We start from the raw sequence: 111875 nt of genomic DNA, 5'->3' as shown, positions 1-111875 counted from the left end.
GCCCGGCCTCCGGACGCGCCGCCGGCGCGCGGACCGACCGCCGTCTCTAGCCCGGATCGTCCGCGGGCTTCTCACCCGGCGCCGCGAACAGGTCCTCCGGCGCGACCACGGTGACGCGGCGCTGCGCCACGTCGAGGACCGGCACGAAGGCCTTCGTGAAGGGCAGGAGCGCGGTGGCGCCGCCGTTCGGCGGGCGCAGTTCCAAGAGATCGCCGCCGCCGTAATTCGGCACGGCCACGATCGTCCCGACGAGGGTCCCGGCCTCGTCAACCGCCGCGGCGCCGATCAGGTCGGCGGCGTAGACCTCGTCGTCGTCCTCGGGCGCGGCCAGACGGTCGCGGGGAACGTACAGGGCGACGCGGTTGAGCGCCTCCGCGGCGCTGCGGCCCGAGACGCCCTTGACCCGGGCGATCAGCATGTCGGGCGACGGGCCGGGGGCGGGACGCACGTCGGCGAGCGTCAGCGTCCGGCCGTCGGCCGTCTGGAGCGTTCCGTAGCCGGCGATCGCCTGCGGATCGCCGGTGTAGGATTTGAGCCGGACCTCGCCGGTGAGGCCGTGCGCCCGCCCGAACTCGCCCAGCAGGACGAGGTTCGGATCGGGCGGCGCGGGCCGGGGCGCCGGCTTGGGGGCCGGCGCCTTGGGCGAGGTCGCCGCGCCGGGCGCGATCTTGCCGATCGCCGAGCTCGTGCGGCCTCGGCGGCCGCCGTCGCGGGAGGTGGGACCTGCGGGGCGGCGCGCCATGACCGGTGCGCCTTACGCGGCGGCGTCCTCGGCGGGAGCGGCGGCCTTCTCGGCGCGCTTGGCGGCACGCTCCTTGGCCTTCTCGCCCGGCTCGGCCTTCTGCGGGTTGTTGCGGGTCGGGCGCTTGGCGAGACCGGCCTGGTCGAGGAAGCGCAGGACGCGGTCGGTCGGCTGCGCACCCTTGGCGAGCCAGCTCTGGATCTTCTCGTTGTCGAGCACGATGCGGGCCGGATCGTCCTTGGCCTTCATCGGGTCGTAGGCGCCGACCTTGTCGATGAAGCGGCCGTCGCGCGGGGCGCGGGCGTCGGCGACGACGATGCGGTAGTAGGGGCGCTTCTTGGCGCCGCCGCGGGTGAGACGGATCTTGAGGGCCATGGTCTGACTACTTTCGCTGTTGCTCGATCTGGGACTCGTGGTCCGCCTTGATCGACTGGTGGTGCCGAATGACTTCCTTGACCACGAAGGCCAGAAACTTCTCGGCGAAGTCGGGGTCGAGCTTGGCCTCGACCGCGAGCTTGCGGAGCCGGGCGACCTGACGGGCCTCCCGGTCCGGATCGGAAGGGGGGATCCCCTTTCGGGCCTTGAGCTCGCCGACCCGCTGCGTGCAGCGGAAACGCTCGGCGAGGAGGTGGATCAGCGCCGCATCGAAATTGTCGATGCTGTCCCGCAGGCGCGCGAGTTCGGGATCGACGGCCTGGGCCGCGAGCACGCTCATTTCTTCTTCCCCGGCATGAACCCACCGAGACCCGGCAGCTTCGGACCGCCGAGGCCCGGAAGTCCGGGAAGCTTGGGCATCCCGCCCCCGCCCAGTCCCGGCGGCATCGGCGGCAGCTTGCCGCCGAACTGCTTCTCGAGCTGCGCGATCTGCTCCGGCGTCGGCTCCGGCATGCCGGGCGGGAGACCGGGCATTCCACCGCCCATCCCGCCGCCGCCCATCCCGCCACCGAGGCCGAACATCGAGCCGAGCGCCTGCCCGATCCCGCGCTTGCCCTGGCCCATCGCCTTCATCATGTCGGCCATGGTCCGGTGCATCTTCAGGAGCTTGTTGATCTCCGAGACGTCGACCCCCGAGCCCGCCGCGATGCGCTTCTTGCGGCTGTTCTTGAGGAGGTCGGGGTTCTTCCGCTCCTGCGGGGTCATCGACGAGATGATCGCCCGCTGGCGCTTGAACATCTTCTCGTCGAGGTTGGCGCCCTCGACCTGCTTCTTGATCTGGCCCATCCCGGGCAGCATGCCCATCAGGCCGCCGATACCGCCCATCTTCTCCATCTGGGCGAGCTGCATGGACAAGTCTTCGAGGTCGAACTTGCCCTTGCGCATCTTCTCCGCGGTGCGGAGCGCCTGCTCGTGGTCGATGGTCTCGGCGGCCTTCTCGACGAGCGAGACGATGTCGCCCATGCCGAGGATGCGGTTGGCCACGCGGGCCGGGTGGAACTCCTCCAGCGCGTCGACCTTCTCGCCGACGCCGACGAGCTTGATCGGCTTGCCGGTGACGGCGCGCATCGACAGCGCCGCGCCGCCGCGGGAATCGCCGTCCATGCGGGTCAGCACGATGCCGGTGACGCCGAGCCGCTGGTCGAAGGCGCGGGCGGTGTTGACCGCGTCCTGGCCGGTGAGCGCGTCGGCGACGAGCAGAACCTCGTGGGGTCTGGTCGCGGCCTTCACCTCGGCGGCCTCGGCCATCAGGCCCTCGTCCACCGTGGTGCGGCCGGCGGTGTCGAGCATCACCACGTCGAAGCCGCCGAGACGGGCGGCGTCCATGGCGCGCTTGGCGATCTGCACCGCCGACTGACCGGCGATGATCGGCAGGCTCTCCACGCCGACCTGCTTGGCCAGCACCGCGAGCTGCTCCATGGCGGCCGGGCGGCGGGTGTCGAGCGAGGCGAGCAGGACCTTGCGCTTCTCGCGGTCGGAGAGGCGCCGGGCGATCTTGGCGGTGGTCGTGGTCTTGCCCGAGCCCTGCAGGCCGACCATCAGGATCGGCACCGGGGCGGGGGCGTTGAGATCGACGGTCTCGGCGTCGGTGCCGAGCATCGCCACGAGCTCGTCGTTGACGATCTTCACGACCATCTGGCCGGGCGTCACCGACTTGAGCACAACGGCGCCGACGGCCTTCTCCTTCACCCGGTCGGTGAAGCCGCGGACCACCTCGAGGGCGACGTCGGCCTCCAGCAGGGCGCGGCGCACCTCGCGCATGGCGGCGGTGACGTCGGCCTCGGTCAGGGCACCGCGACGGGTGAGCCCCGAGAGGATGCCGGAGAGGCGGTCGGACAGGCCTTCGAACATGTTCCTGACGCCCCGCCGTTACTGCTCGAGCCCGGCGCGCTCGACGCGGCGCGCCTGGAGGGCGGCCTCGAAGCCGCGCACAGCCTTGGCGAACTTGTCCCGGCAGTCCGGGTTGCAGAAGCCCACCACGGCGCCGTTGTAGAGCGTCAGCGAGTCCGCCGAGATCGGCTTGCCCGACCACGGGCAGGTCTCGTTGATCGCGTCCTCGATCTTCAACGCTTCTTGATCTCGCGTCATGCGGGTGCCTCGGCCGGCGGATCCCGTCCTCGCATATCGGCCAACGCCCATCGCGCCCGAGGGCGCGGACGCGCTGTCGGGCGTTGACCTCCGGCCTCGCGGGACCGGTCGGCTTGGCATCGGTCGATCTGCTACGGATCGGGAGGCCGGGGCGTAGCGGCAGCCGGCCGGAAAGTCAATTTTTCGGCCGGCCCGGCGCCGCGGCGGTGCCGAAACGGGCCGCCGATCGGTGTTAACTTTTACCGATCGTTAAGCATGTTGGGATTGTCTTCGGGCCATATTCGATCAGGACGCCCGCCGATGTCGGAACCCGCCCGCTCTCACTCGCCGACCGAGTCCGGCAGCTTTCCCGCGACCGGTCCGCTCCGCGACTGGCTGACGGCGATGAAGGCCCAGGCGCCGGCCGAGGCCCGCGGCGATGCCCGGCCCGAGGAGACCCTGCCCGAGGCGAAGCGGCCTCGCGGCGGGGAGACGGCGTGGTCGCCCCGCGTCGTCCCGGCCCCCGAGGCGCCGCGGGCCGCCGCCGAGGATCCCGACATCGCCGAGCTGATGGCCGAGAACCTGATGCTGAAGGCCAGGCTCCGCGTCGAGGCCGAGCGCCAGGACGAGCTGCAGACCATCCTGGCCGACGAGATCCGGACGCTCCGTGAGCATATCCGCGACGAGATCGGCTCCCTGGAGGATCTCCGGGCCGAGCAGGAGGACGTCCGCGTCGAGCGCGAGGAGTTCCGCGGCGAGCGGGAGCGCTTCCGGGCCGAGCGCGAGGAGCTGCGCGCCGAGCGCGACCGGGCGATCGCCGAGCGGGACGCCCTGCGGGCCGAGCGGCTGACCCTGGCCGGCGAGCGCGACGCCCTGCGCGAGGAGCGCGACCTGTGGCGCGCCCGGACCGAGGCGCTGGCCCAGCCGCTGTTCCAGTCCCAGCGGCGCTGAGCGGCGCTGAGCGGCGCTGAGCGGCGCCGACCGCATGTCCGGACCCTGAAACGCCGAAGGGCCACCCGAGAGGGTGGCCCTTCCATTGCCGAACCGTGTTGTCCGGCGGAACTGTCCCGAGATCGGGTCTCTGACGCGTCTTAGAGCGACGCGCCGGAGGCGACGGTCCAGGTCCGATGAGCCGAGACACACGGCTGATGACAATGAGACACTGGATCACCTCCTTTCGTTGGTTGCGGGTGAGGCGAAGGTAGGTGGCCGCGCCCGGCTTGTGAAGCCCCGCGCCTGCGCCCGTTTGTCCTCCCCGGCCCGGCGCTTCCCCGTCCCGGCGGCCGGGCGTATGACGGGCGCCCCGAGGTCTGCCCGAACCGCCTTGAACGCGCCCTTCGCCAACCCGCCGCGCCCCGCCGACGAGGCCGCGCTCGATCCCGACGCGATGCGCCAGCCGCTCGGCAACGCGTGGTACTGCGTCGGGCAGTCCCGGAGCCTCGGCAGGGTGGGCGGCCGGTCGGCCCTGCGGGCTGTGGCGCTGAACGGCGAGCAGATCGTCCTGGGCCGCGCCCCCGACGGCGCGCCCTTCGCGCTGCGCGACCGCTGCCCTCACCGCGGCATGGCCCTGTCGAAGGGCCGGTTCGACGGCGACACCCTGATGTGCCCGTTCCACGGCTGGCGCTTCGGCACCGACGGGCGCTGCCGCGACGTCCCGACCCTGTCGGAGCACGACGCCGCCGACTTCTCGCGCATCCAGGTGCAGCGCTTCCCCGTGCGGGAGAGCGCCGGCTTCCTCTGGGTCAACCCGCATCTCGGCCCGGCCGCCGGCGCGGTGCCGGAGGTGCCGGCGCTGGATTTCGAGCCCGCCGGATCCCTCGTGGTCGAGCTGGAGGTCGAGGCCTCCTTCGACTTGACGACGCTGAGCCTCGTCGATCCCGGGCACGTCGCCTTCGTCCACGATTCGTGGTGGTTCCGGCCCTCGAAGCAGCTCCGCGAGAAGGTGAAGACCTTCCAGCCGGTGCCGCACGGCTTCGTGATGACGAGCCACGCGACCACGACGAGCTCGCCGGTCTACCGCCTGCTCGGCGGCATCCCCGAGGTCGAGATCGAGTTCCGCCTGCCCGGCGTGCGGCTGGAGCGCATCCGCGCGGGGGAGAAGCGGGTGGCGAACTACACCTTCGCGACGCCGCTGACGCCGGACCGGACGCTGCTCACCAACGCCCTCTACTGGAGCATGCCGGCCCTGAACCTGCTCAAGCCGGTCGCGCGCCCGCTGATGCGGCAGTTCCTGACCCAGGACCAGCAGGTGCTCCAGCACGCGCAGGACGGGCTCGACCGCAAGCCCACCATGGTGCTGTTCGGCCAGGGCGACCTGCCCTCGCAATGGTATTTCCGGCTGAAGCGCGAGGCCCTGGAATCGGCCCGCGACGGGCGCCCGTTCGTCAACCCGCTGGAGCGCCGCGAGCTGCGCTGGCGCTCCTGAGGTGCCGCTACCGCGCCGTCGAGTCGTCGCGGCAGGGCCGGACCGTCTCCGGCCGCGGGCGCGCCTCCGGGGCGGGGGCCGCGAAGATTGCCAGGTAGGCCCCGTCCGCGAGCGGCCGGAAGCCGGTCTCCCGGTAGCCCGCGGCGGCGAGCTCGCAGCGCAGGAGCGCCGGCGGCGTGCCGTGCCGCGACGGGATCGCGTCGGCGTCGACGATCCCGACCCGGGCGCCCGGGCGCATCGCGGCGGCGAGGTTGTGGAGCAGGCCGAAGGGCTGGGTGATCTCGTGGTACATGTGGACGAGGATCGCCGCGTCCACCGAGGCCGGGGGCAGGCGCGGGTCGTGCGGCTCGCCGCGCACGACCGTGACGTTCCCGAGCGCCTTCACCCGCTTCTCTAAGGCCGCCAGGTAGGACGGCGTCACGTCCTCGGCGAGCACGCGGCCCCGCGGCCCGACCCGAGGGCTCAACCGCACCGCGTAGTAGCCGCTGCCGGCGCCGATATCCGCCACCGTCTCGCCGGGCGCGATGCCCATCCCCTCGGCCACCTGCTCGAACTCGCCCGCCCTGTCGCGCTCGGCCTCCGAGGACCAGCGCGGCGCGACGATCTCGGCCACGGGCCGGTCGGGCCTGGGGAAGGCGGCGGCGGGCGCGCCCAGGGGCGCCAGCGGCTCGGCGGCGCGGGCCGGGCCGGCCAGGGCGGCGGTGGCGGCAGCGGCCGCGAGGAGGGCGAGGGCGCAGATCATGGCCGACAACCCGCGGGGCGCGCCGACGGTGCCGGGCCCGTTGACCGTGCCGCACCCCGCGCGCCATCAAGCGCCATGACGCGCGCGGACACGCCCTGGCGGGCCACGATCCTCACCCTCTACCCGGAGATGTTCCCGGGCCCGCTGGGCGTGTCCCTGTCGGGCGACGCCCTGGCGCGGGGCGACTGGACCCTGGAGGCCCGCAACATCCGCGCGCACGGCCTCGGCCGCCACCGCTCGGTGGACGACACGCCGGCCGGCGGCGGGGCCGGGATGGTCCTGCGCTGCGACGTGCTCGGCGCCGCCATCGACGCCGCGACTTACGACGCCGCGACCGGGGCCGACGACCCGCGCCCGCGCCTGCTGATGTCGCCCCGCGGCCGGCCGCTCACCCAGGCCCGCGTGCGCGACCTCGCGGCGGGACCGGGCGCGCTGATCGTCTGCGGCCGCTTCGAGGGCGTCGACGAGCGCGTCATCGCCGGGCGCGGCCTGGAGGAGGTCTCGATCGGCGACTACGTGCTGTCCGGCGGCGAGATCGCCGCGCTGGTGGTTCTGGACGCCTGCGTGCGCCTGCTGCCCGGCGTGATGGGCAAGGTGGAATCCGGCGTCGAGGAGAGCTTCGAGGGCGGGCTCCTCGAGTACCCGCACTACACGCGCCCCCGCGACTGGGAGGGCCGCGCGATCCCGGACGTCCTCTCCGGCGGCAACCACGCCGCCATCGCCCGCTGGCGGCGGGCGGAGGCCGAGCGGATCACCGCCGAGCGGCGCCCGGACCTGCGCCCCGGGGGCAGCCCCGGTCAGGCCGGCTCGAGGTCGATCACCGGGCCGTCGCGGTCGTAATCCGGCGGGTCGAGCCGCAGCGGCTGCGGCACCAGCCGCGGTGTCCGGCTCGCCTGCAGGAGGCGGGGAATTAAGGCCCCAATAACCAAGAGTAGAACGGACCAGACCGCCAATATCGCGGCGCTGTGGAAAGTCATCGGCGCACCTCAAACGCTACGCGGCACCTCATTAAGGCTAACGGGCCGGGATTAATCGACTGTTCCCCGCCGCCCGGGGCCGTGTCCCGACCGGGGGCAGCGCCGCGAAGACTGCCGCCGGGACGGGCGCTTGCAAGCCGGCCGGTTTCGGCGCATGCGCGAGCCGGGACGCGCCTCCCCCGGGAGCGCGGCCCTCTGCAAGGATGGATCCGCCATGACCAGCCGCCCCACGCAGCGCCCGCGCGTGCCCCACTTCTCCTCCGGCCCCTGCGCCAAGCGCCCCGGCTGGACCCCGGCCGCCCTGGCCGACGCCGCCCTCGGCCGGTCGCACCGCTCCCCCCTCGGCAAGGCCAAGCTCGGCCGGGCGATCGACCTGACCCGCACGGTCCTGCAGGTGCCGTCCGACTACCGGATCGGCATCGTGCCGGCCTCCGACACCGGCGCCGTCGAGATGGCGATGTGGACGATGCTCGGGCCGAAGCCCGTCGCGGTCGCCGCCTGGGAGGCGTTCGGCAAGGAGTGGGTCACGGACGCGCTGAAGCAGCTCAAGATCGCGCCGCGCATTCACCAGACGCCCTACGGGATCCTGCCGGACCTCGCGGCGATCGACACGAAGAACAGCGACGTGGTCTTCACCTGGAACGGCACCGCGGCCGGCGTGAAGGTGCCGGACGGCGACTGGATCGCGGCCGACCGCGAGGGCCTGACGATCTGCGACGCGACCTCGGCGGCCTTCGCCCAACCCCTGCCCTGGGACAAGCTCGATGTCGTGACCTTCTCCTGGCAGAAGGTGATGGGCGGCGAGGCGGCGCACGGCATGCTGATCCTCTCGCCCCGCGCCGTGGCGCGACTGGAGAGCCACACACCGTCCTGGCCCCTGCCGAAGATCTTCCGCCTCACCAAGGACGGCAAGCTGATCGAGGGCATCTTCAAGGGCGACACGATCAACACGCCCTCGATGCTGGCCGTCGAGGACTACCTCGACACCCTGGACTGGGCCGAGCGGATCGGCGGCCTGAAGGCGCTGCACGCGCGGGCCGACGCCAACGCGAAGGTCGTCTACGACTGGGTCGCGCGCACGCCCTGGATCGCGCCGCTGGCCGCCGATCCCGCGACCTACTCGAACACGGGCGTCTGCCTCGTGATCGCCGATCCGGATGTGCTCGCCCGCGGCGACGCGGCGGTCTCGGCCTACGCGGCGGGGATCGTCGAGCGCCTCGACCGCGAGGGTGTCGCCCTCGACATCGGCGCCTATCGCGACGCGCCGGCGGGCCTGCGGATCTGGTGCGGCGCCACCGTGGAGACCTCGGATCTGGAAGCGCTGACGCCCTGGCTCGACTGGGCCTTCGCGGAGGAGAAGGCGGCGCTGACGCGGGCGGCGTGAATGCTTCGGGGTCGATGCCCGGTCGCCGCCCCGCATCGTCTTTGCGAGCGGAGCGAAGCAATCCAGGGCTTCGCTCCGATTCCGACCGCAGCGCTGCCCTGGGTCGCTTCGCTGCGCTCGCGATGACGGCCTGACGCGAAAAAACCCCGGTCCTCACGGAGCCGGGGTTTTCTCGTTCGGGGGACGCGGCCCCGCGGGGCCGCGCCCTCCGTCTCAGTAGTTGTAGGCGCGCTCGCCGTGATCGGCGATGTCGAGACCCTCGCGCTCCTCCTCCTGCGTGACGCGCAGGCCGATCGTCACGTCGACGAGCTTGTAGAGGATCGCCGAGCCGATGCCCGACCACAGGAGCGTCAGGCCGACCGCCTCGGCCTGGACGATGAGCTGGCTCATCATGTCGTAGGCACCGACCGCGAGCTCGCCCGGCTTCGAGGTGTAGTCGGGGATGCCGACGCCGCCGAGGTTCGGGTCGACCAGGATGCCGGTCGCCAGCGCGCCCAGGATGCCGCCGACGCAGTGGACGCCGAAGACGTCCAGCGAGTCGTCGTAGCCGAGCGCGTTCTTCACGGTCGAGCACATCACGAAGCAGACCACGCCGGCGACGAGGCCGAGCACGATCGAGCCCATGGGGCCGGCGAAGCCGGAGGCCGGGGTGACCGCGACGAGGCCGGCGACCGCGCCCGACAGCATGCCGAGCAGGGACGGTTTGCCCTTGAGGGCCCACTCGGCGAACAGCCACGCCACCGCGGCGCCGCAGGTCGCCACGAAGGTGTTGAGCATGGCGAGGGCGGCGGTGCCGTTGGACTCGAGGTTCGAGCCGGCGTTGAAGCCGAACCAGCCGACCCACAGCAGCGAGGCGCCGATCATCGTCATGGTCAGGGAGTGCGGGGCGAGCAGGTCACGGCCGTAGCCGATGCGCTTGCCCATGATCAGGCAGCCGACGAAGCCGGCGATGCCCGCGTTGATGTGCACGACCGTGCCGCCCGCGAAGTCGAGGGCGCCCTTCTGGAAGAGGAAGCCGGCATCCTTGTTGACCGCGTCGAGGGCCGCCTGGGCGGTCGCCTTCGAGGCGTCGTCGGTGGCGGCGGCCAGCGCCTTCGCGGCGTTGCCGACGGCGTCCGGGCCGGCCCAGTACCAGACCATGTGAGCCATCGGGAAGTAGATGATCGTGACCCAGAGGATCGTGAACACCACCAGCGCGGAGAACTTCATCCGCTCGGCGAAGGCGCCGACGATCAGCGCGGGCGTGATCATGGCGAACGTCATCTGGAAGCACAGATAGGCGTATTCCGGGATCACGACGCCGTTCGAGAAGGTCGCGACCGTCGAGTTCGCGTCGACGCCCTTCAGGAAGGCCTTCGAGAGGCCGCCGACGAAGTCGTTGAGGCCTCCGCCGCTGGTGAAGGCGAGGCTGTAGCCGTAGAACACCCAGAGCAGGCCGACGATCGACACGATCGCGAACACCTGGGTCAGCACCGACAGCATGTTCTTGGTGCGCACGAGGCCGCCGTAGAACAGCGCGAGGCCCGGGATGCTCATCATCAGCACCAGGGCCGACGAGATCATCATCCAGGCCGTGTCGCCCTTGTTGGGGATCGGCGAGGGCGGCGGCGAGGCGGCTTCCGGTGTCGGGGTCTGCGCGAGGGACGGCTCGATCAGGAGGGCGGCGATCGCCGCCCCTCCCAAGCCGAGCATGAGGGCATGACGAAGTTTCATGGGCACGTGGCTCCCGGTCTCAAGTCCGTAGTGTTTCAGGAGGTCTGGGGATCGGCGGGCCCGGGCGCACCGGGCCGCGGATCAGAGGGCGTCGGCGTCGGTCTCGCCGGTCCGGATGCGCACCGCCTTCTCCAGCGGCATCACGAAGATCTTGCCGTCGCCGATCTGGCCGGTCCGCGCGGCCCCCGCGATGGCGTCGATCACGCTGGACGTCAGGTCCGAGGCGACGGCGACCTCGATCTTCAGCTTCGGCAGGAAGCTGACGGCGTATTCCGCGCCGCGGTAGATCTCGGTGTGGCCCTTCTGGCGGCCATAACCCTTCACCTCCGTCACCGTCAGGCCGTGCACGCCGATTCCGGTGAGCGCGTCGCGCACCTCCTCGAGCTTGAACGGCTTGATGATGGCCATCACGATTTTCATGGGCGACGCCCCCTTCGAAGTCCTCGGGAACCGTTGCCGTCACCCGACCTGCGGGACGAGCCGACCCGGACCGTCCGCAGGCTCGGGATGACCCGCGGTCGAAGGCCGCTATTCAAGGACTATGCCAGACAAGCTTGGCCGGGAACATTTTCGCCGGTCGCCATTTTGCCCATCGATTAGCCCGATACGGCCAGATAGCGGGCAGGTCCGGTCGCGCCGCCGCACAAAGACGAGGCAATCTGCCCAATTCCGTGCATCTCGCCCCGTTGCGTGCCGGCAACACACGCGCGGCAACGCGATTTAATCCCGTGTCGGGCGGATCAGCCCCTCCTGGGCCACCGACGCCACGAGGTTGCCGGCCCGGTCGAAGATCTGGCCCCGGGCGAAGCCGCGGGCGCCGCCCGCGACCGGGCTGTCCTGGGCGTAGAGCAGCCAGTCGTCGATCTTCACGGGCCGGTGGAACCAGAGCGCGTGGTCGAGGCTCGCCGCCTGGATCGTCGGGTCGAACACCGAGCGCGCGTGCGGGATCAGCGAGACGTCGAGCAGGGTCATGTCGGACGCGTAGGCCAGCACGGCCCGGTGGAGTGCCGGATCGTCCGGCAGCGCCGAGGCCGCGCGCAGCCAGACATTGAAGATCGGGTCCGGCGCCCGGCCGCCCGCGCCGGCGGGCAGATAGCGGTTCAGATCGACCGGCCGCAGCGCGATCGGCCGCTCGCGGCCGAAATAGGCGGCGATCGCCTCCGGCATCCCGGTGCCGCCGGCCGCCGCCAGGGCCTTGCCGTCGAGGAGCCCCTCGGGCCCGGCCACCGCCGGCATCGCCGGCTGGTGCGTGAGCCCCTCCTCGACGACCTGATAGGACACCGTCGTGGCGAAGATCGCGCGCCCGTGCTGGATCGCCTTGACCCGGCGGGTCGTGAAGCTCCGCCCGTCCCGGATCCGCTCGACCTCATAGACGATGGGCGTGCGCGGGTCGCCGGGCAGCATGAAGTAGGCGTGGAGGGAGTGGGCGGGACGGTCGTCGGGCACCGTCCGGGTCGCGGCGACCAGGGCCTGCGCCACCACCTGCCCGCCGAAGACGCGCCGCCAGCCTGTCTTAGGGTTCTGGCCGCGGAACAGGTCGACCTCCAGGCGCTCTAGGTCGAGGATGGCGATCAGCTCGGCGACGGCGTCCGTCATCGCGTCGGTGTTGGCGTCGGTCATGACCCGCGGGGTTTCCGTTCGTTGCCCGCGTGCGACATAGGCTTTTCGGACGAACCAATCCACGCGTCCCGCGCTGGACCCCTAGGAGATCCGCCCCGATGACGGCCGAGACGCCTCGCCCCGGCAGCCGCAGCCTCCTGATCGCCGGCGGCGGCCTGCCCAGCCTCGCCCTGGCCCTCGCCCTGAAGCAGGCCCACGGGCCGGCGCTGGCCGAAACGGTGATCGATCCGGGCGCCGCCGACCCCGCCCGGCATCGCGGCCGCGCCTACGCCCTCGCGGCGGGCGGGCGGCGCATGCTGGAGCACCTCGGCCTGTGGGCCCGGGTCGCCGAAGCGGCCGAGCCGATCGGCGAGATGGTGATCAGCGACAGCCGCCTCGCCGACCCGGTGCGGCCGGTCTTCCTGACCTTCGGCCGCGAGGCGGACGCGGAGCGCGACGACGGCGAGCCCTTCGCCCACATGATCGAGGCCGAGCCGCTCGCCGCGGCCCTCGCGGAGGCCTGCCGGGCGGCGGGGGTCGCGATCGTCGCCGCCGGGGTGGTGCGCGCGGTGCCGGAGGGGGCCGCGATCCGCGCGGCGCTCACCACCGGCGAGACCCTGCGGGGCGACCTGCTAGTGGCCGCCGACGGCGCGCGCTCGCGGCTGCGCGAGGCGGCGCGGATCGGCTGGGTCGGCTGGTCCTACCCGCAGGTCGGGATCGTGGCGACGATCGGCCACGCCCGGCCGCACGAAGGCCGCGCCTTCGAGCACTTCCTGCCCGCGGGCCCGTTCGCGATCCTGCCGCTACGGGACGGCGGCCCCCTGGGGCACCGCTCCTCCATCGTCTGGACCGAGCGGTCGGACGACGCCGAGGCCCTGCTCTCCGGCGGCCCCGACGAGGTGCTCGCCGAGATCGAGCGCCGGTTCACCCTGGATCTCGGCGCGCTCGCGCTGGAGCACGGACCCAGCCGTCACCCCCTCGCCTTCGGCATCGCCCGCGCCTTCCGCGCCGAGCGCCTCGCCCTGCTGGGCGACGCGGCGCACGTGATCCACCCGATCGCCGGCCAGGGCCTCAATCTCGGGCTCGCGGACGCCGCGGCGCTGGCCGAATCCGTGACCGGCGCGCTGCGCCTCGGCCTCGACCCCGGCAGCCCCGACGTGCTGCGCGCCTACGAGCGCGCCCGGCGCTTCGACAGCTTCGCCATGGCGGCGGCGACCGACGGGCTGAACCGGCTGTTCTCGAACGACGCCCTGCCGCTGCGGCTCGCCCGCGACCTCGGCCTCGGGATCGTGGACCGGCTGCCGGGGCTCAAGCGCTTCTTCATCGGCGAGGCCGCGGCCGCACGCGACTCGCGGCCCCGGCTGATGCGAGGCGAGCCGCTCTGAGGTGCCCGCGGGCCGCGCGCGTCAGGCCCGCCCGGGTGCGGGTCCGCCCTCGGGCGCTCCGGGACTGGGCGCGTCCGCGGCCCACCGCCGCCCGAGCGCCCGCGCGGCGCAGATCGCCAGGACGGCGATGACCAGCCCGGCGATCACGTCGACGAAGTAGTGGCCGCCGTCGATCGGCGTGGCGGCGATGAGGAGGACGTTGACGAGAAGGGCCGGGATCCGGGCCGCGCGCAGGTGCCAGAAAGCCCAGATGTAGAGGGCCCCCAGCGCCGCGTGGAAGCTCGGGAACGTGATGATGCCCTCGACGTGGTCGAGGGAGATCGTCCGGAGCGCGCCGTCGCGCAGGCCGGTCAGGTCCGCGACGTGGACGTAGGACGCGGCCGGGTGCAGGTTGGGGAAGTCCGCCGGGGACAGGCCCAGGTACACGAAGTTCGCCAGGGCCGGCGTCAGCGCCGAGATCAGGACCGTCACCGTGCCGGCGAGGGCGAAGGCCAGGACGAAGTCCCGCAGGGCCCGCAGCCGGCCGCTGAAGCCCAGCAGGATGACCGCCAGCATGGTCTGCAGGATCAGGCTCCGGTAGGCCAGCGAGAGCGCCAGCCCGAGCCGCGGATGGCCGTCCACGAAGGCCAGGTAGGCGCGCCAGTCCAGTCCGAGCCGCCGGTCCCAGGCGTCGAAGGTCGAATCCCAGAGCGGGCCGCCGGTGCTCGCGACGGTGTACGACAGCGCGGCCGCGCAGGCGCTGAAGGCGATGACCTGCGCCAGCGCGCTCAGCGTCGCGGCGATGCGCGGCTCGGGGCGTCGCGTGCGGTAGACCTGCGCCAGGGCCTCGAGCCCGCCGCAGGCCGCGAGGGTGACGAGGGCGCTGTCCCAGGCGAAGTGCAGCCCGGCGACCGCCATCCAGACGATCGTGGCGACCAGCGTGGCGGCGATGAGGGGCCACGCGCCGACGCCGCCGCGCGGGCGCTCAGCGAACATCGGGGCCCCTGGCGTGTGGCGCTGTCATCGAAGGTCTTGCCGCCGGAATGCCGGCGGATCGTCCCGCACAAGTCTTAAGGATCCGCCCCGGGCAAGCCCGGCCGCGCGCGACGCCGGCGGCCGGCGAGCCCGTCGACCAAGCCGTCGACAACACTGTCGGCGGCCGCGCGGACGGCCCGGATCGGCCCGCGCAGCCCGCGAGCCGCGATCAGGTGCAGGGGCAGGCCGATTGCGGCGAGCAGCACCAGGCCGTCCCACCGGTCCCAGGCGGGCCAGTGCGGCGCCAGGAGGAGGAAGACGCCGCTGACGATGTAGAGTTCGAAGCTCGCCCGCCCCAGCAGGCCGGCCGCGGCGCGCGGCGGGCCGCGCAGCCGGCCGGCGACCGCCAGCGCGAACGCCGAGCCCGCCACCGCCGTCACGGCGAACAGCGCCGGGTCGCCGTAATGCCCGGTCGCGACGTGGACGAAGTTCCGCGGCGCGGAGAGCAGGAGCACGGCGAGGCCGCAGGCGCCGAGCAGCGCCGACACGTCGAACGCCCGTGGCCCGAGCCGCAGGCCCGCGACGTAGAACGGCAGGGCGCCCACGAGCGCGTGGACCTGCCAGTACGGGAACGCCCGCGCGCTGCAGGTCCACGACAGGGCCAGGGCGCCGCCCAGGACGATCCAGTAGCCGCCCGGGAAGGTCGCCGCGCGCGCCGCGGCGTCGATCACCCGCACAAGCCCCAGGGCGACCAGGAACCAGAGCACGCCCAGACCGAAGTCGCGGCCGCACAGCGCGTCGCCCAGCGCGTCCCCGGGCGACAGGGTGCCGGCGAGGGCCTGGGGCACCAGCGCGAGGGTGCCGAACGCCAGCGTCACCGCCACGAGCCGCAGCGCGGAGCGGCAGGCTTCGCCGAGACTCGCCTCGCCCTTGATCCGGTCGACCATCCCGCAGAGCAGGAAGAAGAACGGCATGTGGAAGGCGTAGATGACCCGCCAGACCGCGAGGGCCGGCCCCGGCTCGGGCCCCGACGGGCCGTAGAATACGGGCTGCAGCAGGTGGCCGGACAGGACCAGCAGCACGGCGAGACCGCGCGCGGCGTCGAGCTGCAGGTCGCGGGGTGGGGGCATCGGGTCGGTTCGCGGCGTCGGAGCGCCGAAGATGCCGCGCCGAGCCTTAGCAAGCCGTGTCACCGGATCGCGGGATTCAACCTAGATTACGCCTCGTCGGCGCGGCGCGGCGGACGCCGCCGGCGCCCGCGCCTCAGCCGGCGACGAGCGCCCGCGCCCGGCGCAGCCAGCGCAGGGACGCCTCGACCAGGGTCGGGCTGCGGTGCTTGAGGATCGCCGATTTGAGGAGCGTCCTCGGCACCTCCCAGAGCTGGACGGACCCGACCGGGAAATGCGCCACGTCGCCCGGCGTTAGGTGGTGGCGGCTGCCGTCGGCGTCGGTGACGAAGACCTCGCCGTCGAGGATGGTGATGATCTCGTCGGCGTGGTGGGTCCAGCGGAACGTGCTGGCCGTGGTGCGCCAGAGGTAGACCTGCGCGCTGCCGTCATGGGTCTGCGAGACCTCCGCGACCTCGGTGACGGGGTCGCCGGAGACGACCCAGTCCGCCGGGATCGGCGCCGGGGCGAAGGCGGCGCCGCCGGACCGGACCGCCGTGCTGGCGACGGGACGGCCCCGCTCGTGCAGCCGGATCTCCGCCGCGAGGCCGACCAGGGCGAGGCCGACGAGGAGGGCGGCGGCGGTGAGCGGCTTCTTCACGTCGGGCTCCCCACCCCGGCGCGGACGGTTCCGTCCGCGCATCCGCCACGATGGGTAGAGGCTCGGACTGCCCCGTTCCAGGCCGCCGCGCCGAACTTCGCGCGTTTAGCTTAACCCGGGCGCGCCGGCCGCTCAGGCGGCGTCCGCCCGGCGCTCCGCGATCCAGCGCGTCGCGTCGGCCCGCGGGGCGACCACGTCGGTGTCGATGCGCAGCTGCGGGCTGTAGGCCGGATCCTCCGCGATGACGTCACCCCAGCGGCGCAGGAAGCGGGCGATCTGCGAGCCCGGCGCGAAGCTGGTCTGCCGCGAGGCGCTCTCGTGGTGCGCCAGCTCGGCGAAGGGCGTGTAGACGATGCGGTAGCCGAGCTGCCGCATCTTCAGGCACAGGTCGACGTCGTTGAAGTCGAGGGCGAAGCCCTCGTCGAAGCCGTTGACCGCCTCGAGCACCGCCTTGCGGGTGGCGAAGAGCGCCCCGGTCACCGCCGAGCAGTCGCGCTGCGTCAGGGCCCAGTCGCCGTAGGTCGGCTCGGCCGCGTCCCGGTTGTACCAGGGGTGGGCGAACACGTCGAAGATGCCGCCGGTCATGCCGGCATGCTGGATCTTGCCGGTGGGGAACAGCAGCCGGCCGCCGGCGCCGCCGACGCCGCGGTCCAGCGCGAAGGTCAGGAGCGCCTCGATCCAGCCGGGGCGGCGCACGACGAGGTCGTCGTTCATCAGGATGACGAGGTCGGTCTCGGCCGCGCGCCAGAGGGTGTTCATCTTGGCCGCGTAGTTGAACCGCTCGCCCGGCGCCCGGGTCGTCAGCAGGCGGGTCACGGTGAAGCGGTCGGAGCGGCCGCGGTAGATCGCGTCGTCGGCCACGTCGTCGCCGATCAGCACGCGGATCCGGTCGGCCGGGTAGGTGCTGCGGCCGAGACTGTCGAGCAGGTTGATCACGTGGGGCTTCGCGCCCTCGACGGCGCGGCCCTGATCGTCCTTCGGGCGGCTCTGGTTGGTCGGCACGACCAGGGTCACGGCCGGCCGCGCGTCGAAGCTCCGGCGGATCTCCAGCGTGTCCGGGGTCAGCCCCGGGGCGGTGCGCAGCGGCATGCCCGAGGCCTCGAACCAGCGGTCGAGGGCGTGGGCGCGCGCCGTGCGCGTCGCCTTCGGGCGCTCCAGCGGCGAGGCGATCAGGGTCTGGGGGATCCGGTCGATGCCGATCCCCGCGGAGATCGCGCCGAGCAGGAATCGGAACCACGCGGCGCTGCCGTGGCGCAGGCCGAAATCGGGGCTCAGGCCGGCCAGGGCCGAGACGCGGATCAGCAGCGGGAAGCCGATATAGTCGTCGGCCATCAGGAGGGCCGGGTTGAAGGCCGGCTTGCAGTGGACGCTGCGGACCTGGCCAGCGCCGTCCACCACGGCGTCGTCGCCGTAGAAGATGCCGATATCGGGCCGCTCCGCCAGCGCGCGCGTCAGGTGCGCCGCGAGGTCGGGGCGCAGCTCGGAGGCCGCGGGCGCGACGAAGATCGCCCGGCAGGCGGGGAACTGGCCGGAAGCGACCTGGGCGAGCCGGCGCTCGTCGAGGGGGCGGAGCTGCCCGTCGAGGGGCAGCGGCAGGATCGCGTCCGGCCACGGGAGCGTGCCCCACGAGGCCGACGGGGCCGGGACCGGCTTCTTCTTCAACACGGGTCGCGTCTCCGGGGATTCAGGACCGTTCGGCGGCCAGGATGCGGGTCAGGCTCGCCTCCATGGCCCGCGCCACCGCGCCGATGGACAGGCGCTCGCGGATGCGCGCCCGGGCGGCGGCGGCGATCCGGGCCGCGTCGCCGCCGGTCACCGCCCGGGCGGCGTCGTTGAGGGCCCGGGTCAGGTCCGCCTCGTCCACCTGGCCCCACTCGGCGCCGCGCAGGTACGGGCCGTAGGTCTGGTCGAGGGCCGTGACCTCGGCCTTCACGGGGAAGCCGCAGGTGGCGTCGAGGAAGTCGCGGCAGCCGCCGTAATCGGTGGCGACCACGACCTTGCCCATCTCCATCGCCTCGGCGATCGTCAGGCCGAAGCCCTCCGAGGAGTGCGACGACGCGTAGACCGCGCAGAGATCGAACAGCGCGCCGAGCTCGTTCTGAGAGAGCGGCTGGTCGATCACCACGACGTCGCCGGACGTGCCCACGAGGTCGAGGAGCTTCTTGCCCTCCTCGGGCAGGTCGAACACGTGCTTGGTCTTGAGCACGAGCTGCCAGCCGGCCTGCCCGAGACCCGCCGCCCGGAAGGCCCGGATCAGCGCGTGCGGATTCTTGCGGGCGAGGTAGCTGGAGCCGTCGAAGGCGTAGAGGATCACCCGCTTGGACGGGTCGATCGCGAAGGCCTTGCGCAGGTTCGCCTTGGCGGCGGCGCTCACCGGCTCGCCGGCCTCGTTCTCGACCACGTAGGGCACGACGTCGACCGGGATGTCGGTGATCTGCCGGAAGATCGCCGCGCAGAACTCCGTGGGCGCCCAGATCGCGTCGAGGCCGTCGACGGTCGGCAGCCAGCCCCCGGGCACGTGCGAGGTCTCCCAGACGAACAGCCCGATCTTCAGCCGCGCCTCGGCGGCGATCGCCCGCTGCCGGTCGCTCATCAGCGAGTGCCAGCTGTCGCCGTTGAAATGGACCAGCGCGACGTCGGCGGGGCCCGAGAAGGTCCGGGCCTGCCACGCCGGCGCCACCCGGGCGTGGACGTGGAACGGCCGCTCCATCGGGTGGACGTTCAGCGCGAAGGGGGTCCGATGCAGGGCGCGGGCGTAGCTGCGGGCCGCGACGCCGAGGCCGTTGGCGTAGTTCATCGGCGAGACGTAGGCGACGCGCTGCGGCCGCTCCGGCGCCCGGGGCCGGCGCAGGTCAGCCCAAATCCTGGCCCCCGGATACGTGTAGGTCACGTCGAGCCGGTCGAGGTCGAAGCCGCGCTCGGCGATCGCCTCCCGCACCGCCGCCCCGCCGATCGCGGCGTGCTCGCCCAGCAGCGAGCGCTTCACGAACGGGAAGCCCTGGCTGAGCATGTTCTCCCAGTCGAACAGGGTGCGATTGTTGCGCGGGTCGTTGACCAGCGACATGTGCTTGTTCTGGGCCGAGAACAGGCTGCGCATGCCGAGCCCGGCCGCCCGCATCCGCTGCGAGAAGGTCAGCTCGTACTCGGTGATGACCGCGTTCTTGTCCGGCCAGTTCGCCACCGACAGGAGGAAGTGGTTGAACGCGTACGAGGACAGGCAGCGCCGCTTCAGGGCCAGGAAGAAGCTCTGGAGGTGGTGGCTGTAGTAGAAATTGTCGGCGAGGCCGATCACCGCCTCCGGGAAGGCGTCGATCTTGGCGAGCAGGCCGGCGAAGTCGTCGCGGTCGAGGGGCCCGACGAGGCTGTCGTTGGCGAGGTAGAGCGTCTCGGAATCGAGGAGGTCGGTGTCCTCCAGGAGGACATGCGCCCAGGCGGCGAAGTCGAAGCCGCTGTTCTCGCGCAGGTAGACCGAGGCGCAGAGATCCAGGATCGCCTGCGGCACGGCGTTCTTGTGCTGGTCGGCGGCGATGATCAGAACGAGGTCGGTCCCGTTCTCCGCGAAGGCCTTGAGGTAGGGCTCGACGTGGCCGCGGATCCGCCCCTCGGGGCAGTGGGTGATGAACAGGGCCGTGCGGCCGTGCCGCCGGGGCTCGCGCTTCAGGCAGGAGAGGCGCGCGTCGGAGGCTTCCGGCACCGCGGCCCCGGGGACGCGGCGGGTCAGGCGGCCCGCTTCCAGGCCAGTGGTGACGTAGTCGATCAGCGGGTTGAGGCCGAGCGCGGCGACCTTCGGGTAGCGGGCGCGGTACCAGGGCGCGTCGAAGCGCGGCGACGGGCTCGTCGTGCGGCCGCCGTCGGCGAGGAAATGCGCCAGCGGATTCGGCCCGGCCGCGTCGTCGCGCAAGTAGGTCTCGGTGTACCAGCGCGTGTCGAACCAGGGCCCCGGGTCGAGGCCCTCGGCGGCACCGTGCTCGAGGTAATGGACCAGCGGGTTGAGGCTGTCGGCCCGCACCTCGGCGGACTGGGCCGCGTACCAGTCGGGATCGAACAGCGGGTGGGGCGCGTAGCGGCGGTAGCCGCCGGCCATCACGTAGTGCTCCAGGGGTTCGAGCCCGCTGGTCTCGGCCTCTGGGCAGCGCTCCCGGTAGAAGGCGGCGTCGAACAGGCCCGACCGGCGGATCAGGTCGACGTGACGGGACAGGCCGGCGAACTCCTCGGGGTTGCGGAGGTAGCCCTGCTTCCGGCCGGTCTCGAAGAAGTGGCTCAGCGCGTTGCCGCCGGCCGCGCGGGCGTCCGGGTAGCGGGACAGGTACCAGGCGGTGTCGAAAAGCGGCGACGGGTCGGTGTCGCCCCGCGCCAGGAAGTCGGCGAACGCCCGGGCGCGGTGCTCGGCGCCGCCGAGGTAGCGCGTCGCGTACCAGTCCGGGTCGAACAGCGGGTTGGGGCGGATGCCGGCTGCGGCGCCGCGGTCGAGGTAGTGGAGCAGCGGGTTGGTGCCCTCGGCCCGGAGGCCCGGGACGGAATCGAGGTAGAGGTCGCCGTGGAACAGCGGGTGCGGCCAGCGCCCCTCGCGCCCGCCGTGGACCGCGTAGTGCACCGCCGGATCGATCCCCTCGCCGACCACGTCGGGGTAGCGCCTCGCGTACCAGGCCGGATCGAACAGGCCGGATTCCTTGACGGCGCGGACGAGGTCCGCCTGGCGGGGCTCACCGCGGCGGCCCCTGAGGCGCCGGGTCAGCGGGCGCGCGAGGGACTGCGCCGCGCCGGCGAGGCCGGCCTTCTCCGACGATCCGACGGCGAACACATCACGAAGGCGCATGGTCAGGTCCGGATACGCGGGAAGCCCGCAAAGCTGCCCACGCCGCGATCCGCGAGAGACATCAGAGGGTTCGGCCGGTCCGGCGGTCGCGGGTGAGGATCGCCCCGGCTTGGGCGCCTTCCTAAAGGTCCGGGTCGCCCACGCCAAGAGCGGGGCGGGATCGGCGTCCGACCCATCGCGGGCGGCTCCGGTCTCGGCGAGGGCGCCGGACGCCGCCAACGCGGCCGCGAACGGGCGTGCGGCGATCCCGACCTTGCCAGCCCGGCACCTGAAGCCCCACACTTGCGGGATTGGCCGGCGGGTCCCGCGGGGCCCGGGCAGGAGATGGATATCGGCATGACGCAGGGGATCAACCCGGCCACCACCCTGGACGACGGCATCGTGGCGACGGCGGAGAGCTGCCTCGCCGACGTCGGCGCGGCGCGGGAGGCGATTCACGGGGTGATCTTCGGCCAGGAGAAAGTGGTCGATCTCGCACTCGTGACCATCCTGGCCGGCGGCCACGGCCTGCTGGTCGGCCTGCCGGGCCTCGCCAAGACCAAGCTGGTCGAGACGCTGGGCACGGTGCTGGGCCTCGACGCGCGGCGCGTGCAGTTCACGCCAGACCTGATGCCCTCCGACATCCTCGGCACCGAGATCCTAGAGGAGGACGCCGAGCGCCGCCGGGCCTTCCGGTTCGTGCAGGGGCCGGTCTTCACCCAGCTCCTGATGGCCGACGAGATCAACCGGGCGAGCCCTCGCACGCAGTCGGCGCTGCTGCAGGCCATGCAGGAGGGCCACGTTTCGGTGGCGGGCGCCCGCCACGACCTTCCGCGGCCGTTCCACGTGCTGGCGACCCAGAACCCGATCGAGCAGGAGGGCACCTATCCCCTGCCCGAGGCGCAGCTCGACCGCTTCCTCCTGGAGATCGACGTCGGCTACCCCGACCGCGCCGCCGAGCGGCGGATCCTGATCGAGACCACCGGCGTGGACGAGGCGCGCCCGCGGGCCGTGATGTCCACCGAGCAGCTGCTCACCGCCCAGCGCCTCGTGCGCCGGCTGCCGGTGGGCGAGGCCGTGGTCGAGGCGATCCTCGACCTCGTCCGCGCCGCCCGGCCGGACAGCGGCGACGCCATCGTGAAGGACAAGCTCCTCTGGGGTCCCGGCCCCCGCGCCAGCCAGGCGCTGACGCTCGCCGCCCGCGCCCGGGCGCTGATCGAGGGCCGGGTCGCGCCGTCGGTGGCCGACGTGAAGGCGCTCGCCGAGCCGGTGCTCAAGCACCGGATGGCGCTGAGCTACACCGCCCGCGCCGACGGCGAGACCATCGAGGGCCTGATCGCCAAGCTCGCGGAGAAGCTCTGACTTTGGTCGCGACGAACGCCCTCGACGCCGGCAGGCGCACCCCCGGCCGGCGTGAGAGCGAGGGCGCGACCGCCCTCTCCGACAAGATGCCCCGCCTCGTCCTGGAGGCGCGCCGCGTGTCGAGCCTGCTGGCCCACGGCCTCCACGGCCGCCGCCGCGCCGGGCCGGGCGAGAGCTTCTGGCAGTTCCGCCCCTTCGTCACCGGCGAGGCCGCGGCCCGCGTCGACTGGCGCCGCTCGGCCCGGGACGACCGGCTCTACGTCCGAGAGCGCGAATGGGAGGCGGCCCACAACATCTGGCTGTGGATCGACCGCTCGGCCTCGATGGGCTTCGTGTCGGACCTCGCCTCGGCGCCGAAGATCGAGCGCGCTCTGATCCTGGGCCTCGCTCTGGCGGACGCCTTCGTGGAGGGCGGCGAGCGGGTTGGCCTCCTCGGGCTGACCCGGGCCAGCGCGTCGCGGGGGATCGTCGAGCGCTTGGCCCAGGCGCTCGTGGCCGACACGGCCGGCCTGACCCAGGACCTGCCGCCCCGGGCCAGCCCCGCCCGCTTCGACGAGGTGGTGCTGATCGGCGACTTCCTGACCGAGCCCGACCGGATCGCGGCCTCCGTGCAGAGCCTCGCCGGCCGCGGCAGCCGCGGCCATCTCCTCATGGTGGCGGACCCGATCGAGGAGACCTTCCCGTTCACCGGCCAGGCCGTCCTGCACGATCTCGAGGGCGGCCTCACCCTCGATATCGGCGACGCCGACGCCTGGGGCGCGCGCTACCGCGCCCGGATCGCCGAGCACCGGGCGGCGCTCGCCGCCATCGCCCGCGGACAGGGCTGGACGCTGACGATCCACCGCACGGACCGGCCGGCGAGCGAGGCGGCCCTGCGGCTCGCCACGCTGATCGCCGCCCGCGGCACGGAGTGAGGCCGCCATGCTGGGTCTGACCTTCGCGGCGCCGCTGGCGCTCGCCGCCCTGATCGGCCTGCCGGCCCTTTGGTTCCTGCTGCGGGTGACCCCGCCGCGCCCCCGCCCGATCAACTTCCCGCCGCTGAAGCTCGTCGCCGACCTGATCCCGCAGCGGCAGACGCCGGCGCGCACGCCGCCCTGGCTGCTGATCCTGCGGCTCCTGATCGCCGCCGCCCTGATCCTCGCGGTCGCCGGCCCGGTCTGGAACGCCGGGGGCGTCGGGGCCGGCGGTGGCCGCAGCGCGCTCCTCGTGCTCCTCGACAACGGCTTCCCGGCCGCCCACGACTGGCGCGACCGCCTGCGCGTCGCCACCGACGCGGTCGAGGGCGCCGCCCGGGACGGACGGCCCGTCGCGGTGATCGGCCTCGCCGACGCCCCCGCGGCCTTCGAGGCGAAGACGCCGGCCGCCGCCCTGGAGCGCCTGCGCGCCCTCGCGCCGCGCCCGATCCTCCCCGCCCGCGACGCGCATCTCGCGACGATCGAGACCTTCCTCGACAAGAACCGGGGCGCCGGCCTCGTCTGGATCAGCGACGGCGTCGCCGGCGCGGGCGACACGCGCTTCGCCAAGGGGCTCGCCGACCTCGCGGGCGACAGGGGCGCGGCCCTCACGGTGCTGCGGGCCGACAGGCCGCCGGCCCTCGCCCTGACCGCCACCGAGAACGCCGGCAAGCTCGTGACCCACGCCCTGCGGGCGGCGCCGAACGGGCGCGACGCGGGCGTGATCCGGGCGCTCGACCAGAAGGGCCTGCCGCTCGCCGAGCGCGACTTCGCCTTCGCGGCCGACGCCACCGAGGCGGACGCGACCTTCGAGATGCCGGTGGAGCTGCGCAACAGCATCAGCCGGCTGGAGATCGCGGGCGAGCGCTCGGCCGGCGCCGTGGTGCTGCAGGACGAGCGCGGCAAGCGCCGCCGGGTCGGACTCGTGTTCGGCGGCACCCTCGACCAGGCGCAGCCGCTCCTGGCGCCGACCTACTACCTGTCGCGGGCGCTCCAGCCCTTCGCGGACGTGCAGGAGCCGCGGGGCGCCAAGGGCACGGCGGACTCGATCAACCAGCTTCTCGACAATCAGGTCTCGGTCCTCGTGCTGGCCGATGTCGGCGCGCTCGACGAGAAGACCACCGCGCGGATCGAGAGCTTCGTGAAGGACGGCGGGATGCTGCTGCGCTTCGCCGGCCCGCGGCTCGCCGCCGGCAACGATCCGCTGGTGCCGGTGCGGCTGCGCCGGGGCGGCCGGACGCTCGGCGGCACGCTCTCCTGGGACAGCCCCAAGACCCTGGCACCGTTCCCGCCCGAGAGCCCGTTCGCGGGCCTGACGCCGCCGGCCGATATCGGCGTGCGCCGCCAGATCCTCGCCGAGCCGGACGGCGACCTGCCGAACCGGACCTGGGCGTCGCTCCAGGACGGCACGCCGATCGTCACCGCGCAGAAGCGCGGCCAGGGCACGATCGTCCTGTTCCACGTGACCGCCGACACGACGTGGTCGAACCTCCCGCTGTCCGGCCTGTTCATCGACATGCTCCGGCGCGTCGTGGCGCTGGCCGGCGCTTCCGCGCCGGTCCAGGGCGATGCCACCCGGGCCGCCCCCCCGGTGCTCGCGCCGCGGGTGACTCTGGACGGGTTCGGCGCGCTGGGCTCGCCGCCGGCCTCGGCCACAGCGGTGTCGGCCGACTACGCCGACCGGGCGAACCTCGAACATCCGCCGGGCTTCTACGGCCCGCCGGACGGAGGCATCAGCGTGAACGCCCTGAAACCGGATGACCGGCTGAAGCCCCTCGACACCGCCGCGCTCGAGGGCGCCCGGTTCGGATCCCTCGCCGGCGCCGAGACCCTGGACCTGCGGCCGAGCCTGTTCACCCTGGCGCTGCTGCTGCTGGCGCTCGACACCCTGGCGGGGCTGTGGCTCGGCGGCTTCCTGCGCCGCGGCGGTCTGGCGGCCCGCCTGCGCGGCCGTCCGGCCGTGCTGGCCCTCGCCGGCCTCGTCCTGCTCGCCGCCCTGCCGGCGCGCCCGGTCCGCGCGGAGGAGCCGCCGGCCAACCGGCCGAACGGCATCGAATCGGCGCTGGTCACGCGCCTCGCCTACGTGATCACGGGCGACGCCGCCGTCGACGAGGCGAGCCGCACCGGCCTCACCGGCCTGACCCAGATGCTGGCCGCGCGCACCGCGCTGGAGCCGGGCGAGCCGGCCGGGATCGACCCGGCGAAGGACGAGCTGGCCTTCTACCCGCTGATCTACTGGCCGATCGCCCCGAACCGGCCGCAGCCCTCGGACGTCGCGATCCGCAAGATCGACGCGTTCATGCGCAACGGCGGCACGGTCCTGTTCGACACCCGCGACGCGCTCACCGCCCGGCCGGGCGGGCCGCCCACCCCGGAAGGAGCCTATCTCCGGAAGATGCTGGCGACGCTCGAGGTGCCGGAACTGGAGCCGGTGCCCCTCGACCACGTGCTGACCAAGGCCTTCTACCTCGTGGACAGCTTCCCCGGCCGCTACGCCACGGGCCAGACCTGGGTGGAGGCGCTGCCGCCCGCCGCCGAGGGCGCCGAGCGCCGCCCGGCCCGCGCCGGCGACGGCGTGAGCCCGATCATCATCACCGGCAACGACCTCGCCGCCGCCTGGGCGGTGGGGCGCCGGGGCGAGCCGCTCTACCCGGTCGTGGGCGGCGACCAGCGCCAGCGCGAGATGGCATTCCGCGGCGGCGTGAACATCGTGATGTACACGCTCACCGGCAACTACAAGGCGGACCAGGTCCACGTGCCCGCGCTGCTGGAGCGGCTGGGGCAGTGATGGGTTCGGACACACGGCGCGCGGCCGCCTTCCCTCCCTCCTCTGCATGCCTGCAGATTCGAAGCGCGCGCGCGGCGCCGCGTCGGCAGGACGGGGCGCGGGTCCCCTCTCCCGTGCGGGAGAGGGACACGGTGAGGGGCCAGATCTCCCCGGACGCGGCGCTCCCTGCCGGCACATCGACGGCGTGCTCGAGCCTGTACCTTCCCGACCCTCACCCCAGCCCTCTCCCGCGCGGGAGAAGGAGCCCGTCGCGCCTGCCCGCGCCGCCGCGTGAGCGTGGCGGTTCATGGAATGAGGCGCGGCGCCGCCTCACGGATCCGGAGCGCTCCGCCCCATGCTGAGCCTCAGCTTCACCCCGCTCCTGCCCTGGCCGGCCATCGCCGTCCTCGGAGCGATCGTCGCCGTCCTGGCGGTGTTCGCCGTCCTGGCCCGGGGCCGCACCGCGCTGCTGCGCGTCCTCGTCCTCGCCCTGGTCCTGGCGGCGCTCACCAACCCCGCGCTGGTGCGCGAGGACCGGGAGCCCGTGAAGGACGTGGCCGCCATCGTGGTCGACCGGTCCGGGTCCCAGCAGCTCGGCGACCGGCCGCAGATGACCGACGCGGTCCGCGCCGAGCTGCAGCGCCGGTTCGGCGCGCTCACCGACATCGAGCCGCGCTTCATCGACGTGCCGGATTCCAAGGACGGCGACGACGGCACCAAGCTGTTCACGGCCCTGAGTCAGGCGCTCGCCGACGTGCCGCCGGAACGCCTCGCCGGGATCGTGATGCTCACCGACGGCGTGGTGCACGACGTCCCCGCCTCCCTGGCCCAGCTCGGCATCAAGGCGCCGCTCCACGTCCTCGTCACCGGTCACCCGGACGAGCGCGACCGGCAGATCAAGCTCCTGGAGGCGCCGCGCTTCGGCATCGTCGGCAAGGACCTGACGATCCGCGCCGAGGTCATGGAGCGCGGCGGGACCGGCCACGCCGTCGTCACGGTGCGCCGCGACGGCGAGGAGATCGGCCGGCGGGACGTCGCCACCGACAAGCCGTTCGCTCTGAACCTGCGCATCGAGCACGGCGGCCCGAACGTGGTGGAGATCGAGGTCGAGCCGCTGCCGGGCGAGCTCACCACGGTCAACAACCGGGCGGTCCTTCCGATCGAGGGCATCCGCGAGAAGCTCCGGGTGCTGCTCGTCTCCGGCGAGCCGCACCAGGGCGAGCGCACGTGGCGCAACCTCCTGAAGTCGGACGCCAACGTCGACCTCGTCCACTTCACCATCCTGCGGCCGCCGGAGAAGCAGGACGGCACGCCGATCTCGGAACTCTCCCTGATCGCCTTCCCGACGCGCGAGCTGTTCGTCCAGAAGATCAAGGACTTCGACCTGATCATCTTCGACCGCTACGCCAACCAGAGCGTGCTGCCGCAGGCCTATTTCGACAACATCGTCCGCTACGTCCGCGAGGGCGGCGCCCTGCTGATCGCCGCCGGCCCCGAATTCGCCGGACCGGCCAGCCTCGCCCGCACGCGGCTCGCCGGCATCCTGCCCGGCGACCCCGACGGCCGGGTCGTCGAGAAGCCCTACAAGGCGACGCCGACGCAGGTCGGCCAGCGCCACCCGGTGACCCGCGCCCTGCCGGGCTCGGACGCGAACCCGCCCGCCTGGGGCGACTGGCTGCGCATCGTCGAGGCCCGGACCCGGCCGGGGATCCAGCCGATCCTGTCGGGGGCCGAGGGCCTGCCGCTGCTCGCGCTGTCGCGCGAGGACAAGGGCCGCGTCGCCCTGCTCCTGTCCGACCACGCCTGGCTCTGGGCGCGGGGCTACCAGGAGGGCGGCCCCTATCTCGACCTGCTGCGCCGCCTCGGCCACTGGCTGATGAAGGAGCCGGCCCTGGAGGAGGAGGCGCTGCGCGCCCAGACCACCGGGCGCGGCCGCGAGGTGCGGGTCGAGCGCCAGACGATGGCGGACCAGGCCGAGCCGGTCACAGTGACGGGCCCCACCGGCAAGGTGACGACGCTGACGCTCAAGCCCCAGGAGCCCGGCCTGTTCACCGCGACCTTCGACGCGGAGACCCTGGGCCTGCACACCCTGCGGTCGGGCAACCTCGTGGCCTTCGTCAGCGTCGGGCCGGCCAACCCGCGCGAGCTCGCCGACGTGTTCAGCGACACTGAGCGCCTGAAGGCCGCGGCCGACGGGTCGGGCGGCTCGGTCCGCCGGGTCGCCGAGTCGGGCGGCATCCAGGTGCCGCGCCTCGCGCTGGTGCGCGGCGGCCGCCTCGCCGGCAGCGACTGGATCGGCTTCCGGCCGAGCGACAGCGCCAACATCCGCGGCGTCGAGGTCTACCCGCTGGCGCTCGGCCTCGCGGCGCTGGCCACGCTGGCGGCCGCCCTTCTCGCCATGTGGCTGGTCGAGGGCCGGCGGGGGCGGGCGGCGTGACGCGGACTTGCGGCTGGGCGCGCCTTCGGCCCCGCGCGGCCCTGTGCGCTCCCGCATGGTCGACGGGCGGCGGTCCGCGTCCTATGACCCCCTGACATGTCGAGAGAGTCCGCGTCCGGCGCGGGCTCGAACCAACGGAGACAGCCTGCCCGTGACAGCGCAGACCGTGACTGGACGCCTCCTCGCCGCGACACTCCTCGTCGCCTGCCTCCAGCTCGCCCCGGCCCTTGCGCAGGAACCGGCCGCGATGCCGTCGACGCCGCCCACCGTGCCGGCCACCCTGCCGGCCGCCAACGGCCAGTGGACCCACGCGATCACGCTGATGGGCCAGCCGAAATACGGCCCGGACTTCAAGCATTTCGACTACGCCGACCCGGCAGCCCCCAAGGGCGGCATGGTCCGGTTCGGGGCCCAGGGCGGGTTCGACAATTTCAACATCGTCGTCGCCGGCCTGAAGGGCGACCTCGAGAACGGCATCCAGCAGATCTACGATCCGCTGATGACCGAGTCGTCGGACGAGCCGTTCACCTCCTACGGCCTGCTCGCCGAGGCGGTGCGGATCGCCCCCGATCTCGGCTCCGTCTCGTACCGGCTGCGCGAGAACGCCCGCTGGCACGACGGCAAGCCGATCACGCCCGAGGACGTGGTCTGGTCCTTCGACGTGCTGAAGGCCAACAGCCCGTTCTACGCCGCCTACTACCAGACGGTGGCCAAGGCCGAGGTGACCGGGCCGCACGAGGTGACCTTCACCTTCACGGAGACCGGCAACCGCGAGCTGCCGCAGGTGATCGGGCAGCTGCGCGTCCTGCCCAAGCACTGGTGGACCGCCAAGGATTCCAACGGCAAGGCGCGCAGCGTCACCGAGACGACCCTGGAGCCGCCGCTGGGCTCGGGCCCCTATCGGCTCGCGAAATTCGAGGCGGGCCGCACCACCACCTACACCCGCGTGCCCGATTACTGGGGCAAGGACCTGCCGGTGAATGCCGGGCGCTACAACTTCGACACCGAGCGCTACGAGTACTTCCGCGACGGCACCGTGCTGGTCGAGGCGCTGAAGGGCGATCTCTACGATTTCCGGGTCGAGAACATCGCCCGGAACTGGGCGACCGCCTACGAGGATTTCCCCGCCGTGAAGGAGGGCCGCCTGATCAAGGAGGCGTTCCCCGAGCGCGGCATGGGCATCATGCAGGCCTTCGCGTTCAACACGCGCCGGGACAAGTTCAGGGACCCGCGCGTGCGCCGGGCCTTCAATCTCGCGATGAACTACGAGGAGATGAACAAGGCGCTGTTCTACGGCCTGTACAAGCGCATCAACTCCTACTTCTTCGGCTCGGAGCTGGCCTCCTCCGGCCTGCCGGAGGGCGAGGAGAAGGCGATCCTCGAGAGCGTCAGGGACAAGGTCCCGGCCTCGGTCTTCACCACCCCCTACGCCAACCCTGTCAACGACGGCCCCGAGGCGGTGCGCAGGAACCTGCGCGAGGCCGTCGGCCTGCTGCGCGAGGCCGGCTACGAGCTGCGCGGCGGCAAGATGGTCAGCAAGGCGACCGGCGAGCCGCTGACCGTCGAGTTCCTGGAGTTCCAGAACACCTTCGAGCGGGTCATCCTGCCGTTCTCGGCGCAGCTGAAGCTGATCGGCATCGACGCCACCCTGCGGGTCATCGACCAGGCGCAGTACCAGAACCGCATCCGCAACTTCGACTTCGACGTCACCACGGCGTCGTGGGGCGAGTCGCTCTCGCCGGGCAACGAGCAGCGCGAGTACTGGGGCTCGGCGGCGGCCGACAAGCCGGGCTCGCGCAACCTGATCGGGATCAAGGATCCCGGCATCGACGCCCTGATCGAGAAGGTCATCTTCGCCAAGGACCGCCACACCGTGGTCGCGGCGACGCGCGCCCTCGACCGGGTGCTCCTCGCCCACGACTACGTCGTCCCGCAATGGTCCTCCGACCAGCAGCGGACGCTGCGCTGGAACCGGTTCGGCCACCCGGCGATCCTGCCGCTCTACGCCAGCTCCGGCTTCCCGACGACGTGGTGGTACGACGAGACGCTCGCCGCCAAGACCGGGGCGCCCCGTTGACGGGCGGTCCCGGGATGCCGACCCGGCGCGGGCTGGTCCTCGGGGCCGGCGCGCTCGCGGCGATGCCGCCGTGGCGCCCCGCCCGGGCGGTTGACGCGCAGGAGCGCCACGGCCTGTCCAGCTTCGGCGAGCTCAAATACGGCCCGGACTTCGCGCATTTCGACTACGTGAACCCGATGGCGCCCCGCGGCGGGCGCTTCTCGGCGCAGCTCGCCGCGACGACCGGCAACCAGTCGCTCAACACCTTCAACACGCTCAACGTCTACGTGCTGCGCGGCGACGGGGCCGCCGGCATGCCCCTGACCTTCGACAGCCTGATGGTCCGCGCCCTCGACGAGCCGGACGCCCTCTACGGGCTGGTGGCGCGCGCCGTCACGGTCAGCCCGGACGGCCTGACCTACACCTTCGCGCTGCGCCCGCAGGCGCGGTTCCACGACGGCTCGCCGCTGACCGCGCGGGACGCGGCCTTCAGCCTCAAGCTCCTGCGCGACAAGGGCCACCCCGAGATCGCCGAGGTGATCCGGCCCATGACCGACGCCCGGGCCGAGGGCGACGGGCGGCTCGTGGTGACCTTCGAGCCGGGCCGCGCCCGGGACCTGCCGCTGTTCGTCGCGCAGCTGCCGCTCTTCTCCGCCGCCTACTACGCCGGCCGGGACTTCGAGGCCTCGACCCTGGAGGCGCCGCTCGGCTCCGGTCCCTACCGGGTCGGCACCGTCGATCCGGGCCGGTCCATCGGCCTGGAGCGCGTCCCGGATTACTGGGCCGCCGAGCTGCCGGTGAATGTCGGCCAGAACAACTTCGACGCGATCCGCTACGAGTATTTCCGCGACCGCACCGTGGCGTTCGAGGCGTTCAAGAGCGGTGCCTTCACGTTCCGCGAGGAGTTCACCGCCCGGGTCTGGGCGACCGGCTACGACTTCCCGGCGATGACCGAGGGCCGCGTGGTCCGCGAGACGGTGCCGGACGCGCGGCCGAGCGGCACGCAGGGCTGGTGGATCAACACCCGCCGCGCCGCGTTCCGCGACCCGCGGGTGCGCGAGGCGATCGGCCTGTGCTTCGATTTCGAGTGGTCGAACCGCAACCTGATGTACGGCGCCTACGCGCGCACGGCCTCGTTCTTCGAGAATTCCGACCTCAAGGCGACCGGCAAGCCCTCGGCCCAGGAGCTCGCCCTGCTGGAGCCGTTCAAGGACTTGCCGCCCGAGGTGTTCGGCGAGGCCTGGGCGCCGCCGGTCTCCGACGGGTCGGGCCAGGACCGGGCGCTGCTGAAGCGCGCCGACGCGCTCCTGCGGGAGGCCGGCTGCACCCGCCAGGGCGGCAACCTGCTGCTGCCCGGCGGCCAGCCCCTGACCCTCGAGTTCCTCGACGAGGATCCGGTCTTCCAGGCGGTCACGCAGCCCTTCATCCGCAACCTGGGGCTGCTCGGCATCAAGGCGAGCCTGCGCACGGTCGACCCGTCTCAGTACCAGGCGCGGCTGAAGGATTTCGACTTCGACGTCACGCCGCGCCGCTACAGCAGCGGGCTCACCCCTGGCGCGGAGCTGCGCGAGACCTACGGGTCCCGCTCCGCCGGGACGGCGGGCTCGAACAACCTCTCGGGGATCGCCAGCCCGGCGATCGACGCGCTGCTCACCGCCGTCGCCGACGCGACGTCGCGGGCGGACCTGACCACCGCCTGCCGGGCGCTGGACCGGGTCCTGCGGGCCGGGCGCTACTGGGTGCCGATGTGGTACGCCTCGACCCATCGCCTCGCCCTCTGGGACGTGTACGGCCGCCCGGCGACGCCGCCGAAATACGATCTCGGCGCCCCCGGGACGTGGTGGTTCGACGCCGACAAGGCCAAGCGGATCGGGCGGGACTGACGCCATGCTCGCCTACATCCTGCGCCGCATCGGCCTGATGATCCCGACCCTGTTCGGGATCATGCTGATCACCTTCACCATCGTGCAGTTCGCCCCCGGCGGACCGGTGGAGCGGGTGCTGTCGCAGCTCCAGGGCCAGCGCGACGGGGCCATGTCCCGCGTCACCGGCGGCTCGGGCGACCTCGGCGGCGCCAGCCGGCCGTCGGGCGGCGGCGACGCCAGTTCCCGCTACCGCGGCGCCCAGGGGTTGAGCCCGGAATTCATCGCCAAGCTCGAGAAGCAGTTCGGCTTCGACAAGCCGGCGCCCGAGCGCTTCGCCAAGATGCTCTGGGACTACGTCCGGTTCGATTTCGGCCGCAGCTACTTCCGCGACGTCACGGTCATCCAGCTGATCAAGGAGCGGCTGCCGGTCTCGATCTCGCTGGGCCTGTGGATGACGCTGCTGTCCTACGCGATCTCGATCCCGCTCGGCATCCGCAAGGCCGTGGCGGACGGCACGCGCTTCGACCGCGCGACCTCCTTCGTGGTGATCATCGGCTACGCGATCCCGGGCTTCATGTTCGGGCTGATGCTCATCATCCTGTTCGCCGGCGGCTCGTTCTACCAGTGGTTCCCGCTGCGCGGCCTGACCAGCGAGGGCTGGGAGAGCTTCTCGCCCTGGCACAAGGTGACCGACTACGCGTGGCACATGGTGCTGCCGCTGACCGCCCTGGTGATCGGCGCCTTCGCCACCTCGACCCTGCTGACCAAGAACTCGTTCCTCGACGAGATCCGCAAGCAGTACGTGCTGACCGCGCGGATGAAGGGGCTGTCCGAGCGGCGCGTGCTCTACGGGCACGTCTTCCGCAACGCCATGCTGATCGTGATCGCGGGCTTCCCCGGTGCCTTCATCTCGGCCTTCTTCACCGGCTCGCTGCTCATCGAGACGATCTTCTCCCTCGACGGCCTGGGCGAGCTGTCGTTCCGGGCGATCGTCGGGCGCGACTATCCGGTGGTGTTCGCCACGCTCTACATCTTCTCGCTGCTCGGGCTCGCGGTGAACCTGCTGTCCGACCTGATCTACGTCTGGATCGACCCGCGGATCGATTTCTCGGCGCGGGCGACCTGACCGCGCGGCGCGCGGATCCTCAGGTCTCCGGGAGGCTCGCGGCGCCGGCCGGCACCGGCGGCTCGTCGCGCGGGGGGCCGGCCAGTCCCAGCAGCGCCGCGATGGCGTCGCCGTCCGGCGCGCCGAGGAGGTCCGCCAGGGTGTAGCGGTCGAGGACGGCGAGGAACGCCGCCAGGGCCTCGCCCAGCACCCGCCGGAGCCGGCACGGGGCCGTGATGGCGCAGGCGCCGCCGCCGAAACACTCGACCAGCGCCAGGTCGTCCTCGGTCTGGCGCACCACGGCACCGACGACGATCTCCTCCGGCGGCTTCGCCAGCCGAAGGCCGCCGCCCCGGCCGCGGATCGTCCGGATCAGGCCGAGCCGACCCAGCTGGTGGACCACCTTGGTCAGGTGATTTTCCGAGATGCCGTAGGCGCGCGCGATCCCGGCGATCGAACTCTGCTCGGGCTCGTGGAGCCCGACGTAGATCAGCGTGCGCAACGCGTAATCCGTGTAGCGGGTCAGGCGCATCTCAACTCCAGAAGACGATCCCTGCCGTGGGGCGATGCGATGTCCGCCGCGGTCCGAGTCCGTACGCGCAGCCGCGGACCGGCACCACCGCTGGCAGGCGAACAGGCTTCGTCCCTATAAGATGTATTTCACTTGCATCTTTTCGAGGGGGCGCTAAAAGAAGCATGTCGTATGCACCTTTTGAGCTGTGCCATGCCCGCGCCCCTCTCCCCCTCCACCGTCGCTCTCATCAAGGCCACCGTGCCGGCCCTGGAGGCCCACGGCCTCACCATCACGAAGCGCATGTACGAGCGCCTGTTCGAGAACGCCGAGATCCGCGACCTCTTCAACCAGTCCCATCACGGCGAGACCGGCTCTCAGCCGAAGGCCCTGGCCCAGGCCGTGCTCGCCTACGCCCGCAACATCGACAATCTCGGCGTCCTGGCGGGCGCGGTCGAGCGCATCGCGCAGAAGCACGTCGCCCTGAACATCCTCCCGGAGCACTACCCGCACGTGGCCGACGCCCTCCTCGGCGCGATCGGGGATGTCCTCGGCGAGGCCGCCACGCCGGAGATCGCCACGGCCTGGGGGGAGGCCTACTGGTTCCTGGCGGAACTGCTTATCGGCCGGGAGGCCGCGATCTACCGCGACCACGCCTCCAAGCCGGGCGGCTGGAACGGCTGGCGCGACTTCGTGGTCGACAGCGTGACCCAGGAGAGCGAGACGATCCGCTCCTTCGTCCTCGTGCCGGCCGACGGTGGCCCGGTGCTGCGGCATCGGCCGGGCCAGTATCTCGGCTTCCTCCTGGACCTGCCGGGCCGCGGTGTGCTGAAGCGGAACTACTCGGTGTCCTGCGCGCCGAGCGACCGGGCCTACCGCATCACCGTCAAGCGCGAGGCGGCGCCGGGCCGTCCGGCCGGGATCGCCTCGAACTGGCTGCACGACCACGCGCGGCCCGGCACCGTGCTGAAGGTCGCCGCACCGGCGGGCGACTTCAGCCTCGACGCCGAGAGCGACACGCCCGTGGTGCTGGTCAGCGGCGGCGTCGGGCTGACCCCGATGATCAGCATGCTCGAGACCATTGCGGCGGACAGCCCGGACCGGCCGACCTGGTACGTCCACGGCGCCCTGTTCGGCCGCGTCCACGCCCTGCGCGACCACGCCCGGGCGCTCGCGGCGCGGGCCCGCGCCGCGACGGTCGTGACGTTCTACGCGGAGCCCGAAGCCGCGGACCGGCCGGGTGAGCACTACGACGTCCAGGGCCTGATCACGGCGGACTGGCTCGCGGAGCACACGCCGCACGACCGCGCGACCTACTACCTGTGCGGTCCCAAGCCGTTCCTTCGGGATCTCGCCACCGGCCTGCTGCGCCGCGGCGTCCCGGCCGAGCGGGTGAAGTTCGAGTTCTTCGGCCCGGCCGACGAGCTCTTCGAGGAGCCCCGACAGGCAGCCTAGGCGGCGCTCAGGGCGTCCCGCCGCGGAGCGGACGCGCGGCGCCGAGCACCCGCGCCACGGTGGTTCGCAGCGCCTGCGCGCTCCGGTAGCCAACCGCCGCCGCGACCGCCCGGGGCGGCCGCCCCTCGGCCGCCAGCGCCAGCGCCCGGATCACGCGGGCTCTCGCCCGCCAGTCGCCGAAGCTGAGACCGGTCTCCGCGCGGAACCCGCGCGTGAGCGTGCGCCGGCTCGCCCCGGCACGGTCGGCCCAGGCGTCGAGATCGGCCTCCGAGGCCGGATTCTCGATCAGCGCGAGGCAGACGCGGCGCAGGCGCGGGTCCCGGGGGAGCGGCAGCGCGAGCGGCGTCGCGGGGGCCCGGCCGATCTCGTCGAGCACCAGGGCGGCGAGGTGGCCGCCGCGACCCGCCTCTGCGTAGAGCACCGGCTCCTCCGCCAGCGCGGTGAGCGCGGCGGCGAGGAGCCGCGACACCGCGATCACCCGGCAGCTCGCCGCGAAGGACCGGACCGCGGCGGGATCGAGATAGGCCGAGCACATCGCGACCGCGCCGTGTGTCGCGACCGCGTGTGGCAGAAGCGGCGGGATCCAGAGGGCGTGCCCCTCGGGAACCACCCAGGTGCCGTCCTCCGCGAACGCCATCATCAGCCCGGACGTGGCGTAGAGCAGCTGCGCGCGGGGATGGAAGTGCCGGGCGAGGTGCATCCCGGCCGCGTAGGTCTTGGGCATCACCGCGACCGGGCGCGGCACGTCCTGATAGTCGGCCGCCTCGGTCGACCGCCCCGCGGCGCCGCGCGCCTCCGTCGAGATTGGCCCGTTCGCGTACATATCCGGCCCAACACCGCCATCGGGTCAGGCTATCAGGGTGCCGTCCCGGAGGATACGCCGCGATGGATTCGGACACGCTGTCCCGCCGCACCCTGCGCTTCGTCAACGTCGCGCACGCCCTCGACCATTTCGTGCTGCTAATCTACCCGACCGCGGTCATCGCCATCGCGGCCCAGACCGGGCTCGGCTACGGCGAGCTGATCGGGCTCGCCACCGGCGCCTTCGTGGCCTTCGGTCTGTGCTCGCTGCCGATGGGCTCGCTGGCCGACCGGTTCGGGCGGCGCAACATGCTGGCGGTGTTCTTCTTCGGCTACGGCCTGTCCTGCCTGGGCGTGGCGAGCGCCTCGACGCCGCTGGGCTTCGCCCTCTGGCTCTGCGTCCTCGGGCTCGCCTCGGCGATCTACCACCCGGTCGGCTCGGCCATGCTGGTGACCCATGCGCGCCGGCTCGGGCACGATCTCGGCATCAACGGCGTCTGGGGCAATCTCGGCGCGGCCTCGGCCTCCGGCCTGACCGCGCTGCTCGCCGCCGCGGTCAGCTGGCGCGCGGCCTTCATCGTTCCCGGCCTCGTCTGCCTCGCCTGCGGGGCCGCCTTCGTGGCCCTGGTCCCGGGCGACGGCGACGCCGCGGGCCGGAAGGCCGGCGGCGCGGCCGTGATCCCGGTGACCCGGCCGTGGGCGCTCATGGCGATGTTCGCCCTGTCGATCTTCGCGGGCGGCCTGACCTTCAACCTGACGACGATCAGCCTGCCCAAGGTGATCGACGAGGGCGTCGGGCAGGCGCTGCCGCTGGCGCTGACCGGCTCGATCGCCACCGGCGTCTTCCTGTTCGGCGCCCTGATGCAGCTCGCCATGGGCCGGCTGATCGACCGCTACAGCCTGCCGTCCCTGTTCGTGGCGCTCTCGGTGCTGCAGCCGCTCGGGCTCGGGATCGCGGCCGTCTCCACCGGCCTGCCGCTGCTCGCCGGGCTCGTCCTCGCCATGACGGCGATCTACGGGCAGGTGGTGATCAACGACGCGATGATCGCCCGCTACGTGCCGCCCGCCTACCGGGCCCGCGCCTACAGCGTGCGCTACTTCGTCGGCTTCACGGCGAGCGGCTTCGTGGTGCCGGCGATCGCCCTCCTGCACGACCGCGGCGGCTTCGCGCTGGTCCTCGGCGCCGCCTCCGCCTGCGGCGCGGTGATCTGGCTCGCGGCCCTGGGCTTCCTGAGGCTGACGCAGGGCGGCGCGCGGCCCGCCCTGGCCGCCCGCCGAGTAGCGCGACGGTTTGCGGGTCCGGCCCGGCGCTGCTACGCGGCGCCCGTCCGACCCGCGAGTACCCCGTGACCGATCTGTCCCTCGTCATCCGGCCGGAGCGGCCGGAGGATGCCCCCGCCATCGAGCGCCTCCACGCCCGGGCCTTCGGTCCCGGCCGCTTCGCCCGCACCGCCTACCGCCTCCGCGAGGGCGCGGCCGAGCGGATCGACCTCGGCATCACCGCCTCGGTCGGCAGCTTCCTCGTCGGCTCGGTCCGGATGGGTCCGGTGCGGACCGGGGCGACGCCCTTCGTGATGCTCGGCCCCCTGGCGGTCGATCCGAGCTTCGAGGGCCGCGGCATCGGCGGCACCCTGACCCGCGCGGCGATCGAGGGGGCGCGGCGGGCGGGCGAGGGTCTGGTGATCCTCGTCGGCGACGCGCCCTACTACGCCCGCTTCGGGTTCACACCGGTTCCGCCCGGGCGCCTGACCCTGCCGGGGCCGGTCGACCCGGCGCGCCTGCTGTGGCTGGAACTGGCCGAGGAGTTCCGTGCGGGCGTGACGGGCCCGATCGAGGCGGTCAGGACCTGAAACGGGGCCCGGCGGGCGTGCCTCAGCTCTCTGACGGTGATTTCGATCCGCACCGGGCTGGTCTTCTGCATGCGCGTGAATGGCTCAGCTCAATCCACACGCAGCCGCCGTCATTGCGAGCGAAGCGAAGCAATCCAGTAGCGCCACACTTACGGAGGGCGCGCTGGACCTGGGTCGCTTCGCTGCGCTCGCGATGACGGAGGGGGCCGACGGCTCCGCCGAGCAGCGAGCGCCGCCGGGGCCGGCGCTCGACCGTTCGAAACCCCGTTCAGGCCCGCCGGAGCGCCAGCGCGGCGATCAGCCCGGCCGCGAGCAGCGCCAGCGCCACCGGCGTCGCCGAGGTCGCCGGCCAAGCGGAGGCGGCGGCCGTGAACAGCGCCCCGAACGTCATCTGGGTGAAGCCGTAGAGGCTGGAGGCCGACCCGGCGGCGTGCGGGTCGACGTTCATCAGCCCCGCCACCGCGTTGGGGCTGAGCAGACCGACGCCCACCGCGTAGGCGAAGAGCGGCACGATCAGGCTGACCACGCCGAGCATGCCGGTGCGGTCCACGACCAGCAGCGACAGCGCCGCCCCGATACAGAGGAGATTGCCGCTCCGCGCCGCCTTGCGGATCGGCACCCGGGCGGCGAGCCGGCTCGCCAGGACGGCGCCGCCGACCATGCCGAACACGACGATCAGGCAGTCGAAGCCCACCTCCTGCGAGGAGCGCCCGAGCCGGTCCACGAGGAGGAACGGCGCCACCGCCAGGAACGCGTACAGGCTGGTGCCGCCGCAGGCCCCCGCCACCAGGTAGGCCCGGAACACCGGGACCCGCACCAGCCGCAGGTAGCCGGACAGGACGGCGACGAAGCCCGGCAGCGCCACCTTGTGGCGGTTGGTCTCGGGCAGGGTGAAGACCACGAGCGCGCCCAGCACGGCGACGAGGCCGGCCAGCACCACGAACACCGCGCGCCAGCCGAAGGCCTCGTTCACCACGCCGCCGATCGCCGGGGCCAGCGCGGGCGTGAGCGTCATCGCGGTGGTGAGGATCGCGAGCTTCCGGGCGGCGTCCTCGCGGGTCGAGACGTCGCGGACCATCGCCCGGCCGATCACCAGCGAGCCGCAGGCGCCGAGGGATTGCAGGACGCGGGCGACGAGCAGGACCCCGATATTCGGCGCGGGGATCGCGAGCAGCAGGCCGGCGAGGTAGAGGCCGAGTCCCCCGATCAGGATCGGGCGCCGCCCGTACCGGTCCGAGAGCGGCCCGTAGAGGAGCTGACCGCCCGCGAGCCCGATCAGGTAGACGGTGATCGTCAGCTGCGCGCCGGCGGCGTTGGTGCCGAGGTCGACGGCCGCCGCCGCCAGCGCCGGCACGAAAATGTGAAGCGCCACCGTCCCGGTCATGGTCACGGCGACGAGGAGCGGCAGGGGGGCCCGGCGCTCCGGCACGGCGGGACGTCGATCAGTCAAGGGGCCCTACGCGGTTCTCGATCCGGCCGGATGCCGGGGCGCAGCCGCCTTAGAGCAAGGGTCACGCCCGGAGCCATGCCGGCGGAACGCGCCAGGCACGCGAGGGGCGGGACCGTGCCCGGCCCCGCACCCGGCCGTGCCGCCTACTCCTTCGGCAGCGGCTGCGGGGTCGGCAGCGGCGCGTTCAGATCCTTGGTCGGGCCGCCGACCTCCAGATCCTTCGCCCGCTCGACGGCCTCGGGATTGGCCTTCGCGGCCGGCTCCTTGGCGGCCGGCGCCGTCGGCGCGGTCGGCTCGGCGGGGATCAGGCTCGAGGGCTGACCCTGCTGGTCGCTGTCATGGGCGCTGGCCGGGGGAGCCGGCGCGTTGCGGTCGCTCGACTCGCCGGTCGTCCGCGGGCTGCCGGGCGACTTCGCCTCGACCGGCTTGGCGGTGCCGGTATCGGCGGGCTTGGCCGGGCTGTCCTTACCCTCGGACGCCTTGTTGGCGGCGGGCTTGTCGGCGGACGGCTTGTCGGCGGCGGGCTTGTCCTCGGGCTTGGCCGCGGCGGGCGCGGCCGCCGGCGCGGCGTCGGTCTTCTCGACGGCCGGCAGCGGCTTCGGCGATTCGGCTAGCGTCCGCAGGTAGGCGATGACGTTGGCCCGCTCCTGCGGCGCAGCGATGCCCGCGTAGGCCATCTTGGTGCCCTTCACGTAGGCCTTCGGGTTCGTCAGGAACTCGTCGAGGTCGGCGTAGGTCCAGGTGCCGCCCTTCTCCTTCATGGCCGCCGAGTAGTCGAAGCCCGCATGCGCGCCCTTCGGCCGCTCGACGATGCCGTACAGGTCGGGGCCGACCTTGTTCGGGCCGCCCTTCTCGAAGCTGTGGCAGGCGTGACAGGCCTTGGTGCCGGCCTCGCCCTTCTCGGCATTGGCGCTCGCGAGGCGGACGGCGATCGGCTCGACCTTGGCCTCGGGCGCCGCGGAGGCGGCCTCGGGCTGCGGCTCGGGCAAGTCGTAGCCGGCATTGCCCGCCGGCTTCGGGTGGTAGATCAATTCGGCGACGAAACCCGATCCGGCCGCGAACAGAAGGGCGCCGAGGACCGCACCCAGGACCTTGTTCACCTCGAACGAGTTCATGCTCTTCTCGCAACTCGGCCGTGCCGAACGCGCGCCTGACACGGGCGAGCGGGCTCGGACACCGGACATTGGAAGATTTCGAGGTTGCCTTAGCGGTTCCGGGCGGCTCCTGACAATGCCGCAGGGGCGTTCCGCGTCGCTCCGGCGCAGGATTGTTCCACTGAATTGTCCAGCTTGTCACCGGGTGGCACCTTTTCTCCACCGCGGCCCGGCCCGTTTCCGCAGGCCCGTTCCCGGGGGACGACAACCAGGGGCCGGCCTGTTAAGCAGCCGGCCGCCTCCCGTCGCGGCCGCTCGATCCGCGCATCCGGATCCGAATCTCGATGTCCGATCCCCTGGTCCTGATCCCGGCGCGCCTCGCCGCGACCCGCCTGCCGAACAAGCCGCTGGCCGACATCGCCGGCGAGGCCATGATCGTCCATGTCTGGCGCCGGGCCGTCGAGGCCGGGATCGGCCCGGTGGTGGTCGCCACCGACACGGCGGAGATCGCCCGCACGGTCGAGGCCGCGGGCGGCCTCGCGGTGATGACCCGGGCCGACCACCCGTCGGGCTCCGATCGCCTCGCCGAGGCCCTGGAGATCGTCGATCCGGAGGGCCGCCACGACGTGGTCGTCAACGTGCAGGGTGACCTGCCGACCATCGACCCGGCGATCATCGGCGCCTCCGTCGCGCCGCTCGCCGACCGCACCGTCGACATCGTCACCCTCTGCGCGCCGATCACCGATCCGCACGAGGCCGACAACCCCAACGTGGTCAAGCTCGTCGGCCACGCGGTCGGTCCCGGGCGCCTGCGCGCCCTCTACTTCACCCGCGCCCGCGCGCCCTGGGGCGACGGGCCCCTCTGGCACCATATCGGCCTGTACGCCTACCGGCGCACGGCGCTCAGCCGGTTCGTGGCCCTGCCGCCCGGCGAGCTGGAGGTGCGGGAGAAGCTGGAGCAGCTGCGGGCCCTCGAGGCCGGCATGCGCATCGATGCCGCCATCGTCGACGACCTGCCGCTGGGCGTCGACACCCCCGCCGACCTGGAACGGGCCCGCGCCCTGCTGCAGGGTCGGCGCCTGAACTGACCCGACGAACGAATCCGCGCCGCCATGACCGACCGCACCATCGCCTACCAGGGTGAGCCCGGGGCCAACTCGCACATCATCTGCGCGGAGGCCTACCCGGACTGGACGCCGCTGCCCTGCCCGACCTTCGAGGACGCCTTCGCGGCGGTGACGGAGGGGCGCGCGCAGCGGGCGATGATCCCGATCGAGAACTCGATCGCGGGCCGCGTCGCCGACATCCACCACCTGATCCCGATCTCGCCGCTGCACATCGTGGCCGAGCACTTCCTGCCGATCCACTTCCAGCTGATGGTCCTGCCGGGCACGAAGCTCGAGGCGCTGAGGAGCGTCCACAGCCACGTCCACGCGCTGGGCCAGTGCCGCCGCATAATCCGCCGGCTGGGCCTGAAGGCCGTGGTCGCCGGCGACACCGCCGGGGCGGCCCGCGAGATCGCCGAGATCGGCGACCCGAGCCGGGCGGCCCTGGCGCCCGCTCTCGCCGCCGAGGTCTACGGCCTGGACATCCTCGAGCGCGACGTCGAGGACGAGGCGCACAACACCACCCGGTTCGTGGTGTTCTCCCCCGAGCCCGAGCCGGTCGCCCAGGGCGCCGAGCCCTGCGTGACGAGCTTCGTGTTCCGCGTCCGCAACATCCCGGCCGCCCTCTACAAGGCGCTCGGCGGCTTCGCGACCAACGGCGTCAACATGTCGAAGCTCGAGAGCTACATGGTCGACGGCGAGTTCACCGCCACGCAGTTCTACGCCGAGGTCGACGGCCATCCGGAGGATACGGGCCTCCGCCGCGCGCTGGACGAGCTCGGCTTCTTCTCGCGCGAGCTGCGGGTGATCGGGACCTACCCGGCCCACCCGTTCCGCGAGGCGGCGCGGCCGCCCGCGGAGTGATCCTCACTCCCGCCGCAGGATGCGGTCGGCGGCCAGATCCGACCAGAAGCCCGGCCGGAAATCCCGCTTGAGCGCCTCGGGATCGTAGACGGTCTCGACCCAGGTCAGGAAGTCGAGGCCCTGCGCCTCGCCCTCGACGCGGTAGCGGGCGAAGAACGCGTCGAGGATCCCGGTCTTGGCGAAGCGGAGATGGCCGTAGCGGGCGGAGAGCTGCCGGGCGGCCTCGGCCACCGGGCGGCCCTCGTGCAGGATCAGGTACAGGGCCGAGGCGAGGCCGGCCCGGTCGGCGCCGGACTTGCAGTGCATCACGGCCGGGTACTCGATGCCGGCGAAGAACGCCTTGGCGCCGAGGATGGTGGCGCGGTCCGGCGCCTCCCGCGAGCGGAGCACGAACTCGACGAGCTTGAGGCCGTGGCGCTCGCAGGCCTCGCGCTGCAGCGGCCAGGACCCGTGCTCGCGCCCGCCGCGCAGGGAGATGATCGTCCGCACGCCCTCGGCCCGGAAGCGGGCGAGTTGGTGGGGACCGGGCTGGGCCGAGCGCCAGACGGCGCCGGTGCCGACCCGGTGCCGGTTGAGGTAGGCGAGGCGGAACACGCCGTGGTCCATCAGCAGCATGCTGGCCCAGGCCATCAGCCGGTCGCCGGGGCCGGCGATCGGCCGCTCGAAGCGGGCGATCCGGGCCATGCGGCGCGCGTAGCGCGTCTCGGGCTTGAGGAAGCGGTTGAACAAGGCCAGGCTGCCGAGGGAACGAGCCCGGGCTCTACCAGCCACCCGGCGGCCCGGCAATTCGCGGGCCCGGCCCCCGACCGGCACGCGGTCGACCACACCGACGCGATCCGGCGCCGTTCTTGCCTTCACTCCGCCCGGATCGGCATCGAACCTGCGCGGACCGCGCGAGTTATCCGCCGGTCGGACGATGGGAGGCCCGAGGCCCATGAGCACGCGCACCACGAGCATCCGCCGGGCCCGCGAGGCCGACCTCGGCGGCTTGTCCAAGGTGTTCGACGCGTCGTGGCGCGAGGCCTATCGCGGCATCATCCCGGGCGTCGCCCTGGAGCGGCTGATCTCGACCCGGGACCGGGCGTGGTGGCGGGGCGCCCTGCGCCGCGGCCGGCCGATCGCGGTGGTCGAGACGGGCGAACTCGTCGTCGGCTACGCGGCCTACGGGCGAACGCGCAGCCGGTCCCTCGGCACCGAGGCGGAGATTGACGAACTCTACCTGCTGCCGGAGTACCAGGGCGTCGGCCTGGGCCGCCGCCTGTTCCGGGCGGTGCGCAACGACCTCGCGGATCACGGCTTCGCGCGGCTCGGCGTGTGGAGCCTGGAGGACAACGCCCGCGCGAGCGCCTTCTACGAGGGGCTCGGCGGCGTCGCCGGCCCGCGGGTGCTGGACCGCGTGGCGGGCCTCCCGCTCCCGAAGGTCGGGTTTCTCTTCGGCTAACGTTTTCCAGCGCTCGTTGCCGGGCCGTACCATCGACTGATTTGCTTTGCCAGGCGGCGCCTCTAAGAGATCCGGGAAGCGGACGAGACCGCATTCCGGAAGCGACAGGCCATGAAGATCGACGCCATCCCGCTCGGCAAGAAGCCGCCGCACGACGTCAACGTGATCGTCGAGGTGCCGCTCGGCGGCGAGCCGATCAAGTACGAGATGGACAAGGAATCCGGTGCGCTGGTCGTCGACCGGTTCCTGTACACGCCGATGTTCTACCCGGGCAATTACGGCTTCATCCCCCACACCCTGTCGGGCGACGGCGATCCCTGCGACGTGCTGGTGGCCAACACCCGCGCCGTGCTGCCGGGCGCGATCATCAGCGCGCGTCCCGTGGGCGTGATGGTGATGCAGGACGAGGGCGGCGAGGACGAGAAGATCATCGCGGTGCCCTCGCGCCACCTGACCAAGCGCTACGACCGGGTCGAGAACTACACCGACCTGCCCGACATCACGATCCAGCAGATCCAGCACTTCTTCGAGCACTACAAGGATCTGGAACCCGGCAAGTGGGTCAAGTTCGTCCGCTGGGGCGACAAGGAGGAGGCCCACCGGCTGATCGAGGAAGCGATCGAGCGCGGCAAGGCCAAGAAGTAAGGGTGTTGCGGCCGCTCCTGCGGGGAGCGGCCCGTACCCGTCAGCCGTCGATGCGGCGCAGCCCGGCCCGGTAGCGCCGGGCATTCTCCACGTAGCGCAGGGCGGCCTGCCGCAGACCCTCGATCGCGGCCTCGTCGAGGGTGCGCACGGCCTTGGCCGGCGCCCCGACGATCAGGCTGTGATCCGGGAACTCCTTGCCCTCGGTGACCAGCGCGTTGGCGCCGACGAGGCAGCCGCGGCCGATCCGGGCCCCGTTCAGAACCGTCGCCCCCATGCCGACGAGGCTGCCGTCCCCGATGGTGCAGCCGTGCACGATCGCGCCGTGCCCGATCGTGACGTCGGTCCCGATCACGAGGGGGAAGCCGGGATCGACGTGCATGATCACGCCTTCCTGGACGTTGGTGCGGTCGCCGATGCGGATCGGCTCGTTGTCGCCGCGCAGGGCCGCGCCGAACCAGATGCCGACATCGAGGCCGAGATGCACCCGGCCGATCACCTGCGCGTCGGGCGCGATCCAGACCCGGGCCGGGTCGGCGAGGTCGGGGACGTGCTCGTCGAGGGCATAGAGCGGCATGGCGGCCTTTCACGGAAGAGCGGTGGTATCGGCCGCGCGGCGCGGCCGGGATCGCGACAGATGACGCGCGGCACGTGTCGCGGGAATGGTACGGCGCGTCCAGGCTGCCAATGCTAGGCTGGCTCCGCAAGCGGTCGTGACCCGGATCGGAGACAGAGATGGCACGCCTCCCGGCCCTGATCGGTCTGACGCTTCTCCTGCTGACGCAGGGGGCCGGGGCCGCGGACCTGCGGGGGCCGGCGGCGCTGGGCCGGTTCCGGGCGACGTGCGAGGATCTCGGGACCTTCTGCTTCGCCGACGCCTGCGGCGGCGATCAGATCGCGGCGGCCGAGGGCTGCCGGGCGCGCTGTCCGAGCGCGTCGATCGTCGAGGTCGTCCCGGCCGCCTGCCCGCTGCCGGACGGTCGGTCCGTGCCGATCCTCCGGCGCCGCGGCTGAGAATCGGCCGCGATCGAGGGCCGGGAGAAATATCGGACGTCCGCGGCAACGAAACGCGGAACGCGGCATTGACCGTTTCGAACACGCTAACAACGGAGACGCGGACAGATGCTCGCGAACGCGCGCGATGCCCGCCGGCGCACGAAGCTGACCAGCGATCTCCGTCCGCCCGAAGCGGGAGCGAACGCCGATCCCGTCCTGTACGGCGTGGCCGCGGGTCTGGCGGCCCTGTTCCCGCCCGTGATGCTGCGCTCGGAGGCCTCGCCCGAGACGCACCGCGCCTCCGAGACCTCGCGGGCGCCGGACGCGACCGGCACCCGCTGAGGCTAGGACCGGTCGGCGCAGGCTCCCCCTCAGGCCGCGAGCCGGACGAGGAGGAGGAGGGTCGCCAGGAGCGGCGACGCCGCGGCGAGCCAGAGGGCGCCCGGATGGAAGCCCTCGGGTCCCGAGAAGCGCGCGGTCCTCGTCACCGCGGGACGCAGGGGATCCCCGCGTCCGATCCCGATCCCGACTGGCATCCGCGCACTCCTCGATACCGGAGGAGTGAGCGCCGACGTCCCTCAAGAGCGTCTGAATCGGCGGCCGTCGTCGTTCGGCGTGGTGAACCGGCCCTTAAAGGGCCCGGTCGAACTTCAGCTCGCCGTTCGGGCTCTTCAGAACGAGCTGCGAGCCGACCATGTCCCACACCGCCGAGGTGCGCAGGGCGATGAAGAACGCCTGCTCGGCGGCCGCGAGGCCCTTGTCGCAGCTCTTCTTGGTGAGCGCGAGCGGGCCGACGGCGATGTGCTGCTCCTTGAGCGGGAAGGCGGTCGCCGCGAAGGTGTTGCAGCCGCCGTAGCCGCGGGCGCGGTACTGCTTGTCGATGATGAAGCTCGGCCGGTCGCCGCCCGTGAACGGCTTGCCGTTCAGGCTCACGGCGGTCCAGGTCGAGTCCAGCGGGAACATCTTCTCGCTGGCCTTGGTCCCCGGCACGTACTGGGGCTTCTTCTCCTCCTCGCCGCCCGGCCGGCGGTTGCCCCGGCCGAAGCCCGTGGGCGAGCCGCCCATCTGCGCCTGCGCCTGCGTCGCCGCGGTCAGGTCCATGGCCAGCACGGCACAGGCCAAGCTCGCGATCAGCACCCCTCTCATCGTCCAGTCCCCATGTCGCGCGCGCCGCGCGCAGGTCATCCCGGTCCGGAAGCGCCGCGCGGGCCGCGCGGTCCGGCCCCTCGCGTGGGCCGCTCCGAATCCTTGCGCCTTGCCGGATGCGACAGGATTTCAGCACAATTATGGTCGCGCTCGGCCGAAGACCGCCCGGAAACGATCCGGGACCGCGATCGTTGTTGATCAGTGCGAAGCAGGAGGATCACCTTGGCAGGATCGGACGAGGGCGCGCAGAGCGGGACCCGGGCGCTCGCCATGACCCCGGCGCAGTCGCGGGCGGCTCGCGGGCTGCTCGGCTGGTCGGAGGCCGATCTCGCCGGCAAGGTCGGCCTGGACGAGCGATTCGTGCGGGATTTCGAGGGCGGCTATAGCGACGCGCCTAGTGGCCAAGTCGAGGCCCTGCGCAGCGCCCTCAGCGCCGCCGGTGCGGTCTTCCGCGACGCGCCGACGCCGGGCGTCCACCTCGCGGCGGGCCGGGGCGTCGACGAGGGCACCCGCGCCGACGCGCTCACCACCGAGAACGATCGCTGACACCCGCCGGCCGGCCCGAACGCGCCGCTCATGGCGCGTTCATGCGCTGCGCCTGACAACCCGGGACGCCACAACCCGCGCACCGTCCGTGGAGCGTCCCGTGATCGATCCCGTCAGCAGCCCGTCGCGGTGCGACCGGCGCTTTCCCTTGGCCTTCGTCTTGTCGGCCTCCGACCGGATCGGAGGCCGCTGATGCGCGCCGACGCCTTCCTCGCCGCCGCCGACGCGCTGCCCGTGGCGAGCCTCGACGCCCTCCTGGGGAGCCGGGGGCTCGTGGTGGTCGCGCCCCATCCCGACGACGAGAGCCTCGGATGCGGCGGGCTGATCGCCGCCGCCCGGGCGTCGGGACGGCCCGTGCATCTCGTCGTGGTCAGCGACGGCTGCGGGTCGCACACGCATTCCCGTCTCTACCCGCCCGAGAAACTGCGCGCCCTGCGCGAGGCGGAGACCCGGCGGGCCGTGGCGGTCCTCGGCCTCGGGCCCGAGGCCGTCACCTTCCTGCGCCTCCCGGACGCGCACGTCCCGAGCGACGGCCCCGGGGCCGAGGCCGCCGCGTCCGCGGTCGCCCGCGCGGCCGCGGCGATCGGGGCCGGCGCGGTCTTCGTCACGTGGCGCCACGATCCCCACTGCGACCACAAGGCGGCCGCGGCGATCGTCGCCCTCGCGCGGCCGCAGATGCCGGGGGTCCGCGTCTACGAGTACCCCGTCTGGGGCTGGACCCTGCCGCCCGAGACCGAGGTCGGGCCGAGCCCCGCCGGCCTGCGCCTCGACGTCTCCGCCTATCGCGAGACCAAGGCGCGCGCCGTCGCCGCCCACGAATCGCAGACCACCGACCTGATCGCGGACGATCCCCAGGGCTTCCGGCTCGAGCCTGCCATGATCGACCGGCTCTGCGGCCCCTACGAGCGCTTCGTCGCGGTCCCCGCATGAGCCGCCGGACGAAGACCCTGCCGGAAGACTACTTCCTCGGCATGTACGCCAGCGACCCGGATCCCTGGCGCTTCACCTCGTCGTCCTACGAGCGCGACAAGTACGCGGCGACGCTGGCGGCCCTGCCGCAGGCGCGCTACCGGGCCGCGTTCGAGCCGGCCTGCTCCATCGGCGTCTTCACCCACGCCCTGTCCGAGCGCTGCGAGCGTCTGCTCGCCACGGATCTGGTTCCGGCCGCCCTGGAGGACGCCCGGGCGCGCTGCGCGGATCGCCCCCACGTCGAGATCCGGCAGGGCACGATGCCGGCGGACTGGCCCGAGGAGCGGTTCGACCTGATCGTCCTCTCCGAGTTCCTGTACTTCCTGGCCCCGGAGGATTTCGCCGCGCTCGTGCGCCGGGCCGGCGCGACGATCGCGCCCGGCGGCGACATCGTGCTGGTGCACTGGCTGGGCGAGACCGACTACCCGCTCTCGGGTGACGGCGCCGCCGAGGGCTTCATCCGGCTGTCGGCACCCTTCGCACAGGTCCTGAGTCAGGCGCGGACGGACAAGTACCGCATCGACGTCCTGCGCGCCGGAACCGCCCCGTGAGCGTCGCGGTCATCACCCTCAACAAGGGCCGGCGCGCGCACCTGACCCGTCTGCTCGAAGGCCTCGGCCGCGGCGACCCGCCCGACCGCTGCGTCGTCGTCGAGATCGGCGACGACGCGGCGCCCTACCCGGCCCTGCCTTTCCCGGTGGAGCGCGTGCCGTTCCCGCGTGCCGGCCTGCCGCTCGCCGCGGCGCGCAATGCCGGGCGCCGGGCCGCCGGTGCCGACACGCTGATCTTCCTCGACGTGGACTGCATCCCCTCGGCGGGGCTCGTCGCGGGCCTGTCGCGGGCGGTGGCCGAGCGGGACGGCCTGATCTGCTGCGAGATCGGCTACCTGCCGGCCGGCGCGGTCGCGGACGGGTGGCGCGAGACGGATCTGGCGCGTCTCGGCGCGCCGCACCCGGTGCGGGCCTTCCCGCCCGCCGGCACGGTGGCGCCGGCGCCGCAGCCCGGCCTGTTCTGGTCCCTCGCCTTCGCGGTGCGGGCCGCGACCTATGACCGCCTCGGCGGCTTCGACGAGACCTTCTCAGGCTACGGCGCGGAGGACACCGACCTCGCCTTCCGGGCCGAGCGGGCCGGCGTGCCGATCCTGTTCCTCGGCGGCCCCCGGGCCTACCACCAGCATCATCCGGGCTACGACCCGCCGCTGCAGCATTTCCGCGACATCGTCGCCAACGCGGCGCGCTTCCACGACCGGCACGGGATCTGGCCGATGGACGGCTGGCTCGACGGGTTCGCCCGGCTCGGGCTGATCGCGGCGGACCGCTCCACCGGGATCGTGGTTCACCGGGACCCGACGCCGGACGAGATGGAAGCGGCGCGGCTACCGGACGATCAGCCGTTCTGACGGGACTTCGGGCCACGCGGCGCCGCCGTCCTCGCGAGCGCAGCGAGGCAACCCGGCAGCGACACGCATGTCGCCGTAGCCGCGACCCTGGATTGCTTCGCTGCGCTCGCTAGGACGAGACGTTCCTCGCCGTGCGGAGGGCGGATCCCGGCCAGGGGGCTGGGATCCGCCCGCGTCGGAGCCGTCTTCAGCCCTTCATGGCGTTCGCCTTCTCGATCAGCGCCTCGGCCATGCGGATCGAGGCGATGTCGATGAGGCGGCCGTCCAGGGACACGGCGCCGCGGCCGGCCTTGGCGGCCTCTTCCATGGCCTCGAGGATGCGCCGAGCCTTGGTGACCTCGGCCTCGGAGGGGGTGAACACCTCGTTGGCGAGCTCGATCTGGCTCGGGTGGATCGCCCACTTGCCCTCGAAGCCGAGGGCCGCGCAGCGGCGGGCCGCCGAGCGGTAGCCGTCCGGATCCGAGAAGTCGCCGAACGGTCCGTCGATCGGGCGCAGTCCGTAGGCGCGGCAGGCGACCAGCATGCGGTTCTGGGCGAACAGCCACGGGTCCTGCCAGTGGGTCTGGCGGCTGCCGGACTCGTCCTTGTCGGTCAGCACCGAGAAGTCGGGGTTCACGCCGCCGATGACGGTGGATCGGGCGCGGGTCGAGGCGGCGTAGTCGGCGACGCCGAAGGACATCGCCTCCAGCCGCTTCGACGACTGGGCGATCGCCTCGACGTTGGCCATGCCGAGGGCCGTCTCGATCAGCACCTCGAAGCCGATCTGCTTCTCGCGCTTCTTGGCCTGCTCGATCTGGGTGACCAGCACGTCGATGGCGTAGACGTCGGCCGGCACGCCGACCTTGGGGATCAGCACCATGTCGAGCCGCGGGCAGGCTTCGACGATGTCGACCACGTCGCGGTACATGTAGTGGGTGTCGAGACCGTTGATGCGGATCATCATGGTCTTGTTGCCCCAATCCAGGTCGTTCAGCGCCTGGATGATGTTGGTGCGGGCCTTCTCCTTGTCGTCCGGGGCGACCGCGTCCTCGAGATCGAGGAAGATCACGTCCGCCGCCGAGGAGGCCGACTTCTCCATGAAGGTCGGGTTGGAGCCGGGCACGGCGAGTTCGGAGCGGTGCAGGCGCGGCTTGGCCTGCTGGATCAGGGTGAAGCTCATCTTGGGTTCTCTCTCCTGGTGACGGTTCTGGTGCCGTTGCGGGATGCGGTCCCGTTCATCGGCGGCAAATGGCGCGCGCGTGGGTCGCTGACAGGGCGCGGCTGCACGAATGGACCGGGTCCCCGGTACGGGATCGAGGCACGGGTCCCGTCTCCCGCGCGGGAGAGGGAGCCCGCTGGACCCTCCCCTATCCGGTCGCCCCGAAGCCGACCGCGATGCAGTTGATGGACAGGAGCAGGGCCGACTTCACCGCCTCGCGCCGGTCCTCGTCGGTCTCCGCGCGGTAGCGGGCGAGCAGCTCGACCTGCTCGCGGCTGACCTGGTTGATCGTCGGGAGCCGGCCCTTCAGGCGGTCCCGAAACAGGGGGAAGCGCTCGGCCAGCTCCGTGCCGCCGCTCACCCGCAGCACCATCTCGCGGGTGAGCGCGTACTCGGCCTCGATCATCGAGAAGATCCGGTCCCGGACGCCCGCGTCCTGGACGAGGCCCGCGTAGGCGCGGGCGATGTCGAGATCGACCATCATCAGCGTCTTCTCGACCTCGTCGAGGACGAGGCGGAGGATGCGGGACTCGTTGAACAGCCGCTTGAGGGTCGCCTCGCCGTCGCGGCCGCGCACGTCGATGAAGCTCGCCAGCCCCGAGCCGACGCCGTACCAGCCGGTGATCACGTGCCGGTTCTGCGACCACGCGAACACCCAGGGGATCGCGCGGAGGTCCGAGAGCGAGCGCGCGCCGAAGCGGCGGGCCGGACGCGAGCCGATGTTGAGAAGGGAGATCTCGTCGAGCGGGCTCGCCGCCTGGAAGTAGTCGACGAGGCCGTCGGTCTGGAGCAGCTGGACGTAGGCCGCCCGCGAGGCACCGGCGAGCGCCTCGAGGGCGTCGTCGTGGCCGGGGCCCACCCGCTCGCCGTCGCCGGCGAGCGCGTGCTCGAACACCGAGGCCGCCAGCAGCTCCATCTGGTAGGCGGCCGTGCCGCGGTTGGCGTACTTGAACGAGACGACCTCGCCCTGCTCGGTGGTCCGGAACCGACCGCGGATGGAGCCCGGCGGCTGGGCCATGATGCCCTTCTGGGTCGGCACGCCGCCGCGGCTCACCGAGCCGCCGCGCCCGTGGAAGAAGGCGATCCCGACGCCGAGCTCCTCGCCGAGCCGGGTCAGCTTGCTCTGCGCCTTGTAGAGCTCCCAGTTGGCGGCGACGAAGCCGCCGTCCTTGTTGGAGTCGGAGTAGCCGATCATCACCTCCTGCACGCCGCCCTGCCAGCGGGTGGAGCGGCGGACCACCGGCACGTTGAGCAGCGCCCGCATGATCGCCGGGGCGGCGCGCAGGTCGTCGATGGTCTCGAACAGGGGCACGATCGGCAGCGGGCAGATCTCCGTCCCGGCGGCGTCGAGGAACACCCCCGCTTCCTTGGCCAGCAGGTACGCGCCGAGCACGTCCTCCACCGAGCGGGTCATCGACAGCACGAAGGCGCCGAACGCCTCGCGGTCGAGGGCCTCGCGCATCTCGGCGACGAGGGCGAAGGTGGCCAGCGTCTCGCGGGCGGCGTCGGGCAAGTCCTCGAAGGACCGCTCGGGATCGCGCGGCCGGGCGAGCTCCGTGTCGAGCCACTGGCGCCACGCGGCCGAGCCGAGGGCCGGCGGCTCGCCGTCGCCGTTGCGCTGGCGCCAGAGGGCGTGGAGCGTGTCGGTGGTCCGGGTCGTGTTCTCGCGCAGGTCGAGGCGGACCGTCGAGAAGCGGAAGATCTCGACCATGCGCCGGACCGGACGCACGAGATCCCGCGCCAGTGCCCCGCACTTGGCCTCGGTCAGGCCGCGCTCCAGGGTGCGCAGGTCCTCGATGAGCCCGTCCGCGCTCGCGTAGTCGGGGCCGGACGGGTGCTCGCCCTCGTTGCGGGCGATCGTCGCCTCGATCTTGCGCAGGACGCAGGACAGGTACTGCCTATAGGGCTCGCCCGGGTTGCGCCGGGTGATGGCGCGGGCCTGGCCGCTCTCGGCGAGATTCCGGTCGAGCTCCGCGCGGAAGCTCTCGGGCAGCGGCAGCGAGCGCTCGGTGAGCGAGAGGGTCCGCCCCAGCTCGCGGACGCCGTCGCGGTAGCGCGTGAGCGAGGCGAGCGCGTTGCGGTGCAGGGTCTGCCGGGTGACCGCCGCCGTCACGTAGGGGTTGCCGTCCCGGTCGCCGCCGATCCAGGAGCCGAACTGGAAGAACGGCGGCACCCTGAACTCGGTGCCCGGATAGGTCTCGGCCAGCGCCTCGTGCAGGGTCTCCAGGGTCTCGGGCAGCATCTCGAACAGGGTCTCGTCGAAGAAGTGCAGCCCCCAGGCCACCTCCCGCTCGACGGTCGCCTTCTCCAGGTGCAGCTCGCCCGTCATCCAGACCAGCTCGATCTGGTCGCGCAGCTCGTTCATGAGCCCGTTGCGCTCACGGTCGGTCCAGCGCGGCATCTCCAGCTCGCGCAGGACGAGGTAGATCCGGCGGAACTTCTCCAGCACCGTCACCCGCTTGCCCTCGGTCGGGTGGGCGGTGAGCGTCGGGCGGATGCGCAGGTCGCTGAGCAGCGCCTGGATTTTTTCAGGGGGCACCCCCTGTTTGCGCGCGTCGGAAAAAACCTTGGCGAAGGAGCCGCCGAGCGCGGCCCGCCCCTCCGTGCGCTCCACGTGCCGGCGTCGGCGCATCGCGGCGTTCTGCTCGGCGATGGAGATCAGCTGGAACCAGATGCCCTGCACCTGCAGCGCGCGCGCCAGCATCTGCGGCGAGAAGCGCGAGATGTCGGCCGTCCCGTGCAGGACCGCCTCGAGGTCGGGGTCGTGCCGGCGGGCGACGTCGAGCAGCGCCTGGAACAGGATGTCCAGCGCCTGTTCCGACGACGTGCCGACGATCACCGGCGGCGCGAAGGCCGTGGCATCGACGAGACCGGGGGTTGCGTGAAGGGTGCGGGTCATGGAGCCACCTCGTGGCGCACGGTCTTTCTCGAGGATGTTCAGCGCGATGCGCCGTCACCTCCGGGAGGGAGGCGCGCATCGGCCGGTGCCCAGCGCGACGCGCGCCCTCTCCCGCTCGGGAGAGAGGACCCGCGCCGCGTTCCGGGACGTAAGGCGGGCCGGCCGCGCTACGCGGCCCGGGCCAGCACGTCGGCCACCGTCTGCCCGAAGGAGCCCGGATCCGGCGCCACCGTCAGCCCGTAGGAGCGCATGATCTCGGCCTTCTCGGCGGCGCTGTCGCCGGCCGCCGAGATGATCGCGCCGGCATGGCCCATGCGGCGCCCCTTCGGGGCGGTCAGCCCGGCCACGAAGCCGATTACCGGCTTCGACATGTTCTCGCGGATCCAGGCCGAGGCCTCGGCCTCCTGCGGGCCGCCGATCTCGCCGATCATCAGGACCGCGTCGGTGTCCGGGTCGGTCTCGAATAGGGCGAGGTGGTCGAGGAAGGACGAGCCGTTGATCGGGTCGCCGCCGATGCCCACCGAGGTCGAGATCCCGAGCCCGAGTTCCTTGAGTTGCGAGGCGGCCTCGTAGCCCAGCGTCCCGGAGCGGGAGATCACCCCGACATTGCCCGGAAGGTAGATGTGGCCGGGCATGATGCCGAGCATCGCCTTGCCGGGCGAGATGATGCCGGCGCAGTTCGGGCCGACCACCATGGTCCGCTTCTCTTTGGGGTAGCGGTACAGGTAGCGCTTCACCCGCATCATGTCCTGGGCCGGGATGCCGTCGGTGATCGAGCAGACCAGCCGCAGGCCGGCATCGGCCGCCTCCATGATGGCGTCCGCCGCGAAGGGGGGCGCCACGAAGGTGATCGACGTGGTGGCGCCGGTCGCCGCCACCGCCTCCTTGACGGTGTTGAACACCGGCAGGCCGAGATGGGTGCGCCCGCCCTTGCCCGGGGTGACGCCGCCGACGACGTTCGTGCCGTAATCCAGCATCTCCTTGGCGTGGAAGGTGCCCTTGTCGCCCGTGATGCCCTGGACGATGATCGGGGTGGTCTCGTCGATGAGGATGCTCATGGCGCGGTCTCCCCTCTCAGTGCTGCGTCTTGGCGGCGGAGCAGGCGTCGACCGCCTTCTTGGCCGCCTCAGCCAGCGTGTCGGCGGTGATGAGATCGAGGCCGCTCTCGGCCAGGATCTTCTTGCCGGCCTCGACGTTCGTGCCGGCGAGCCGGACCACCAGCGGCACGTCGATCTTCACCTCGCGGGCGGCCTGGACGACGCCCTCGGCGACCCAGTCGCAGCGGTTGATGCCGGCGAAGATGTTGACGAGGATCGCCTTCACGTTGCGGTCCGACAGGACCAGCCGGAAGGCCGTGGCCACCCGCTCAGGGGACGCGCCGCCGCCGACATCGAGGAAGTTCGCCGGCTCGCCGCCTGCGTGCTTGATCATGTCCATGGTGGCCATGGCGAGGCCCGCGCCGTTGACGATGCAGCCGATCTCGCCCTCGAGGCCGATGTAGCTGAGGTTGTGCTCGGCGGCCTGCGCCTCGCGGGGATCGCCCTGGGACGGGTCGTGCATGTCGGCGATGCCCGGCCGGCGGAACATCGCGTTGTCGTCGAAGCTCATCTTGGCGTCGAGCGCCAGCACCCGGTCGTCCTTGGTGACGACGAGCGGGTTGATCTCCAGCATGGTGCCGTCGCAGTCGCGGAACGCCCGGTAGGCGTTCATGATCGTCTTCACCGCGGCCGAGACCTGCTTGATGTTGAGCCCGAGCTGGAAGGCAATCTCCCGCGCCTGGAACTGCTGCAGGCCGACCGCCGGCTCGACCACCACCTGGATGAGCGAGTCGGGCTCCTTGGCGGCGATCTCCTCGATGTCCATGCCGCCGCGCTGGCTGGCGATGACCCGCACGCGCTCGGCCTTCCGGTCCAGCACGTAGCCGAGGTAGAGCTCGCGCTCGAACGGGTCGGCGGTCTCGACGTAGACCCGCTGCACCGGCTTGCCCTCGGGGCCGGTCTGGTGCGTGACGAGGCGCTTGCCGAGGAGATCCTTCGCGGCGTCGCGGACCTCGTTGTAGGTCCGGCACAGCTTGATCCCGCCGGCCTTGCCGCGGGCGCCGGCGTGGATCTGCGCCTTCACGGCCCAGAACGAGCCGCCGAGCTCGGTGGCCGCGTAGACCGCCTGGTCCGGGCTGAAGGCGATCGCGCCTTTCGGGACGGCCACGCCGAAGCTCGCGAGCAGCTCCTTGGCCTGATACTCGTGGACGTCCATTCGGCGCCTCCTCCGCGGTTCGTTGCCGCCGTTGACGCTCTCTACTTTAGTTGAGTCGAAAGATTACGCCCGTCAAATTTTTTAAGCTCCTGATTGACCGCGACTTTTTCGCGGTCGCAACACAGATCGTATTTCATATTGCGATGCAGCATACAGGAAAACAGCGAGGCCGGGAGCACGATGCACCCGGCCTCGACTGTTGAATCGCTACAAAGTACGCCGGAACGCTTCGTTCAGGACGCGCTGTCCGTCATCGCGAGCGCAGCGACGTGACCCAGGGCAGCGCGACCTCTGAGATCGTGGCGCCAACTGGATTGCTTCGCTGCGCTCGCAGAGACGGCGGCGTCGACGGGGCCGACCGAGCACGCTGTGACGCGCGGTGCTGACCCAAGTCGCCGGTTCAGTTCACCTTGTCCTTGACGACCGCGTAGACCTTCTCGGTGAGTGCGCCGGCCTCGCCGAGCAGATCCTCCAGCTCCTTCAGCCGCTCCTCGGCGAACGCGCGGTCCTCGAGACCCTTGGCGTTCACGTAGACGTTCAGCGCCGCGCTGCGCAGGCCGGCATAGGCGGAGAGCACCGCCACGCCGGCATCCGACACGACGTTGAGGTTGCCCTTGTCGGCGGTGATGGCCGCGAGGTCGATCACCGCGCGGCAGGCCCGGCAGCAGGCGAGCGGCACGTCGCAGGCGGTCTTGAGCGCCGCCTGGATCTTCTCGGCGCGGGCCGCCTTCTCGTCGTCGGTGTTCTTGGGCAGGCCGTAGGCGCCCATGACGGCGTCGAAGGCCTGGACGTCCTCGCCGATCATGCCGGTGAGCACGACCCGCAGGCCCTCGGACTTGGCCAGGACCTCCTTCAGCTCGGCCTCGACCTCGACGTACTTCTTCTTGCCGATGGTGAGGTTGCAGACCATCGACACAAGGGCCGCGCCCATGGCGCCGGAGATCGCCGCCGCGCCGCCGCCCCCGGGGGTGGGGGCAGCGCTCGCCAGCTCCGTCAGGAATTTCTCGATGCTGTCGGTCTCGGGGCGATGCGTCTCGGTCACCGGCGCCTCCTCAGGCCATCGTCTTGGCGAGGGCGTAGATCTCCTCGGCGTCGAGCACCTTGTCGGTGCTCTCGAAGAGCTGGCCGACGCAGGCCCGGTGCAGCTTGAGCTTCAGGCCGCCGATGCCCAGCGCCCCGAAGGCCTGCTTGCCGTTGCGCTCCTTGCCCTTGTCCATCACGTCGATGCCGCCGATGCCCGTCGGGGGCTGGGCGTTGTAGTCGGCGACGAACTCGATCGACGATTCCTGCGCCCAGGCGGCTTCCGGCAGCAGCTCGACGCCGATGGCGCCGGCCGTGAACACGAGGTTCGTGCCCTTCACCAGGGCGACGCGGGAGGCCTCGTCGGGGGTCGCGGCGGCCTTCACGTTGACCTTGAAGCGCGTGTTGATCTGGTCCGCGGCGGCCTGGGTCTTGTCGAGGGCGCGGCCCGCGATGGTGACCTCGGCGCCCTCGCCGGCGAGCAGAGCGGCCGAGCGCATGCCGACCGGGCCGGTGCCCGCCAGCACGACGGCCTTCTTGCCCTGGAGCGAGCCCGCGGCCTTGGCCACCAGCGCGACGCCCGCGGCGGCCGTGGTGTTGGAGCCGTTGGAATCGAGCATCACCGAGACCCGGAACGGGCCGAAGAAGCGCTTCTTGACGGCGGTGAACAGCGCCTCGCCCGCCGCCATGCTGCCGCCGCCGACGAAGATCGCCGTCGACTTCTTCTCGGAGCCGCCGCGGGTGTAGATCGTGCCGTCGACCAGGGCGCCGACATTGTCGGGATTCACGCCGCCGTAGCCGGTGATGTGGTCGGCGCCGCCGTCGTAGCCGACGACCGTGTCGAACACGTTCGGCACGGCATCGGTGTCGAACAGGAACAGCAGTTTTTTCGTCATTTTCTTGGGACCTTTCCGTCGCGCCCGTGGGGCGCCGGCGCTGATGTTGGTTGGGTCGGTGCGTGGACGCAGCCCCTCTCCTCCCCCTTGCGGGGAGGAGCCGGAGGTGGGGGTGGTGGAGAATTGAGCGGAGCAGTGCCTCCTGCACCACCCCCACCCCTGGCCACTCCCCGCAGGGGGGAGGGGAACGCCCGTTGCTGATTTTGAGCTTAGGCTTCCACCACGTTCTGCGGCTTGCCCGCCACGAAAGCCTCGACGTTGTCGACGAGCTGGTCGGCCAGGATCTGCATCGCCTCCTTGCTCGCCCAAGCGACGTGCGGCGTGACGATCAGGTTCGGCAGGTCGGCGTCGCACAGGATGTTGCCGTCCTTGGGCGGCTCCTGCGCCACCACGTCGAACCCGGCGCCCGCGATGGTGCCGTCCTTGAGCGCCTCGAGAAGGGCCGCCTCGTCCACGAGGCCGCCGCGGGCCGTGTTGATGAGGATGGCGCTCTTCTTCATCTTCTTGAGCTCGGCGGCGCCGATCATCCCCTTGGTGTCGGGGGTCAGCGGCACGTGCAGCGTGATCACGTCGGACTGCGTCAGGATCGTCTCGAAATCGACCAGCCCGTCCTGCGGGAACACGTCGTAGGCGATGACCTTCATGCCCAGCGCCTCGGCGCGCTTGGCGATCGACTTGCCCAGCGCCCCGTAGCCGACGATGCCGAGCGTCGAGCCGGCGATGTCGTAGATCGGATAGTCGAAATAGCAGAACTGCTTGGACTTCGCCCAGTCGCCGCGCCGCACCGAGTTGGCGTAGGGCACGATCGCCCGGCGCAGGGCGAACATCAGCCCGACCACGTGCTCCGGCACGGTGTTGAACGCGTAGTTGCGGATGTTGACGACCGTGACCCCCTGGGCCTTGGCCTGGGCCTTGTCGACCACGTCGGTGCCGGTGGCGGCGACCGCGATCAGCTTCAGGTCGGGGAGCTGCTTCAGCGTCTCGGCCCGCATCGGGACCTTGTTGATCAGCGCGATCTCCGCGCCCTGGAGGCGGGAGACGATCTCCTCCGGCGTCCAGGTCGACTCGTGCTCGACGTATTCGTGGGGGAAATTGAACGGTCGGACCCTGGCATCGAGGGATTCACGATCCAGGAACACGATCTTCTTGGTCATAGGACCCCTCTCGTACGACGGGCGGTTTCCTCGATAGTCTTGTTCTTACTTGCGCGTCGGGGCGGGCCCGGCAACCCGGTCCCGCCCCGATCGCGGGCGCAGATCACGCCTTATGCAGCGGATTCTCGCGCAGGTAGCTGGAAGCGGCGGCGACGCCCGAGCCCGGCGTGACCTTGATGCCGCAATCGAGCATGGCCATCTCGGCGCCCGCGATGGCACCCAGCAGCGACAGCTCGTTCAGGTCGCCGAGGTGGCCGATGCGGAACACCTTGCCGGCGACTTTCGACAGGCCGGCGCCCAGCGAGAGGTTGTAGCGCTCGTAGGCGTGGGTGATCACCTTGGCGGCGTCGGCGCCCTCCGGCACCACGATCGCCGTGACCGTGTCGGAGTTCCACTTGGGCTCCTTGGCGCAGGGCTTGAGGCCCCAGGCCGCGACCGCCTGGCGGGTCGCCTCGGCGAGGACGTGGTGGCGGTGGTAGACGTTCTCCAGCCCCTCTTCCTTCACGACCGCCAGGGCCTCGCGCAGGCCGTAGAGCAGCGGCAGGACGGGGGTGTAGGGGAAGTAGCCGGTGGCGTTGGCGGCCAGCTGATCCTTCCAGGCGAAGTAGGCGTGGCCGAGCCGGTCGTTGCGGCCGGTGCCGCTCTCGGCGATCTTGAGCGCCTTCGGGCTGATGCAGATCAGGCCGAGGCCGGCCGGCAGCATGAAGCCCTTCTGCGAGCCCGCGATGGCGCAGTCGACCTTCCACGCGTCCATCTCGAACGGCAGAGAGCCGATCGACGAGATGCCGTCCACGAACAGCAGGGCCGGGTGCCCGGCGGCGTCGATCGCCTTGCGCACCGCGCCGATGTCGCTGGTGACGCCCGTGGCGGTCTCGTTGTGGACGACCATCACGGCCTTGATCTTATGGTCCTTGTCGGCGCGCAGGGCCTCCTCGATCTTCTGCGGATCGGCGCCGGTGCCCCACTCCTCCTCCTGGACGACCACGTCGAGGCCGAGGCGCTGGGCCATGTCGACCCAGAGGTGGCTGAACTGGCCGTAGCGCGAGGTCAGCACCGTGTCGCCGCGGCAGAGGGTGTTGGACAGGGCCGATTCCCAGATGCCGGTGCCCGAGGACGGGAACAGGATGACCGTCCCGGCGGTCGAGCCGAACACCATCTTGGAGTCCTGCAGGAGTGGCTTCACCAGCTCGGGGAAGCTCGGCGAGCGGTGATCCTCCGACGGCACGTGCATGGCGCGCAGGACGCGCTCCGGGATGTTGGTGGGGCCCGGGATGAAGAGGTGGTTGCGACCGGGGCGCCGGGTTGCGGCCATGATGTTTCCTCCGAAAAGTCCATTGCGCGCGGGCGTGAACCCGCGCCGGGTTGTCCAAGCGTCCTCAGGGAGTCGGTCCGGCGCCGTCGAGAGCGGCTCGCGCCGCACCCCCTCGAACGCCATCCTCTGCCGTGATCGGGGGGTCTCCGCGGAGCGGCAGGCGGCCTCACGCCGCTCGCGTCGCGGCGCGCCCCCGCGCGCCGGTCGCCTCCGAATTGCCGTCCCGTCCAACGGCTCCAGGGCCGTCCTCGCCGCCTTCCTGTCAAGGTCCGGCCGTGCTCGTGCCGAGCGGCCGGTTCTTGGTATTATGAGGCGGTGACGCTCGAAAGGAAAACCGGAAAAACTTCCGGAACTTGCCAAAAAAATTTTTTGTGCGCCGCAACGAAGTCGTGCTCCGGTTGAGAGGCTTCGCGGCACCGCACACCGAAGTCTTTCCGCCCCGTCGGAACCCGCGTCATCAAACTGAGATCGGATCGCGCTCTGGATCCCGGCACCGTTCAGCCGCCGGGAGAGGATGCCGTGGCCGAGGTTGAGGAGATGCCGGTCCGCGTGCGGACGCTGTTCCTGTCCGACCTGCATCTCGGCACGCGCGGCTGCCAGGCCGGCCTGCTGCTGTCGTTCCTGAAGGACTACGACGCCGACACGATCTACCTCGTCGGCGACATCGTGGACGGCTGGCAGCTGCGCTCGGGCTGGTACTGGCCGCAAGAGCACAACGACGTGGTGCAGAAGCTCCTGCGCAAGGTCCGCAAGGGCGCGCGGATCGTCTACCTGCCCGGCAACCACGACGAGTTCCTGCGCGACTACGTGGGCACGAGCTTCGGCGGCATCGAACTCGCCGAGACCGCGATCCACGAGGCGGCGGACGGCAAGCGCTACCTCGTCATCCACGGCGACCAGTTCGACATGGTGGTGCGCCACTCGCCGTGGCTCGCCCATCTGGGCGACGGCGCCTACACGCTGGCGCTCTCCCTCAACACGCTGATCAACAAGGTCCGGCGGCGGCTCGGCCTGTCCTACTGGTCGCTGTCGGCCTGGGCGAAGCTGCGCGTGAAGAACGCGGTGAGCTTCATCGGCCGCTTCGAGACGATCCTGGCCGAGGAGGCCCGCCGCCAGGGCGCCGACGGGGTGATCTGCGGCCACATCCACCACGCCGCGGACCGGCCGATCGGCGACCTGCGCTACCTCAACACCGGCGACTGGGTGGAATCCTGCACCGGGCTCGTGGAGCACTACGACGGCCGCATCGAGGTGCTGCACTACCCGAGCCTCCTGCGGGCGCGGGAGGCCGAGGTCGTGCCGCAGCCCCTGCCGGGCCGGCGCGCGGTGGCGTGAGGGCGCCGCCGTGAAGCTCCTGATCGCCAGCGACGCGTGGCACCCCCAGGTGAACGGCGTCGTGCGCTCCCTCGAGCAGATGGTCCGGCGCGCGCCGGAGCACGGCTTCGCCACGACGCTGCTGTCCGTCGCGGATTTCCGCTCGCTGCCGCTGCCGGGCTACCCGGAGATCCGCCTCGCCTATGCCGGGCGCGAGCGGGTGGCGGCGCGCTGGCGGGCCGAGCGGCCGAGCCACGTGCACATCGCCACGGAGGGGCCGGTCGGCCTCGCGGCGCGCCGGCACTGCCTCGCGCACGACCTGCCCTTCACGACGAGCTACCACACGCGCTTCCCTGAATACCTCGCCGCCCGCGCCCCGGTGCCGGAGGCGTGGTCCTACGCGTACCTGCGCCGGTTCCACGGCGCCGCCCGCGGGACGATGGTCAGCACCGCCTCGCTCCAGGGCGAGCTCGCGGCGCGGGGTTTCGGCCGGCTGATGCGCTGGACCCGGGGCGTGGACACGGAGCGGTTCCGGCCGGCCGAGCCCGGGACGCCCGGGCCGGCGGAACTCGCCGGCCTGCCGGGGCCGCTGTTCCTCTACGTCGGTCGGCTCGCCGTGGAGAAGAACGTCGCGGCCTTCCTCGCCCTCGACCTGCCCGGCACCAAGGTGGTGGTGGGCGACGGTCCGGACCGCGCGCGGCTGCAGGCGCTCGCGCCGGCGGCGCACTTCCTCGGCACCCGCACCGGCGCGGACCTCTCGGCGGTCTACGCGGCCTGCGACGTCTTCGTCTTCCCGAGCCTCACCGACACGTTCGGCATCGTGCTCCTGGAGGCCCTGGCCAGCGGCCTCCCGGTGGCGGCCTTCCCGGTGCCGGGTCCGAACGACGTCGTCGGCGGCACGCGGGTCGGCGTGCTCGACCCGGACCTGCGGGTCGCCGCGCTGGCGGCCCTGCGCCTGTCGCGCGCCGAGTGCCGGGCCGAGGCCCTGCGCCGCGGCTGGGACGTGAGCGCGCGGCAGTTCTTCGGTAACATCGTCGAGGCGCATGGGGGCGCCCGGAGCACCCGCGACGCCGCCTGACGCGTGACGGCGTCCGCGCGGAATGGCAGGAGGGCGCGATGCCGCCCGCCAAGCCACCCGCCAAGCCGCCAGTCAGATCGCCAGTCAGATCGCCCGCCGGACCGGCCGGGTCCGCCAGAGCCCGGCCCCCGGTCGCCGGGCCGTTCGATCCCGCCCGGGCCGCCGCCTATCCGGCGGCGATCGGCTGCGACGAGGTCGGGCGCGGTGCGCTCTGCGGACCCGTGGTGGTGGCCGCGGTCTGGTTCGATCCGGCGGCGATCCCGGCCGACCTGCTCGCGGCCCTCGACGACAGCAAGCGCGTCCCCGAGCCCGTGCGCGACCGGCTGGCCCCCCTGATCCGCGCCCACGCGCGGGTCGCGGTGGCGGCGGGGTCGCGCGCCCTGATCGACCGGATCAACATCCGCGGCGCGACCCTCGACGCCATGGCGCGGGCGGTGGCGCGGCTCGGCCTCGCCGCGCCCGTGCTGGTCGACGGGCGCGACGCTCTGCCGGGCTTGCCCGGCCGCGCCGTCGTCGGCGGCGACCACTTGGTGCCCCAGATCGCCGCCGCGTCGATCGTCGCCAAGGTGCTCCGGGACCAGCTGATGCGGCGGCTCGCCCGGCGCCATCCCGGCTACGGCTGGGAGCGCAATGTCGGCTACGGGACGGCCGTCCACCGCGCCGGCCTGACGCAGCTCGGGCGCAGCCCCCACCACCGGCTGAGCTTCACCCGCGGCTTCGACTGAGCCGGGCGACGGGTCACGCGGCCCGGACGCCCGTGAGGAAGCGCTCGACCTCCGCGGCGAGTTCCTCCGACTGACGCGTGAGCGCGGTGGCGGCCGTCAGCACGTGGTCGGCCGCGCGACCGGTCCGGTCGGCCGCCTGCGCCACGCCGGCGATGTTGCCGGTGACCTCCTGCGTGCCGGCATTGGCCTGGGCGACGTTGCGGACGATCTCCTGCGTCGCCGCCCCCTGCTGCTCCACCGCGGCCGCGATGGCGGCGGCCACGGCGTCGATCTCCCCGATCCGGCCGGTGATCGTCCCGATCGCCCGCACCGCCTGACCGGTCACGGTCCGGATCTCGCCGATCTGCCGGCCGACCTCGTCGGTGGCCCGACCGGTCTGGGCGGCCAGTTCCTTGACCTCGGTTGCGACGACCGCGAATCCGCGGCCGGCCTCGCCGGCCCGCGCCGCCTCGATCGTGGCGTTGAGCGCCAGCAGGTTCGTCTGCGCGGCGATGCGGGCGATCAGCTCGACGACGGCGTCGACCCGGGCGACGGACGCGTTCAGCGCCGCCACCAGGGCAGCCGTCTGGTCGGCCTCGCCGACCGCGCTCCGGGCCAGCTCGGACGAGCCCTGGACCTGCCGCCCGATCTCCTGGACGGAGGTGCCGAGTTCCTCCACCGCGGCGGCCACCGTCCTGACGCCGGCGGACGCCTCCTCGGCGGCCGCGGCCACGGTATCGGACTGGCTGGCCGTCTCCTGGGCTGTGGTGGTCATCTCCCAGGCCGTGGTCTGCAGTTCGGCCGCGGCGGCGGAGACCTGCCCGACGATGCCGGCCACCGCCGCCTCGAAGGTCTGCGCCATCGTGTGCGTCATGGTCCGGCGCTGCGCCTCCGCGGCGCGCGCCGCCTCGTCCGCCTCTGCCTCCAGGGCGCGGGTGCGGACGAGGTTGTCCCGGAAGACCTCCACGGCCGCCGCCATCGCGCCGATCTCGTCCCGCCGCCCGCGGGCCGGGATCTCCACGGCGACGTCGCCGGAGGCGAGCGCCCGCATCGCCTGGATCATGGCCCGGAGCGGCCCGAGCACGCGGCGGACGACGACGACGGCGCCGGCACCGGCGAGCAGCACCGATGCGGCCAGGAACAGGCCGGTGTGCAGCAGCGTCGCCCCCGCCTCAGCGAAGAGTTCCTGCGCGCGGGCGACCATCGCGTTCAGCGCCGCCTCGGCGAGGTCGGCGATAGTGTTGACCTCCCGCGTGTTGCGGTCGCGCAGGTCCTGGATCGCGACGCCCGGCGGCTGGCCCCGGCTCAGGGCCGCCCGCAAGGCCTGCCGCCGCGCCGCGACCTCACCCTCGAAGTTGCTGGCGCCCGCCCTCACGAAGGCGTCCTGGACCGCCCGCGGCAGCGTGTCGTCCATGTGATCGACGAGATTCGCCCAGCTCGCCGCGACGCGGCCGCGCTCCTCGGCCTCCGCGAGGCGCTCCTCCTCGGACCAGCCCGTGCCCCGCGTCACGGCCGTCTCGGCCCGCGCCACGTTGCCGCCGATCGCGACCCGCGTGATCCAGGCGGCGCGCTTGATGTCCAGGGCGCGGGCCAGCGCCGCGTCCCGGCGCGGGATCGTGACGTCGACGGCCCCGCTGGTCGCCGTGAGGGCGTCGAGCAGATCCCGGAAGGCGGTCGCGGCGACCTCCGCGGTCGCGGCCTCGCGCTCCGCGACCGGGACCGCGAGGGCCGCGTCGATCCGCGACGTCAGGCCGGTGACGGCCTCGTGCGCCCGTCGGAGCGGATCGACCGTCTTCGCCACCGCGGCGGTGTCGATCGCGCGCACCAGGCTCAGGAGCGCCGCCAGCCGGTCGATCCGGGTCGCGCGCTGTCGGGCGATCAGGGCCGCGTCGGCGGGCGGGATCCTGTCCGCGGCGATCAGCGCCTGCAGGGTCCGCCCCCGCTCGAGGCGCACGGCGAGCAGGATCTCGAGGAGGATACGGCTGCCTTCCGTGAGCGCGACGACGCGGCGGCTCTCCCGCTCCTGCGCCCCGGCCTCCAGCGCCGTCCGGGCGCCCGCGGCCAGCAGCATGGCGCTGAGTGAGAACAGGATCGCGCACAGGATCGTGCCGATGGACGGACGCGGAAGACGCAGCATGAGGGTCGGGATCTCTCTTCGCGGTGCGTCGAGGCGCGCGGCCCGCCGCCGGGCTGCCCGGTTCGAGCAGGGCGGCCGGTCGGCCTCGGTCGACGGAAAGGCTGAGCGACGCGACAGGCACCCCGACGCGGCGCCGGCCCGGTTCGCTCGAAGGGCGCGGCGAGGGCGCGGCGAGTCCGGGAGTTCGCCCGGTCGGCATCGAAGGTCGAAACCCCGACACGCTACCGTCTCAAGGAAGGACGGCAGTCGCGACCGGCAGAACCGAGCAGGGCCGCGGCGCGAGGCTCGCCCGCGACCGGATCACGGCGCACAGCGTCCATTGGCGGGATCTGCGGACACGGACGCCGGACAAAATCGCGCTCTTACGCACAGAACGACCCTCAATATAGAACTGAAATTCGATAACTCAATCAAACTTGGTCAAAATCTCGCAGTAAACCTCGCGATCTCAGGCATTTGAACCACAATGGCACAGATGTCAATCTTACGTTCTGCGATTTTACTCACGCCTTAGACATCTAAAAATCCACTTTGGGAGCAACATTTGAGTCGTTTTCTATCTTTGGAAATGTATTTTTACGCCGCTTCCGGCCAAAATGACTGGAATTTTCGCTGAACCGTACTGTGGGACAGGTCCGCCGCCTCGCGCGCGCCGCCGCGTCGGTCGCGTGTCAGAACAGCGCCAGCTGCGCGCCGGGCTTCCGGAAGGCGTCGCGATTCAGCGCGATGCGCCCGAAGGCGAAACCGAGACGCGTGCCGGCGAGCCGGACCCGCTGGCCGATCATCGCCGCGTAGGCGCCCTCCCCGCGGAAGCGGTGGCCGAAGCGCGGGTCGTTCTCGCGCCCGCCCCGGGCTTCCCGCAGGAGTGCGAAGGCCCGCGCCCTGCGTTCGGGATAATGCTCGGTGAACCAGTCCGCCACGAGGTCCGCGACTTCGCCCGGGAGGCGCAGCAGCGCGTGGCCGATCCGGCTCGCCCCGTGCGCGCGCGCCTCGGCCAGGATCGATTCGATCTCGTGGTCCGTCAGGCCGGGGATGATCGGCGAGACGTTGACCATGACGGGCACGCCCGCCGCGCTCAGGCCCCGCATCGCCGCGAGCCGCTTGCCCGGCCGCGGCGCCCGCGGGTCGAGGCGGCGGGCGAGGTCCGGATCCAGCGTCGGCAGCGAGATCGCCGCCAGCACGAGGTTCTCCGCCGCCATCTCTGCCAGGAGGTCGAGGTCGCGCAGCACGAGGTCCGACTTGGTGGTGATGCTGACGGGGTGGCGGGCCTCCCGCAGCACCTCCAGAACCGCGCGGGTGAGCCGGTGCTCCCGCTCGACCGGCTGGTAGGGATCCGTGGCGGTGCCGAGGGCGATCGTGTCGGGCCGGTAGCCCGGCGCGGCGATCTCGCGGGCGAGGAGCCGGGCGGCGTCCGGCTTGGTGAAGATCCGCGACTCGAAGTCGAGCCCCGGCGACAGGCCGAGCCAGGCATGGGTCGGGCGCGCGTAGCAGTAGATGCAGCCGTGCTCGCAGCCCCGGTACGGGTTGATCGACCGGTCGAACGGGATGTCGGGCGAGCTGTTGCGCGCGATGATCCGGGCGGACCGCTCTGGCGTGACCTCCGTGCGCAGGGGTGCCGGAGCGTCCGCCGTCCAGGTCTCGTCATGGAACGCCTCGCGCCGGGCGGATTCGTATCGGCCCGTCGGGTTGGCCGTCGCGCCGCGCCCCCGCCGGGCGGCCGGTTCCGCGACGCTCGGCCCGAGTCGCGGCGCGGCCCCGGAGGCGGTCCCGTCGCGCGTGCCCCCCATGACGACTCGCCTCCCTCACGCATCCATATAAGAACATAGAGCGAACGCGATGGCGACGGGCGCCTTTTTTTCAGGCAAATGCGGTTCTGCAGCCCGTCCGAACGGCGACGCGTCGGCGCGCGGGCCGCGGGGCAGTTTACGGCGCCGCAGAATCGTCTATGCGCGCGCTCATGCTCTCCGCCGTGACCTATCTGGCCGAACCGGCCGATCCGGACGCGATCGATCGCCTGGCCGACACGCTCAGCGTGCTCGTCTCCGGCGTGGCCGGCGGCCTCGTCGGCGACGCGGTGATCGTCGCGGGCCGCGAGAGCGAGGCCGTGGCGGCCGTCGCGGAGGCCACGGGCGCGACCCTCGTGCTGCACCGGGGCGGCAATCCCTACGCGGCGGGCGCCGCCGCGGCCCGGCGGGACTGGATCCTGTGCCTGGAGGCCGGCGACGTCCCGGCCGAGGGCTGGATCCGCACCCTCGACCGCTTCGTCGGGACCGCGCGGCCGGAGACGGCGCTCGGCCGCCTGCACCGCCCGGCCGGGCGTTGGCTCGGCCGGCTCGTCAGACGGGCGGAGACCGTCGTCGGCGCCCGGCAGGCCCGGGCCGGCGACGTCGTCCGGCGCGAGGCCCTGCGTGCCGAGGGCGCGTTCACGGGTCGCCTCAAGGTCAGGCCGCTGATCGCTCGGATCGAGCGCGCCTGACCGGAAAGATCTTGCTCGGGAGAATCTTGCTCCGGAAGAATCTTGCGCCCGCTCACGTTGTTGTCGGTCGATCCGCCCCTACAACTCTGGAAGCGCGGCAGGATCGTCGCCGTCTCCGGACATGTCGACGCGCTGAGCCACCCCGATCTGGAAGGATGGTGCAATGGATTCGTCGGGCCTGATGGGGCGCAAGTCGGTCGAGGACATCGTCGAGAGCGGCGAGGGCGAGCAACAGCTCTCGAAGTCGCTGGGCGCCCTCTCGATCACCGCGATGGGCATCGGGGCGATCATCGGCGCCGGCATCTTCGTCCTGACCGGCACGGCCGCGGCCCAGTATGCCGGGCCGGGGATCATGCTGTCCTTCGTGCTCGGCGGCATCGCCTGCGCCTTCGTCGGCCTCTGCTACTCGGAGATGGCCGCGCTGATCCCGGTCGCCGGATCGAGCTACACCTACACCTACGCGACGCTCGGCGAGTTCTTCGCGTGGCTGATCGGCTGGGACCTGATCCTCGAATACGCCATGGGCGCCGCCACCGTGGCGGTCGGCTGGTCGGGCTACGTGACCAGCATCCTGAAGAGCGTCGGCATCGTGATCCCGGCGCAGTTCGCCAACGCGCCGGGCACGCCGATCGAGGGCGGCGGGACCGCGCTGCTGAACCTGCCGGCGGTCCTGATCGTGGCGCTGATCACGATCCTGCTGATGCGGGGCACGAAGGAATCGGCGCTCTTCAACAACATCATGGTCGCGGTGAAGCTCACCGTCGTGGTCGCCTTCATCGCCCTGGGCTGGGGCCACGTGAACGCCGCGAACTGGAGCCCGCTCATCCCGGACAACGACGGGACCTTCGGCCATTTCGGCTACAGCGGCGTTCTGCGCGGCGCGGGCGTGGTGTTCTTCGCCTTCATCGGCTTCGACGCGGTCTCGACCGCCGCCCAGGAGGCGCGCAAGCCCCAGAAGGACATGCCCATCGGCATCCTGGGCTCGCTCGCGGTCTGCACGATCCTGTACGTGCTCGTCGCCGCCGTGCTCACCGGTCTCGTGCCCTACAAGGACCTCAACGTCCCGGACCCGATCGCCAAGGGCGTCGACGTGATCGGCATCGGCTGGTTCAGCCTCCTGATCAAGCTCGGGGCGCTGACCGGGCTGACGACGGTGATCCTCGTCCTGCTCTACGGCCAGAGCCGGATCTTCTTCACCATGGCGCAGGACGGCCTGCTGCCGAAGATGTTCTCCCACGTCCACCCGACCTACCAGACGCCGTATCGCAGCCAGGCGATGATCGGCGCCGCGGTCGCCGTGGTGGCGGCGCTGGTGCCGATCCACATCCTCGGCGAGATGGTGAGCATCGGCACCCTCGCGGCCTTCATCCTCGTCTGCGGCTCGGTCCTCTACCTGCGGCGGGCCGAGCGCACCATGAAGCGGCCGTTCCGGGCGCCCGCCGTGCCGGTCGTGCCGATCCTCGGCATCCTGTCCTGCCTGCTCCTGATGATCGGCCTGCCCCTCGACACGTGGCTGCGGCTGGTGATCTGGATGGCGCTCGGCCTCGTCGTGTACTTCTTCTACGGCCGCAAGCACTCGGTCCTGCGCCGCAAGGAGGGGAACCTCGCGTAGCGCGCGGCCTCACACCGTGAGGCTCGCGCCGCGCCGCAGGTGCTCGTCGAGGCGCGGCATGATCTCCACGAAGTTGCAGGGCCGGTGCCGGTAGTCGAGCTGCTGGGCCAGGATCCCGTCCCAGGCGTCGCGGCAGGCGCCGGGCGAGCCCGGCAGCACGAACACGTAGGTCGCCCGCGCGACCCCCGCGGTGGCGCGGGATTGCAGGGTCGAGGTGCCGATCTTGTCGTACGAGATCCGGTGGAACACGGCCGAGAAGCCGTCCATGCGCTTCTCGAACAGCGGCTCCAGCGCCTCGGGGGTGACGTCGCGGCCGGTGAAGCCGGTCCCGCCGGTGGTGATCACCACGTCGACGCCGGGGTCGCGCAGCCACGCCTCCACCCGCGCGCGGATCGCCGGGACCTCGTCCGGGACGATCGACCGGGCCGCCAGGATGTGCCCCGCCTCGGTGAGGCGCTGGGTCAGGGTGTCGCCCGAGCGGTCGTCCTCCGGGCGGCGGGTGTCGGAGACGGTCAGGACCGCGATGTTCAGGGGGATGAAGCGGCGGGCGTCGGTCTGATCGGCCATCGTGCGGGCTCTCCGGGGCGGGAGACCGATATGGGCCCGGCGGGACTGCTTGTCGCCCCCGGGCCGCCGCGCGCGCAGCCCCCTTGCGGGCCGCGGCGAAGTCGGCTGTGCTCGCTCGACCCCGTCGGAGACCGCTGACCCATGCACATGTACGGCAACTGGCGCTCGGCCGCGGCCTTCCGGGTGCGGATCGCCCTGAAGCTGAAGGGCATCGCCTACGAGGAGACCTTCATCGACCTCGACGCCGGCGACCAGCACGAGCCGGCGTTCCGGAAGATCAACCCGCAGGGCGCGGTGCCGGCGCTGTTCGACGGCGACGGGCCGCCGCTCACCCAGTCGCTGGCGATCCTCGACTACTTGGAGGAGACGCGCGGCGGCGTCCGCCTCCTGCCCGAGGAGCCCCGGGCGCGGGCCCGCGCCCGCTCGCTGGCGCAGGTGGTCGCGTGCGACACCCACCCGCTCTACGTGCCCCGGGTGCGCACCTTCCTGATGAAGCATTACGGCCTGCCCCGGGAGCGCATGCTGGATTTCCTGCGCAACGCCTTCGAGACCGGCCTCCGGACCCTGGAGACGCGCCTCGCCACCGAGCCGGGGACGGGCCGGTTCTGCCAGGGCGATTCGGTGAGCCACGCCGACCTCTGCCTCGTCAGCCTCTGGGTCGGGACGGGCATCTTCGGCATCGACACGGCGGCCTACCCGACGGTCGCGCGAATCGCCGAGGCCTGCCTCGCCCTGCCGGCGGTCGCGGAGGCGCATCCGCTGCGCCAGCCGGGCGCCCCGCCGGCGTGACCGGGCTCCGCGCGCCGCCCGTCCGGTGCGCGACGTCGCACTCGTGACCGGGGGTCGCGGCCGGCGATGTGGTATTCGGCAACCCAGGCCGTGTAAGGAGGCCGGCGACTGATCCCGGTCCGGGGGGAGAAAGAGTGTCGATGGCATCCGTCGAGAACGAGTCGGGCCTTCATCGCGTCGTGGTGGTCGGCGGCGGCGCAGCCGGACTGCAGCTGGTCACGAAGCTCGGCGACAAGCTCGGGCGCGGCAAGCGCGCGCACGTCACCCTCGTGGACCGCGCCCGGACGCATATCTGGAAGCCGCTGCTCCACGAGGTGGCGGCCGGCAGCCTCGACGTCGGCCACCACGCGGTGGACTACCTGCACCATGCCCACATGCACGGCTTCCGCTACCGGATCGGGCGGATGACCGGGCTCGACCGGGAGGCGCGCACGATCCAGCTCGCCGCGAGCCACGACGCGGAAGGGCGCGAGATCACGCCCGAGCGCGCCGTCCCCTACGACACGCTGGTGATGGCGGTGGGCTCCACCACCAACGATTTCGGCACGCCGGGCGTCGCAGAGCACGCCATCGCCCTCGACACCCAGGACCAGGCGGTGCGCTTCCACCAGCGCCTCGTGAACGCCTCGCTGCGCGCGCACACGCAGGCCGGCCCGGTCCGGCCCGGCCAGCTCCACGTCACGGTGATCGGCGCGGGCGCGACCGGGACGGAACTCGCCGCCGAGCTCCACCGGACCCTGCGCCACGTCGTCTCGACCGGGCTCGACAAGATCGACCCGGGCAAGGACATCCGCATCACCCTGGTCGAGGCCGCCGACCGGATCCTGCCGGCGGTGCCGCAGCGCCTCTCGGCCGAGGTGATGCAGCTCCTCAGCAAGATCGGCGTCGACGTGCGCGTGAAGGCGCGGGTCACCGAGGTGCGCGCCGACGGCGTGCAGCTCGCCGACGGCACCTTCATCCCGTCCGAACTGGTCGTCTGGGCGGCGGGCGTGAAGGCGCCGCCCTTCCTGCAGGGCATCGGCGGCCTGGAGACGACGCGGACCAATCAGCTGGTGGTGACGCCGACGCTGCAGACCACCCGCGACCCCGACATCTTCGCCATCGGCGACTGCGCCTACCTGGTCGAGGCCGGCTCCGACACGCCGGTGCCGCCCCGCGCGCAGGCGGCCCACCAGCAGGCGAGCCACCTGATCGCCCAGATCCCGGCCAAGATCGACGGCAAGCCGCTGAAGCCGTTCCGGTACAAGGATTTCGGCTCGCTGGTCTCGCTGGGCGAGTACTCGACCGTGGGCAGCCTGATGGGGTTCGTGCGCGGCAAGAACATGCTCATCGCCGGTCTGTTCGCCCGGATGATGTACCGCTCGCTCTACAAGATGCACGAGCGGGCGCTGCACGGCACGGCCAAGACCGCCCTCGACACCCTGGCCCGCGCGCTGACCCGGCGCACCGAGCCGCGGGTGAAGCTGCACTGACCGTCGCCGTACGACCCGAGGACGGGCGCCCGGATCGACCGGGCGCGACACAGGAAGGAAACGCCATGATCCTGGTAAGCGTGATGTACCCGGCCGGCCCGAGCTTCGACATGGGCTACTACCTCGGCCACCACATGCCGCTGGTGCGCGAGCGCTGGTCGTCCCTCGGCCTCCACGACGCGAAGGTCGTCAAGGGCGCCGGCACGCCGGACGGCGGCGCCGCCCCGTTCCAGGTGATGGCCCTCCTGACCTTCGAGTCGGTCGACGCCTTCAAGAAGGCCGTCGCCGCCCACGGCGAGGAGATCTTCGCCGACATCCCGAACTTCACCGCGGCGCAGGCCCAGGTGCAGATCAACGACTTCGCAGAAAACCCGTGATCGACATCGTCAAGGCGGTGCAGGAGGCCGATCCGAGCCTCGGCACCTACGTGGTCGTTCTGCGGACCGACGCCCGGGCCCTCGACGGCCCGGAGCGGTTCACGCCGGAGGCGCAGGCCTGGATCGCCGAGAAGGCGCCGAGCGGCCGGCTCGCCCGGGTGCGCGTCCTGCTCGCCCCCTATCCGGGGGCGGAGCCGGCCGCGCGCGAGGTCACCGTGGCGGCCTTCGCCGACGCGCGGGAGCTCGCCGCCTTCGCGACGACCTGGACCGGCGACCCGCTGCCGGAGGAGCCGGGGGACTCTCTTCCCGACTGACGGCTCCGGAGCCGCCGTCTCTGCGAGCGGAGTAGGCGATCCAGGGCAGCGCGGCGCTCACCGGCGGCGCGCCGACCCTGGGTCACTTCGCTCCGCCCGCGACGACGGAAAGGGTCCTCGATACCGCGCGCGGACTCACGCCGCGCGCAGCTGCCGGATGGCGCGGAGCGCGGTCGCCCGCTGGATCTCCAGGCGCCGGATCAGCGGCATCAGGTCGGCGCCCGCGTGGGCGGCGGCCTCGACCTCCCGGCACAGGCTCGACAGGCCGACGAAGCCCAGCAGCCCGGCCGCCGCCACCAGGGCGTGCGCGTCGTGGGCGATCTGCAGGCGGTCGGTCTCGCTCGGCCGGAACCGCTCGGACAGCTCGTTCGCCAGGAGATCGAGCAGCGCCCCGACGCGATCGGTGCCGAAGCTCGCCTCCATCTCGGTCAGGACCGCCGCGTCGAGCACGGCCGAATCGACCTGCGGCAGGCGGCGCGGCACCTCGGCCCGCGCCGGCCGCCGCGCGCCCGGCGCCGTCCAGCGGCTGATCGTGGCGAAGAGGTCGGCCCGCCGGAACGGCTTGCCCACATGGTCGTCCATCCCGGCCTCGCGCAGCTCCTCGATCTGCGACGGCAGGACGTTGGCGGTCATGGCGACGATCGGGATGTCGCAGGCGGGCGGCGCGAGGGCGCGGATGCGGCGCGTGGCCGTGAGCCCGTCGACGCGGGGCATCTGGACGTCCATCAGCACGAGATCGTAGGCCCGGCCGGCCGCGACGGACGACCCGACCGCCGTGATCGCCTCGGCGCCGTCCCCGGCCACGTCCACCGCGTAGCCCTGGGATTCGAGCACCGCGCAGGCGAGTTCCTGGTTGAGCGGCACGTCCTCGACGAGGAGCAGCCGCAGCGGCGCGCCCGGGACCTCGCCGGCCGCCGGAGCCGCGGCCGGGGGCGGCCGCGACGGTCCACCCGCGTCGGCAGCGGCGCCCGGGGCCGCGGTGTCCCGCTCGCCGCGGGGCAGCACCAGCCGGAACCAGAAGGTCGAGCCCGCCCCCTCGCGGCTCTCGACCCCGATCTCGCCGCCCATCAGCGACACGAGGTGCCGGGAGATCGCGAGGCCGAGGCCGGTGCCGCCGAAGCGCCGGCTGATCGAGCCGTCGACCTGGCTGAACCGCTTGAACAGCCGGTCCTGCTGCGCCGGCGCGATGCCGATGCCGGTATCGACCACGGAGAACCGGACCGCGTCGCCGGGGCGCCCGTCGGGGGCGGCGCCGTCGCCCTCCCGCTCCGCGGTCACCGTGACCGAGCCCTCGGGCGTGAACTTCACGGCGTTGTTCAGCAGGTTGAGCAGCACCTGTCGCAGGCGCCCGGCATCGCCGACCACGAAGGTCGGCAGGGCCGGGTCGATCCGGGCCTCGATGGCGAGTCCGCTGCGGAGCGCGCTGCCCCGCACGATCGAGACCGTGCTGTCGACGGTCGAGGCCAGCGGGAAGGTGACCGGGTCGAGGGTCAGCTCGCCGGCCTCGATCTTCGAGAAGTCGAGGATGTCGTTGACGACCGTGAGCAGGGCCGCGCCGGAACTCTGGATCAGCTCGAGGCGCCGCCGGTCCTCGTTCTGGATCGCGTCGCCGTCGAGGAGCAGCTCGGCATAGCCCAGGATGCCGTTCAGCGGGGTGCGGATCTCGTGGCTCATGGCGGCCAGGAACTCGCTCTTGGCCGCGCTCGCCCGCTCCGCCTCGGTGCGGGCCGCCTCGGCGTCGCGCGTGGCGGTGCGCAGGGCCGCCTCGACCGCCTTGCGCTCGGTGATGTCGAGGTGGAGGCCGACCATCCGCTGGGGCTGCCCGTCGGTGCCGCCGAGCGTCCGGCCCCGCGCGTAGAGCCAGCGCGCGCCGACCCGGAACTCGGCCGCGTAGGGGGTGCCGGACTCGACCGCCCGCCGGATCTCGTTCCAGACATCGGAGACGTCGTCCGGATCGATCAGCGCCGTCCACGCGGAGGCCGAGATCGTGTGGGCGCCGCCGGTCTCCGGCAGGCCGTGCATCCGCGCGCTCTCCGGGCTGAGGACGGCGAGCCCCGTGCGCATGTCCCAGTCCCAGGTGCCGGCCTCCGCGGCGTCGAGGGCGATGTCGAGCAGGCCGCTCGCCTCCTCGACGGCGAGCCGCGCCGTGACGATGTCGTCGACGTCGAGGGCGGTCCCGAGCCACTCCGCCACCGCGCCGTCCGCCGGGTCGAGGCGGATCGGGATCAGGGAGAGCTTGTGCCACCGGTAGACGCCGTCCTGGCGCCGGATCCGCCACTGGCCGCTGTAGCCCGTGCCGGTCTCGACCGCCCGGATCCAGGCCGCCTCCATGGCGGCGGCATCCTCGGGGTGGTTCCGGACGAGGCGCTCCGCGCGCTCGGGCCCGATCGGCCCGTAATAGGACTGGAACTGCGCGTTGGCGTAGGTCGCCTGACCGTCCCCGACCCGCATGGTCCAGACCAGGAGCGGCAGCGCCTCGGCGAGGCCCCGGTAGCGCAGCTCGCTGCGGCGAACCTCGTCCTCGGCGCGCCGGCGCTCGGTGACGTCGATCAGGACGCCGAACAGGCCGGCGCCCGCCCCCTCCCCCCGGGCCATGCCGCGCACGACCACGTCGCGCAGCGCGCCGTCCGGCCGCAGCAGCCGGGCCTCGAAATCGAACCGGACCCCGCGGGCGATCGCGTCGGCGACGATCGCCTCGAGCCGGGCGCGGTCGTCGGGGTGGTAGATCTGCGCGAAGGCGTCGAGATGCGGCGGCGGCGTCGCCGGGTCGCGGCCCGCGATGGCGTAGAGGCTCGCCGACCAGACCGGCTGCCCGTCCGCGAGCTCCACGCGCCAGTTCCCGACGCTGGCGAGCTGCTCGGCCATGGTGAGCTGGTGGTTCGCCGCCTCCTGGGCGCGGGCCCGGGCGTTGATCTCCCGGTGCTGCTCGCGGATCAGCGCCTCGCGGATCGCCGCCTGCGCGATCTCCCGGTCGCGCCGCGCGTTGGCCTCCGTGAGGCGCAGATGCGCCACGACGATCTCGGCGAGGTCGCGGAGGGCGGCCGCGTCCTCGGGCGAGAAGTCGGAGCGGGGCTCGGGATCGGCGAGGCAGAGGGTTCCGACCCGCAGGCCCGGCTGGAGGCTCAGGGCGACGCCCGCGTAGAACCGGATCCCGTCCGGCGCGGCGGCCACGGGCAGGTCGCGGAACCGCGCGTCGAGCCGCGCGTCGGGGACGACCACGAGGGCGTCGCTGCGGATCGTGTGCTGGCAGAAGCTCTCGTCCCGCCGCATCGTGGTCGGCACCCCGGCACAGGGCGTCTTCAGCCACTGGTGCGTGTCGCCCAGGAAGGCCACGAACGCGCTGCGCACGCCGAACAGGCGCCGGGCGGTCCGGCAGACGGCCTCGAAATGCGGTTCCGGCGGTGTCCCGAGGATCGCGAGGGCCTCGAGGGCCGCGAGCCGGTCGCGCTCGTTGTCCGGCTGTGTGCTCACGTACCGTCTCCGGGTGCCGATCGGCCGCGACCGAGCGATGCCGCGCCTAGCGCCGCGTTTCAAGCGCGCCCGCCTGCGGCCGCGTGCCCATGCGCAACCGCGCGGCCTCCAGCGCCCAGACCATGCCCAGCATCATGTAGACGTGGCGCCACTTCTCGATGTCGATCTGGACGGCCTGCAGGAAGAACATCAGCAGCGCCGGCCAGACGATCTGGGCGTGCGCCCGGACCGGCGACGGCCGCGCCAGGAGCCGGAAGCCGACGAGGCCGGTCGCCACCACGAGGCCGATGAACACGGCCCCGCCGAGCCAGCCGCCGTTGGCGAAGGAGCCGATGTAGGAATTGTGCGGTTCGAGCCCGAAGATCAGCCGCCAGTGCATCGGCCCCATCCCGAACGGCCGCTCCAGCAGCATGGCGAAGCCGCGGATCTGGTTGCCGAAGCGGCCGGTCTCGCCCTGGTCGTAGTCCTGGGTCAGGGCCGCCCGGGTCTCAAACATCTTGTGGACGTGGTCGACCGAGAGCAGCCCGATCACCGCGACGGTGCCGAGAACGATGGTCGCCAGGGTCAGGAGCACGATGCGGCGGCGCAGGCGCGGGGAGTCGCTGCCGGCGTAGACCGATCCCACCATCAGCAGCACCGCGACGGCGCTCCCGCCCCAGGACCCGCGCGAGAACGACAGGAAGATGCCGGCCACGATGATCAGCAGGCCGGCGAGGGACACGAGCGGCCGGCGCGTGGAGCCGGTGAGCAGGCCGTGCATCAGGTAGAGCGCGCCGAGCGTCAGGAACGAGCCGAAGACGTTCGGGTCCTGGAACGTGCCCGAGGCCCGGTCGTACTTGTAGAACAGGTCCTCGATCCCGAGCCATTGCAGGTAACCGACGATGCCCAGCGCCGCCGAGAACACGCAGCTCGCCGTGTAGGCCTTGAGCGCCAGCTCCATCCGGGCGTGCGTGTCGTCAGCGAAGAACATCGCGAAGAAGATGCAGGTGATCGAGAGATAGACCAGCTGCACCGTCCAGGTGACCGGGAACTCCTCGTTCAGGTAGGGCAGCAGCGCGGTGACGATGCCCGCGAGGTAGAGGAGCAGGAGCGCCACCAGGGGCACCGCCCCGCGGTGCAGCCGGACGCCGAGGCAGAGCCAGAGCAGGATCGTGGGGATCGCGACCGCGTCGTAGGGCGAGGTCTCCGAGAAGGCGAAGCAGGCGAAGAAGATGAACGCCGCGAACAGCGCCTTGGCCAGCCCCTCGACGGCCGCGATGAGCGGGATTCCGCCCGCCGACCCGGACGGGACCGGGCCTGCGGGCGCTGCGGTGTGGGCCATGGATACGCGGGCTCCGCGGGCCGGTTACGCGGGCCCGCGCCGTCCGTGATGCCACGGAAACGTTGAGAATCGCCTTCCCGGCGCGGGGCGCCGGGGAGGCGGCGCCCGTTCAGGCGCGGCAGGCCTCGAAGCCCTCCTTGATCGCCGCCGGATCGAGGTTGCGGCCGATGAAGACCACCCGGGAGACCCGCTCCTCGTCCTTGCCCCAGTCGCCCTGCACGTCGCCGTCGAGGATCATGTGCACGCCCTGGAAGACGAAGCGCTTCGGCTCGTCGGGGAAGGCCACGATCCCCTTGCACCGCAGGATATCCGGACCCTGCGACTGGGTCAGGTTCGAGATCCACGGCATGAATTTGTCCGGGTCGACCGCGCCCTCGATCTTGGCCGAGATCGAGCGGATGTCGGAATCGTGATGGTGGTGGTGCCCCGCCTCGAGGAAGTCGGGCTCGACGTCGAGGATGCGGTCGAGGTCGAAGGCGTTGCGCTCGAGGACCGCGTCGAGGGGCACGGCGCAGTTCTGCGTGCGGTGGAGCTTGGCCAGCGGGTTGATCGTGCGGATCTCGGCCTCGACGCGGTCGAGGTCGGCCGGGGAGACGAGGTCGCTCTTATTGAGCAGGATCACGTCCGCGAAGGCGATCTGGTTCTTCGCCTCCGGCGCGTCCTTCAGGCGGTCGGACAGCCACTTGGCGTCGGCCACCGTCACCACGGCGTCGAGGCGGGCGGCCTCGCCGACATCCTGGTCGACGAAGAAGGTCTGCGCCACGGGGGCCGGGTCGGCGAGGCCGGTCGTCTCGACGATGATCGCGTCGAACTTGCCCCGGCGCTTCACCAGCCCGTCCATGATCCGGATCAGGTCGCCGCGCACCGTGCAGCAGACGCAGCCGTTGTTCATCTCGAACACCTCCTCGTCCGCGCCGACGACGAGGTCGTTGTCGATGCCGATCTCGCCGAACTCGTTGACGATCACGGCGTAGCGCTTGCCGTGGTTCTCGGTGAGGATCCGGTTGAGGAGCGTGGTCTTGCCCGCGCCGAGGTAGCCGGTGAGCACGGTGACCGGGATCTTGCCGGAGGCGGAACCGGGAGCGGCCGGGGCGGAAGCGTTGCTCGTATCGGACATGACGGCTTCTTCGGTGACGGGTGCGGGATCGCGCGGGCCTGGACCCACGAGCGTTGTCATATTGTAACAAATCCCGTCAAAGGAAGACGGGGCCACACGGTTTCGCGACCGAGGCGCCGGATCGATTGCCTGTCGGACAAGCTTTGCTCTAGGCACGCCGTACCGCCCGAATCTTCCCGCGGCGCGCCATAGAAAAGCACCAGCGACCGCATTGATGTAGGCGTCGTCCGGGCACGTATCGTACTCTCGTCACCCAGCCCGGACTCTCGGTCCGGACCTAGAAGATCATCCGCATGGACGCCCGAAATCCGCTGGACCAGGACGAGGCCGTCGCCGTCCCCGCGCGCGGGCGCCGGTGGCCCGGCCTGCTGATCGCCGCCGTCCTGCTCGCGGCCGCCCTGGGCGCCGCCATCGCGTTTCCCGACCGGACCCGCGAGGCCGCCGCGCACCTCGTCGCGGCCGTGACCGGGCTGTTCGCCCCGGGCAACCCCGACCCGGGCATCGACGTGGAGAAGGCCGGCCCGGTGGAGCGGGTGTTCCGGCCCTCCAAGGAACAGCGGGCCGCCTTCGAGATCCTGCCGGTCGCCAACCTCGTATTCCGGCCCGAGGGCTCGGCCGAGGGACGGATCGCCCTCAACGAGGACGACAACGTCCCGGTGGTCTCGCCCTATGCCGGCCGGGTGACGAAGGTCCTGGTCCGCGCCGGCGACGACGTGAAGGCCGGCGACGTGCTGCTGACGCTCGAGGCCACCGACATGGTCCAGGCGCAGAACGACTATCAGGCGGCCGTGAACAACCTCCAGAAGCAGCAGGCGCTCCTGAAGCTCGACCAGACCATCGCGCAGCGCCAGCAGGAGCTGTTCCAGGCCCGCGCGACGGCACTGAAGGACTACCAGTCGGCCCAGAACGACGTCATCGCCGCCCAGAGCGACCTGAAGACCGCCGAGGGCGCCCTCGACGCGGTGCGGAGCCGCCTGCGCCTGCTGGGCAAGACCGACGCCGAGATCGCCGCCTTCGAGAAGAACGGCACGATGAGCGCCGAGACGCAGATCCGGGCGCCGATCGCCGGCACGATCGTCCAGCGCAAGGTCGGCATCGGACAGTACCTCTCGGCCTCCAGCGACCCGGTCTTCGTGATCGGCGACCTGTCGACGGTCTGGCTCGTGGCCAACGTCCGCGAGAGCGAGATCCCCAAGATCCGCATCGGCCAGGAGGTCGAGGCGAAGGTGGCGGGCTTCGGCGCGCGGGTGTTCAAGGCCCGGGTGAACTACATGGCCTCCAGCCTCGACCCGGCGACGCGGCGCCTCGCGGTGCGCAGCGAGGTCGACAACCCGGACCGGGTGCTGCGCCCGGAGATGTTCGCCACCTACACGATCATCACCGGCAAGGGTGAGCCGAGCCCGAGCGTGCCGGTGGCCGCCATCGTGTACGAGGGCGACCGCACCCACGTCTGGGTGGCGCGGCCCGACGGCGCCGTGGAGGCGCGCGACATCAAGCTCGGCCTGATCAACGGCGACAACGCCCAGGTCGTCCAGGGCCTGAGCGCGGGCGAGCAGGTCGTCACGCGCGGGGCCCTGTTCATCGACCGGGCGGCCACCGGCGACAAGGCGTCCTGAGCGGGGATCCGATGAACGCCCTGATCGCCTTCTCGCTGCGCCAGCGCGTGCTGGTGGTGCTGCTGTTCGTCGTGATGCTCGGCGTCGGCTACGGCGCCTACACGCAGCTCAACATCGAGGCCTACCCGGATCCGGTCCCGCCGCTCGTCGACGTGATCACCCAGAATCCGGGCCAGTCGGCCGACGAGATCGAGCGCTACATCACCATCCCCCTGGAGGTGGCGCTCGCCGGCATCCCGAACGCCCAGGTGGTCCGGACGATCTCGCTGTTCGGCCTCTCGGACGTGAAGGTCCAGTTCAACTACGAGTACACGTACGAGCAGGCGCTGCAGCGGGTGCTCAACCGCCTGTCGCAGGCGCCGACCCTGCCCAACGGCGCCACGCCGCAGATCTCGCCGACGAGCCCGGTGGGCGAGATCATGCGCTACAAGCTCGTCGGCCCGGCGGGCTACTCGCCCATGGACATGAAGACCTTGCAGGACTGGGTGCTGCAGCGCCGGTTCAAGGCGATCCCCGGCGTCGTCGACGTCACGGCCTTCGGCGGGAAGGCGAAGGAGTACGAGGTCGCGGTCGACCTGAATCGCCTCCAGGCCCAGGGCCTGACCCTGGTGCAGCTGACCAACGCACTGAACAACGCCTCGATCAACGTCGGCGGCCAGACGCTGAACGTCGGGCAGCAATCGGCGGTGGTGCGCGGCATCGGCCTGATCCGCGACATGGACGACATTCGCGACACGATGATCAGCCTCGTCAACGGCACCCCGGTGCTGGTGCGAGACGTGGCGGAGGTGCGCGTGTCGAACGCCCCGCGCCTCGGCATCGTCGGCCACGACAACCAGCCCGACATCGTCGAGGGCATCGTGCTCATGACCCGCGGCGGCAAGAGCCTGCCGACGCTGGAGCGGGTCGAGGCCGAGATCGACAAGATCAACAGCTCCACGATCCTGCCGCCCGACGTGAAGATCGAGCGGATCTACGACCGCTCGGGCCTGATCCACACCACCACCCACACGGTGATGCACAACCTCGTTTTCGGCGTGGTGCTGGTCTTCGTGGTGCAGTGGCTGTTCCTCGGCTCGCTCACGAGCGCGATCATCGTGGCGGCCACGATCCCGTTCGCGCTCGGCTTCGCGATCCTGATCCTGGTGGTGCGCGGCGACTCGGCCAACCTGCTGTCGCTCGGCGCGATCGATTTCGGCCTGATCGTCGACGCGACCGTGATCATGGTGGAGAACGTCTTCCGCCACATCGCCGAGCCCGATCACGTGAAGGGCGAGGATCCGCCCGACGGCCTCACCGGGCGGCTCGGCACGATCGCGATCGCCGGGCGCGAGGTGAACCGGGCGATCTTCTTCTCGGCGACGATCATCATCGTCGGCTTCCTGCCGCTGTTCACGATGACCGGCGTCGAGGGCCACATCTTCGGCCCGATGGCCAAGACCTACGCGTACGCGCTGCTCGGCGGCCTGCTGGCGACCTTCACCGTCTCGCCCGCGCTCTCGGCCCTCATGCTGCCGAAGAAGCTCGAGGAGCGCGACACCCTGATCGTGCGGGTGCTGCGCGTCGGCCACGAGGCGGCCCTGCGCTTCGGCCTGCGCAACCGGATCCTGGCGGTCGCCGTGATGCTGGCGGTTCTGCTGGTCTCGGGCCTCACGGCCCGCAACCTCGGCCTCGAATTCCTGCCGCGTCTCGAGGAGGGCAACCTCTACGTGCGCGGGACGATGCCGTCCTCGATCTCGCTGGAGGCCGGCAACGCCTACGTCCAGCGCATGCGCAAGATCTTCCAGGAGGTCCCGGAGGTCACCACCGTCCTGTCGCACCAGGGCCGCCCGAACGACGGCACCGACGCCACGGGATTCTTCAACGTCGAGATCCTGGCGCCGCTCAAGCCCATCGACCAGTGGCGCAAGGGCCTCGACAAGGAGACGCTGATCCAGGACCTCAGCAAGAAGCTGGAGGCAGAATTCCCCGGTATCGAGTTCAACTTCTCACAGTATATCGAGGACAACGTCCAGGAGGCCGCCTCGGGCGTGAAGGGCGAGAACTCGGTCAAGATCTACGGCAACGACCTCGCGCAGCTCACCAAGACCGCCAACGCCGTCAAGGCCGCGCTCGCCACCGTCCCCGGCGTCACCGACCTGTCGGTGTTCGAATCCCTCGGCCAGCCGACGGTGCGGATCGACGTCGACCGCCACAAGGCCGCCCGCTACGGCCTCTCGATCGGCGACGTGAACACCACGATCCAGGCGGCGATCGGCGGCCAGACCGCGGGCGACCTCTACGAGTACGGCTCGGACCGGCACTTCCCGATGCGGGTGCGGCTCGCCAAGGAGTACCGCTCCTCGCTCGCCGGCATCCGCAACATCGCGGTCGGCGCCCAGAACCCCAACGGCGGCGTGATCCAGGTGCCGCTCTCCGAGATCGCCGACGTCGACCTCGTCTCCGGCGCCTCGTTCATCTACCGCGAGGACCAGCAGCGCTACATCCCGGTGAAGTTCTCGGTGCGCGGCCGCGACCTCGGCAGCGCCGTGCTCGAGGCCCAGCGCAAGGTCGCCGACGCGGTCGACCTCCCGCCAGGCTACCGGCTGGAATGGGTCGGCCAGTTCACCAACCTGAAGGAGGCGGCCGCCCGCCTCAGCCTCGTGGTGCCGATCACGCTGCTGCTGATCGCGCTGCTCCTCTACATCAACTTCTCATCGGTGGCCGACATGCTGCTGACCCTGTCGGTCATCCCGATGGCGATGATCGGCGGCATTTTCGCCCTGGCGCTGACCGGCACGCCGTTCTCGATCTCGGCGGCGATCGGCTTCATCGCGCTGTTCGGGATCTCGACCATGGAGGGCGTGATCCTGCTCGCCTACTACAACCAGCTGCTCGACGAGGGCTGGAAGCGGCAGGAGGCGGTCTGGCACGCCGCCGTGGTCCGCATGCGCCCGGTGATGATGACCTGCGTGGCGGCCTGCGTCGGCCTGCTGCCGGCCGCGGTCTCCACCGGCATCGGCTCGCAGGTGCAGAAGCCGCTGGCGCTCGTGGTGGTGGGCGGCATCATCCTGGCGCCGAACCTGATCCTCGTGATCGTCCCGGTGCTGATCTCACTGTTCTCCCGACGCCGCCCGAACCCGGACGCCCAGGCGCGGCCCGCGCACCGGGCCGCCGCGTGAGCCGGCTCACGACCACGCGGGCCGGCGCGCGGCCCGTTGCAGGGGGGCCACAACGGCCGCGCCGCGCGCGCCGCCCGGGGATGGTCGGATTGACTTGGCAGCGGGTCGCGCCGCTCTACCGAGGTGAGGTTTTCGGGGGCGGGATGGTGAGCTTTGCGCCGAGACGGTGCGGACGGGCGACCGCGTGGCTGGCGGCCTCCCTGGGCCTGTCGGCCTGCGCGGTCGGCCCGAACTTCGTGGCGCCCGAGGCTCCGCCGGTCGGCCGTTACACCAAGGAGCCGCTGCAGAACCCCTCCGCGGCCGACAACATCCGGACCCGGCAGGGCGGCTCGGCCGACCAGAGCTTCGTGTCCGGCGCCGACATCCCGGGCGAGTGGTGGAGGCTGTTCCACTCGAAGGCCCTGAACCGCGTCGTCGAGCAGGCGCTCGCCAACAACCCAACGCTGGAGGCCGCGCAGGCCTCCCTGCGGGTGGCGCAGCAGAACGTGCTGGCCCAGAAGGGCACCCTCTACCCGAGCCTGACCGCGACGCCGCAGGTCCAGGGGGCGCTGGCGCCCGGCCTCGACCTGCAATCGCCCCTCAACAATCAGAGCCGGTACCTCTACAGCCTGTCCACGCCGCAGGCGGTGGTCTCGTACAATCCCGACGTGTTCGGCGGGAATCGCCGGCAGATCGAGTCGCTGGAGGCCACCACCGAGAACCAGCGCTTCCAGCTGGAGGCGGCCTACCTGAGCCTGACCGCCAACGTCGTCGCCGCCGCGATCCAGGAAGCGTCCCTGCGCGCGCAGATCGACGCGACCCGCAAGGTGATCCAGGCGCAGACCGAGGTCCTGCAGCTCTACAACAAGCAGCTCTCGCTGGGTCAGATCGCCGGGGCCGACGTGGTGCAGCAGCAGGCCGCGCTGGCGCTGTCACAGCAGCTCCTGCCGCCGCTGGAGAAGGCGCTCGCCCAGCAGCGCAACCTGCTGACCGCCCTGGTGGGGCGCCTGCCCTCCGACGAGGTCTCCGAGACCTTCGACCTCGCCGCCCTGCGCCTGCCGACCCGGCTCCCGGTGAGCCTGCCCTCGCGGCTCGTGCAGCAGCGCCCCGACGTGAAGGCGGCGGAGGCCCTGGTGCAGCAGGCGAGTGCCAATGTCGGCGTCGCGGTGGCGAACCGCCTGCCGCAGTTCAGCCTGACCGCCACGGGCGGCTCCAGCGCCACGCGGATCGCCCAGATCGCCAATCCGGGCGCGGCGTTCTTCACGATCATCGGGCAGGCGACGGCGCCGATCTTCGATGCCGGCACCCTGTTCCGGCGCCAGCAGGCCGCCGAGGAATCGCTGACGGAGGCGCAGGCGCAGTACAAGGCGACGGTGATCACCGCCTTCCAGAACGTCGCGGACGCGCTGCGCGCGCTCCAGGCCGACGCGAAGGCCGTGGCCGCCGCCGACGCAGCGGTGAGCGCCACGAACCAGAGCCTCGCGCTGATCCGCAAGCAGTACACGGCCGGGGCGATCACCTCCTCGCAGGTGCTGATCGCCCAGCAGGGCTACCTCTCGGCGCTGGTGACCTCGGCGGCGGCGCGCGCCACCCAGTACGCCGACACCGCCGCGCTGTTCGTGGCCCTCGGCGGCGGCTGGTGGAACCGCGCCGACGTGGCGCCGCCCCCACCCGAGAAGGACCCGCTGAAGTTCCTCTGACGGGGCCGCCTCAGGTGTACATCGCGATGGCGTCCTGCAGCATCTGGTCAGTGGTGCTCATGACCTTGGTGTTGGCCGTGTAGGCCTGCTGGGTCTCGATCATCTTCGAGAACTGATCCGAGATCCCGGCATTGGACTGCTCCACCGAGCCGGCCGTGATGGTCGCGCCGTTGAGGCCGTAGCTCGGCGTCCCGGACTGGCCGGTGGCCACGTAAGTGCCGCCATCGAGCGAGGCGAGGTTGTCCTGCATGCCGAACTGCGCCAGCTGCAGCGTGCCGAGGGCCAGGGTGCTGCCGTCCGCGGCCGTGCCCGTGAGGGTGCCGGCGGGCGAGACCGCGAGGCTCGCCAGGGTGCTCGCCCCGGTCGGAACCTGGACGGGGGTCGTCGCCGAGGGGCCGGCGAACAGGTAGTAGCCCGCGCCGTTCGCGAGATAGCCGCTGGCGTCCGGAGCGAAGTCGCCGCGCCGCGTGTAGCCGGTGTCGCCGGCGAAGGCCGGGCTGTCCGGCGTCCCGGTGTTCTTCTTGACGACGAAGTAGCCGTTGCCCGAGATCGCGAGGTTGGTCGCCACACCGGTCGACTGCATCGTGCCCTGGATGTTGAGGCTGTTGCGCGTGCTCGGCAGCACGCCGCCGGTCAGCTGCGTGCCGTCCCGGGTCTCGGCCAGCATGTCGGCGAACCGCGTCTCGGTGGACTTGAAGCCCACCGTCTGGGTGTTGGCGATGTTCCCCGAGATATTGTTCAGGGCCAGCGACTGCGCCGAGGCGCCGGAAATCGAGTTCGAGAGCGCGGTGTAAAGGCCCATCGGGGTCTCCGTTCGCCGGAGCGGCACGGTCCCCGATCCGACGGAAGCCGATAAGGACCCACTATGGTTAACCGACGGTGTGTGACCGCATGTTGCTGAGCCGGCCCGCGCCGCCCGCGCGACGCCGGCGGACGCGTCACGCCCCGAGGGCGCTCAGCACGATCTCCCGCCGGTGCGGCCGGTCGCGGTGCTCGATCAGGTAGATCCCCTGCCAGGTGCCGAGCGCCAGCGCCCCGCCGACCAGCGGGATGGTCAGGGCCGAATCGGTGACCAGGGTGCGGATATGGGCCGGCATGTCGTCCGGCCCCTCGGCGCCGTGGACGTAGCCGGCGTGGCGCGGCGCGAAGCCGTCGAGCGCGGTCATCAGGTCGGTCTGGACGTCGGGATCGGCATTCTCCTGGATGGTCAGCGAGGCCGAGGTGTGCCGGCAGAACACCGTGAGGAGCCCGTCCCGGACGCCGCTGTCGCGCACGAACGCGGCCACCGCGGCGGTGAAGTCCGTGAAGCCCGGTCCCGGGGTCGCGACGGTGAGGCGCGCGCTGGCGTGACGCTCCACCGGACCGGAGGCCAGCGCCTCGACCGACCCGATCCTGCCCTCCCGTCCGTGTCCCTGCCTCATGCGGACTTCTCCATCAGCGTCGCGCCCGGCGCGATCTCGCGCTCGCCCCGGGCGAGGATCCGTTCCAGCACGTCGATCCGGTCGGCCTCCGCGGGCGGCTTGTCCCAGCGGATGCGGCTGACCCGGGGGAAGCGCATGGCCACGCCCGACTTGTGCCGGGTCGAGCGCTGCACGCCCTCGAAGGCGATCTCGAGGACGAGCCCGGCCTCGCGGCCGTGGGCGACCTCGCGCACCGGACCGAAGCGCTTGGTGGTGTTGTTGCGGACGTAGCGGTCGAGCTTGGCGAGCTCGGCGTCGGTGAAGCCGTGATAGGCCTTGCCCACCGGCACCAGCTCGTCGCCGCCCTCGGGGGCCTCCCGCCAGACGCCGAACGTGTAGTCCGAGTAGAAGGAGGAGCGCTTCCCGTGCCCGCGCTGGGCGTACATCATCACGGCGTCGACGATGTGCGGCTCGCGCTTCCACTTCCACCAGGGTCCCTTGGGGCGTCCCGGCAGGTAGGGGCTGTTGAGGCGCTTGAGCATCACGCCCTCGATGGCGTCGGCATCCGCGCCGGCGCCCACCGAGGCCGGGTCCGCCCGGGCGGCCGCCAGAGCCTCCCAGTCCGCGAAGGGCACGAGCGGCGAGATGTCGATCCGCGCGTGGTCGAGGCGCGTGACCAGCGCCTCCAGCTTCCGCCGCCGCTCCGCGAAGGGCTCTGCCCGAAGGTCGTCGCCCTCCAGGGTGAGGAGGTCGTAGGCCCGCACGTGGGCCGGGAACTCCTCCAGGAGCTTGCCCGTCACGGCCTTCCGGTTCAGGCGCTGCTGCAGCACGTTGAAGCTCTGCACCCGCCGCTCGCGGAGGATCAGCAGCTCGCCGTCGAGGGCGCCCGCGAAGGTGATGGCCTCGGCGAGGTCCGGGAACGCCCCGGTGATGTCCTCGCCGGTGCGCGAATAGACCTTCCCGACCTGCTGGCCGGCCCGGTCGAGACCGCCGACGAGCTGGACGCGGATGCCGTCCCACTTCCACTCTGCGGAGAACGCCCCGGCCTCCAGCTTCTCGAGGTCGGCCTCCTCCTCGATCGGGTGCGACAGCATCGGCGGCCGGAACGGCGCGGGGTTCAGGGTCTCGGGCCGCTCGGCCCGGCCCTCGACCCAGGCGAACAGGGTCTCGAAGGGTGGGGTCAGCCCGTGCCAGACCTCCTCGACGGCGTCGGCGTCGTGGTTGCCCAGCGCGCCCACCGCCGTCTTGGCGAGCCGCGCCGAGACGCCGACCCGCAGGTTGCCGGTGACCAGCTTCAGGAGCGCCCAGCGCCCGGTCTCGTCGAGGGCGTCGAGCCAGTCGGCAAGATGGCGGGGCAGATCGCGCTTGGGGATGGTCGCGAGGGTTTCCACGACCTCGGCCAGGGTCGGGACGTGCGGCGGCGGGTTGTTGTGGCCGGGGCCCGGTTCCCGCGGCGCTTCCGCCGGTCCCGGCCAGATCAGCGCCGTCGTCTCCGCGAGGTCGCCCACGTAATTGTGCGACAGCCGGAACAGCACCGGGTCGATCCGCTCCTCGACCAGTCCCCGGATCAGGGCCGGCTTGGCCTCGCGGAAGCTCAGCGTGCCGGTCATGGCACCGAGCGCGTAACCGCGCTCGGGATCGGGCGTGCGCGCGAAGTAGTCCTGGAGCATGCGCAGCTTGGCGTTGCGGCGCGGCTCGTAGGCGAGGCGGTCGAGCAGGTGGGCGAAGTCGTTCACGCCGCCGCCTCCGCCCCGGAGCCCGCCTCCGAGGTCCCCTCGACCTCGCCGTCATCGCCGTAGCCGAGCAGGTGGAGCGGCTTCGCCCGGATCCCCTGGGTCCCGCACCAGTGGACCAACGCGTCCTCCTGGCCGTGGGTCACCCAGACCTCCCCGGCGCCGGTGTCGCGGATGGTGCGGCCCAGGTCCGGCCAGTCGGAATGGTCGGAGATCACCAGCGGCAGCTCGACGCCCTTCTGGCGGGCGCGGGCGCGCACCCGCATCCAGCCCGAGGCGAAGCAGGTCACCGGGTCGGGAAACCTGCGGGACCACAAGTCCTGGATCGACGAGGGCGGGCAGAGCACGATCGCCCCGTGCAGGTCCTTCCGCTCGGCGGCCACGACCTTGGGCGTGTCGCCGAGCGGCACGCCCTCCTCCTTGTAGAGCGTCGTCAGCTTCTCCATGGCGCCGTGCAGGTGGATCGGGCGGTCCCAGCCCTCCTCGCGCAGGAGCGCCATCACCCGCTGCGCCTTGCCGAGCGCGTAGGCGCCCACGATGTGGGCGCGCTCCGGGAACAGCCGGACCGATTCGAGGAGCTTGCGGACCTCGCCCCGCGTGTCGGGATGGGTGAAGACCGGCAGTCCGAAGGTCGCCTCGGTGATGAACACGTCGCAGGGCACGACCTCGAAGGGCAGGCAGGTCGGGTCCGGCGCGCGCTTGTAGTCGCCCGACACCACGACCCGGACGCCGTCCCGCTCGATGGCGATCTGCGCCGACCCGAGGACGTGGCCGGCCGGGGCGAAGCGCACGGTCACGTCGCCGACGCGGAGCGCCGCGCCGAGCTGCGCCTCCTGCCGCTGGCGGCAGAAATCCGCGCCGTAGCGCACCGCCATGATCCGCAGGGTCTCGGGCGTCGCCAGCACCTGGCCGTGGCCCGCGCGGGCGTGGTCGGCGTGCCCGTGCGTGATCAGCGCGCGCTTCACGGGCCAGGTCGGATCGACGTGGAAGCGCCCGAGGGGGCAGTAGAGACCCTCGCGGGTCAGGGTGAGGAGATCGCTGGCGCGTATCGGCATCGGGTCCGTGCTGCCGGTGGAGTCCGCCGGTGGCCCCGGTATATAGGCGCCCCCGACCCGGCAGACGCATGGCCTCGCAGCTCAGTTCCGGCGACCTTCTCGCCGATCGCCGCTACCGCTACGCCGAGGCCTGCCTCGCCGAGGGCGACCACGCGGGCGCCGCCGACCTCGCCGAGCAGGTCTTGGAACGCGCCCCGCGCTACGCGCCGGCCTGGCTCCTGCTGGGCCGGGCGCGCGCGGGTCTGGCCGCCGCCGGCACCGATCCGACCTTGCGCGACGCGGCGGCGCGGGCCTTTTCCCGCGCCCTCGACATCGATCCCGAGGACCGGCTGGGCGTGCGCACGCACCTCGCCCGCCTGGGCGGCGGCGACACCCTCCCGGTCCTGTCGCCGGCCTATGTCCGCGCCCTGTTCGACGGCTACGCGCCGCGCTTCGAGCGCCACCTCGTGGACGGCCTCGGCTATGTCGGCCCGCAGCTCGTCCGCGACGCCCTGCCGCGCGTTCCGGAGCGCTTCGCGGTCGGTCTCGATCTCGGCTGCGGCACGGGGCTGATGGGTGAGGTCGTGCGCGACCGGGTCGACCATCTCACCGGGATCGACCTCTCCCCCGGGATGTTGGCGGTGGCGCGGGCCAAGACGGCGCAGGGTCGGCCGCTCTACGAGCGCCTCGTCGAGGGCGACATCGGCGCCGCCCTGGCCGACCTGCCGGAGGCGTCGGCCGACCTCTGCCTCGCCGCGGACGTCCTGATCTACGTCGCGGACCTCGCGACGTTCCTGGCGCGGGTGGGGCGGGTCCTGCGGCCGGGCGGGCTCGGTGCCGTCACGGTGCAAGCCCACGACGGCCCCGGTTCCGTCCTGGGCGAGGACGGCCGCTACGCCCACGCGGAGGCCGACATCGCGGCGAAGGCAGCCGCGTCCGGATTGGAGCTGCTGACGACGAGACCGGCGGAAGTCCGTCGCGAGGGCGGACGGCCAGTGCCGGGGCGCGTCGTTGTGTTGCGGCGCACATCGGCATGAAACCGCTCCGCTATTCGTCCATTGTCAGTCGACCGCGACTAGGCGCGGCGGCTCGATCGGGGGATCAGCATGGCGGAATACGGAAGTCGGACAGGTGGTGCAGCACCGGAGCGGAAACCTGAACCACCGGCCGACAAGTCGTTTCCCGCCGATCCGCGAACCCGCATCCCTTTCGCGATCGCCCTCGCGGCGCTCGCGGGCTGCGCCGACTCCATCGGCTTCCTGGAATTCTCGCAGCTCTTCATGTCGTTCATGTCGGGCAACACCACCCGCTTCGGCGTGGCGGTGGCCAACGCCGACTGGGAGAACGTCAGCCGCGTCGCCAGCACCATCTGCATGTTCTGCTTCGGCGCCTTCCTGGGGACGCTGATCGCCGCCTGGGTCGGGCGCTGGCGCCTCGCCGTGCTGCTGACGCTCCAGGCCCTGCTGCTCGCCGGCGGCCTGCTGATGCCCTGGGGCACCTTCGCTTACCCGCTCCACGCCTACCCGATCGTGCTGGCGCTGGGCCTTCAGAACGCGACGCTGCAGGACGAGGGCGGCCGCTCCCTGGCGCTCACCTACGTCACGGGCGCCGTGGTGCGTTTCGGCACGGGCTGCGCCAACCTGCTGCTCGGCACGGTGGCGCCGTCCTTCTGGATCCAGGCGCCGCTCTGGGCCGGGCTCAGCACCGGCGCCGTCGTCGGCGGCCTGCTCGACATGCGCTACGGCGAATCGGCCTTCCTCTTCCCGGCGGCGCTGGCCGCCATCCTGGCGATGATCGCGATCGTCCTGACCATCGCCAAGCCGGGCAGCACTCTGGTGGCGGGCTCCTCCCCGGCGCCCGACGCCAGCCCGAAGGCCGAGGTCATCGACGCGATCCACTGAGACCCGGCCGCGGCGGGATCGGGGTCAGCCGTCCGAATCCCGGACGCTGCCCCGGCCCTGCTTGATCGCGGCGCGGCTCTTCTTCGCGCCGATGCGCCGCTCCTGCGAGCCCCGGGTCGGCTTCGTGGGCCGGCGGATCGGCGGCGGCGGCTTGGCCGCCTCCGCCACCAGATCGACGAGCCGCTGCAGCACGTCGGCCCGGTTGCGCTCCTGCGTCCGGTGCCGCTGCCCGGCGAGGACGAGAACGCCGTCCTTGGTCATCCGCCGTCCGGCGAGCCGCACCAGATTGGCCCGCACCCGCTCGTCGAGGGCGGGCGAGGCCAGCGCCGCCCAGCGCAGCTGGACCGCGGTCTCGACCTTGTTGACGTTCTGTCCGCCGGCGCCCGAGGCGCGCATGAAGGACAGCTCGATCTCGTCCTCGTCGATGGCGATGCGCGGCGTTACCCGCAGGGGCATGGCACCCTCCCCGGCCGCGCGCCCGCGTCTGGTGCGCAGCCCACGGGCGGACGGATGCGGATCGGCGGCCCCATCACCATATCTGTCTCGTGCCTCCCGTCCCGTACACCGCGCCCCGTCGGAGCGATCCCGCCCTCGTCCCGCGCGGAGCCCCGATTCAGGCCGCCTCGGCCGGCGTGCGGGCGCGGAGCGCGAGGGCGTGCAGCCCCCGCTTGAACGCGTCGTCGAGCAGCGCGTTCACCAAGCGGTGCCGCTCGACGCGGCTCTTGCCCTCGAACGCCGACGCGACGATGTCGAGCCGGTAATGGGTCTCGCCCCCCGGCCGCGCTCCGGCGTGGCCGGCATGCAGATGCGACTCGTCGATCACGTCGAGCCGCGCCGGCGCAAGTTGCTCCCGCAGCCGCGCCTCCATCCAGTCCCGCAGGGTGCCGCCCGCGCCCGCACCGTCCGTCATCGTGCCCTCGCGTCGTGTCCGTGGGCGCCGTCAAGCCCGATCCCGCGCATGCGTCATCAGGCCCGGTGCCCTTGTGTCTCAGGTCCGCCCCCTCATAATCGGCCCGTCATGGATCTCAACTCGCGCCTGTTCGACAGCATCCGGATCAAGCCGACCTGCGACGAGCCGAAGCCCGCCGCGGAAGCCGGCTGCGAGAGCCCCGGCTGCACCCATCCGGGCCTGTACCGGGCGCCGAAGGGCCGGAAGGCGGAGGGCCAGTACTGGCGCTTCTGCATCGACCATGTCCGCGCCTACAACGCCACCTACAATTACTTCGATGGCATGAACGACGCCGCCGTGCAGGCGTACCAGAAGGACGCGATCATCGGTCATCGCCCAACCTGGGCGATGGGCGTGAACCGGACCGGCGAGGCCAAGCCGGCGGACGAGCCGGTTCGGGACTGGGCCTACGTCGATCCCCTCGGCATCCTGCGCGGCGAGGGCGTCGGCGACGCGCGCCGGCGTGCCCGCCAGCCCGAGGAGCCGCGCAAGCCCAAGCACTCGGCGACGGTGCGCCGCGCCCTCGACGTGATGGGCCTCGAGGAGGGCGCGGACGCGGCCGCCATCAAGGCGCAGTACAAGGTGCTGGTGAAGCGCTTCCACCCGGACGCCAACGGCGGCGACCGCTCCTTCGAGGAGCGCCTGCGCGACATCATCCGCGCCCACGACGTGCTCCGCGCGGCCGGTCTCTGCTGAGCGGCACGAACGATGCACGCCGGTTCGCACCCAGGATAGGGCAAACCGCGCGGGGCGGCCCTATATGGGATCCAAGCCGGTCGGTGGCGCGCGAGCGCGCCGCCGTCTAAGGATGGCTCCGCCCCGCCGCGGAGGCCCGGCTCGACGTCCTTCCGCGCGGATGCTTCACTGTTTGGAAGTGGAGCGCCCGCGCCTCACGAGGTTCCGAATGCTCTCTGACGCTACGCCCGCCGCGCTGCCCGACCGCACCGTCTCCGTCCGCGATGTCTTCGGCATCGACCTCGACCTCAAGGTGCCGGCCTTCGCCGAGCCCGAGGAGCACGTGCCGGATGTCGACCCGGACTACATCTTCGACCGGGAGACGACGCTCGCGATCCTGGCCGGCTTCGCCCGCAACCGCCGCGTGATGGTCACCGGCTATCACGGCACCGGCAAGTCGACCCATATCGAGCAGGTCGCTGCCCGGCTGAACTGGCCGTGCATCCGGATCAACCTCGACAGCCACGTCTCGCGCATCGACCTCGTCGGCAAGGACGCCATCGTCCTGCAGGACGGCAAGCAGGTCACTGCCTTCCAGGACGGGATCCTGCCCTGGGCGCTGCAGAACAACGTCGCGCTCGTGTTCGACGAGTACGATGCCGGCCGCCCGGACGTGATGTTCGTGATCCAGCGCGTGCTGGAGCTCTCGGGCCGGCTGACGCTCCTCGACCAGAAGCGCGTGATCCGCCCGCACCCGGCCTTCCGGCTGTTCGCCACCGCCAACACGGTGGGCCTCGGCGACACGTCGGGCCTCTATCACGGCACGCAGCAGATCAACCAGGGTCAGATGGACCGCTGGTCGATCGTCACCACGCTGAACTACCTGCCGCACGACCGCGAGGTCGACATCGTGCTGTCGAAGGCGACGCATTACCGGGGCGACCAGGGCCGCGACATCGTCAACCGGATGGTGCGCGTGGCGGACCTCACCCGCAACGCCTTCATGAACGGCGACCTCTCCACCGTCATGAGCCCGCGCACGGTGATCACCTGGGCCGAGAACGCCGACATCTTCAAGGATATCGGCTTCGCTTTCCGGGTGACGTTCCTCAACAAGTGCGACGAGCTGGAGCGGACGCTGGTGGCCGAGTTCTACCAGCGCGCGTTCGGCAAGGAGCTGCCCGAGAGCGCGGTGAACGTCGCGCTGAGCTGACCCGCATGGAGGACGCGATGGCGCATCCGGCCCCGACGCGCGAGGACGCCCCGGCGACTGCGCACGCGCGGGGACGGACCCGCCACGCGGACGATCTCTACACCTGGGTTCAGGAGCAGGTGGCACTGCTCCGCGCCGGCCGGGTGGACGCGCTCGACCTCGACAACATCGCCGAGGAGCTGAGCGACGTGGGTTCGGAGCAGTACGATAAGCTCGAGAGCGCGATCGAGGTGCTTCTCGCCCACGCCCTCAAATGGGATCACCAGCCCGAGCGGCGCAGCCGAAGCTGGTCGCTGACGATTGCGGAACAGCGCGTGCGGATCGACAGGCAGGTGCGCAAAAATTCAGGTCTCAAGCCGCGCATCGCCGAAGCCGCCAGCGAAGGCTACCGGATCGGTCGGATCCGAGCCGCTCGCGAGATGAAGCGATCGCCCGAAACCCTGCCCGCGGACTGTCCCTACAGCTGGGACGAGATCCTGAACCGCCCCTTCGCGTTCGAGGACGACCGGTAGCGCTGATGTCCATCTCCAACCGCAAGCCCGGCGAGCGCCGCGAACCCGTGGCCGAGCCCCTGAAGCGCTCGGTGGCCGGGTGCCTGCGCGCCATCGCCCGGCGCTCCGAGGTCGAGGTCACCTACGCGACCGACCGGCCGGCGCTCACCGGCGACAAGGCCCGCCTCCCTGAGCCCCCGCGCAAGCTCTCGGCGCAGGACGTCGCGGTGCTGCGCGGCAACGCCGACGCCATGGCGCTGCGGCTGGGCTGCCACGACGTGGCCGTCCACCGCCGTCTCGCCCCCGAGAACGCACCCGCGCGCGCCGTGTACGACGCGGTCGAGCAGGCCCGGGTCGAGGCGATCGGGTCGCGCCGGATGGCGGGCGTGGCCAGCAACATCTCGGCGATGCTGGAGGACCGCTACCATCGCGGCGGCAAGTACGAGTCCATCACCGACCGGGCCGACGCTCCGATGGAGGATGCCGTCGCCCTGATGGTGCGCGAGCGCCTGACCGGCCAGAAGCCGCCCGAGGCCGCGACCAAGATCGTCGAGCTGTGGCGCGAGCATATCGAGGCCAAGGCCGGCCCGAACCTCGACGGGCTGCTCGGCTCGATCGAGGATCAGCGCAAGTTCGCCCGCTCGGTGCGCGACCTCCTCACCTCCCTCGACATGTCGGACGAGACGCCGTTCGACGCGGAGGACGACGAGAACGACGACGAGAACGACGCCCAGGACGACGAGCAGAACCCCAGCGAGGGCGATTCGGAGGAGAAGAGCCAGGGCGAGCGCGCCGAGATCGAGACCTCCGAGGAGGCCTCCGACGAGATCGAGGAGGGCGCCCAGGAATCCGCCGACGCACCGTCTGGTGAGTTGCCCGAGGAGGCCGAGGACGCGGAGTCGGAGGAGGCCTCGGAGGCCTCGCGCCCGCCGCAGCGGCAGGGCAACGAGGCGCGCGGGCCCGAGTACAAAGTGTTCAATCCGCGGTTCGACGAGGTCATCCACGCCGAGGAGCTGTGCGACGCCGACGAGCTGTCGCGCCTGCGCTCCTACCTCGACAAGCAGCTCTCGCACCTGCAGGGTGTGGTCGGCCGCCTCGCCAACCGGCTCCAGCGCCGCCTCCTCGCCCAGCAGAACCGCGCCTGGGAGTTCGACCTAGAGGAGGGGCAGCTCGACCCGGCGCGGCTCGTGCGCGTGGTCATCGACCCGTACCAGCCGCTCTCCTTCAAGCAGGAGAAGGACACCAATTTCCGCGACACGGTGGTCACGCTGCTCCTCGACAATTCGGGCTCGATGCGCGGCCGGCCGATCACCGTGGCGGCGACCTGCGCCGATATCCTGGCGCGGACACTGGAGCGCTGCGGCGTGAAGGTGGAGATCCTGGGCTTCACCACCCGCGCCTGGAAGGGCGGCCAGAGCCGCGAGGCGTGGCTCGCCGCCGGCAAGCCGCCGAATCCCGGCCGCCTGAACGACCTGCGCCACATCGTCTACAAGTCGGCCGACGCGCCCTGGCGGCGCGCGCGGAAGAACCTCGGGCTGATGATGCGCGAGGGGCTGCTCAAGGAGAACATCGACGGCGAGGCCCTGGACTGGGCGCACAAGCGCCTGCTCGGACGGCCGGAGCAGCGCAAGATCCTGATGGTGATCTCCGACGGCGCGCCGGTGGACGATTCGACCCTGTCGGTGAATGCCGGCAACTACCTGGAGCGGCACCTGCGCTGGATGATCGAGGAGATCGAGACGCGCTCGCCGGTGGAACTGCTGGCCATCGGCATCGGCCACGACGTGACCCGGTACTATCGCCGCGCCGTGACGATCATCGACGCCGAGGAGCTCGGCGGGGCGATGACCGAGAAGCTCGCCGAGCTGTTCGAGGAGGACGGCGCGGCGCCGACGGGGCGGATGCTGCGCGCAGCGGGCGGGCGGCGGTAATCACGCCGCGCGCTGCCGCGCGCAACAGACGATCCGCGTCGAGGAAGCTGGCAGATCCGAACCTCGACACGGTTCATGTTCGCAACTTGGACGGCGAAGCCCCCTCCGTCATCACGAGCGCAGCGAAGTGACCTAGGGCGGCGCGGGGCTTGTCCACGTGGCGCCGCCTGGATTGCTTCGCTCCGCTCGCAACGACGGCGCAGGGGCATCGGCCGGACATTGACGGCAGCCTGCGGCCGAGCTCTGGATTGCTTGAAGTGGCATGCCAGCCGCAAACAAGCGGAAACCGCCGCGGCCTCGACGGCCACGGCGGTTCAAACCGTCCGATAGGGGCGTGAAGCCCGACGACTCAGGCCGCGGCGGCCGGGGTCTCGGCGAGCTTCTTATGGATCTCGCGCTTCAGGAGGCGGGCAGTCTGCGACAGGTCACCCTCGCCGGCCTTGATCAGGAAGGCGTCGAGGCCGCCGCGGTGCTCCACCGAGCGCAGGGCGTGCGCCGTGACACGCAGGCGGACGCGCTTGCCCAGCGCGTCGGACTGGAGGGTGACGTTGCACAGGTTCGGCAGGAACCGGCACTTGGTCTTGCGGTTCGAGTGGCTCACGAGGTGGCCGACCTGAACGGCCTTGCCGGTGAGTTCGCAGCGGCGCGCCATGATAAAAAACGATCCCGTCTCGTTCCGCCCGGTGAAGACCCGATCGCGGCCGGCGCGATCATCGTCGCAGCGGGCGGCGCCCATTGCGTGTTCCAGGTCCGGCGGAGTCCTGTTGAAGGCGCGAGCCTATAGGCGACGAAGGCGCGGTGCGTCAAGGTGCCGGCGGGGTTCAGCATCGCGCCGGACGACCAACGGTCTGTTAACCACGATGCCGGGATATAGCCTTCTTCCACCTGCAGGAAGGCGCCTCTCCCCGCTCCGTGCGTCGCAGAGGACGTCGGCGAGCGGGTGTGTTCGAGAGGGTGCGTTCGAGCGAGTGTCTTGGCCCGCCCGCCCTGGGATGCGATCCGGATCATGAGCGCCACGCCAATCCGTCGAATGATCAAGCCGTCGAAGAAGCACGCTGCCGGGCGCCTCGCGGGCAGCCTCCTCGCGGTCGCGGTCCTCGCGGCCCCGACCGATGCCGGCGCGCGGACGTCGCGGGCCAAGCGGGCCGCGCCCGCCGCCGCGACCGTGGCGGTCGATTACGGTATCAACCTCGCCGGTCTCCCGATCGGCACGGCCCGCCTGGCCGGCTCCTTCGACCGCGACCGCTACATGATGGACGTGTCGGCCGTGCTCACCGGCCTCGTCGGCGCGATCACCGGCGGCAAGGGCTCCGCCCGGGCCTCGGGAAGCTTCTCGGCCGCGCCGCAGCCCGGCGCCTTCGCCATCGCGACCCAGACGGCGAGTTCCGGCATCGCGGTGCGCATGGCCCTGGCGCGCGGCAACGTCGTCCAGGCCGAGATCACGCCGCCGCTCGTCGACATGCAGGACCGCGTGCCGGTCACCCCGGCCAACAAGCGCGGCATCATCGACCCGGTGAGCGCGCTGCTGATGCCGACCCAGGGGCGCGGCGAGCCCCTCGACCCGGAGAACTGCAACCGGACCCTGCCGGTCTTCGACGGCGCCACCCGCTTCAACGTGGTGCTGAGCTACGCCGAGACCCGCCCGGTGCAGAAGCCCGGCTATGCGGGGCAAGTCCTCGTATGCAACGCCCGCTACCAGGCGGTCGCCGGCCACCGGCCGGACCGGCCGGGCGTCAAGTTCATGGAGGAGAACCGCGAGATGTCGGTCTGGCTCGCCCCCGTCGAGGGGACGCGCGTCCTGATCCCGCTGCGCATCTCGGTGCTCACCACGATCGGCACCAACATCATCGAGGCCACACGCTGGAGCCAGAGCGGCACGCCGACGACCACCGGCACGGCCGGCGCCGCCGGCAACAGTGTCGCGCAGGCGAGCCTGTCCGGGCAGTAGCGGCGCGTCAGGGAGCGTTTGACCGGCGGCCGGTTTCCCGGCACCTCGGCGCGGCGCGGCAGCCGCGCGGGGAGGTCAGCAGTGCCCAAGGGCTACATCATCGTCCGGATGACGGTCACCGACCCGGACACCTACAAGGACTACGCCGCCATGGCCTCCGAGGCGATGCGCAAGTACGGCTGCAAGCCGCTGGTGCGCGGCGGCCGCTGCGAGGCGCTGGAGGGCGAGGGCCGTCCGCGCAACGTCGTGCTGGAATTCGAGTCCTACGAGGCGGCGCGCACCTACTACTTCTCGCCCGAGTACCAGGCTGCCGTAGCCAAGCGCCGGCCCGCGGGCATCGGCGAGGTGGTGCTCGTCGAGGGCGTCGACTGATCGACGTACCGGTCGCAGCCGGGCTCGACGCGGCCCGCGCCATCGGCGCGTGCTGCGAGATGACCCAGGGAGGCGCCGGGCCGGTGGGAACACTCGCGGCGGGGACCGCGGCCGCGCGGGTGGAGGGAATCTTCACGTTCCCGGCGATAATGCCCGGATGTGCTCGCCTGCCCTCCGAATCGCCCTCGCCCTCGCCCTGGCCGCGCTCGCGGGGCCGGCCGCGGCGCAGTCCCTCAGTGCCGGGTCCGCCGATCCAGGGTGCGGCGGTGACGCCTTCTCGTCGGCCGAGGTCGTCGAGAACAGGCCGCCCCGCCGCGGCCCCCTCGTCGCGACCCCCGACACGCTCTGCGCCGACCTCGCGCCGCAGCCGGGCACGCCGACGACGCAGATCGACGTCTACCCGATGATCACGCCGCAGATTGGACCTGGCGGCGGCGGCATCCCATATGGGGGAGGACCGTACCGGCCCTAGCGTCCCTGACGCGGTCGGCCGGTCGAACCCGCCTCCCCGCCCGCGCCGCGACGGCGCCGCGACGGCCTTCCCGCTCGAAGGAACCGCCGACCATCGACGCGCTGCTCCGCCCCACGCCCAGCCGCTCGCTGTCCCGCGAGGCCCGCGCCCGCGGCGTCACCGCGGTCCTCGGGCCGACCAACACCGGCAAGACGCATCTCGCCATCGAGCGGATGCTCGCCCACCCGACCGGCATGATCGGGCTGCCCCTGCGGCTGCTCGCCCGCGAGGTCTACCTGCGCGTCGTCGCGAAGGTCGGCCCCGAGAAGGTCGCCCTCGTCACGGGCGAGGAGAAGATCAAGCCGGACCGTCCGCGCTACTGGATCTGCACCATCGAGGCGATGCCGCGTGACCTCGACGTGGCGTACGTCGCCATCGACGAGATCCAGCTCGCCGCCGACATGGATCGCGGCCACGTCTTCACCGACCGCCTGCTCTACGTCCGCGGCCGGGAGGAGACCCTGCTGATCGGCTCCTCGACCATGCTGCCGCTGGTCCAGGACCTGATTCCGAACGTTCACACCACGACCCGGCCGCGGCTCTCGCAGCTCACCTTCGCGGGGGAGAAGCGGCTGTCGCGCCTGCCCCGGCGCACCGCCATCGTGGCGTTCTCGGCCGAGGAGGTCTACGCGATCGCCGAGCTGATCCGCCGCCAGCGCGGGGGCGCCGCGGTGGTGCTGGGCGCCCTGTCGCCGCGGACCCGCAACGCCCAGGTCGAGATGTACCAGGCGGGGGACGTCGACTACCTCGTGGCCACCGACGCGGTCGGGATGGGCCTCAACCTCGACGTCGATCACGTCGCGTTCGCGGCCAACTGGAAGTACGACGGCACCCGCTTCCGCAAGCTCACCCCCGCCGAGATGGGCCAGATCGCGGGGCGCGCCGGCCGCCACCTCGCGGACGGTACCTTCGGCTCGACCGGACGCTGCCCGCCCTTCGAGGCCGAGCTGGTGGAGCGGCTGGAGAGCCACGACTTCGATCCCCTGCGCATCCTGCAGTGGCGCAATCCGGATCTCAGCTTCGGCAGCCTGGAGGGCCTGCAGGCGAGCCTCGACGAGCACCCGCGCGAATCGGGCCTGACGCGCGCGCCCATGGGGGAGGACCAGCAGGCCCTCGAGATCCTCATGAAGGAGGACGACATCCGCGACATGGCGCGGAGCGCCGCTACGGTGCGCCGCCTGTGGGACGTCTGCGGCGTGCCGGATTACCGCAAGGTCCACCCGCAGGTGCACGCCGACCTCGTGGCGCAGCTCTACCGATTCCTCATGAAGGGCATGGCGGGCCGCATCCCCGACACGTGGTTCGCCGAGCAGGTCGCGATGATCGACCGGACCGACGGCGACATCGACACGCTGTCCCGCCGGATTGCCCAGGGACGCACCTGGACCTTCGTGGCGAACCGTCCCGACTGGCTGCGCGACCCAGAACATTGGCAGGGCGAGACGCGTCGGGTAGAGGACAGGCTGTCCGACGCCCTGCACGAACGCCTCGCGAGCCGCTTCGTCGACCGGCGCACAAGCGTCCTGATGCGGCGCCTGAGAGAGAACACGATGCTCGAAGCCCAGATCACCGCCGACGGTGACGTCACCGTCGAGGGTCAGCATGTCGGCCACCTTCACGGATTTCTGTTCGTTCCCGATGCCAGCGCCGAGGGGCACGAGGCCAAAACCCTGAGGAGCGCCGCCGAGAAGGCGCTCGCCGGGGAGATCGAGTCCCGGGCCGAGCGGTTTTCGGCAACGGCCGATTCGACCCTCGTGCTCTCGCACGACGGCACGATCCGCTGGACCGGCGCGCCCGTCGCCAAGCTCACCCCCGGCGAGAAGCTGTTCGCCCCGCAGATCCGTCTGCTGGCGGACGACAGCCTGACCGGCGCGCATCGCGAGAAGGTCGAGGCGCGCCTCGAAGCGTGGTTGAAGGCCTACATCGTGCGGCTGCTCGGGCCGCTGATGGAGATCGAGACCGCGGCAGACCTGACTGGCCTCGCCAAGGGAATCGGCTACCAAGTCGTCGAGGCGCTCGGCGTGCTGGAGCGCTCGAAGGTGGCGCACGAGATGCGCAGCCTCGACCAGGAGGGCCGCGGCGCCCTGCGCCGCCACGGCGTCCGGTTCGGCGCCTACCACATCTTCCTGCCGGCGCTGCTGAAGCCGGCGCCCCGCACGCTCGCGGCTCAGCTCTGGGCCCTGCGCAACGGCGGCCTCGACCAGCGCGGCCTCGACGAGATCGCGCATCTCGCCGGCTCCGGCCGCACCTCGATCAAGGTCGACCGCGAGATCGCCAAGGGCCTCTACCGCGCGGCCGGCTTCCGGGTCAGCGGCGAGCGGGCGGTGCGGGTCGACATCCTGGAGCGGCTCGCCGACCTGATCCGCCCGGCGATCGCCTACCGGCCCGGTACCACCCCGGGCGCCCCGCCGGACGGCACCGCCGACGGCGACGGCTTCGTGGCCACCGTCGGCATGACCTCGCTGGTCGGATGCTCGGGCGAGGATTTCGCCTCGATCCTGAAGTCGCTCGGCTACAATTCCGAGGCGCGCCCCGGCCCGGCCATCACGGTGCCGCTCGTCCCCGCTGCCGCCACCGCGCCGGCGGCGCCGACCGCCGCCGAGGCTTCCTCCGAGGAGGCTGTCGCCGCGCAGGCTGATGCCGCCGAGCCGGTCGGCGACGAGGCCCCGGCCGCCGAGGGTGTCGAGACCACCGCCGATCACGCTGACGCGGCCGAGGAAGCCCCGGCCGCCCTCGAGGCGGAGCCCGCCGAGGGCGAGACTGCGGACGAGTCGGCCGGCACGCCGGTCGACGCGGCCACCGAGGCGCCCGCGACCGAGACATCTGCGACCGAGTCGCCCCACGCCGAGGCGGAGCAGCCGGCCGAGGCGGACGCCGCGCCGGCGGCCGAACCCATCGCCGAGGAGACCGCGCCCGACGCGGCCGCCGAGGTGGAGCCCGACGCGGCCGAGTCGGCCGAGACGGCCGAGGCCGTTGGTGCCGAGGGCGAGGGCGCAGCCGAGATCCCGCAGATCGAGGTCTGGCGCCTGCAGCGCCACCAGCGCCCGGCCCACCAGCGCCCGCAGAACCGTCCCCGCGGGGCTGGTCGGGGGCGCGACGGCGGCCAGCAGGGCCAGCATTCGGGACAGGGGCGTCCCGACGGTGGCCGGCCGGAGCAGCGCCGGGCCGAGGGCGACGGTGGCCCGCGCCCCGGCCGGGACCGCGGCCCGCGCCGCGACCGCTTCGAGGGCGGCCGTCCGGAACGCCGCGACGACCAGCGCGGCGCCGAGCAGCGCCATTCCGGCCCGCGGCCCGACCAGCGGCCGCCGCGGCGCGAGCGGGCGCCCGATCCGGACTCGCCCTTCGCCAAGCTCGCGGCCCTGAAGGCGCAGCTCGAGGCCGGCGACGGCGGGAAGCGCTGATCCGCGGCGGATGCGCGAGGACCGGCAGCGCCTCGACAAGTGGCTGTGGTTCGCGCGCTTCGCGCGGACCCGGTCGCTCGCGGCGCGGCTGGCCTCCGACGGCTTCGTGCGGGTGAACGGCAGCCGGGCCGAGAACCCCGCGAAGGCCATCGGCATCGGTGACGTGGTCACGGTGGCGGCGCCCCACGCGACCCTGGCCGTGCGGGTCCTCGGTCTCGGCCTGCGCCGCGGCCCGGCGTCGGAGGCGCGGCTCCTCTACGACGACCTGTCGGGCGGCACCCTGTCGGTCGAGGACGGTCCGGACGGGCCGTCCGAGTGATGAGGTCGCGCCACAGCGGCCGCGCGAGCGACCCGACGCGAACCCTTGCGGCGCCCGCACGCTTGTCAGTCCGGGAGGCAGCGTCTAGAGCCGTGGGCCTCCGAGATCCGTCCCCGTGTCGGGTCTCACCGGCGTTCCCCTCGCAGCACCCTCCGGGCGCGCGGGCCGTCTCCAGGCTCCGCCCGGGCCAAGTCGAGTTTTAGGACGAAGACATCCGATGACCTACGTCGTCACCGACAATTGCATCAAGTGCAAGTACACGGACTGCGTCGAGGTCTGTCCGGTGGACTGCTTCTACGAAGGCGAGAACATGCTCGTCATCCATCCGGACGAGTGCATCGATTGCGGCGTCTGCGAGCCGGAATGCCCCGCCGAGGCGATCAAGCCCGACACCGAGTCGAATCTCGACACGTGGCTGAAGCTGAACGCCGACTACGCCAAGTCCTGGCCCAACATCACGCAGAAGAAGGAAGCGCCGGCCGACGCCAAGGATTGGGACGGCAAGAGCGGGAAGCTCGAGGCGCATTTCTCGCCCAACCCCGGCTCGGGCGACTGACCCCGCGCCGGCCCCGCAGGTTCTGACGCCGGCCCGCGGCCCGCTTCCCAGATTGCGGGAAGATCTGTCGGGCCCCTGCCGCCGCTGAACCCCGCGGCGGGGCTGCGTCATACGAGGGCCTGATACGCGGCCAGGTCATTCCTGTCCCGCCGCACCAGTGTAAAACTCTTTGGCGCCGCGCTTGGTCCGCGCGTGCGTCTTCAGGGATGCTTTGATCTGCGCGCCGGATTGTGGTAGACAATCCGCCTGCCGTCGCTCGCGCCTGACGTGCTCCCTCCGGCTGAAACGCCTTCGCTTTTCGTGGGTTAGGAGTAGTACGCGCTCGACCGCTGGAGGCGACTTCGGCGGGCGGGCTAGGCGTTCGCACGGCCGCGCCGGGGAACGCCCGGATTCGTGCGCTCGGCGCCGGGTCCGGGAGCGGCGAGGCAGACCGGGTGTCCCGCCCGGAAGAACACGGTTTCGCGCGGCGCCGAACGCTGCGCGCCAGTGGAGGCCCTTCTCGCATGACCACAGCCAAGAAGACGACGACCGCAGGCCGGCAGGGCTTCAAGACCGGCGAGGCTGTCGTGTATCCGGCCCACGGCGTCGGTCGCATCACCGCGATCGAGGAGCAGGAGATCGCCGGCTACAAGCTTGAGCTGTTCGTCGTATCGTTCGAGAAGGACAAGATGGTCCTGCGCGTCCCCACCGCGAAGGCCAACAGCGTGGGCATGCGCAAGCTCGCCGAGCCGGAACTGGTCAAGAAGGCGCTCGACCTGCTGACCGGCCGCGCCCGGATCAAGCGCACCATGTGGTCGCGCCGCGCGCAGGAATACGAGGCCAAGATCAACTCGGGCGACCTGCTCGCCGTCACCGAGGTCGTGCGCGACCTCTTCCGGTCCGAGGCTCAGCCGGAGCAGTCCTACTCCGAGCGCCAGCTCTACGAAGCTGCCCTGGACCGGATCGTGCGCGAGATCTCGTCGGTGAACCGCATCACCGAGACCGAGGCCCTGAAGCTGATCGAGCAGAGCCTCGCCAAGTCGCCCCGTCGGGCGAAGAACGAGGCGGAGCCCGAGGCCGAGGCCGACGGTGACAGCGAGGGCGACGACATTCAGGAGGAGGCCGCCTGAGGCGCGCTTCCCCCCCGCGGACGACATCGAACCCGGCCCCTTTGGCCGGGTTTTTTGTGCCCGGACCGTTCCGACCCGGCGCGCCGGCCCGGTCGTTTCGGGACATCCGGGCTGGACGGCGCGCGGCCGGATCCCATCTGATCGGAACGGAACACGATTTCGTGGCCGCCCGGTTGTCGCATTGTGGGGCATCGGGACGGAACTTTCGCGTTTTGCCTTCCGTTGTCGGTTGCCTGGCGTCGCCTCTCGGTGGCGCCTGCGCGTCGGGCTATCGGCTCGACGCCGCAACAGCACTCGACAACAAGAGGCAGGCGGATGGCTGAGATCGCGGGAATTCGACGGCAGTTCATACGGACTGCCATGGAGGCACCCTTCCTGGCCCGGGAAGAAGAGCGCGGCCTCGCCGTCCGCTGGAAGGACGAGCGCGACGAGCGGGCCCTCCACCGTCTGATCTCCGCCCATATGCGCCTCGTCATCGCCCTGGCGGGGCGTTTTCGTCACTACGGCCTGCCCATGGCCGACCTCGTCCAGGAAGGGCATGTCGGCCTGATGGAGGCCGCCGCCCGGTTCGAGCCCGAGCGGGACGTCCGCTTCTCGACCTACGCGACGTGGTGGATCCGCGCGTCGATCCAGGATTACATCCTGCGCAACTGGTCGATCGTGCGCGGCGGCACGTCCTCCGCGCAGAAGGCCCTGTTCTTCAACCTGCGGCGGCTGCGCGCCCGGCTGATGCAATCCACCGAGGAGCATGTCGGCGACGAGATCCACCGCCGCATCGCCAGCGCCATCGGCGTGTCGCGGGACGACGTCGCCCTGATGGACGCGCGCCTCTCCGGTCCCGACATGTCGCTCAACGCCCCGGTGGGCGAGGACAGCGACGCCTCGTCGGAGCGGATGGACTTCCTCGTCGACGGCGCCGACCTGCCGGACGAGACCGTGAGCGCCACGGTCGACGGCGAGCGTCGGTTGAGCTGGCTCCAGCAGGCCCTGACCGTGCTGTCGGAGCGCGAGCTGCGCATCCTGCGCGAGCGCCGCCTCGCCGAGGATCAGGCAACCCTGGAGGCCCTGGGCCAGCGGCTCGGCATCTCCAAGGAGCGCGTCCGCCAGATCGAGAACCGGGCCCTGGAGAAGCTGCGCCGCGCCCTGGCCGACCGCTTCCCCGCCGCGACCGGCAGCCCGCATATCGGCTGAGCCCACGCGGTAGCGACACCGACGCGAAGCCCGGCCCCGAGGCCGGGTTTTCGCGTTTCAGAGGGCCCCGCGTCCGGCGGCACCGCAACGCGCGGGGGCGCCCCGATCCGGTCCTATAGCGGGTCGACGCGGGCTTCGGTCGCGCGGCCGGTTCAGGCTCCCTGAGCGGCGGTGCTGCGCCGCTCCCGCCGGCGGCTGCGCCGGCCGGGCTCGGGCGTCGCGTCGAGCCAGATCACCAGCGCGAGGGCGATGAGCGCCGGCAGGCCGAGAGCCAGGAAGGCGCCGGTCCAGCCGAACATCCCGTAGGACAGGCCGCCGTACCAGCCCGACAGGGCGCCGCCGACGCCCTGCACGGCGTTGACGCTGCCGATGGCCGTCTGGGTCCGGCCGGATCCCCAGGTCAGGTCGGCGACGATGACCGGCACCGCCACCCCGACGATGCCGGAGGCGACGCCGTCCAGCACCTCGGCGGCGATCAGCCAGACCGGATCGTCGATGAGGCCGGACAGCAGCGCCCGCACCGGCAGGACCGCGAAGGCGACCATCAGCAGTTGGCGGCGGCCGCGCTTGTCGGCGAGCGATCCGGCGAACAGCGCCACCGGGACCATCACCAGCTGGGCCACCATGACGTAGCGGGCCGTCCAGGTTGTGGCGTCGGCCGCGGTCGCGACCAGCTTCTGGCCGAGCAGCGAGAGCATGCCGCCGTTCCCGAGATTGAACAGGGTCAGCGCCACGGTCAGCACCAGCAGGCGACGGTTCCCCAGGACCTGGCGGAGGCCGCTGCGCTCCGGCTCGTCCGAGTCGTCCTCCTTCCAGCCGACGGCGCGGCGGCGGCTCCACGCCTTGGCCGGCATCGTCGCCGTCGCGGCGATCGCCGCCAGCGCCATGCCGCCGAGCACCCAGAAGGCGATCGCCGGGCCGAAATAGCCGGTGCCGAGGCTGATGGCGCCCGCCGCGATCAGGATACCGACGTGATTGAAGGCCTGGTTGCGCCCCTGCTGCGCGGGGAACCGGTCCTTGCCGACGATACCCAGAGTCAGCGCCGCGACGGCCGGCAGCAGCAGGGTGCCGCCGGCCGCCGCGAACAGCTGCGCGCACAGCACCGCCGGGAAGCTGCGGGCCGGCAGGAGCAGCAGCGTTCCCACCAGGATCGCCCCGCAGGCCAGCGCGATCAGCAGGCGCGGGCGCGGGAACCGATCGACCAGGGCACCGAACGGTCCGCTCAGGAACAGCGTGCCGATGCCGACCAGCGTGATGACGAACCCGACCCGCGCGGGGCTCCACGAGGCCGATTCTGCCAGCCAGGTCCCGAGAAAGGGTCCGAGGCCGCCCTGGATGTCCCCGATGAACAGGTTGATCAGGGCGAGGTTTGCGGTGGGGGCCATGCGATCCTGGAGCCGTTTCGGGCCCCGGACCTGTACTCCCCCCCCGGAACGGTCAAGCCCGGATCGCCGCCATCATCGCCGCACCGCTCCCGCGGCGGACTCGCTGCACCGGCCTCACGGCTCCCGCGGGCCGTACTGCATCAGCCCCTCCCCGAATGACCAGTTCTCCGGGTTGACCTCGACGAGGTTGATGAAGACGTCCCCCGGCGCCACGCCGGGATCGCGGGCGAGGTTGCGGGTCACGGCGGCGTAGAGGGCGCGCTTCTGCGCGGTGCCGCGCGTCGCGTTGGCGGTGATCTGGACGATCACGAGGCGGTCGCTGCGCCGGATCCCGAGATAGTCGGGACCGTAGACGAAGTCCGACGCGTCGTGCTGGTGCACCAGGGCGAACAGGTCGCCCTCCGGCACCGCGAAGGTCTCGCGCATGGCGTCGTAGACACCCGCGACGAGAGCGGCCCGGTAGGTCTCGGTCGTCCCGGCACGCAGGGAGATGCGGGTCAGAGGCATGGTCTGGCTCCTCGATGAGTGGGAAATCAGCGGCCGCGCGCCGCGGCGAGGCCCGGCGCGGCGAGATGGGCGATCGCGGTTCCGGACAGTCCGGCGGCCGCCTCGGCACGGAGGGTGAAGCGGGTGAGGCGCCATCCGTCGGGATCGAGCCCGGCCACGGTGGCGAGGACGTCGCGCCCGGCCGCGATGTCGCGCCCGCGTCCCCGCTCGTCGTCGCGCAGGGCGGCGAGATCCTCCGCGGGCCCGACGAGACGCGTCTCCTCCGAGAGGGCGCCCGCCGCGTCCCCCGGCCCGAACGCGGCTGCGACCGCCAGCCACGTCTCGATGCGCGGCCGGCCGAAGCTCGCGATCACGGCGCCGAACCCAGCCCCGGCCAGGAACGCGGCGGCGGCGCCGGCATCCTGCCAGAGATAGAGAGAGCTGTAGGCGTTGGCGGCGGCCCCGCGCGCCCGGTCCTCGACCGTGAAGGCCTTGAAGACGAGGCCGGGCACCGCGTCCCAGGCCGGCGCGCGGGCGGCGACGCGCGCGCGGATCCTGTCCATGGCGTAGTCGGCCGGCAGACGATGGCGGTAGCGGGTGATCAGCATGGGGCACTCCCGAAGAGGCCCGCAGGCTTGCACGCCGCCTCGATAACGGGGACATATCGGCGCTGATATCTACGATAAGAGTGCGTTATGGTCGCCGATCGTCCCCTCGACCTCGAAGGCGTCCTGGCCTTCGTGCGCGTGGTCGATCTCGGCAGCTTCACCCGTGCCGCCGAGGCGCTCGCCACGTCGCAGGCGGCGATCAGCCTGCGGCTGAAGCGGCTCGAGGACCGGCTCGGCACGCGCCTCCTGGACCGGACCCCGCGGCACGTGGACCTGACGCGCCAGGGCGCCCTGTTCCTGCCGGCCGCTCGGCGCCTCCTGGACGCCCATGACAGCGCCGTGGCCGACGCGGCGACGGCGCAGCCCGCCCGGCTCAGCCTCGGGATCAGCGACCACGTCGCCGGCCCCGATCTGCCGGTGCTGCTGCGGCGCCTGGGCCTGGATCGGGCCGGGCTGATCACGGAGGTGCGGATCGTCCCGTCGCGCGATCTCGCGGCCGCGTTCGGATCCTCCGGCGAGGGCGGCTACGACGCGGTGATCTTCCGGACGGAAGACGAGGCCGGCCACGGCGGCGCGGTCCTGGCGGAGGAGCGGCTGGGCTGGTTCGCCGCACCGGATTTCCCGGCGCCCCGGCCGGGCGAGACGCTGCGGCTGGCGGGACTCGCGGGCCCCTGCACGGTCCGGGGCGCGGCGACGCGGGTTCTCGACGCGGCCGGGCTCCCCTGGACCGAGGTCTTCGTCGGCGGCGGCGTGCTGGCGGTGGGGGCGGCCGTGATGGCGGGGCTGGCGGTGGCGGCCCTGGCGCCGAGCACGGCACCGGCCGGCGCCGTGGAGGTCGGCGGCCGGTTCGGGCTACCCGAACTGCCGCGCACCTTCGTGGTCCTGCGCGCCCGCCGCCTGGCCGGGCGCCCCGCCGAGGCGCTGCGCGCCCTGGCGGCGGCGTATCGCGGTCCCGGCGGCCGCTGAGCGGCCGCCGGCTCGTCCTGCCTCAGGAGGCGAGCGGGCCCTGGGCGCCCTGCTGCTCCATCACCTTCTGCCGGTAGAGGCCGACGAAATCGATCGGGTCGATGTACAGGGGCGGGAAGCCGCCGTTGCGCACCGCCTCGGCCACGATCTGGCGGGCGAAGGGGAAGAGCAGGCGCGGGCACTCGATCATCACCGCCGGATGGATCTGGTCGGCCGGGATGTTGAGGAGCCGGAAAACGCCGGCATAGGTCACCTCGAAGGCGAACAGCACCTCGTTCTGGATCTTGGCGTCGCCCTCGAGCTTCAACTCGACCTCGAAATCGGTCTCCGAGAGCTGCTGCGCGTTGACGTTCACCTGGATGTTGATCTGCGGCCCCTGGCCCTCCTTGGGCTGGAGCGAGCGCGGTGCGTTCGGATTCTCGAAGGACAGGTCCTTCGTGTACTGCGCCAGGGCGTTGATGGTCGGCGCATCGCCCTGCGGCATGCCGCCGCCGTTGCCGTTCGCTGCCGGGGAATCGGCCATGCGGATCATCCTTCTCGATCGACCGGCAGGGCCGGCGCGGGTTGTTGTCGCGGCGGGAGCGGCTGGATCACGCCGCGGAACTGCCCAAACGGCAGGGCCGCTAACACGCGGGCCGGGCCTGGACAAGCGAGCGGGCGCGGCGCTGGCGCCGGCGGCCCCCACGACCCATATCGACCGGATCGCAATTGACGCGTGGGTTCGATCGTCCGGCCGACACAACCGGCTCGCTCCCGACGCGTTGGTCGGATATGAGTCGGCCAGACCTCTGCGCGCTTAGCCGGCGCCGCACCGCGCGCGACCTGAGCAAGGGGCACAGGGTCTCGCCGCGGCCACCATCGGATCGGTGATGCAGGACAGTTTCGACGTTACGACGATCATCTTCCTCGCGCTGGCCGTCTTCGTGATCTGGCGTCTGCGCTCGGTGCTCGGTCAGAAGACGGGGGCCGAGCGCTCGCCGTTCAAACCGGTCGACCGCAGCCGGACTGAGCCCCAGGCGCGCTCCGACGGCGACAACGTCGTTCGCCTGCCCGGCGCCGACCGGGTCCAGGCCGCGCCGCAGCCCGCCGCCGCCCCGCGGGACTGGCGCGGGATCGCCGAGCCGGGATCCGAGGTCGCGCGCGGCCTGGAGGCCTGCATCCAGGCGGAGCCAAGCTTCGATCCCCGCGCTTTCATCGAGGGCGCCAAGTCGGCCTACGAAGCCATCATGATCGCCTTCGCCAAGGGTGACCGGAAGACCCTGCGCGGCCTCCTCTCGAAAGAGGTCGGCGAGGCGTTCGAGCGGGCGATCGCCGAGCGCGAGCGCAACCGGCAGACGCTCGAGACCACCTTCGTGTCGATCGACAAGGCCGAGATCGTCGCCGTCGAGGTGCGCAACCGCGTGGCGCACGTCACCGTCCGCTTCCTGTCGAACCTGATCACCGCCACCCGCGACGCCGACGGCAAGGTGGTGGACGGCAGCGCCGAGACGGTGGTCGAGGTGCCGGATGTCTGGACCTTCGCCCGCACGCTTGGCTCGCGGGACCCGAACTGGCAGCTCGTGGCCACCGAGGCCGGCGCCTGAGTCCGTGACCGGCGTTCCGTGACGATCTTGCCGTGCCGATGTCCCGCGCCCGGTCCGGAGCAGTCCCGGCCGCCCTCCTCGCGTCCCTCCTGAGTCATGCCGTGTCCGCCGCGCCGACGGCAGTCGGCGGCGCGGTGCTGACCCCCGTGGCCGCGGCGGACCTGCCGGGCTTCCCCGGCGCGGGGGCTGAGGCGGCGCTCGACGCCTTCCGCCGCGTCTGCGCGGCCCCGCCGCCCGCCCTGCCCCAGCCCGACGGCGTCGCGGGAGATCCGGCCGCCCTCGCCGAGGCCTGCGCGGCCGCCGCCGGCCCCGTGCCCGACGCCGCCGCCTTCTTCCGCGAGCGGTTCGAGGCGTTCCGCGTCGCGCGGCCCGGCGC

101 protein-coding genes (1 of these 101 running past the window's edge) are annotated in these 111875 nt (G+C 72.0%); 54 read left to right on the top strand and 47 right to left on the bottom strand.

Annotation, left to right across the window (positions count from 1 at the left end; all coding sequences use genetic code 11):
• Positions 1 to 46: 46 nt before the first annotated feature.
• The 5 genes from rimM to ABIC30_RS14950 are packed head-to-tail and all read right to left on the bottom strand — an operon-like array spanning position 47 to position 3265.
• A complete protein-coding gene (rimM, locus tag ABIC30_RS14970) occupies positions 47 to 742 on the bottom strand; it encodes a ribosome maturation factor RimM (RefSeq protein ID WP_354455605.1) in 696 nt (231 codons plus the stop codon).
• 12 nt (positions 743 to 754) lie between these two features.
• Positions 755 to 1117 (bottom strand): 30S ribosomal protein S16, encoded by a 363-nt coding sequence (gene rpsP, locus ABIC30_RS14965; protein WP_020092607.1) that lies wholly within the window; start codon positions 1115 to 1117, stop codon positions 755 to 757.
• 7 nt (positions 1118 to 1124) lie between these two features.
• The gene (locus ABIC30_RS14960; RefSeq protein ID WP_012320554.1) at positions 1125 to 1457 is read right to left on the bottom strand and encodes a chorismate mutase; all 333 of its coding nucleotides are present in this window, start codon (positions 1455 to 1457) and stop codon (positions 1125 to 1127) included.
• A complete protein-coding gene (gene ffh, locus ABIC30_RS14955; protein WP_354455603.1) occupies positions 1454 to 3028 on the bottom strand; it encodes a signal recognition particle protein in 1575 nt (524 codons plus the stop codon). The genes ABIC30_RS14960 and ffh overlap by 4 nt, the downstream gene beginning before the upstream one ends.
• An 18-nt stretch (positions 3029 to 3046) precedes the next feature.
• Positions 3047 to 3265, bottom strand: a complete 219-nt coding sequence (locus ABIC30_RS14950; protein ID WP_026604841.1) for an eL24 family ribosomal protein — start codon at positions 3263 to 3265, stop codon at positions 3047 to 3049.
• A gap of 300 nt (positions 3266 to 3565) precedes the next feature.
• Between ABIC30_RS14950 and ABIC30_RS14945 the strand changes: the two genes are divergently transcribed.
• Both ABIC30_RS14945 and ABIC30_RS14940 read left to right on the top strand, forming a co-directional pair.
• Entirely contained in the window at positions 3566 to 4195 is a 630-nt protein-coding gene (locus ABIC30_RS14945) for a hypothetical protein (RefSeq protein WP_020092610.1), read from the top strand.
• Positions 4196 to 4631: 436 nt separating this feature from the next.
• Positions 4632 to 5669 carry an aromatic ring-hydroxylating oxygenase subunit alpha gene (locus ABIC30_RS14940; RefSeq protein ID WP_419149870.1) on the top strand — a complete coding sequence of 346 codons (1038 nt, stop codon included), beginning with the start codon at positions 4632 to 4634 and terminating at the stop codon, positions 5667 to 5669.
• A 7-nt stretch (positions 5670 to 5676) separates the two neighbouring features.
• On the opposite strand, the gene ABIC30_RS14935 is transcribed toward ABIC30_RS14940, so the two are convergent.
• On the bottom strand, positions 5677 to 6411 hold the full coding sequence (locus ABIC30_RS14935; protein WP_020092612.1) for a class I SAM-dependent methyltransferase: 735 nt from the start codon (positions 6409 to 6411) through the stop codon (positions 5677 to 5679).
• A 75-nt stretch (positions 6412 to 6486) separates the two neighbouring features.
• On the opposite strand from ABIC30_RS14935, the gene trmD reads away from it, so the two are divergent.
• Entirely contained in the window at positions 6487 to 7251 is a 765-nt protein-coding gene (trmD, locus tag ABIC30_RS14930) for a tRNA (guanosine(37)-N1)-methyltransferase TrmD (RefSeq protein ID WP_020092613.1), read from the top strand.
• Positions 7252 to 7602: 351 nt separating this feature from the next.
• Complete coding sequence (locus ABIC30_RS14925; RefSeq protein ID WP_020092614.1) at positions 7603 to 8772, top strand: phosphoserine transaminase; 1170 nt, start codon at positions 7603 to 7605, stop codon at positions 8770 to 8772.
• Positions 8773 to 8985: 213 nt separating this feature from the next.
• Here ABIC30_RS14925 and ABIC30_RS14920 read toward each other — a convergent pair whose 3' ends face one another.
• The 3 genes from ABIC30_RS14920 to tesB all read right to left on the bottom strand — a co-directional run bounded on the left by ABIC30_RS14920 (position 8986) and on the right by tesB (position 12105).
• Positions 8986 to 10485, bottom strand: a complete 1500-nt coding sequence (locus ABIC30_RS14920; protein WP_042675605.1) for an ammonium transporter — start codon at positions 10483 to 10485, stop codon at positions 8986 to 8988.
• 81 nt (positions 10486 to 10566) lie between these two features.
• Entirely contained in the window at positions 10567 to 10905 is a 339-nt protein-coding gene (locus ABIC30_RS14915) for a P-II family nitrogen regulator (RefSeq protein WP_010683623.1), read from the bottom strand.
• Between the two features lie 300 nt (positions 10906 to 11205).
• A complete protein-coding gene (gene tesB, locus ABIC30_RS14910; RefSeq protein ID WP_091976800.1) occupies positions 11206 to 12105 on the bottom strand; it encodes an acyl-CoA thioesterase II in 900 nt (299 codons plus the stop codon).
• 98 nt (positions 12106 to 12203) lie between these two features.
• Here tesB and ABIC30_RS14905 point away from each other — a divergent pair, with 98 nt between their 5' ends.
• The gene (locus ABIC30_RS14905; RefSeq protein WP_042670979.1) at positions 12204 to 13469 is read left to right on the top strand and encodes an FAD-dependent monooxygenase; all 1266 of its coding nucleotides are present in this window, start codon (positions 12204 to 12206) and stop codon (positions 13467 to 13469) included.
• Positions 13470 to 13490: 21 nt separating this feature from the next.
• Here the strand turns inward: ABIC30_RS14905 and ABIC30_RS14900 are convergent, their stop codons facing one another.
• From ABIC30_RS14900 to ABIC30_RS14880, 5 genes are all read right to left on the bottom strand, one after another.
• Positions 13491 to 14444, bottom strand: coding sequence for a phosphatase PAP2 family protein (locus tag ABIC30_RS14900; protein WP_103984966.1), 954 nt, complete (start codon positions 14442 to 14444; stop codon positions 13491 to 13493).
• A 74-nt stretch (positions 14445 to 14518) separates the two neighbouring features.
• Positions 14519 to 15553: an acyltransferase family protein gene (locus ABIC30_RS14895; protein WP_354455599.1), complete on the bottom strand. Its 1035-nt coding sequence runs from the start codon at positions 15551 to 15553 to the stop codon at positions 14519 to 14521.
• Between the two features lie 133 nt (positions 15554 to 15686).
• Positions 15687 to 16190: a cupin domain-containing protein gene (locus ABIC30_RS14890; protein ID WP_020092621.1), complete on the bottom strand. Its 504-nt coding sequence runs from the start codon at positions 16188 to 16190 to the stop codon at positions 15687 to 15689.
• A 132-nt stretch (positions 16191 to 16322) separates the two neighbouring features.
• Positions 16323 to 17855, bottom strand: coding sequence for a glycosyltransferase family 2 protein (locus ABIC30_RS14885; protein ID WP_354455596.1), 1533 nt, complete (start codon positions 17853 to 17855; stop codon positions 16323 to 16325).
• 19 nt (positions 17856 to 17874) lie between these two features.
• Positions 17875 to 21006 (bottom strand): rhamnan synthesis F family protein, encoded by a 3132-nt coding sequence (locus ABIC30_RS14880; RefSeq protein WP_354455594.1) that lies wholly within the window; start codon positions 21004 to 21006, stop codon positions 17875 to 17877.
• Positions 21007 to 21342: 336 nt separating this feature from the next.
• Here ABIC30_RS14880 and ABIC30_RS14875 point away from each other — a divergent pair, with 336 nt between their 5' ends.
• The 7 genes from ABIC30_RS14875 to ABIC30_RS14845 all read left to right on the top strand — a co-directional run bounded on the left by ABIC30_RS14875 (position 21343) and on the right by ABIC30_RS14845 (position 33551).
• Positions 21343 to 22347: an AAA family ATPase gene (locus tag ABIC30_RS14875; protein WP_100251474.1), complete on the top strand. Its 1005-nt coding sequence runs from the start codon at positions 21343 to 21345 to the stop codon at positions 22345 to 22347.
• Positions 22348 to 22349: 2 nt separating this feature from the next.
• A complete protein-coding gene (locus ABIC30_RS14870; RefSeq protein WP_354455592.1) occupies positions 22350 to 23261 on the top strand; it encodes a DUF58 domain-containing protein in 912 nt (303 codons plus the stop codon).
• 7 nt (positions 23262 to 23268) lie between these two features.
• Positions 23269 to 26088: a DUF4159 domain-containing protein gene (locus ABIC30_RS14865; protein ID WP_354455590.1), complete on the top strand. Its 2820-nt coding sequence runs from the start codon at positions 23269 to 23271 to the stop codon at positions 26086 to 26088.
• A 334-nt stretch (positions 26089 to 26422) separates the two neighbouring features.
• Positions 26423 to 28504 (top strand): membrane protein, encoded by a 2082-nt coding sequence (locus ABIC30_RS14860; protein WP_042671469.1) that lies wholly within the window; start codon positions 26423 to 26425, stop codon positions 28502 to 28504.
• 151 nt (positions 28505 to 28655) lie between these two features.
• Positions 28656 to 30581, top strand: coding sequence for an extracellular solute-binding protein (locus ABIC30_RS14855; RefSeq protein WP_020092628.1), 1926 nt, complete (start codon positions 28656 to 28658; stop codon positions 30579 to 30581).
• Positions 30582 to 30595: 14 nt separating this feature from the next.
• On the top strand, positions 30596 to 32443 hold the full coding sequence (locus ABIC30_RS14850; protein ID WP_020092629.1) for an extracellular solute-binding protein: 1848 nt from the start codon (positions 30596 to 30598) through the stop codon (positions 32441 to 32443).
• A gap of 4 nt (positions 32444 to 32447) precedes the next feature.
• On the top strand, positions 32448 to 33551 hold the full coding sequence (locus ABIC30_RS14845) for a microcin C ABC transporter permease YejB (protein WP_091926174.1): 1104 nt from the start codon (positions 32448 to 32450) through the stop codon (positions 33549 to 33551).
• A gap of 19 nt (positions 33552 to 33570) precedes the next feature.
• On the opposite strand, the gene ABIC30_RS14840 is transcribed toward ABIC30_RS14845, so the two are convergent.
• Positions 33571 to 34062, bottom strand: coding sequence for an Rrf2 family transcriptional regulator (locus tag ABIC30_RS14840; protein WP_056525927.1), 492 nt, complete (start codon positions 34060 to 34062; stop codon positions 33571 to 33573).
• Positions 34063 to 34254: 192 nt separating this feature from the next.
• On the opposite strand from ABIC30_RS14840, the gene hmpA reads away from it, so the two are divergent.
• On the top strand, positions 34255 to 35496 hold the full coding sequence (gene hmpA / locus ABIC30_RS14835) for an NO-inducible flavohemoprotein (protein WP_354455586.1): 1242 nt from the start codon (positions 34255 to 34257) through the stop codon (positions 35494 to 35496).
• 7 nt (positions 35497 to 35503) lie between these two features.
• Here hmpA and ABIC30_RS14830 read toward each other — a convergent pair whose 3' ends face one another.
• Entirely contained in the window at positions 35504 to 36319 is an 816-nt protein-coding gene (locus ABIC30_RS14830) for an AraC family transcriptional regulator (protein WP_354455584.1), read from the bottom strand.
• 62 nt (positions 36320 to 36381) lie between these two features.
• On the opposite strand from ABIC30_RS14830, the gene ABIC30_RS14825 reads away from it, so the two are divergent.
• Together ABIC30_RS14825 and ABIC30_RS14820 are read left to right on the top strand one after the other, a co-directional pair.
• Complete coding sequence (locus tag ABIC30_RS14825) at positions 36382 to 37647, top strand: MFS transporter (RefSeq protein WP_354455582.1); 1266 nt, start codon at positions 36382 to 36384, stop codon at positions 37645 to 37647.
• Positions 37644 to 38147 (top strand): GNAT family N-acetyltransferase, encoded by a 504-nt coding sequence (locus tag ABIC30_RS14820; RefSeq protein WP_020092635.1) that lies wholly within the window; start codon positions 37644 to 37646, stop codon positions 38145 to 38147. Before ABIC30_RS14825 ends, ABIC30_RS14820 begins: the two co-directional genes overlap by 4 nt.
• Positions 38148 to 38415: 268 nt before the next feature.
• On the opposite strand, the gene ABIC30_RS14815 is transcribed toward ABIC30_RS14820, so the two are convergent.
• Both ABIC30_RS14815 and ABIC30_RS14810 read right to left on the bottom strand, forming a co-directional pair.
• On the bottom strand, positions 38416 to 39576 hold the full coding sequence (locus ABIC30_RS14815) for a multidrug effflux MFS transporter (protein WP_020092636.1): 1161 nt from the start codon (positions 39574 to 39576) through the stop codon (positions 38416 to 38418).
• A gap of 164 nt (positions 39577 to 39740) precedes the next feature.
• Complete coding sequence (locus ABIC30_RS14810) at positions 39741 to 40712, bottom strand: c-type cytochrome (protein WP_020092637.1); 972 nt, start codon at positions 40710 to 40712, stop codon at positions 39741 to 39743.
• 323 nt (positions 40713 to 41035) lie between these two features.
• Here ABIC30_RS14810 and ABIC30_RS14805 point away from each other — a divergent pair, with 323 nt between their 5' ends.
• Together ABIC30_RS14805 and ABIC30_RS14800 are read left to right on the top strand one after the other, a co-directional pair.
• Complete coding sequence (locus tag ABIC30_RS14805; protein ID WP_020092638.1) at positions 41036 to 41779, top strand: 3-deoxy-manno-octulosonate cytidylyltransferase; 744 nt, start codon at positions 41036 to 41038, stop codon at positions 41777 to 41779.
• Positions 41780 to 41803: 24 nt separating this feature from the next.
• Complete coding sequence (locus ABIC30_RS14800) at positions 41804 to 42661, top strand: prephenate dehydratase (RefSeq protein ID WP_020092639.1); 858 nt, start codon at positions 41804 to 41806, stop codon at positions 42659 to 42661.
• A gap of 3 nt (positions 42662 to 42664) precedes the next feature.
• Here the strand turns inward: ABIC30_RS14800 and ABIC30_RS14795 are convergent, their stop codons facing one another.
• Complete coding sequence (locus ABIC30_RS14795) at positions 42665 to 43390, bottom strand: tyrosine-protein phosphatase (protein ID WP_020092640.1); 726 nt, start codon at positions 43388 to 43390, stop codon at positions 42665 to 42667.
• A gap of 205 nt (positions 43391 to 43595) precedes the next feature.
• Between ABIC30_RS14795 and ABIC30_RS14790 the strand changes: the two genes are divergently transcribed.
• Positions 43596 to 44102: a GNAT family N-acetyltransferase gene (locus tag ABIC30_RS14790; protein WP_020092641.1), complete on the top strand. Its 507-nt coding sequence runs from the start codon at positions 43596 to 43598 to the stop codon at positions 44100 to 44102.
• A gap of 111 nt (positions 44103 to 44213) precedes the next feature.
• Positions 44214 to 44747 (top strand): inorganic diphosphatase, encoded by a 534-nt coding sequence (gene ppa, locus ABIC30_RS14785; RefSeq protein WP_020092642.1) that lies wholly within the window; start codon positions 44214 to 44216, stop codon positions 44745 to 44747.
• 40 nt (positions 44748 to 44787) lie between these two features.
• Here the strand turns inward: ppa and ABIC30_RS14780 are convergent, their stop codons facing one another.
• The gene (locus ABIC30_RS14780) at positions 44788 to 45321 is read right to left on the bottom strand and encodes a gamma carbonic anhydrase family protein (protein WP_020092643.1); all 534 of its coding nucleotides are present in this window, start codon (positions 45319 to 45321) and stop codon (positions 44788 to 44790) included.
• A 158-nt stretch (positions 45322 to 45479) separates the two neighbouring features.
• Here ABIC30_RS14780 and ABIC30_RS14775 point away from each other — a divergent pair, with 158 nt between their 5' ends.
• A complete protein-coding gene (locus ABIC30_RS14775) occupies positions 45480 to 45758 on the top strand; it encodes a hypothetical protein (RefSeq protein ID WP_020092644.1) in 279 nt (92 codons plus the stop codon).
• Between the two features lie 108 nt (positions 45759 to 45866).
• Positions 45867 to 46082, top strand: coding sequence for a hypothetical protein (locus ABIC30_RS14770; RefSeq protein ID WP_020092645.1), 216 nt, complete (start codon positions 45867 to 45869; stop codon positions 46080 to 46082).
• A 29-nt stretch (positions 46083 to 46111) separates the two neighbouring features.
• On the opposite strand, the gene ABIC30_RS14765 is transcribed toward ABIC30_RS14770, so the two are convergent.
• Together ABIC30_RS14765 and ABIC30_RS14760 are read right to left on the bottom strand one after the other, a co-directional pair.
• Entirely contained in the window at positions 46112 to 46276 is a 165-nt protein-coding gene (locus tag ABIC30_RS14765; RefSeq protein WP_020092646.1) for a hypothetical protein, read from the bottom strand.
• A gap of 94 nt (positions 46277 to 46370) precedes the next feature.
• Positions 46371 to 46886: an META domain-containing protein gene (locus ABIC30_RS14760; protein ID WP_026604848.1), complete on the bottom strand. Its 516-nt coding sequence runs from the start codon at positions 46884 to 46886 to the stop codon at positions 46371 to 46373.
• Between the two features lie 222 nt (positions 46887 to 47108).
• On the opposite strand from ABIC30_RS14760, the gene ABIC30_RS14755 reads away from it, so the two are divergent.
• The 4 genes from ABIC30_RS14755 (at position 47109) to ABIC30_RS14740 (ending at position 49800) form a co-directional block, all read left to right on the top strand.
• On the top strand, positions 47109 to 47432 hold the full coding sequence (locus ABIC30_RS14755; RefSeq protein ID WP_020092648.1) for a helix-turn-helix domain-containing protein: 324 nt from the start codon (positions 47109 to 47111) through the stop codon (positions 47430 to 47432).
• 192 nt (positions 47433 to 47624) lie between these two features.
• Complete coding sequence (locus ABIC30_RS14750) at positions 47625 to 48362, top strand: PIG-L deacetylase family protein (protein ID WP_020092649.1); 738 nt, start codon at positions 47625 to 47627, stop codon at positions 48360 to 48362.
• Entirely contained in the window at positions 48359 to 48952 is a 594-nt protein-coding gene (locus ABIC30_RS14745; RefSeq protein ID WP_020092650.1) for a class I SAM-dependent methyltransferase, read from the top strand. The genes ABIC30_RS14750 and ABIC30_RS14745 overlap by 4 nt, the downstream gene beginning before the upstream one ends.
• Positions 48949 to 49800: a glycosyltransferase family 2 protein gene (locus ABIC30_RS14740; RefSeq protein WP_020092651.1), complete on the top strand. Its 852-nt coding sequence runs from the start codon at positions 48949 to 48951 to the stop codon at positions 49798 to 49800. Before ABIC30_RS14745 ends, ABIC30_RS14740 begins: the two co-directional genes overlap by 4 nt.
• A 187-nt stretch (positions 49801 to 49987) precedes the next feature.
• Here the strand turns inward: ABIC30_RS14740 and ABIC30_RS14735 are convergent, their stop codons facing one another.
• From ABIC30_RS14735 to ABIC30_RS14700, 8 genes are all read right to left on the bottom strand, one after another.
• Complete coding sequence (locus tag ABIC30_RS14735; RefSeq protein ID WP_012320599.1) at positions 49988 to 50959, bottom strand: HpcH/HpaI aldolase/citrate lyase family protein; 972 nt, start codon at positions 50957 to 50959, stop codon at positions 49988 to 49990.
• A 187-nt stretch (positions 50960 to 51146) separates the two neighbouring features.
• Positions 51147 to 53897, bottom strand: coding sequence for a phosphoenolpyruvate carboxylase (locus ABIC30_RS14730; RefSeq protein WP_020092652.1), 2751 nt, complete (start codon positions 53895 to 53897; stop codon positions 51147 to 51149).
• A gap of 167 nt (positions 53898 to 54064) precedes the next feature.
• Positions 54065 to 54955 (bottom strand): succinate--CoA ligase subunit alpha, encoded by an 891-nt coding sequence (gene sucD, locus ABIC30_RS14725; RefSeq protein WP_010687110.1) that lies wholly within the window; start codon positions 54953 to 54955, stop codon positions 54065 to 54067.
• Positions 54956 to 54971: 16 nt separating this feature from the next.
• The gene (locus ABIC30_RS14720) at positions 54972 to 56150 is read right to left on the bottom strand and encodes a malate--CoA ligase subunit beta (RefSeq protein WP_020092653.1); all 1179 of its coding nucleotides are present in this window, start codon (positions 56148 to 56150) and stop codon (positions 54972 to 54974) included.
• Between the two features lie 400 nt (positions 56151 to 56550).
• On the bottom strand, positions 56551 to 57192 hold the full coding sequence (gene fchA / locus ABIC30_RS14715) for a methenyltetrahydrofolate cyclohydrolase (protein ID WP_020092654.1): 642 nt from the start codon (positions 57190 to 57192) through the stop codon (positions 56551 to 56553).
• A gap of 10 nt (positions 57193 to 57202) precedes the next feature.
• Complete coding sequence (locus ABIC30_RS14710; protein WP_042673897.1) at positions 57203 to 58066, bottom strand: NADP-dependent methylenetetrahydromethanopterin/methylenetetrahydrofolate dehydrogenase; 864 nt, start codon at positions 58064 to 58066, stop codon at positions 57203 to 57205.
• Between the two features lie 209 nt (positions 58067 to 58275).
• Positions 58276 to 59220: a D-2-hydroxyacid dehydrogenase gene (locus tag ABIC30_RS14705; protein WP_020092656.1), complete on the bottom strand. Its 945-nt coding sequence runs from the start codon at positions 59218 to 59220 to the stop codon at positions 58276 to 58278.
• A 103-nt stretch (positions 59221 to 59323) separates the two neighbouring features.
• Complete coding sequence (locus ABIC30_RS14700; protein WP_091926147.1) at positions 59324 to 60532, bottom strand: aminotransferase class V-fold PLP-dependent enzyme; 1209 nt, start codon at positions 60530 to 60532, stop codon at positions 59324 to 59326.
• Between the two features lie 537 nt (positions 60533 to 61069).
• Here ABIC30_RS14700 and ABIC30_RS14695 point away from each other — a divergent pair.
• From ABIC30_RS14695 to rnhB, 3 genes are read left to right on the top strand one after another with little or no spacing between them, the layout of a single operon-like run.
• A complete protein-coding gene (locus tag ABIC30_RS14695; protein ID WP_376738913.1) occupies positions 61070 to 61867 on the top strand; it encodes a UDP-2,3-diacylglucosamine diphosphatase in 798 nt (265 codons plus the stop codon).
• A gap of 10 nt (positions 61868 to 61877) precedes the next feature.
• Complete coding sequence (locus ABIC30_RS14690) at positions 61878 to 62924, top strand: glycosyltransferase family 4 protein (protein WP_354455570.1); 1047 nt, start codon at positions 61878 to 61880, stop codon at positions 62922 to 62924.
• Between the two features lie 38 nt (positions 62925 to 62962).
• The gene (rnhB, locus tag ABIC30_RS14685) at positions 62963 to 63649 is read left to right on the top strand and encodes a ribonuclease HII (protein WP_354455568.1); all 687 of its coding nucleotides are present in this window, start codon (positions 62963 to 62965) and stop codon (positions 63647 to 63649) included.
• Between the two features lie 13 nt (positions 63650 to 63662).
• Here the strand turns inward: rnhB and ABIC30_RS14680 are convergent, their stop codons facing one another.
• Together ABIC30_RS14680 and ABIC30_RS14675 are read right to left on the bottom strand one after the other, a co-directional pair.
• Positions 63663 to 65765 (bottom strand): methyl-accepting chemotaxis protein, encoded by a 2103-nt coding sequence (locus tag ABIC30_RS14680; RefSeq protein WP_354455566.1) that lies wholly within the window; start codon positions 65763 to 65765, stop codon positions 63663 to 63665.
• A gap of 671 nt (positions 65766 to 66436) precedes the next feature.
• Positions 66437 to 67552, bottom strand: coding sequence for a PA0069 family radical SAM protein (locus tag ABIC30_RS14675; protein ID WP_354455564.1), 1116 nt, complete (start codon positions 67550 to 67552; stop codon positions 66437 to 66439).
• Between the two features lie 158 nt (positions 67553 to 67710).
• Here ABIC30_RS14675 and ABIC30_RS14670 point away from each other — a divergent pair, with 158 nt between their 5' ends.
• A complete protein-coding gene (locus ABIC30_RS14670; protein ID WP_020092663.1) occupies positions 67711 to 68241 on the top strand; it encodes a hypothetical protein in 531 nt (176 codons plus the stop codon).
• Positions 68242 to 68404: 163 nt separating this feature from the next.
• Positions 68405 to 69853: an amino acid permease gene (locus tag ABIC30_RS14665; protein ID WP_020092664.1), complete on the top strand. Its 1449-nt coding sequence runs from the start codon at positions 68405 to 68407 to the stop codon at positions 69851 to 69853.
• A 9-nt stretch (positions 69854 to 69862) separates the two neighbouring features.
• On the opposite strand, the gene moaB is transcribed toward ABIC30_RS14665, so the two are convergent.
• Entirely contained in the window at positions 69863 to 70420 is a 558-nt protein-coding gene (gene moaB / locus ABIC30_RS14660; RefSeq protein ID WP_020092665.1) for a molybdenum cofactor biosynthesis protein B, read from the bottom strand.
• A 141-nt stretch (positions 70421 to 70561) separates the two neighbouring features.
• Here moaB and maiA point away from each other — a divergent pair, with 141 nt between their 5' ends.
• From maiA to ABIC30_RS14640, 4 genes are all read left to right on the top strand, one after another.
• Positions 70562 to 71209 (top strand): maleylacetoacetate isomerase, encoded by a 648-nt coding sequence (gene maiA / locus ABIC30_RS14655; RefSeq protein WP_020092666.1) that lies wholly within the window; start codon positions 70562 to 70564, stop codon positions 71207 to 71209.
• Positions 71210 to 71349: 140 nt separating this feature from the next.
• Positions 71350 to 72681 carry an NAD(P)/FAD-dependent oxidoreductase gene (locus ABIC30_RS14650; RefSeq protein ID WP_020092667.1) on the top strand — a complete coding sequence of 444 codons (1332 nt, stop codon included), beginning with the start codon at positions 71350 to 71352 and terminating at the stop codon, positions 72679 to 72681.
• Positions 72682 to 72746: 65 nt separating this feature from the next.
• Complete coding sequence (locus ABIC30_RS14645) at positions 72747 to 73058, top strand: EthD family reductase (RefSeq protein ID WP_020092668.1); 312 nt, start codon at positions 72747 to 72749, stop codon at positions 73056 to 73058.
• Entirely contained in the window at positions 73055 to 73372 is a 318-nt protein-coding gene (locus ABIC30_RS14640; RefSeq protein ID WP_020092669.1) for a hypothetical protein, read from the top strand. Before ABIC30_RS14645 ends, ABIC30_RS14640 begins: the two co-directional genes overlap by 4 nt.
• A gap of 135 nt (positions 73373 to 73507) precedes the next feature.
• On the opposite strand, the gene ABIC30_RS14635 is transcribed toward ABIC30_RS14640, so the two are convergent.
• From ABIC30_RS14635 to ABIC30_RS14625, 3 genes are all read right to left on the bottom strand, one after another.
• Positions 73508 to 76843 carry an ATP-binding protein gene (locus ABIC30_RS14635; protein WP_354455560.1) on the bottom strand — a complete coding sequence of 1112 codons (3336 nt, stop codon included), beginning with the start codon at positions 76841 to 76843 and terminating at the stop codon, positions 73508 to 73510.
• 46 nt (positions 76844 to 76889) lie between these two features.
• Positions 76890 to 78164: an O-antigen ligase family protein gene (locus tag ABIC30_RS14630; RefSeq protein WP_354455558.1), complete on the bottom strand. Its 1275-nt coding sequence runs from the start codon at positions 78162 to 78164 to the stop codon at positions 76890 to 76892.
• Between the two features lie 109 nt (positions 78165 to 78273).
• Positions 78274 to 79281: a CobW family GTP-binding protein gene (locus ABIC30_RS14625; RefSeq protein WP_354455556.1), complete on the bottom strand. Its 1008-nt coding sequence runs from the start codon at positions 79279 to 79281 to the stop codon at positions 78274 to 78276.
• A 293-nt stretch (positions 79282 to 79574) separates the two neighbouring features.
• Here ABIC30_RS14625 and ABIC30_RS14620 point away from each other — a divergent pair, with 293 nt between their 5' ends.
• The 3 genes from ABIC30_RS14620 (at position 79575) to ABIC30_RS14610 (ending at position 85737) form a co-directional block, all read left to right on the top strand.
• Positions 79575 to 80897 carry an efflux RND transporter periplasmic adaptor subunit gene (locus ABIC30_RS14620; protein WP_091679652.1) on the top strand — a complete coding sequence of 441 codons (1323 nt, stop codon included), beginning with the start codon at positions 79575 to 79577 and terminating at the stop codon, positions 80895 to 80897.
• Between the two features lie 11 nt (positions 80898 to 80908).
• Complete coding sequence (locus tag ABIC30_RS14615) at positions 80909 to 84058, top strand: efflux RND transporter permease subunit (protein WP_020092674.1); 3150 nt, start codon at positions 80909 to 80911, stop codon at positions 84056 to 84058.
• Positions 84059 to 84201: 143 nt separating this feature from the next.
• A complete protein-coding gene (locus ABIC30_RS14610) occupies positions 84202 to 85737 on the top strand; it encodes an efflux transporter outer membrane subunit (protein WP_020092675.1) in 1536 nt (511 codons plus the stop codon).
• 10 nt (positions 85738 to 85747) lie between these two features.
• Here ABIC30_RS14610 and ABIC30_RS14605 read toward each other — a convergent pair whose 3' ends face one another.
• From ABIC30_RS14605 to ABIC30_RS14590, 4 genes are all read right to left on the bottom strand, one after another.
• Positions 85748 to 86539 (bottom strand): flagellar hook basal-body protein, encoded by a 792-nt coding sequence (locus tag ABIC30_RS14605; protein WP_020092676.1) that lies wholly within the window; start codon positions 86537 to 86539, stop codon positions 85748 to 85750.
• Positions 86540 to 86675: 136 nt separating this feature from the next.
• Positions 86676 to 87158, bottom strand: a complete 483-nt coding sequence (locus ABIC30_RS14600; RefSeq protein ID WP_020092677.1) for a secondary thiamine-phosphate synthase enzyme YjbQ — start codon at positions 87156 to 87158, stop codon at positions 86676 to 86678.
• A complete protein-coding gene (locus ABIC30_RS14595; RefSeq protein ID WP_132367148.1) occupies positions 87155 to 88873 on the bottom strand; it encodes a cisplatin damage response ATP-dependent DNA ligase in 1719 nt (572 codons plus the stop codon). Before ABIC30_RS14595 ends, ABIC30_RS14600 begins: the two co-directional genes overlap by 4 nt.
• A complete protein-coding gene (locus tag ABIC30_RS14590; protein WP_354455552.1) occupies positions 88870 to 89925 on the bottom strand; it encodes a ligase-associated DNA damage response exonuclease in 1056 nt (351 codons plus the stop codon). Before ABIC30_RS14590 ends, ABIC30_RS14595 begins: the two co-directional genes overlap by 4 nt.
• 68 nt (positions 89926 to 89993) lie before the next feature.
• Between ABIC30_RS14590 and ABIC30_RS14585 the strand changes: the two genes are divergently transcribed.
• A complete protein-coding gene (locus ABIC30_RS14585) occupies positions 89994 to 90941 on the top strand; it encodes a class I SAM-dependent DNA methyltransferase (RefSeq protein WP_354455550.1) in 948 nt (315 codons plus the stop codon).
• Between the two features lie 69 nt (positions 90942 to 91010).
• Positions 91011 to 91805 (top strand): YoaK family protein, encoded by a 795-nt coding sequence (locus ABIC30_RS14580; protein ID WP_056525824.1) that lies wholly within the window; start codon positions 91011 to 91013, stop codon positions 91803 to 91805.
• 24 nt (positions 91806 to 91829) lie between these two features.
• On the opposite strand, the gene arfB is transcribed toward ABIC30_RS14580, so the two are convergent.
• Positions 91830 to 92261 (bottom strand): alternative ribosome rescue aminoacyl-tRNA hydrolase ArfB, encoded by a 432-nt coding sequence (arfB, locus tag ABIC30_RS14575; protein ID WP_056525821.1) that lies wholly within the window; start codon positions 92259 to 92261, stop codon positions 91830 to 91832.
• A gap of 157 nt (positions 92262 to 92418) precedes the next feature.
• A complete protein-coding gene (locus tag ABIC30_RS14570) occupies positions 92419 to 92715 on the bottom strand; it encodes a BolA family protein (RefSeq protein ID WP_020092683.1) in 297 nt (98 codons plus the stop codon).
• A gap of 108 nt (positions 92716 to 92823) precedes the next feature.
• On the opposite strand from ABIC30_RS14570, the gene ABIC30_RS14565 reads away from it, so the two are divergent.
• The 4 genes from ABIC30_RS14565 to cobT all read left to right on the top strand — a co-directional run bounded on the left by ABIC30_RS14565 (position 92824) and on the right by cobT (position 97064).
• Positions 92824 to 93450 (top strand): J domain-containing protein, encoded by a 627-nt coding sequence (locus ABIC30_RS14565; protein WP_020092684.1) that lies wholly within the window; start codon positions 92824 to 92826, stop codon positions 93448 to 93450.
• A gap of 208 nt (positions 93451 to 93658) precedes the next feature.
• Positions 93659 to 94642, top strand: coding sequence for a cobaltochelatase subunit CobS (gene cobS / locus ABIC30_RS14560; protein ID WP_012320633.1), 984 nt, complete (start codon positions 93659 to 93661; stop codon positions 94640 to 94642).
• A gap of 5 nt (positions 94643 to 94647) precedes the next feature.
• Complete coding sequence (locus ABIC30_RS14555; RefSeq protein WP_354455547.1) at positions 94648 to 95154, top strand: DUF29 domain-containing protein; 507 nt, start codon at positions 94648 to 94650, stop codon at positions 95152 to 95154.
• Between the two features lie 5 nt (positions 95155 to 95159).
• Positions 95160 to 97064: a cobaltochelatase subunit CobT gene (gene cobT, locus ABIC30_RS14550; protein ID WP_020092686.1), complete on the top strand. Its 1905-nt coding sequence runs from the start codon at positions 95160 to 95162 to the stop codon at positions 97062 to 97064.
• Positions 97065 to 97413: 349 nt separating this feature from the next.
• On the opposite strand, the gene rpmB is transcribed toward cobT, so the two are convergent.
• Positions 97414 to 97716: a 50S ribosomal protein L28 gene (gene rpmB / locus ABIC30_RS14545; protein WP_012320636.1), complete on the bottom strand. Its 303-nt coding sequence runs from the start codon at positions 97714 to 97716 to the stop codon at positions 97414 to 97416.
• A gap of 378 nt (positions 97717 to 98094) precedes the next feature.
• Between rpmB and ABIC30_RS14540 the strand changes: the two genes are divergently transcribed.
• The 8 genes from ABIC30_RS14540 to ABIC30_RS14505 all read left to right on the top strand — a co-directional run bounded on the left by ABIC30_RS14540 (position 98095) and on the right by ABIC30_RS14505 (position 106471).
• Positions 98095 to 99012 (top strand): DUF3108 domain-containing protein, encoded by a 918-nt coding sequence (locus ABIC30_RS14540; RefSeq protein ID WP_020092688.1) that lies wholly within the window; start codon positions 98095 to 98097, stop codon positions 99010 to 99012.
• A gap of 81 nt (positions 99013 to 99093) precedes the next feature.
• Positions 99094 to 99384, top strand: coding sequence for a DUF1330 domain-containing protein (locus ABIC30_RS14535; protein WP_020092689.1), 291 nt, complete (start codon positions 99094 to 99096; stop codon positions 99382 to 99384).
• A gap of 157 nt (positions 99385 to 99541) precedes the next feature.
• Positions 99542 to 99856 (top strand): hypothetical protein, encoded by a 315-nt coding sequence (locus tag ABIC30_RS14530; RefSeq protein WP_020092690.1) that lies wholly within the window; start codon positions 99542 to 99544, stop codon positions 99854 to 99856.
• Positions 99857 to 99957: 101 nt separating this feature from the next.
• Positions 99958 to 103296 carry a helicase-related protein gene (locus tag ABIC30_RS14525; RefSeq protein WP_181049153.1) on the top strand — a complete coding sequence of 1113 codons (3339 nt, stop codon included), beginning with the start codon at positions 99958 to 99960 and terminating at the stop codon, positions 103294 to 103296.
• A gap of 10 nt (positions 103297 to 103306) precedes the next feature.
• A complete protein-coding gene (locus ABIC30_RS14520; RefSeq protein ID WP_020092692.1) occupies positions 103307 to 103615 on the top strand; it encodes an RNA-binding S4 domain-containing protein in 309 nt (102 codons plus the stop codon).
• Positions 103616 to 103832: 217 nt separating this feature from the next.
• Positions 103833 to 104171 carry a ferredoxin FdxA gene (gene fdxA, locus ABIC30_RS14515; protein WP_020092693.1) on the top strand — a complete coding sequence of 113 codons (339 nt, stop codon included), beginning with the start codon at positions 103833 to 103835 and terminating at the stop codon, positions 104169 to 104171.
• Positions 104172 to 104674: 503 nt separating this feature from the next.
• The gene (locus ABIC30_RS14510; protein ID WP_020092694.1) at positions 104675 to 105280 is read left to right on the top strand and encodes a CarD family transcriptional regulator; all 606 of its coding nucleotides are present in this window, start codon (positions 104675 to 104677) and stop codon (positions 105278 to 105280) included.
• 315 nt (positions 105281 to 105595) lie between these two features.
• Positions 105596 to 106471: an RNA polymerase factor sigma-32 gene (locus ABIC30_RS14505; RefSeq protein ID WP_012320644.1), complete on the top strand. Its 876-nt coding sequence runs from the start codon at positions 105596 to 105598 to the stop codon at positions 106469 to 106471.
• Between the two features lie 152 nt (positions 106472 to 106623).
• On the opposite strand, the gene ABIC30_RS14500 is transcribed toward ABIC30_RS14505, so the two are convergent.
• From ABIC30_RS14500 to ABIC30_RS14490, 3 genes are all read right to left on the bottom strand, one after another.
• The gene (locus tag ABIC30_RS14500) at positions 106624 to 107856 is read right to left on the bottom strand and encodes an MFS transporter (RefSeq protein WP_020092696.1); all 1233 of its coding nucleotides are present in this window, start codon (positions 107854 to 107856) and stop codon (positions 106624 to 106626) included.
• A gap of 114 nt (positions 107857 to 107970) precedes the next feature.
• Positions 107971 to 108363 carry a tautomerase family protein gene (locus tag ABIC30_RS14495; protein ID WP_020092697.1) on the bottom strand — a complete coding sequence of 131 codons (393 nt, stop codon included), beginning with the start codon at positions 108361 to 108363 and terminating at the stop codon, positions 107971 to 107973.
• Positions 108364 to 108389: 26 nt separating this feature from the next.
• Positions 108390 to 108950 carry a DUF4865 family protein gene (locus ABIC30_RS14490; protein ID WP_020092698.1) on the bottom strand — a complete coding sequence of 187 codons (561 nt, stop codon included), beginning with the start codon at positions 108948 to 108950 and terminating at the stop codon, positions 108390 to 108392.
• An 87-nt stretch (positions 108951 to 109037) separates the two neighbouring features.
• Here ABIC30_RS14490 and ABIC30_RS14485 point away from each other — a divergent pair, with 87 nt between their 5' ends.
• Positions 109038 to 109916: a LysR family transcriptional regulator gene (locus ABIC30_RS14485; protein WP_020092699.1), complete on the top strand. Its 879-nt coding sequence runs from the start codon at positions 109038 to 109040 to the stop codon at positions 109914 to 109916.
• 22 nt (positions 109917 to 109938) lie between these two features.
• On the opposite strand, the gene secB is transcribed toward ABIC30_RS14485, so the two are convergent.
• Complete coding sequence (gene secB / locus ABIC30_RS14480) at positions 109939 to 110439, bottom strand: protein-export chaperone SecB (protein WP_026604852.1); 501 nt, start codon at positions 110437 to 110439, stop codon at positions 109939 to 109941.
• Positions 110440 to 110785: 346 nt separating this feature from the next.
• Between secB and ABIC30_RS14475 the strand changes: the two genes are divergently transcribed.
• The gene (locus tag ABIC30_RS14475; protein WP_020092701.1) at positions 110786 to 111499 is read left to right on the top strand and encodes a Tim44/TimA family putative adaptor protein; all 714 of its coding nucleotides are present in this window, start codon (positions 110786 to 110788) and stop codon (positions 111497 to 111499) included.
• A 38-nt stretch (positions 111500 to 111537) separates the two neighbouring features.
• A protein-coding gene (gene mltA, locus ABIC30_RS14470) for a murein transglycosylase A (protein WP_234083065.1) crosses the window boundary here: on the top strand, positions 111538 to 111875 show its 5' end (the start). Its footprint extends 841 nt past the window's final position; the window shows 338 of its 1179 coding nt (coding positions 1-338); it begins with the start codon at positions 111538 to 111540; the stop codon falls past the right edge of the window.

Source organism: Methylobacterium sp. 1030 (genome assembly GCF_040544715.1).
Taxonomy (GTDB): Bacteria; Pseudomonadota; Alphaproteobacteria; order Rhizobiales; family Beijerinckiaceae; genus Methylobacterium.
The sequence above is the reverse complement of the archived record's forward strand: the minus strand, read 5'-3'. Positions and strand labels throughout refer to the sequence as shown.

Excerpts from the sequence above, each read along its gene's own strand:
- rimM (WP_354455605.1), bottom strand. The coding sequence starts at position 742 with ATGGCGCGCCGCCCCGCAGGTCCCACCTCCCGCGACGGCGGCCGCCGA.
- rpsP (WP_020092607.1), bottom strand. The coding sequence starts at position 1,117 with ATGGCCCTCAAGATCCGTCTCACCCGCGGCGGCGCCAAGAAGCGCCCC.
- ABIC30_RS14960 (WP_012320554.1), bottom strand. The coding sequence starts at position 1,457 with ATGAGCGTGCTCGCGGCCCAGGCCGTCGATCCCGAACTCGCGCGCCTG.
- ffh (WP_354455603.1), bottom strand. The coding sequence starts at position 3,028 with ATGTTCGAAGGCCTGTCCGACCGCCTCTCCGGCATCCTCTCGGGGCTC.
- ABIC30_RS14950 (WP_026604841.1), bottom strand. The coding sequence starts at position 3,265 with ATGACGCGAGATCAAGAAGCGTTGAAGATCGAGGACGCGATCAACGAG.
- ABIC30_RS14945 (WP_020092610.1), top strand. The coding sequence starts at position 3,566 with ATGTCGGAACCCGCCCGCTCTCACTCGCCGACCGAGTCCGGCAGCTTT.
- ABIC30_RS14940 (WP_419149870.1), top strand. The coding sequence starts at position 4,632 with ATGCGCCAGCCGCTCGGCAACGCGTGGTACTGCGTCGGGCAGTCCCGG.
- ABIC30_RS14935 (WP_020092612.1), bottom strand. The coding sequence starts at position 6,411 with ATGATCTGCGCCCTCGCCCTCCTCGCGGCCGCTGCCGCCACCGCCGCC.
- trmD (WP_020092613.1), top strand. The coding sequence starts at position 6,487 with ATGACGCGCGCGGACACGCCCTGGCGGGCCACGATCCTCACCCTCTAC.
- ABIC30_RS14925 (WP_020092614.1), top strand. The coding sequence starts at position 7,603 with ATGACCAGCCGCCCCACGCAGCGCCCGCGCGTGCCCCACTTCTCCTCC.
- ABIC30_RS14920 (WP_042675605.1), bottom strand. The coding sequence starts at position 10,485 with ATGAAACTTCGTCATGCCCTCATGCTCGGCTTGGGAGGGGCGGCGATC.
- ABIC30_RS14915 (WP_010683623.1), bottom strand. The coding sequence starts at position 10,905 with ATGAAAATCGTGATGGCCATCATCAAGCCGTTCAAGCTCGAGGAGGTG.
- tesB (WP_091976800.1), bottom strand. The coding sequence starts at position 12,105 with ATGACCGACGCCAACACCGACGCGATGACGGACGCCGTCGCCGAGCTG.
- ABIC30_RS14905 (WP_042670979.1), top strand. The coding sequence starts at position 12,204 with ATGACGGCCGAGACGCCTCGCCCCGGCAGCCGCAGCCTCCTGATCGCC.
- ABIC30_RS14900 (WP_103984966.1), bottom strand. The coding sequence starts at position 14,444 with ATGTTCGCTGAGCGCCCGCGCGGCGGCGTCGGCGCGTGGCCCCTCATC.
- ABIC30_RS14895 (WP_354455599.1), bottom strand. The coding sequence starts at position 15,553 with ATGCCCCCACCCCGCGACCTGCAGCTCGACGCCGCGCGCGGTCTCGCC.
- ABIC30_RS14880 (WP_354455594.1), bottom strand. The coding sequence starts at position 21,006 with ATGCGCCTTCGTGATGTGTTCGCCGTCGGATCGTCGGAGAAGGCCGGC.
- ABIC30_RS14875 (WP_100251474.1), top strand. The coding sequence starts at position 21,343 with ATGACGCAGGGGATCAACCCGGCCACCACCCTGGACGACGGCATCGTG.
- ABIC30_RS14865 (WP_354455590.1), top strand. The coding sequence starts at position 23,269 with ATGCTGGGTCTGACCTTCGCGGCGCCGCTGGCGCTCGCCGCCCTGATC.
- ABIC30_RS14860 (WP_042671469.1), top strand. The coding sequence starts at position 26,423 with ATGCTGAGCCTCAGCTTCACCCCGCTCCTGCCCTGGCCGGCCATCGCC.
- ABIC30_RS14850 (WP_020092629.1), top strand. The coding sequence starts at position 30,596 with ATGCCGACCCGGCGCGGGCTGGTCCTCGGGGCCGGCGCGCTCGCGGCG.
- ABIC30_RS14845 (WP_091926174.1), top strand. The coding sequence starts at position 32,448 with ATGCTCGCCTACATCCTGCGCCGCATCGGCCTGATGATCCCGACCCTG.
- ABIC30_RS14840 (WP_056525927.1), bottom strand. The coding sequence starts at position 34,062 with ATGCGCCTGACCCGCTACACGGATTACGCGTTGCGCACGCTGATCTAC.
- hmpA (WP_354455586.1), top strand. The coding sequence starts at position 34,255 with ATGCCCGCGCCCCTCTCCCCCTCCACCGTCGCTCTCATCAAGGCCACC.
- ABIC30_RS14830 (WP_354455584.1), bottom strand. The coding sequence starts at position 36,319 with ATGTACGCGAACGGGCCAATCTCGACGGAGGCGCGCGGCGCCGCGGGG.
- ABIC30_RS14825 (WP_354455582.1), top strand. The coding sequence starts at position 36,382 with ATGGATTCGGACACGCTGTCCCGCCGCACCCTGCGCTTCGTCAACGTC.
- ABIC30_RS14810 (WP_020092637.1), bottom strand. The coding sequence starts at position 40,712 with ATGAACTCGTTCGAGGTGAACAAGGTCCTGGGTGCGGTCCTCGGCGCC.
- ABIC30_RS14805 (WP_020092638.1), top strand. The coding sequence starts at position 41,036 with ATGTCCGATCCCCTGGTCCTGATCCCGGCGCGCCTCGCCGCGACCCGC.
- ABIC30_RS14800 (WP_020092639.1), top strand. The coding sequence starts at position 41,804 with ATGACCGACCGCACCATCGCCTACCAGGGTGAGCCCGGGGCCAACTCG.
- ABIC30_RS14790 (WP_020092641.1), top strand. The coding sequence starts at position 43,596 with ATGAGCACGCGCACCACGAGCATCCGCCGGGCCCGCGAGGCCGACCTC.
- ppa (WP_020092642.1), top strand. The coding sequence starts at position 44,214 with ATGAAGATCGACGCCATCCCGCTCGGCAAGAAGCCGCCGCACGACGTC.
- ABIC30_RS14780 (WP_020092643.1), bottom strand. The coding sequence starts at position 45,321 with ATGCCGCTCTATGCCCTCGACGAGCACGTCCCCGACCTCGCCGACCCG.
- ABIC30_RS14775 (WP_020092644.1), top strand. The coding sequence starts at position 45,480 with ATGGCACGCCTCCCGGCCCTGATCGGTCTGACGCTTCTCCTGCTGACG.
- ABIC30_RS14770 (WP_020092645.1), top strand. The coding sequence starts at position 45,867 with ATGCTCGCGAACGCGCGCGATGCCCGCCGGCGCACGAAGCTGACCAGC.
- ABIC30_RS14765 (WP_020092646.1), bottom strand. The coding sequence starts at position 46,276 with ATGCCAGTCGGGATCGGGATCGGACGCGGGGATCCCCTGCGTCCCGCG.
- ABIC30_RS14760 (WP_026604848.1), bottom strand. The coding sequence starts at position 46,886 with ATGAGAGGGGTGCTGATCGCGAGCTTGGCCTGTGCCGTGCTGGCCATG.
- ABIC30_RS14750 (WP_020092649.1), top strand. The coding sequence starts at position 47,625 with ATGCGCGCCGACGCCTTCCTCGCCGCCGCCGACGCGCTGCCCGTGGCG.
- ABIC30_RS14745 (WP_020092650.1), top strand. The coding sequence starts at position 48,359 with ATGAGCCGCCGGACGAAGACCCTGCCGGAAGACTACTTCCTCGGCATG.
- ABIC30_RS14735 (WP_012320599.1), bottom strand. The coding sequence starts at position 50,959 with ATGAGCTTCACCCTGATCCAGCAGGCCAAGCCGCGCCTGCACCGCTCC.
- ABIC30_RS14730 (WP_020092652.1), bottom strand. The coding sequence starts at position 53,897 with ATGACCCGCACCCTTCACGCAACCCCCGGTCTCGTCGATGCCACGGCC.
- sucD (WP_010687110.1), bottom strand. The coding sequence starts at position 54,955 with ATGAGCATCCTCATCGACGAGACCACCCCGATCATCGTCCAGGGCATC.
- ABIC30_RS14720 (WP_020092653.1), bottom strand. The coding sequence starts at position 56,150 with ATGGACGTCCACGAGTATCAGGCCAAGGAGCTGCTCGCGAGCTTCGGC.
- ABIC30_RS14710 (WP_042673897.1), bottom strand. The coding sequence starts at position 58,066 with ATGACGAAAAAACTGCTGTTCCTGTTCGACACCGATGCCGTGCCGAAC.
- ABIC30_RS14705 (WP_020092656.1), bottom strand. The coding sequence starts at position 59,220 with ATGACCAAGAAGATCGTGTTCCTGGATCGTGAATCCCTCGATGCCAGG.
- ABIC30_RS14700 (WP_091926147.1), bottom strand. The coding sequence starts at position 60,532 with ATGGCCGCAACCCGGCGCCCCGGTCGCAACCACCTCTTCATCCCGGGC.
- ABIC30_RS14695 (WP_376738913.1), top strand. The coding sequence starts at position 61,070 with ATGCCGGTCCGCGTGCGGACGCTGTTCCTGTCCGACCTGCATCTCGGC.
- rnhB (WP_354455568.1), top strand. The coding sequence starts at position 62,963 with ATGCCGCCCGCCAAGCCACCCGCCAAGCCGCCAGTCAGATCGCCAGTC.
- ABIC30_RS14680 (WP_354455566.1), bottom strand. The coding sequence starts at position 65,765 with ATGCTGCGTCTTCCGCGTCCGTCCATCGGCACGATCCTGTGCGCGATC.
- ABIC30_RS14675 (WP_354455564.1), bottom strand. The coding sequence starts at position 67,552 with ATGGGGGGCACGCGCGACGGGACCGCCTCCGGGGCCGCGCCGCGACTC.
- ABIC30_RS14670 (WP_020092663.1), top strand. The coding sequence starts at position 67,711 with ATGCGCGCGCTCATGCTCTCCGCCGTGACCTATCTGGCCGAACCGGCC.
- ABIC30_RS14665 (WP_020092664.1), top strand. The coding sequence starts at position 68,405 with ATGGATTCGTCGGGCCTGATGGGGCGCAAGTCGGTCGAGGACATCGTC.
- moaB (WP_020092665.1), bottom strand. The coding sequence starts at position 70,420 with ATGGCCGATCAGACCGACGCCCGCCGCTTCATCCCCCTGAACATCGCG.
- maiA (WP_020092666.1), top strand. The coding sequence starts at position 70,562 with ATGCACATGTACGGCAACTGGCGCTCGGCCGCGGCCTTCCGGGTGCGG.
- ABIC30_RS14650 (WP_020092667.1), top strand. The coding sequence starts at position 71,350 with ATGGCATCCGTCGAGAACGAGTCGGGCCTTCATCGCGTCGTGGTGGTC.
- ABIC30_RS14645 (WP_020092668.1), top strand. The coding sequence starts at position 72,747 with ATGATCCTGGTAAGCGTGATGTACCCGGCCGGCCCGAGCTTCGACATG.
- ABIC30_RS14630 (WP_354455558.1), bottom strand. The coding sequence starts at position 78,164 with ATGGCCCACACCGCAGCGCCCGCAGGCCCGGTCCCGTCCGGGTCGGCG.
- ABIC30_RS14625 (WP_354455556.1), bottom strand. The coding sequence starts at position 79,281 with ATGTCCGATACGAGCAACGCTTCCGCCCCGGCCGCTCCCGGTTCCGCC.
- ABIC30_RS14620 (WP_091679652.1), top strand. The coding sequence starts at position 79,575 with ATGGACGCCCGAAATCCGCTGGACCAGGACGAGGCCGTCGCCGTCCCC.
- ABIC30_RS14615 (WP_020092674.1), top strand. The coding sequence starts at position 80,909 with ATGAACGCCCTGATCGCCTTCTCGCTGCGCCAGCGCGTGCTGGTGGTG.
- ABIC30_RS14610 (WP_020092675.1), top strand. The coding sequence starts at position 84,202 with ATGGTGAGCTTTGCGCCGAGACGGTGCGGACGGGCGACCGCGTGGCTG.
- ABIC30_RS14605 (WP_020092676.1), bottom strand. The coding sequence starts at position 86,539 with ATGGGCCTTTACACCGCGCTCTCGAACTCGATTTCCGGCGCCTCGGCG.
- ABIC30_RS14600 (WP_020092677.1), bottom strand. The coding sequence starts at position 87,158 with ATGAGGCAGGGACACGGACGGGAGGGCAGGATCGGGTCGGTCGAGGCG.
- ABIC30_RS14590 (WP_354455552.1), bottom strand. The coding sequence starts at position 89,925 with ATGCCGATACGCGCCAGCGATCTCCTCACCCTGACCCGCGAGGGTCTC.
- ABIC30_RS14585 (WP_354455550.1), top strand. The coding sequence starts at position 89,994 with ATGGCCTCGCAGCTCAGTTCCGGCGACCTTCTCGCCGATCGCCGCTAC.
- ABIC30_RS14580 (WP_056525824.1), top strand. The coding sequence starts at position 91,011 with ATGGCGGAATACGGAAGTCGGACAGGTGGTGCAGCACCGGAGCGGAAA.
- arfB (WP_056525821.1), bottom strand. The coding sequence starts at position 92,261 with ATGCCCCTGCGGGTAACGCCGCGCATCGCCATCGACGAGGACGAGATC.
- ABIC30_RS14570 (WP_020092683.1), bottom strand. The coding sequence starts at position 92,715 with ATGACGGACGGTGCGGGCGCGGGCGGCACCCTGCGGGACTGGATGGAG.
- ABIC30_RS14565 (WP_020092684.1), top strand. The coding sequence starts at position 92,824 with ATGGATCTCAACTCGCGCCTGTTCGACAGCATCCGGATCAAGCCGACC.
- cobS (WP_012320633.1), top strand. The coding sequence starts at position 93,659 with ATGCTCTCTGACGCTACGCCCGCCGCGCTGCCCGACCGCACCGTCTCC.
- ABIC30_RS14555 (WP_354455547.1), top strand. The coding sequence starts at position 94,648 with ATGGAGGACGCGATGGCGCATCCGGCCCCGACGCGCGAGGACGCCCCG.
- cobT (WP_020092686.1), top strand. The coding sequence starts at position 95,160 with ATGTCCATCTCCAACCGCAAGCCCGGCGAGCGCCGCGAACCCGTGGCC.
- rpmB (WP_012320636.1), bottom strand. The coding sequence starts at position 97,716 with ATGGCGCGCCGCTGCGAACTCACCGGCAAGGCCGTTCAGGTCGGCCAC.
- ABIC30_RS14540 (WP_020092688.1), top strand. The coding sequence starts at position 98,095 with ATGATCAAGCCGTCGAAGAAGCACGCTGCCGGGCGCCTCGCGGGCAGC.
- ABIC30_RS14530 (WP_020092690.1), top strand. The coding sequence starts at position 99,542 with ATGTGCTCGCCTGCCCTCCGAATCGCCCTCGCCCTCGCCCTGGCCGCG.
- ABIC30_RS14520 (WP_020092692.1), top strand. The coding sequence starts at position 103,307 with ATGCGCGAGGACCGGCAGCGCCTCGACAAGTGGCTGTGGTTCGCGCGC.
- fdxA (WP_020092693.1), top strand. The coding sequence starts at position 103,833 with ATGACCTACGTCGTCACCGACAATTGCATCAAGTGCAAGTACACGGAC.
- ABIC30_RS14510 (WP_020092694.1), top strand. The coding sequence starts at position 104,675 with ATGACCACAGCCAAGAAGACGACGACCGCAGGCCGGCAGGGCTTCAAG.
- ABIC30_RS14505 (WP_012320644.1), top strand. The coding sequence starts at position 105,596 with ATGGCTGAGATCGCGGGAATTCGACGGCAGTTCATACGGACTGCCATG.
- ABIC30_RS14500 (WP_020092696.1), bottom strand. The coding sequence starts at position 107,856 with ATGGCCCCCACCGCAAACCTCGCCCTGATCAACCTGTTCATCGGGGAC.
- ABIC30_RS14495 (WP_020092697.1), bottom strand. The coding sequence starts at position 108,363 with ATGCCTCTGACCCGCATCTCCCTGCGTGCCGGGACGACCGAGACCTAC.
- ABIC30_RS14490 (WP_020092698.1), bottom strand. The coding sequence starts at position 108,950 with ATGCTGATCACCCGCTACCGCCATCGTCTGCCGGCCGACTACGCCATG.
- ABIC30_RS14485 (WP_020092699.1), top strand. The coding sequence starts at position 109,038 with ATGGTCGCCGATCGTCCCCTCGACCTCGAAGGCGTCCTGGCCTTCGTG.
- secB (WP_026604852.1), bottom strand. The coding sequence starts at position 110,439 with ATGGCCGATTCCCCGGCAGCGAACGGCAACGGCGGCGGCATGCCGCAG.
- ABIC30_RS14475 (WP_020092701.1), top strand. The coding sequence starts at position 110,786 with ATGCAGGACAGTTTCGACGTTACGACGATCATCTTCCTCGCGCTGGCC.